General features: G+C 69.1%; 102 protein-coding genes and 7 pseudogenes (2 of these 109 cut by a window edge). 51 read left to right on the forward strand and 58 right to left on the reverse strand.

Going from position 1 to position 113,513, the window contains the following annotated elements; translation table 11 throughout:
* From fmdA to OG407_RS47910, 4 genes are all read left to right on the forward strand, one after another.
* Positions 1 to 1,167: the 3' portion of a formamidase gene (gene fmdA, locus OG407_RS47895; protein ID WP_403601084.1), read on the forward strand. Its footprint begins 81 nt before the window's first position; 1,167 of the gene's 1,248 nt are visible here — the last part of the coding sequence; its start codon lies off the left edge, out of view; its stop codon occupies positions 1,165 to 1,167.
* Between the two features lie 29 nt (positions 1,168 to 1,196).
* Positions 1,197 to 2,228, forward strand: a complete 1,032-nt coding sequence (locus OG407_RS47900; protein ID WP_405867562.1) for an alpha/beta fold hydrolase — start codon at positions 1,197 to 1,199, stop codon at positions 2,226 to 2,228.
* Positions 2,229 to 2,230: 2 nt separating this feature from the next.
* Entirely contained in the window at positions 2,231 to 2,815 is a 585-nt protein-coding gene (locus OG407_RS47905; RefSeq protein WP_405867564.1) for a DUF1097 domain-containing protein, read from the forward strand.
* Positions 2,816 to 3,471: 656 nt separating this feature from the next.
* The gene (locus OG407_RS47910) at positions 3,472 to 8,694 is read left to right on the forward strand and encodes a family 43 glycosylhydrolase (protein WP_405867566.1); all 5,223 of its coding nucleotides are present in this window, start codon (positions 3,472 to 3,474) and stop codon (positions 8,692 to 8,694) included.
* A gap of 76 nt (positions 8,695 to 8,770) precedes the next feature.
* On the opposite strand, the gene OG407_RS47915 is transcribed toward OG407_RS47910, so the two are convergent.
* Positions 8,771 to 9,499, reverse strand: coding sequence for a spermidine synthase (locus tag OG407_RS47915; RefSeq protein WP_405867568.1), 729 nt, complete (start codon positions 9,497 to 9,499; stop codon positions 8,771 to 8,773).
* A gap of 437 nt (positions 9,500 to 9,936) precedes the next feature.
* Here OG407_RS47915 and OG407_RS47920 point away from each other — a divergent pair, with 437 nt between their 5' ends.
* From OG407_RS47920 to OG407_RS47930, 3 genes are all read left to right on the forward strand, one after another.
* Complete coding sequence (locus OG407_RS47920) at positions 9,937 to 10,773, forward strand: alpha/beta fold hydrolase (protein ID WP_405867570.1); 837 nt, start codon at positions 9,937 to 9,939, stop codon at positions 10,771 to 10,773.
* 16 nt (positions 10,774 to 10,789) lie between these two features.
* Entirely contained in the window at positions 10,790 to 11,386 is a 597-nt protein-coding gene (locus OG407_RS47925; protein WP_405867572.1) for a WHG domain-containing protein, read from the forward strand.
* A gap of 112 nt (positions 11,387 to 11,498) precedes the next feature.
* A complete protein-coding gene (locus tag OG407_RS47930) occupies positions 11,499 to 11,921 on the forward strand; it encodes an SRPBCC family protein (RefSeq protein ID WP_405867574.1) in 423 nt (140 codons plus the stop codon).
* Between the two features lie 775 nt (positions 11,922 to 12,696).
* Here OG407_RS47930 and OG407_RS47935 read toward each other — a convergent pair.
* The 3 genes from OG407_RS47935 to OG407_RS47945 form a co-directional block, all read right to left on the reverse strand.
* Positions 12,697 to 13,236 (reverse strand): NAD(P)H-dependent oxidoreductase, encoded by a 540-nt coding sequence (locus OG407_RS47935; protein ID WP_405867576.1) that lies wholly within the window; start codon positions 13,234 to 13,236, stop codon positions 12,697 to 12,699.
* A gap of 90 nt (positions 13,237 to 13,326) precedes the next feature.
* Positions 13,327 to 14,307 (reverse strand): aldo/keto reductase, encoded by a 981-nt coding sequence (locus tag OG407_RS47940; RefSeq protein WP_405867578.1) that lies wholly within the window; start codon positions 14,305 to 14,307, stop codon positions 13,327 to 13,329.
* A gap of 278 nt (positions 14,308 to 14,585) precedes the next feature.
* Positions 14,586 to 15,431 (reverse strand): SDR family oxidoreductase, encoded by an 846-nt coding sequence (locus tag OG407_RS47945; protein ID WP_405867580.1) that lies wholly within the window; start codon positions 15,429 to 15,431, stop codon positions 14,586 to 14,588.
* Positions 15,432 to 15,667: 236 nt separating this feature from the next.
* On the opposite strand from OG407_RS47945, the gene OG407_RS47950 reads away from it, so the two are divergent.
* Positions 15,668 to 16,627 carry a helix-turn-helix domain-containing protein gene (locus OG407_RS47950; protein ID WP_405867582.1) on the forward strand — a complete coding sequence of 320 codons (960 nt, stop codon included), beginning with the start codon at positions 15,668 to 15,670 and terminating at the stop codon, positions 16,625 to 16,627.
* Positions 16,628 to 17,181: 554 nt separating this feature from the next.
* Here OG407_RS47950 and OG407_RS47955 read toward each other — a convergent pair.
* On the reverse strand, positions 17,182 to 17,667 hold the full coding sequence (locus tag OG407_RS47955) for a DUF805 domain-containing protein (protein ID WP_405867584.1): 486 nt from the start codon (positions 17,665 to 17,667) through the stop codon (positions 17,182 to 17,184).
* Between the two features lie 411 nt (positions 17,668 to 18,078).
* Here OG407_RS47955 and OG407_RS47960 point away from each other — a divergent pair, with 411 nt between their 5' ends.
* The 6 genes from OG407_RS47960 to OG407_RS47985 all read left to right on the forward strand — a co-directional run bounded on the left by OG407_RS47960 (position 18,079) and on the right by OG407_RS47985 (position 22,939).
* Positions 18,079 to 18,681: a YhgE/Pip domain-containing protein gene (locus OG407_RS47960; RefSeq protein ID WP_405867586.1), complete on the forward strand. Its 603-nt coding sequence runs from the start codon at positions 18,079 to 18,081 to the stop codon at positions 18,679 to 18,681.
* A gap of 17 nt (positions 18,682 to 18,698) precedes the next feature.
* Positions 18,699 to 18,989 (forward strand): transposase, encoded by a 291-nt coding sequence (locus OG407_RS47965; RefSeq protein ID WP_405867588.1) that lies wholly within the window; start codon positions 18,699 to 18,701, stop codon positions 18,987 to 18,989.
* A gap of 571 nt (positions 18,990 to 19,560) precedes the next feature.
* The gene (ltrA, locus tag OG407_RS47970) at positions 19,561 to 20,814 is read left to right on the forward strand and encodes a group II intron reverse transcriptase/maturase (RefSeq protein WP_405853811.1); all 1,254 of its coding nucleotides are present in this window, start codon (positions 19,561 to 19,563) and stop codon (positions 20,812 to 20,814) included.
* A gap of 66 nt (positions 20,815 to 20,880) precedes the next feature.
* Complete coding sequence (locus OG407_RS47975; RefSeq protein ID WP_405868960.1) at positions 20,881 to 21,849, forward strand: IS3 family transposase; 969 nt, start codon at positions 20,881 to 20,883, stop codon at positions 21,847 to 21,849.
* Positions 21,850 to 21,929: 80 nt separating this feature from the next.
* The gene (locus OG407_RS47980; RefSeq protein WP_405868962.1) at positions 21,930 to 22,145 is read left to right on the forward strand and encodes a helix-turn-helix domain-containing protein; all 216 of its coding nucleotides are present in this window, start codon (positions 21,930 to 21,932) and stop codon (positions 22,143 to 22,145) included.
* A gap of 53 nt (positions 22,146 to 22,198) precedes the next feature.
* Entirely contained in the window at positions 22,199 to 22,939 is a 741-nt protein-coding gene (locus OG407_RS47985; protein ID WP_405868964.1) for a class I SAM-dependent DNA methyltransferase, read from the forward strand.
* Positions 22,940 to 23,313: 374 nt separating this feature from the next.
* Here OG407_RS47985 and OG407_RS47990 read toward each other — a convergent pair whose 3' ends face one another.
* On the reverse strand, positions 23,314 to 23,970 hold the full coding sequence (locus OG407_RS47990) for a response regulator (RefSeq protein ID WP_405867590.1): 657 nt from the start codon (positions 23,968 to 23,970) through the stop codon (positions 23,314 to 23,316).
* Positions 23,967 to 25,124, reverse strand: coding sequence for a sensor histidine kinase (locus OG407_RS47995; protein WP_405867592.1), 1,158 nt, complete (start codon positions 25,122 to 25,124; stop codon positions 23,967 to 23,969). The genes OG407_RS47990 and OG407_RS47995 overlap by 4 nt, the downstream gene beginning before the upstream one ends.
* A gap of 174 nt (positions 25,125 to 25,298) precedes the next feature.
* On the opposite strand from OG407_RS47995, the gene OG407_RS48000 reads away from it, so the two are divergent.
* Both OG407_RS48000 and OG407_RS48005 read left to right on the forward strand, forming a co-directional pair.
* Positions 25,299 to 26,045, forward strand: a complete 747-nt coding sequence (locus tag OG407_RS48000) for an ABC transporter ATP-binding protein (protein ID WP_405867594.1) — start codon at positions 25,299 to 25,301, stop codon at positions 26,043 to 26,045.
* A 15-nt stretch (positions 26,046 to 26,060) separates the two neighbouring features.
* Positions 26,061 to 28,619: an ABC transporter permease gene (locus tag OG407_RS48005; protein ID WP_405867596.1), complete on the forward strand. Its 2,559-nt coding sequence runs from the start codon at positions 26,061 to 26,063 to the stop codon at positions 28,617 to 28,619.
* A gap of 182 nt (positions 28,620 to 28,801) precedes the next feature.
* Here the strand turns inward: OG407_RS48005 and OG407_RS48010 are convergent, their stop codons facing one another.
* The gene (locus OG407_RS48010; protein ID WP_405867598.1) at positions 28,802 to 29,038 is read right to left on the reverse strand and encodes a Tn3 family transposase; all 237 of its coding nucleotides are present in this window, start codon (positions 29,036 to 29,038) and stop codon (positions 28,802 to 28,804) included.
* 84 nt (positions 29,039 to 29,122) lie between these two features.
* Here OG407_RS48010 and OG407_RS48015 point away from each other — a divergent pair, with 84 nt between their 5' ends.
* The 4 genes from OG407_RS48015 to OG407_RS48030 all read left to right on the forward strand — a co-directional run bounded on the left by OG407_RS48015 (position 29,123) and on the right by OG407_RS48030 (position 31,061).
* Positions 29,123 to 29,506, forward strand: coding sequence for a hypothetical protein (locus OG407_RS48015; protein WP_405867600.1), 384 nt, complete (start codon positions 29,123 to 29,125; stop codon positions 29,504 to 29,506).
* Between the two features lie 144 nt (positions 29,507 to 29,650).
* Positions 29,651 to 30,040 carry a transposase gene (locus OG407_RS48020; protein ID WP_405867602.1) on the forward strand — a complete coding sequence of 130 codons (390 nt, stop codon included), beginning with the start codon at positions 29,651 to 29,653 and terminating at the stop codon, positions 30,038 to 30,040.
* A 17-nt stretch (positions 30,041 to 30,057) separates the two neighbouring features.
* On the forward strand, positions 30,058 to 30,648 hold the full coding sequence (locus tag OG407_RS48025; protein WP_405867604.1) for a DDE-type integrase/transposase/recombinase: 591 nt from the start codon (positions 30,058 to 30,060) through the stop codon (positions 30,646 to 30,648).
* Positions 30,609 to 31,061, forward strand: a complete 453-nt coding sequence (locus tag OG407_RS48030; RefSeq protein ID WP_405867606.1) for a transposase — start codon at positions 30,609 to 30,611, stop codon at positions 31,059 to 31,061. Before OG407_RS48025 ends, OG407_RS48030 begins: the two co-directional genes overlap by 40 nt.
* 44 nt (positions 31,062 to 31,105) lie before the next feature.
* Here the strand turns inward: OG407_RS48030 and OG407_RS48035 are convergent.
* Positions 31,106 to 31,369: pseudogene (locus OG407_RS48035) on the reverse strand (transposase); the annotation flags it as partial.
* 163 nt (positions 31,370 to 31,532) lie between these two features.
* Here OG407_RS48035 and OG407_RS48040 point away from each other — a divergent pair.
* Both OG407_RS48040 and OG407_RS48045 read left to right on the forward strand, forming a co-directional pair.
* Positions 31,533 to 32,336, forward strand: coding sequence for a transposase (locus tag OG407_RS48040; RefSeq protein WP_405867608.1), 804 nt, complete (start codon positions 31,533 to 31,535; stop codon positions 32,334 to 32,336).
* A gap of 78 nt (positions 32,337 to 32,414) precedes the next feature.
* Positions 32,415 to 32,768: a transposase gene (locus tag OG407_RS48045; protein ID WP_405868966.1), complete on the forward strand. Its 354-nt coding sequence runs from the start codon at positions 32,415 to 32,417 to the stop codon at positions 32,766 to 32,768.
* A 200-nt stretch (positions 32,769 to 32,968) separates the two neighbouring features.
* On the opposite strand, the gene OG407_RS48050 is transcribed toward OG407_RS48045, so the two are convergent.
* The 4 genes from OG407_RS48050 to OG407_RS48065 form a co-directional block, all read right to left on the reverse strand.
* Positions 32,969 to 34,138 carry a phospholipase D-like domain-containing protein gene (locus OG407_RS48050; protein WP_405867610.1) on the reverse strand — a complete coding sequence of 390 codons (1,170 nt, stop codon included), beginning with the start codon at positions 34,136 to 34,138 and terminating at the stop codon, positions 32,969 to 32,971.
* 385 nt (positions 34,139 to 34,523) lie between these two features.
* On the reverse strand, positions 34,524 to 35,339 hold the full coding sequence (locus OG407_RS48055; protein ID WP_405867612.1) for a S1 family peptidase: 816 nt from the start codon (positions 35,337 to 35,339) through the stop codon (positions 34,524 to 34,526).
* A 59-nt stretch (positions 35,340 to 35,398) separates the two neighbouring features.
* Positions 35,399 to 36,214: a S1 family peptidase gene (locus tag OG407_RS48060; protein ID WP_405867614.1), complete on the reverse strand. Its 816-nt coding sequence runs from the start codon at positions 36,212 to 36,214 to the stop codon at positions 35,399 to 35,401.
* A gap of 324 nt (positions 36,215 to 36,538) precedes the next feature.
* On the reverse strand, positions 36,539 to 37,552 hold the full coding sequence (locus OG407_RS48065; RefSeq protein ID WP_405867616.1) for a helix-turn-helix domain-containing protein: 1,014 nt from the start codon (positions 37,550 to 37,552) through the stop codon (positions 36,539 to 36,541).
* A 488-nt stretch (positions 37,553 to 38,040) separates the two neighbouring features.
* Here OG407_RS48065 and OG407_RS48070 point away from each other — a divergent pair, with 488 nt between their 5' ends.
* On the forward strand, positions 38,041 to 39,009 hold the full coding sequence (locus tag OG407_RS48070; RefSeq protein WP_405867618.1) for an aldehyde dehydrogenase family protein: 969 nt from the start codon (positions 38,041 to 38,043) through the stop codon (positions 39,007 to 39,009).
* A gap of 207 nt (positions 39,010 to 39,216) precedes the next feature.
* Here OG407_RS48070 and OG407_RS48075 read toward each other — a convergent pair whose 3' ends face one another.
* The 3 genes from OG407_RS48075 to OG407_RS48085 form a co-directional block, all read right to left on the reverse strand.
* A complete protein-coding gene (locus OG407_RS48075; RefSeq protein WP_405867620.1) occupies positions 39,217 to 39,390 on the reverse strand; it encodes a CsbD family protein in 174 nt (57 codons plus the stop codon).
* 92 nt (positions 39,391 to 39,482) lie between these two features.
* Complete coding sequence (locus OG407_RS48080) at positions 39,483 to 39,665, reverse strand: hydrophobic protein (RefSeq protein WP_405867622.1); 183 nt, start codon at positions 39,663 to 39,665, stop codon at positions 39,483 to 39,485.
* 116 nt (positions 39,666 to 39,781) lie between these two features.
* A complete protein-coding gene (locus tag OG407_RS48085) occupies positions 39,782 to 39,988 on the reverse strand; it encodes a hypothetical protein (RefSeq protein ID WP_400974923.1) in 207 nt (68 codons plus the stop codon).
* 380 nt (positions 39,989 to 40,368) lie between these two features.
* Between OG407_RS48085 and OG407_RS48090 the strand changes: the two genes are divergently transcribed.
* From OG407_RS48090 to OG407_RS48105, 4 genes and pseudogenes are all read left to right on the forward strand, one after another.
* On the forward strand, positions 40,369 to 40,644 hold the full coding sequence (locus tag OG407_RS48090) for a hypothetical protein (protein ID WP_405867624.1): 276 nt from the start codon (positions 40,369 to 40,371) through the stop codon (positions 40,642 to 40,644).
* A gap of 82 nt (positions 40,645 to 40,726) precedes the next feature.
* Complete coding sequence (locus OG407_RS48095; protein ID WP_405867626.1) at positions 40,727 to 41,107, forward strand: ANTAR domain-containing protein; 381 nt, start codon at positions 40,727 to 40,729, stop codon at positions 41,105 to 41,107.
* A 21-nt stretch (positions 41,108 to 41,128) separates the two neighbouring features.
* Positions 41,129 to 41,381: pseudogene (locus tag OG407_RS48100) on the forward strand (PRC-barrel domain containing protein).
* A 54-nt stretch (positions 41,382 to 41,435) separates the two neighbouring features.
* A complete protein-coding gene (locus tag OG407_RS48105; protein WP_405867628.1) occupies positions 41,436 to 41,795 on the forward strand; it encodes an ANTAR domain-containing protein in 360 nt (119 codons plus the stop codon).
* 141 nt (positions 41,796 to 41,936) lie between these two features.
* On the opposite strand, the gene OG407_RS48110 is transcribed toward OG407_RS48105, so the two are convergent.
* Positions 41,937 to 43,316, reverse strand: coding sequence for a diacylglycerol/lipid kinase family protein (locus OG407_RS48110; protein WP_405867630.1), 1,380 nt, complete (start codon positions 43,314 to 43,316; stop codon positions 41,937 to 41,939).
* A gap of 312 nt (positions 43,317 to 43,628) precedes the next feature.
* On the opposite strand from OG407_RS48110, the gene OG407_RS48115 reads away from it, so the two are divergent.
* The 3 genes from OG407_RS48115 to OG407_RS48125 all read left to right on the forward strand — a co-directional run bounded on the left by OG407_RS48115 (position 43,629) and on the right by OG407_RS48125 (position 45,276).
* A complete protein-coding gene (locus OG407_RS48115; RefSeq protein WP_405867632.1) occupies positions 43,629 to 44,447 on the forward strand; it encodes a SigB/SigF/SigG family RNA polymerase sigma factor in 819 nt (272 codons plus the stop codon).
* A 106-nt stretch (positions 44,448 to 44,553) separates the two neighbouring features.
* Positions 44,554 to 44,814: a DUF1206 domain-containing protein gene (locus tag OG407_RS48120; RefSeq protein WP_405867634.1), complete on the forward strand. Its 261-nt coding sequence runs from the start codon at positions 44,554 to 44,556 to the stop codon at positions 44,812 to 44,814.
* A gap of 9 nt (positions 44,815 to 44,823) precedes the next feature.
* Positions 44,824 to 45,276, forward strand: a complete 453-nt coding sequence (locus OG407_RS48125) for a DUF1206 domain-containing protein (protein WP_405867636.1) — start codon at positions 44,824 to 44,826, stop codon at positions 45,274 to 45,276.
* Between the two features lie 67 nt (positions 45,277 to 45,343).
* On the opposite strand, the gene OG407_RS48130 is transcribed toward OG407_RS48125, so the two are convergent.
* The 3 genes from OG407_RS48130 to OG407_RS48140 form a co-directional block, all read right to left on the reverse strand.
* Positions 45,344 to 46,060, reverse strand: coding sequence for an ANTAR domain-containing protein (locus OG407_RS48130; RefSeq protein ID WP_405867638.1), 717 nt, complete (start codon positions 46,058 to 46,060; stop codon positions 45,344 to 45,346).
* Positions 46,061 to 46,139: 79 nt separating this feature from the next.
* Positions 46,140 to 46,898, reverse strand: coding sequence for an ANTAR domain-containing protein (locus OG407_RS48135; protein WP_405867640.1), 759 nt, complete (start codon positions 46,896 to 46,898; stop codon positions 46,140 to 46,142).
* A complete protein-coding gene (locus OG407_RS48140) occupies positions 46,895 to 47,983 on the reverse strand; it encodes an STAS domain-containing protein (RefSeq protein ID WP_405867642.1) in 1,089 nt (362 codons plus the stop codon). The genes OG407_RS48135 and OG407_RS48140 overlap by 4 nt, the downstream gene beginning before the upstream one ends.
* A 446-nt stretch (positions 47,984 to 48,429) precedes the next feature.
* Here OG407_RS48140 and OG407_RS48145 point away from each other — a divergent pair.
* Positions 48,430 to 48,774: pseudogene (locus OG407_RS48145) on the forward strand (Asp23/Gls24 family envelope stress response protein); the annotation flags it as partial.
* Positions 48,775 to 48,788: 14 nt separating this feature from the next.
* Here OG407_RS48145 and OG407_RS48150 read toward each other — a convergent pair.
* From OG407_RS48150 to OG407_RS48170, 5 genes and pseudogenes are all read right to left on the reverse strand, one after another.
* Positions 48,789 to 49,232: pseudogene (locus OG407_RS48150) on the reverse strand (hypothetical protein); the annotation flags it as partial.
* A 48-nt stretch (positions 49,233 to 49,280) separates the two neighbouring features.
* Positions 49,281 to 49,748, reverse strand: a complete 468-nt coding sequence (locus OG407_RS48155; protein ID WP_405867644.1) for an SRPBCC family protein — start codon at positions 49,746 to 49,748, stop codon at positions 49,281 to 49,283.
* A 1,306-nt stretch (positions 49,749 to 51,054) separates the two neighbouring features.
* The gene (locus tag OG407_RS48160; RefSeq protein ID WP_405867646.1) at positions 51,055 to 52,068 is read right to left on the reverse strand and encodes an NAD(P)/FAD-dependent oxidoreductase; all 1,014 of its coding nucleotides are present in this window, start codon (positions 52,066 to 52,068) and stop codon (positions 51,055 to 51,057) included.
* The gene (locus OG407_RS48165; RefSeq protein ID WP_405867648.1) at positions 52,065 to 52,604 is read right to left on the reverse strand and encodes an isoprenylcysteine carboxyl methyltransferase family protein; all 540 of its coding nucleotides are present in this window, start codon (positions 52,602 to 52,604) and stop codon (positions 52,065 to 52,067) included. The genes OG407_RS48160 and OG407_RS48165 overlap by 4 nt, the downstream gene beginning before the upstream one ends.
* 46 nt (positions 52,605 to 52,650) lie before the next feature.
* Positions 52,651 to 53,718: a type III polyketide synthase gene (locus OG407_RS48170; protein WP_405867650.1), complete on the reverse strand. Its 1,068-nt coding sequence runs from the start codon at positions 53,716 to 53,718 to the stop codon at positions 52,651 to 52,653.
* Positions 53,719 to 53,868: 150 nt separating this feature from the next.
* Here OG407_RS48170 and OG407_RS48175 point away from each other — a divergent pair, with 150 nt between their 5' ends.
* Positions 53,869 to 54,738 carry a UbiA family prenyltransferase gene (locus OG407_RS48175; RefSeq protein WP_405867652.1) on the forward strand — a complete coding sequence of 290 codons (870 nt, stop codon included), beginning with the start codon at positions 53,869 to 53,871 and terminating at the stop codon, positions 54,736 to 54,738.
* 168 nt (positions 54,739 to 54,906) lie between these two features.
* On the opposite strand, the gene OG407_RS48180 is transcribed toward OG407_RS48175, so the two are convergent.
* The 3 genes from OG407_RS48180 to OG407_RS48190 form a co-directional block, all read right to left on the reverse strand.
* Positions 54,907 to 55,623 (reverse strand): ANTAR domain-containing protein, encoded by a 717-nt coding sequence (locus OG407_RS48180; protein ID WP_405867654.1) that lies wholly within the window; start codon positions 55,621 to 55,623, stop codon positions 54,907 to 54,909.
* Positions 55,624 to 55,957: 334 nt separating this feature from the next.
* Complete coding sequence (locus OG407_RS48185) at positions 55,958 to 56,377, reverse strand: hypothetical protein (protein ID WP_405867656.1); 420 nt, start codon at positions 56,375 to 56,377, stop codon at positions 55,958 to 55,960.
* A 233-nt stretch (positions 56,378 to 56,610) separates the two neighbouring features.
* Positions 56,611 to 56,826, reverse strand: a complete 216-nt coding sequence (locus OG407_RS48190; protein WP_405867658.1) for a hypothetical protein — start codon at positions 56,824 to 56,826, stop codon at positions 56,611 to 56,613.
* Between the two features lie 521 nt (positions 56,827 to 57,347).
* Between OG407_RS48190 and OG407_RS48195 the strand changes: the two genes are divergently transcribed.
* Positions 57,348 to 57,581: a hypothetical protein gene (locus tag OG407_RS48195; protein ID WP_405867660.1), complete on the forward strand. Its 234-nt coding sequence runs from the start codon at positions 57,348 to 57,350 to the stop codon at positions 57,579 to 57,581.
* 61 nt (positions 57,582 to 57,642) lie between these two features.
* Here the strand turns inward: OG407_RS48195 and OG407_RS48200 are convergent, their stop codons facing one another.
* Positions 57,643 to 60,186: a beta-glucosidase H gene (locus tag OG407_RS48200; RefSeq protein ID WP_405867662.1), complete on the reverse strand. Its 2,544-nt coding sequence runs from the start codon at positions 60,184 to 60,186 to the stop codon at positions 57,643 to 57,645.
* A 99-nt stretch (positions 60,187 to 60,285) separates the two neighbouring features.
* The gene (locus OG407_RS48205; RefSeq protein WP_405867664.1) at positions 60,286 to 61,479 is read right to left on the reverse strand and encodes an MFS transporter; all 1,194 of its coding nucleotides are present in this window, start codon (positions 61,477 to 61,479) and stop codon (positions 60,286 to 60,288) included.
* A gap of 247 nt (positions 61,480 to 61,726) precedes the next feature.
* Between OG407_RS48205 and OG407_RS48210 the strand changes: the two genes are divergently transcribed.
* Positions 61,727 to 62,410, forward strand: coding sequence for a TetR family transcriptional regulator (locus OG407_RS48210; RefSeq protein WP_405867666.1), 684 nt, complete (start codon positions 61,727 to 61,729; stop codon positions 62,408 to 62,410).
* Positions 62,411 to 62,453: 43 nt separating this feature from the next.
* On the opposite strand, the gene OG407_RS48215 is transcribed toward OG407_RS48210, so the two are convergent.
* The 6 genes from OG407_RS48215 to OG407_RS48240 form a co-directional block, all read right to left on the reverse strand.
* Positions 62,454 to 63,929, reverse strand: a complete 1,476-nt coding sequence (locus OG407_RS48215; protein WP_405867668.1) for a benzaldehyde dehydrogenase — start codon at positions 63,927 to 63,929, stop codon at positions 62,454 to 62,456.
* 42 nt (positions 63,930 to 63,971) lie between these two features.
* Positions 63,972 to 64,901 (reverse strand): malate dehydrogenase, encoded by a 930-nt coding sequence (locus tag OG407_RS48220; RefSeq protein WP_405867670.1) that lies wholly within the window; start codon positions 64,899 to 64,901, stop codon positions 63,972 to 63,974.
* 112 nt (positions 64,902 to 65,013) lie between these two features.
* Positions 65,014 to 66,639, reverse strand: coding sequence for a thiamine pyrophosphate-binding protein (locus OG407_RS48225; protein ID WP_405867672.1), 1,626 nt, complete (start codon positions 66,637 to 66,639; stop codon positions 65,014 to 65,016).
* A 99-nt stretch (positions 66,640 to 66,738) separates the two neighbouring features.
* A complete protein-coding gene (locus OG407_RS48230; RefSeq protein WP_405867674.1) occupies positions 66,739 to 67,491 on the reverse strand; it encodes an IclR family transcriptional regulator in 753 nt (250 codons plus the stop codon).
* A gap of 9 nt (positions 67,492 to 67,500) precedes the next feature.
* Complete coding sequence (locus tag OG407_RS48235; protein ID WP_405867676.1) at positions 67,501 to 68,502, reverse strand: carbon-nitrogen hydrolase family protein; 1,002 nt, start codon at positions 68,500 to 68,502, stop codon at positions 67,501 to 67,503.
* Entirely contained in the window at positions 68,499 to 69,851 is a 1,353-nt protein-coding gene (locus OG407_RS48240) for an amidase family protein (RefSeq protein ID WP_405867678.1), read from the reverse strand. Before OG407_RS48240 ends, OG407_RS48235 begins: the two co-directional genes overlap by 4 nt.
* A gap of 211 nt (positions 69,852 to 70,062) precedes the next feature.
* On the opposite strand from OG407_RS48240, the gene OG407_RS48245 reads away from it, so the two are divergent.
* The 6 genes from OG407_RS48245 to OG407_RS48270 all read left to right on the forward strand — a co-directional run bounded on the left by OG407_RS48245 (position 70,063) and on the right by OG407_RS48270 (position 77,725).
* Positions 70,063 to 71,403, forward strand: a complete 1,341-nt coding sequence (locus tag OG407_RS48245; protein ID WP_405867680.1) for an ABC transporter substrate-binding protein — start codon at positions 70,063 to 70,065, stop codon at positions 71,401 to 71,403.
* On the forward strand, positions 71,400 to 72,140 hold the full coding sequence (locus tag OG407_RS48250) for an ABC transporter ATP-binding protein (protein ID WP_405867682.1): 741 nt from the start codon (positions 71,400 to 71,402) through the stop codon (positions 72,138 to 72,140). The genes OG407_RS48245 and OG407_RS48250 overlap by 4 nt, the downstream gene beginning before the upstream one ends.
* Positions 72,137 to 72,865: an ABC transporter ATP-binding protein gene (locus OG407_RS48255; protein ID WP_405867684.1), complete on the forward strand. Its 729-nt coding sequence runs from the start codon at positions 72,137 to 72,139 to the stop codon at positions 72,863 to 72,865. The genes OG407_RS48250 and OG407_RS48255 overlap by 4 nt, the downstream gene beginning before the upstream one ends.
* The gene (locus OG407_RS48260; protein ID WP_405867686.1) at positions 72,862 to 73,734 is read left to right on the forward strand and encodes a branched-chain amino acid ABC transporter permease; all 873 of its coding nucleotides are present in this window, start codon (positions 72,862 to 72,864) and stop codon (positions 73,732 to 73,734) included. Before OG407_RS48255 ends, OG407_RS48260 begins: the two co-directional genes overlap by 4 nt.
* Positions 73,731 to 74,786, forward strand: a complete 1,056-nt coding sequence (locus OG407_RS48265) for a branched-chain amino acid ABC transporter permease (RefSeq protein WP_405867688.1) — start codon at positions 73,731 to 73,733, stop codon at positions 74,784 to 74,786. The genes OG407_RS48260 and OG407_RS48265 overlap by 4 nt, the downstream gene beginning before the upstream one ends.
* Before the next feature lie 680 nt (positions 74,787 to 75,466).
* Positions 75,467 to 77,725: an RNA polymerase sigma factor gene (locus OG407_RS48270; protein ID WP_405867690.1), complete on the forward strand. Its 2,259-nt coding sequence runs from the start codon at positions 75,467 to 75,469 to the stop codon at positions 77,723 to 77,725.
* A gap of 551 nt (positions 77,726 to 78,276) precedes the next feature.
* Here OG407_RS48270 and OG407_RS48275 read toward each other — a convergent pair.
* The 9 genes from OG407_RS48275 to OG407_RS48315 all read right to left on the reverse strand — a co-directional run bounded on the left by OG407_RS48275 (position 78,277) and on the right by OG407_RS48315 (position 86,747).
* Complete coding sequence (locus tag OG407_RS48275) at positions 78,277 to 78,924, reverse strand: CoA transferase subunit B (RefSeq protein ID WP_405867692.1); 648 nt, start codon at positions 78,922 to 78,924, stop codon at positions 78,277 to 78,279.
* A complete protein-coding gene (locus OG407_RS48280) occupies positions 78,921 to 79,676 on the reverse strand; it encodes a CoA transferase subunit A (RefSeq protein ID WP_405867694.1) in 756 nt (251 codons plus the stop codon). Before OG407_RS48280 ends, OG407_RS48275 begins: the two co-directional genes overlap by 4 nt.
* Positions 79,677 to 79,712: 36 nt before the next feature.
* Positions 79,713 to 80,450 (reverse strand): SDR family oxidoreductase, encoded by a 738-nt coding sequence (locus tag OG407_RS48285; protein WP_405867696.1) that lies wholly within the window; start codon positions 80,448 to 80,450, stop codon positions 79,713 to 79,715.
* Complete coding sequence (locus tag OG407_RS48290) at positions 80,447 to 81,424, reverse strand: fumarylacetoacetate hydrolase family protein (protein ID WP_405867698.1); 978 nt, start codon at positions 81,422 to 81,424, stop codon at positions 80,447 to 80,449. The genes OG407_RS48285 and OG407_RS48290 overlap by 4 nt, the downstream gene beginning before the upstream one ends.
* A gap of 106 nt (positions 81,425 to 81,530) precedes the next feature.
* On the reverse strand, positions 81,531 to 82,469 hold the full coding sequence (locus tag OG407_RS48295) for a VOC family protein (RefSeq protein WP_405867700.1): 939 nt from the start codon (positions 82,467 to 82,469) through the stop codon (positions 81,531 to 81,533).
* An 11-nt stretch (positions 82,470 to 82,480) separates the two neighbouring features.
* On the reverse strand, positions 82,481 to 83,491 hold the full coding sequence (locus OG407_RS48300; protein ID WP_405867702.1) for an amidohydrolase family protein: 1,011 nt from the start codon (positions 83,489 to 83,491) through the stop codon (positions 82,481 to 82,483).
* A complete protein-coding gene (locus OG407_RS48305; RefSeq protein WP_405867704.1) occupies positions 83,488 to 84,651 on the reverse strand; it encodes an FAD-dependent oxidoreductase in 1,164 nt (387 codons plus the stop codon). Before OG407_RS48305 ends, OG407_RS48300 begins: the two co-directional genes overlap by 4 nt.
* Positions 84,652 to 84,804: 153 nt before the next feature.
* On the reverse strand, positions 84,805 to 85,767 hold the full coding sequence (locus OG407_RS48310; RefSeq protein ID WP_405867706.1) for a cyclase family protein: 963 nt from the start codon (positions 85,765 to 85,767) through the stop codon (positions 84,805 to 84,807).
* A complete protein-coding gene (locus OG407_RS48315; protein ID WP_405867708.1) occupies positions 85,764 to 86,747 on the reverse strand; it encodes a fumarylacetoacetate hydrolase family protein in 984 nt (327 codons plus the stop codon). The genes OG407_RS48310 and OG407_RS48315 overlap by 4 nt, the downstream gene beginning before the upstream one ends.
* 132 nt (positions 86,748 to 86,879) lie before the next feature.
* Between OG407_RS48315 and OG407_RS48320 the strand changes: the two genes are divergently transcribed.
* On the forward strand, positions 86,880 to 87,794 hold the full coding sequence (locus OG407_RS48320) for a LysR family transcriptional regulator (RefSeq protein ID WP_405867710.1): 915 nt from the start codon (positions 86,880 to 86,882) through the stop codon (positions 87,792 to 87,794).
* A 505-nt stretch (positions 87,795 to 88,299) separates the two neighbouring features.
* Here OG407_RS48320 and OG407_RS48325 read toward each other — a convergent pair.
* On the reverse strand, positions 88,300 to 89,502 hold the full coding sequence (locus OG407_RS48325; protein ID WP_405867712.1) for an FAD-dependent oxidoreductase: 1,203 nt from the start codon (positions 89,500 to 89,502) through the stop codon (positions 88,300 to 88,302).
* Between the two features lie 123 nt (positions 89,503 to 89,625).
* Here OG407_RS48325 and OG407_RS48330 point away from each other — a divergent pair, with 123 nt between their 5' ends.
* Complete coding sequence (locus OG407_RS48330) at positions 89,626 to 90,282, forward strand: TetR/AcrR family transcriptional regulator (RefSeq protein WP_405867714.1); 657 nt, start codon at positions 89,626 to 89,628, stop codon at positions 90,280 to 90,282.
* A gap of 120 nt (positions 90,283 to 90,402) precedes the next feature.
* Here OG407_RS48330 and OG407_RS48335 read toward each other — a convergent pair whose 3' ends face one another.
* The 3 genes from OG407_RS48335 to OG407_RS48345 form a co-directional block, all read right to left on the reverse strand.
* Positions 90,403 to 91,671, reverse strand: coding sequence for an MFS transporter (locus OG407_RS48335; protein WP_405867716.1), 1,269 nt, complete (start codon positions 91,669 to 91,671; stop codon positions 90,403 to 90,405).
* A 297-nt stretch (positions 91,672 to 91,968) separates the two neighbouring features.
* A complete protein-coding gene (locus OG407_RS48340) occupies positions 91,969 to 92,316 on the reverse strand; it encodes a hypothetical protein (protein ID WP_405867718.1) in 348 nt (115 codons plus the stop codon).
* A 133-nt stretch (positions 92,317 to 92,449) separates the two neighbouring features.
* The gene (locus OG407_RS48345) at positions 92,450 to 92,737 is read right to left on the reverse strand and encodes a hypothetical protein (RefSeq protein WP_405867720.1); all 288 of its coding nucleotides are present in this window, start codon (positions 92,735 to 92,737) and stop codon (positions 92,450 to 92,452) included.
* A 54-nt stretch (positions 92,738 to 92,791) separates the two neighbouring features.
* On the opposite strand from OG407_RS48345, the gene OG407_RS48350 reads away from it, so the two are divergent.
* From OG407_RS48350 to OG407_RS48360, 3 genes are all read left to right on the forward strand, one after another.
* Entirely contained in the window at positions 92,792 to 93,529 is a 738-nt protein-coding gene (locus OG407_RS48350) for a MerR family transcriptional regulator (protein WP_405867722.1), read from the forward strand.
* A 518-nt stretch (positions 93,530 to 94,047) separates the two neighbouring features.
* On the forward strand, positions 94,048 to 95,418 hold the full coding sequence (locus OG407_RS48355) for a hypothetical protein (protein ID WP_405867724.1): 1,371 nt from the start codon (positions 94,048 to 94,050) through the stop codon (positions 95,416 to 95,418).
* An 80-nt stretch (positions 95,419 to 95,498) separates the two neighbouring features.
* Positions 95,499 to 96,056, forward strand: coding sequence for a DUF6236 family protein (locus tag OG407_RS48360; protein ID WP_405867726.1), 558 nt, complete (start codon positions 95,499 to 95,501; stop codon positions 96,054 to 96,056).
* Between the two features lie 56 nt (positions 96,057 to 96,112).
* Here OG407_RS48360 and OG407_RS48365 read toward each other — a convergent pair.
* The 7 genes and pseudogenes from OG407_RS48365 to OG407_RS48395 all read right to left on the reverse strand — a co-directional run.
* Positions 96,113 to 96,762: pseudogene (locus OG407_RS48365) on the reverse strand (IS5 family transposase); the annotation flags it as partial.
* A 769-nt stretch (positions 96,763 to 97,531) separates the two neighbouring features.
* A complete protein-coding gene (locus OG407_RS48370; RefSeq protein ID WP_405867728.1) occupies positions 97,532 to 98,338 on the reverse strand; it encodes a GH12 family glycosyl hydrolase domain-containing protein in 807 nt (268 codons plus the stop codon).
* 11 nt (positions 98,339 to 98,349) lie between these two features.
* Positions 98,350 to 99,162 (reverse strand): pectate lyase, encoded by an 813-nt coding sequence (locus OG407_RS48375; RefSeq protein ID WP_405867730.1) that lies wholly within the window; start codon positions 99,160 to 99,162, stop codon positions 98,350 to 98,352.
* A 392-nt stretch (positions 99,163 to 99,554) separates the two neighbouring features.
* On the reverse strand, positions 99,555 to 99,965 hold the full coding sequence (locus tag OG407_RS48380) for a cellulase-like family protein (RefSeq protein ID WP_405867732.1): 411 nt from the start codon (positions 99,963 to 99,965) through the stop codon (positions 99,555 to 99,557).
* 744 nt (positions 99,966 to 100,709) lie between these two features.
* Positions 100,710 to 101,276: pseudogene (locus tag OG407_RS48385) on the reverse strand (transposase family protein); the annotation flags it as partial.
* A gap of 21 nt (positions 101,277 to 101,297) precedes the next feature.
* The gene (locus OG407_RS48390; protein WP_405867734.1) at positions 101,298 to 101,885 is read right to left on the reverse strand and encodes an SUKH-3 domain-containing protein; all 588 of its coding nucleotides are present in this window, start codon (positions 101,883 to 101,885) and stop codon (positions 101,298 to 101,300) included.
* 173 nt (positions 101,886 to 102,058) lie between these two features.
* Positions 102,059 to 102,447, reverse strand: a pseudogene (locus tag OG407_RS48395) (signal peptidase I).
* Between the two features lie 375 nt (positions 102,448 to 102,822).
* Between OG407_RS48395 and OG407_RS48400 the strand changes: the two are divergent.
* The 6 genes from OG407_RS48400 (at position 102,823) to OG407_RS48425 (ending at position 111,552) form a co-directional block, all read left to right on the forward strand.
* On the forward strand, positions 102,823 to 103,896 hold the full coding sequence (locus OG407_RS48400) for a LacI family DNA-binding transcriptional regulator (protein ID WP_405867736.1): 1,074 nt from the start codon (positions 102,823 to 102,825) through the stop codon (positions 103,894 to 103,896).
* Between the two features lie 389 nt (positions 103,897 to 104,285).
* Positions 104,286 to 105,680 (forward strand): ABC transporter substrate-binding protein, encoded by a 1,395-nt coding sequence (locus tag OG407_RS48405; protein ID WP_405867738.1) that lies wholly within the window; start codon positions 104,286 to 104,288, stop codon positions 105,678 to 105,680.
* A gap of 2 nt (positions 105,681 to 105,682) precedes the next feature.
* The gene (locus OG407_RS48410) at positions 105,683 to 106,594 is read left to right on the forward strand and encodes a carbohydrate ABC transporter permease (protein WP_405867740.1); all 912 of its coding nucleotides are present in this window, start codon (positions 105,683 to 105,685) and stop codon (positions 106,592 to 106,594) included.
* Entirely contained in the window at positions 106,591 to 107,526 is a 936-nt protein-coding gene (locus OG407_RS48415) for a carbohydrate ABC transporter permease (RefSeq protein WP_405867742.1), read from the forward strand. Before OG407_RS48410 ends, OG407_RS48415 begins: the two co-directional genes overlap by 4 nt.
* 47 nt (positions 107,527 to 107,573) lie before the next feature.
* Positions 107,574 to 109,727 carry a beta-galactosidase gene (locus tag OG407_RS48420; protein WP_405867744.1) on the forward strand — a complete coding sequence of 718 codons (2,154 nt, stop codon included), beginning with the start codon at positions 107,574 to 107,576 and terminating at the stop codon, positions 109,725 to 109,727.
* A 19-nt stretch (positions 109,728 to 109,746) separates the two neighbouring features.
* Complete coding sequence (locus OG407_RS48425) at positions 109,747 to 111,552, forward strand: RICIN domain-containing protein (RefSeq protein WP_405867746.1); 1,806 nt, start codon at positions 109,747 to 109,749, stop codon at positions 111,550 to 111,552.
* A gap of 368 nt (positions 111,553 to 111,920) precedes the next feature.
* On the opposite strand, the gene OG407_RS48430 is transcribed toward OG407_RS48425, so the two are convergent.
* The gene (locus OG407_RS48430; protein ID WP_405868968.1) at positions 111,921 to 112,946 is read right to left on the reverse strand and encodes a LacI family DNA-binding transcriptional regulator; all 1,026 of its coding nucleotides are present in this window, start codon (positions 112,944 to 112,946) and stop codon (positions 111,921 to 111,923) included.
* Positions 112,947 to 113,307: 361 nt separating this feature from the next.
* Positions 113,308 to 113,513, reverse strand: partial view of a LamG-like jellyroll fold domain-containing protein gene (locus tag OG407_RS48435; RefSeq protein WP_405867748.1) — the final stretch only. The gene runs 3,454 nt beyond the window's last position; 206 of the gene's 3,660 nt are visible here — the last part of the coding sequence; its start codon lies off the right edge, out of view; its stop codon occupies positions 113,308 to 113,310.

A 113,513-nucleotide genomic window follows, 5' to 3' on the forward strand; every position in this document is an offset into this window, starting at 1 on the left:
GACATCCCGCCCGCCGTCACCGTGAAGCCGGGTTCGGACTTCCGCATCGAGTGCCGGGACTGGACCGACAACCAGATCGGCAACAACGACTCGGCCAACGACGTACGCGACGTCGACCTCAGCCACGCCCACATGCTCAGCGGGCCCATCGCGGTGGAGGGCGCCGAGCCCGGTGACCTGCTCGTCGTCGACATCCTCGACCTGGGCCCCGTACCGCAGACACAGGGCGAGGGCTCCGGGCAGGGCTGGGGCTACACCGGTGTCTTCGCCAAGGACAACGGCGGCGGCTTCCTCACCGACCGTTTCCCCGACTCGTACAAGGCGGTCTGGGACTTCCACGGCCAACAGGCCACCTCACGCCACATCCCTGGCGTCCGCTACACCGGAATCACCCACCCCGGGCTCTTCGGCACCGCGCCCTCCGCCGAACTGCTGGCCCGCTGGAACGCCCGCGAGCAGGCCCTCATCGACACCGACCCGCACCGGGTGCCGGCACTCGCCCTGCCGCCGCTGGCCGAGAACGCGCTGGCCGGGACGGCGAGCGGCGAGGCCGCCTCCCGTATCGCCGCCGAAGGCGCCCGCACGGTCCCGGCTCGCGAGAACGGCGGCAACCACGACATCAAGAACTTCACCCGTGGCTCCCGGGTCTTCTACCCCGTCCTCGTCCCCGGCGCCCTGCTCTCCGGCGGCGACCTGCACTTCAGCCAGGGCGACGGCGAGATCACCTTCTGCGGCGCCATCGAGATGGGCGGCTACATCGACCTGCACGTCGACCTGATCAAGGGCGGCATGGAGAAGTACGGGGTCACCACCAACCCGATCTTCATGCCCGGCAACGTCGCGCCGCAGTACACGGAGTTCATCTCGTTCGTCGGCATCTCCGTCGACCACGACACGGACACCAACCACTACCTCGACGCGACGATGGCGTACCGCAACGCCTGCCTCAACGCCGTCGACTACCTCACCACCTTCGGCTACAGCGGCGAGCAGGCCTACCTCCTGCTCGGCTCGGCCCCGATCGAGGGCCGGATCAGCGGAGTCGTGGACATCCCGAACGCGTGCAGCACCCTCTACCTGCCCACCGCGATCTTCGACTTCGACATCCGGCCGACGGCCGAGGGACCGAGGAAGGCCGACCGCGGCCAGTGCGCCGTCACGTCGTAACTCCCGTTCAAAGAAAGAGAGTTCCACTCATGCGCGACCATCTCACCTTCCAGCTGGGCGACTTCACCACCCAGCACGGCGCCACCCTGCGCGGTGCCACCCTCGCCTACACCACGTACGGCGAGCTGAACGCCGACAAGTCCAACGTGATCGTCTACCCCACCTGGTACTCCGGCCGCCACTGGGACAACGAGTGGCTCATCGGCTCCGGCATGGCCCTCGACCCCGAGCAGTACTTCATCATCGTCCCGAACATGCTCGGCAACGGCCTGTCCACCTCACCGAGCAACACCCCGCCACCGTACGACCGCGCCCGCTTCCCGCACATCACGGTGTACGACCAGATCGAGGCCCAACACAAGCTGGTCACCGAGGAGTTCGGCATCGAGCGGATCGCGCTCGTGACCGGCTGGTCGATGGGCGCCGGGCAGACCTACCAGTGGGCCGTCAGCCACCCGGAGATGGTCGAGCGGATCGCCCCCTTCTGCGGCTCCCCGCGCACCAGCCTCCACAACAAGGTCTTCCTGGAGGGCGTCAAGGCCGCACTGACCGCCGACGCGGTCTACAACGGCGGCTGGTACGAGGGGAAGTGGCCGACCACCGGACTGCGGGCGCTCGCCCGGGTGTACGCGGGATGGGGCTTCTCGCAGGCGTTCTACTGGGAGAAGGAGTACGAGAAACTCGGCTACACCTCCCTGGAGGACTTCCTCGTCGGCTTCTGGGAGGGCTTCTTCCTCGACGGCCGCGACCCGAACAACCTCCTCACCATGCTCTGGACCTGGCAGAACGGCGATGTCGGGCTCACCCCGGGATTCGACGGGGACACCGAGGCGGCGCTCGGCTCGATCCGGGCGACCACGCTCGACATGCCCGCCGAGAAGGACCTCTACTTCCCGCCGGAGGACGAGGCCTGGGCCGTCAGCCACATACCCGGCGCCGAACTCCGCGTGATCCCCGGCATCTGGGGCCACTTCGCCGGCCACGGCAGCAACCCCAAGGACACCGAGTTCATCGACACAGGTCTGAAGGAACTGCTGGCCAAGCCCGGTGGATTGGCATAGTCATGCACATCGGACGCATCAGACTCCCGCACGAGGTCAGCGCCTCGATCGTCGCCTTCGCCACCGTCTTCCTGCTGATGAGCCCGCTCAAGATGCCGACCTGGGCCATCTTCATCACCTGGGCCGGAACCTTCCTCCAGGGCGGTCCGAGCCGCTCCAACGCGATCGCCATGGTCACCGCCACCACCACCGGGGCGGGATTCGGAGTGGTGGCCGTGCTCCTCAATCGCGAGACGGGCACCATGTTCGGCACCGGCGCGTTCGCCCAGACCCTCGCCCTGGCCGTGGTGATCTTCGTCGTCAACGGCACCCTGCTGGCCACCGGCCGGCTCAAGCCCTTCGCCCTCATCCCGGGCATGTTCTTCGGCTTCGCCTCCCTCTTCGCGACGTACTTCGGCGGCTTCGGCTACGACGCCGGCCACCTGGACGCCGCCTTCGTCAGCGCCGCCGCGATGTGCGCCCTGGGCCCCCTCTGCGCCACCCTGGGGCTACGGCTGATGCTCGTACCCCCACCCGCCGCGTCCGAGCCCGAGGCGCAGTTCGGGGCGGAGGAGGTGACAGCCTCGGTCAACGAGGCGCCCGCCTGACACAACTGCTCGCGCATACCGCCTCGCAGGGCGGGCCGGCCACCGGCCCGCCCTGCGACGGCTTCGGCCGAGTTCGACGCCGTCGCGGCCCAAGCCCTGCGGAAGAGGGGCGGAGGAGAGCCGACAACTGTCTGACCGGGCGCTGGTGCGGGGCGTTTCCCGGCGGCGTCGTAGCTGCTCGTCCGGCCTGTGCCCGCCTCGCGCACCGGGTGAGCTGATATCGCTTCACCTCACTCAGGACCAGGTCGGTCTTCGGCCCACCGATGTGGCCGGTGCCCCAAGGACGCCCGCCCGTCCCGTAGCGAGGAGTCCCCGCGCCACTTCCTCGCCGTCTTCACCACCACGGCAACGGCCCGCACGACGCCCCCGTTCGACCCGCCGTCGGCGGACGCCAGGCTGATCCGGGCCCGTTCGACCGGCCGCCGATCCGGTCATCCCGCCCGCCGAATCGGCTCCACACGCTCACTCAAATCCCTTCCGCGTCACGTCGGATCGTCCGACCGGCCGCACATCCGCTCTCGCCTCTTGACGCTGTACGACACACCGTTTGACACTCTCGAAACACAACATCACTTCGTCGAAATGCCGCACCGGCGGCTTGTCTCTGCCCCCGATCAACCGTGGAGGAAAACCCGCCGATGTCGCATCGATTTGTCATGTCTAGAGCAGGTTGGAGCGCGCCCCGAAGCCGGTCCCGCCGCCGCAGGCTCGCAGCGGTCGCCCTCGCCGCGATGTGGGTGACGCTGCTGCCGACCACCGCACACGCCACGACCCCGGCAGCCGCCGCGGACTCCTCGGAGATCACCGACGGCCTCGCCCTCTGGTACAAACTCGACGCGGCCTCCGGCCAACTGGCCGCCGACTCCTCGGGCCACGGCCGCGACGGCACCGTGAACGGCACCGCGGGCTGGAACGCCGGCGACGGCCTCACCCTCAACGGGTCCGACACCTACGTCAAGGTGCCGGACAACATCTTGAGCGGCATGAGCGCGATCACCGTGTCGCTGGACGTGCAGATCGACTCCGCGCAGGCCAGCCCGTACTTCATCTACGGATTCGGCAACTCCAGCGGCTCCAACGGCAACGGCTATCTCTTCACCACCGGCAACACCTTCCGCACCTCCATCGCCTCCGGCAACTGGTCGACCGAGCAGACCACCACGCCCGCCGCCTCGTACAACCTGCCGCGCACCGTGTGGAAGCACCTCTCCTACACACAGACGGCAAGCGGCACCGGCGTGCTCTACGACGATGGTGTGGAGGTCGCCCGCAACACCGCCGTCAGCATCACGCCGGGCTCGATCGGCGGCGGCACCACCACCGCCAACTACATCGGCCGCTCGCTCTACTCCGGCGACAAGTACTTCAAGGGGAAGATCAAGGACTTCCGGGTCTACGACCGGGCGCTGGACGCCTCCGAGGTCGAGCAGCTGGCGCTGCCGATCGCCACTGACGGGGTCGCGCGGGACAAGGCCGCGCTGAGCCTCGGCGACGGCACCGACGCCGTCGTGTCGGACCTGACGCTGCCCACCGCCGGTACGGCGGGCGGCAGTTCGATCAGCTGGTCCAGCGACGCACCGTCCGTGGTGTCGGCGACCGGCACCGTCACCCGCCCCGCGAGCGGTGAGCCCGACGGTCACGCGACGCTCACCGCGACGCTGAAGAAGGGCGCGGTGACCGACACCAAGTCCTTCCACATCACCGTGCTGGCGGACTTCGACGACCAGCACGCCGTGGACCAGGCGGCCGCCTCGCTGACCGTCCCGAACATCGACGACGTACGCGGCAACCTGACGCTGCCCGCCACCGGCGACTACTCCACCACGGTCGACTGGTCGTCCGCCGACCCGTCCGTGGTCTCCGCCGACGGGGTGGTCAACCGCCCGGCCGCGGGGGAGGGTTCGACCACCGTCGAGCTGACCGCGACCGTCACCCGCGACGACGCGTCCGCGACCCGCACGTTCACCGCCAAGGTGCCCGAACTCCCGGTGCCGGAAGCCAAGTCCGGCTACCTCTTCAGCTATTTCACCGGCGAGGGCACCGCCGACGGAGAGCAGGTCCGCTTCGGCCTGAGCAAGGGCAACGACCCGCTGAACTGGCGGGAGATCAACAACGGCAACCCGGTGCTGACCTCGACGCTGGGCGAGAAGGGGCTGCGCGACCCGTTCATCATCCGCTCTCCCGAAGGTGACAAGTTCTACCAGATCGCCACCGACCTGCGGATCTACGGCAACGGCGACTGGGACGCCGCGCAGCGCACCGGCAGCCGGGCGATCATGGTGTGGGAGTCGACCGACCTGGTGCACTGGACCGACCAGCGGCTGGTGACGGTCTCGCCGAAGGAGGCCGGCAACACCTGGGCGCCGGAAGCGTATTACGACAAGTCCCTCGGCTCGTACGTCGTCTTCTGGGCGTCGAAGATCTACGACAACGACGCGCACACCGGCGACACCTACAACCGCATGATGTACGCCACCACCCGTGACTTCCGCACCTTCAGCAAGCCCAAGGTGTGGATCGACCGCGGCTACTCGGTGATCGACTCCACGATGATCGAGCACGACGGCCAGTACTACCGCTTCTCCAAGGACGAGCGGAACAACAGCTCCTCCTCCCCGAACAGCAAGTTCATCTTCGAGGAGAAGGCCGGCTCGATCCTCGACGCCGACTACGACCCCGTCGCCGAGGGCATCGGCAAGGGCGCGATGAGCGCCGCCGAGGGACCGCTGGTCTTCAAGTCCAACACCGAGGAGAAGTGGTACCTCTTCCTCGACGAGTTCGGGGGCCGCGGCTACCTACCGTTCGAGACGACCGACCTCGACTCAGGCGTCTGGACCCCGTCCACCGACTACTCGCTGCCATCCACGCCACGCCACGGCACCGTACTTCCGGTCACCCAGGCCGAGTACAACCGGCTGCTGCGCGCCTACCAGCCCGACCAGTTGGTGGAGAGCGCCGAGGACGTCACCGTCTCCACCGCCGTCGGCAGCGCGCCGGTGCTGCCCGCGACCGTTGTCGCCCAGTACGCCGACGGCATCACCCGCCCGGTCCCGGTGGTCTGGGACGACGTCCCGGCATCGGCGTACGCCTCGGCCGGGACGTTCACCGTGAACGGCACCCTGCCGGACGGCGCCACGCTCCGCGTCCAGGCCCATGTCACGGTGTCCAAGGACGGCGGCACCGACATCCCGCCAGGACTGGTCCTGCGCTACGACTTCGACGAGACGTCCGGCAATGTCGTCCGGGACTCCAGCGGCCACGGCAACCACGGCACCTATGTCAACACCCCGGCCTTCGGGACGGGTGTCCACGGCGGTTCGTTCGTGATGAGCGGCGGATCCAGCTCCTCCACCACCTCGCCGTACGTCAAGATCCCGAACGGCGTGCTGAAGGACACCGACAGCGTCACCGTCTCCACCTACGCCAAGTGGGACCCGACGTCTACGGCGGTCAACCAGTGGCTCTTCGGCCTCGGCCCGAACAGCGACAAGTACCTCTTCGCGACACCGTCGAACGGCGGCGGGAGCCTCTACTCGGCTGTCACCACCGGGAGTTGGGGCGCCGAGTCGAAGCTGTCCGCGGGCTCGAAGCTCACCGCCGGCCAGTGGAAGCACATCACCGTCACCCTCAACGGCGCCACCGGGACCGCGGTCCTCTACCTCAATGGGGTGCAGGTGGCCCGGACCACCGGGGTGACGATCAAGCCGTCGGATCTCTACGACCCCTCGAAGGGCTACAGCGGCTACATCGGCAAGTCCCTGTACGCCGCCGACCCCTACTTCGCCGGCCAGGTGGACGACTTCCGGATCTACAACCGCGCGCTGTCCGCGGCCGAGGTGCTGGAGCTGAGCGGTAACACCACCGGTATCGCCAGTGCCACGCTGCCCGAGCTGAAGACCGACGCGATCGTCACCGACACCCAGAGCCGGATCGTGCTGCCGGTCAAGGAAGGCACCGAACTCACCGCTCTGGCACCGCAGTTCACCCTGGCCAACGGCGCGACCATCAGCCCCGCCTCCGGCACGGTCCGGAACTTCACCAAGCCGGTCAAGTACACCGTCACCGGCTCGGACGGCGCGACCCGCGTCTGGACCGTACAGGCGATGCAGATGAGAAGTCCCGTACTGCCCGGCCTGAACGCCGACCCGAACATCGTGGTCTTCGGCGACACCTTCTACATCTATCCGACCACCGACGGCTTCCCCGGGTGGAGCGGCACCCAGTTCAAGGCCTACTCCTCCACCGACCTGGTGCACTGGACGGACCACGGCGTCATCCTCGACCTGGGCCCGGACGTCTCCTGGGCCGACAGCCGGGCCTGGGCGCCGACGATCACCGAGAAGAACGGCACGTACTACTTCTACTTCTGCGCGGACGCCAACATCGGCGTCGCCGTCTCGGACTCCCCGACCGGCCCCTTCAAGGACGCGCTCGGAAAACCCCTCCTCGCGGCAGGCAAGTTCAGCGGCCAGATGATCGACCCGGCGGTCTTCACCGACGACGACGGGACGTCGTACCTCTACTTCGGCAACGGCGGCGCGTACGTCGTCCCGCTGAACGACGACATGATCTCCCTGGACACCTCCAAGGTCACCACGATCACTCCCGACGGATTCCGGGAGGGCGCGTTCACGATCAAGCGGCACGGCGTCTACTACTTCATGTGGTCGGAGAACGACACCGGCGACGAGAACTACCAGGTCGCGTACGCCACCGGCAGCTCACCGCTGGGCCCCTGGACCAAGCGCGGCGTGATCCTGTCGAAAGACGTGGCACTCGGCATCAAGGGCACCGGCCACCACTCGGTGGTCCGGGTCCCCGGCACCGACGACTGGTACATCGCCTACCACCGGTTCGCCATCCCGGGCGGTGACGGCACCCACCGCGAAACCACCATCGACAAGCTGGAGTTCGACGCCGACGGCCTGATCAAGCCGGTGGTCCCCACCCTCACCGGCGTCGCCCCGGTGACCGTCGCGCACGCCGGTCCCGACACCTCCGGGCCGGAGGGCAGCGCCATCGCCCTCACCGGCACACTCTCCGGCGCGGACGTCACCCCGAAGTGGCGTGCCGAATCCGGCGCCCCGTGCGCCATCGCCCACGCCAAGACCCTCACCCCTGCCATCACCTGCACCGACAACGGCACCTACGAGGTCACCCTCACCGGAGGCCGCAGCAGCGACACCCTCTCCGTCACCGTCACCAACGCGCCCCCGGTGATCCGCGACGCCACCGGGCCCGCCAAGCCGGTGTCGGTGGGCGCGAAGACCACCCTCACCGTCCACTACACCGACCCGGGCCGCAGTGACACCCTCAGCTGCTCCGCCGACTGGGCCGACGGCACAGCCCCCACCTCATGCCGCGCGGGCCACACCTACCGCAAGGCCGGCATCTACCACCCGACCGTCACCGTCACCGACGACGACGGCGCCGCCACCTCCAGGACCCTCACCGACCTGGTCGTCTACGACCGCGCGGCCGGCCCGGCAGCGGGTACCGGCACCTTCGTCTCACCGGCCGGCGCCTACCCCGCCTCCCCCCGGCTGACCGGAAAGGCAGCTTTCTCCTTCGACCTCTCCTACGGCAGGAACGCCACCACCCCCACCGGCAGGATCGCCTTCGACTTCAAGGCAGCGGGCCTCAAGTTCCGCTCCACGGCGTCCGACTGGCTGGTGGTCACCGGCTCCCGCGCCCGCTACCAGGGCTCAGGCACCCTCAACGGCGTCAAGGGCTACGGCGTCAGCATCACCGCCACCGACTCCCCGGACACCTTCCTCATCAACGTGTGGAAGAAGTCCACCGGCACCACCGTCTACGCCGGCCCCACCGCCGCACTCGCCTGCGGTATCACCATCGGCCACCACCCGGCGGAGCACTGACCGCACCGGCCCCAGCCGCCGGACGGCCCTGCAGCCCAGGTCCGTCCGGCGCGCGTGCGCTGTCGACAGCCGTTCTTCAGGGCCTGTCCGGTGCTTTGCCGGCCAGGTAGACGGTGTTGGTCGAGGTGCCGCCCTGCAGCGGGTTGTCGAAGGCGACGACATGGGCCGCCGTTTGTGCGAAGACCTCGGAGAGCGCGGAGGCGAACTGCGCGTCCGGCGGGTCGTTCGACCACAAGGCGAACACCCCGCCGGGGTGGAGGTGACCGGCGAGCGCGCGGAGTCCGGCGGGCTGGTAGAGCGCCGCGTGGCGTGGATGGAGCACATGGCGCGGCGAGTGGTCGACGTCCAGCAGGATGGCGTGGAAGCGGCGGCCCGGCTCCTTGGGGTCGAGACCGCACGGATCGGCGGCCAGCGCGAAGAAGTCTCCGTGCAGCAGGCGGCAGCGGGCGTCAGAGGACAGCCGGGCACCGAGGGGCACCAAGCCCCGCTGATGCCAGTCGATGACTTCGGCGAGCGCATCGATCACCGTCAGTGTCCGCACCCGTGGATCGTCCAGTACGGCCTGGGCGGTGTAGCCGAGTCCGAGTCCGCCGACGGCTACGTCCAGTTCGGTGTCCGGCAGTTCGGCCAGGGCGAGTTCCGTGAGCGCGATCTCGCCGGTGGTGAAGAGGCTGGACATCAGGAACTCGTCGCCGAGCTTCACCTCGTACACGTCTTCCCCCGAGACCGGGTGGCGGCGCCGACGCAGACTGATCTCGCCGATGGGCGTCGGTTGCCAGTCGATCTCTTCGAAGCGCAGGCCCATCCGTTCACCTTTCCGACGTGCGTGGACGCACGGTGCTGTTGCGGATCGAAACATACTCCGTCCCGGCGTGGGAGCCGGACGCCGCTGAGGTGACGGCCCGGGCAGGCGTCGATGATGACGGGGATGATGAGGGGCCAGCGTCGGTGGGCGCGGAAGGCTCAGTTGGCGACGACTGTGATGACGCTCTCTGACAAAACCTCCGGTGATCACCAGGTGGATGATTCGCCGACCTGGGGGTCTAGCGGTCGTTTCAGCGGGATCTAGCGAGGAACCCGGGGTGTTCAAGCTCGAGAGGAATCCCTTCTCTGGATTGTTCTGAAGTGCAGATCACGACGGGCCCGGCCCCCGATCGAGCGCGGCTGGGTGTGGCGTTGACCCTCACGGCTAATGTCACTAGTCTATAGCTAACAGCATTAGCCACTTTGATGGAGGACGGTATGACCGAGCACCTGAGAATCGGCAAGAACACCATCGCCTTCGACGTGGCCGGGGAAGGTCCCCTGGTCGTGCTGGCGCACGGTATCGGCGACAGTCGGCACTCCTACCGCTTCCTCGTTCCCGGCCTGGTGGCCGCCGGTTACCGGGTCGCGAACGTCGACATCCGCGGGTGCGGTGAGTCCAGCCTCGGCTGGGACGGTTACAGCCGCACCGACATCGCCGGAGATCTGGTCGCCGTCGTACGTCACCTCGGCGGCCCGGCCGTGATCATCGGGCAGTCGATCAGCGGGGGCGCCGCGACCATCGCGGCCGCCACCGCGCCCGACGTGATCAGCGGAGTGATCGAGCTGGCTCCGTTCACCCGTGCGCAGCCGGTCGACCTGGGCGGGCTGATCCGGGTCAAGCGCTTCCGGACCGGGTACACGCGGATGGCGCAGGTCATCGTCCGGGGACGCCTGGCGGACTGGAAGAAGTACCTCGACGTGGCCTACCCGACCAAGCCCACCGACTGGAACAGCGAACTGGCCCGCATAGAGGCCACGCTGAGTGAGCCCGGCCGGATGAAGGCCCTGCAGGACATGTGCAAGTCCAAGCCCACCGACGCCGGCACCCAGCTCGCCCACGTCACCTGCCCGGTCCTGATCGTCGAAGGCAGCCTGGACCCCGACTGGGCCGACCCCCGCGCCGAAGGGGCGAAGATCATCGCCGACCTGCCCGCCGGCCTCGGCGAGCTGGCCGTGATCGACGGCGCCGGCCACTACCCGCACGCCCAGACCCCCGACCAGGTCCTCGCGCTGGCCCTGCCGTTCCTGGCCAAGGCGACTGCCGGTGCCTAGGGCCGGACTCACCGCCATGACGGTCACCGAAGCCGCCGCCGCCCTGGTCGACGAGGTCGGGTTCGACCAGCTCGGCATGGGCCTGGTCGCCGAACGGCTCGGGGTCAGGACCCCCTCGCTGTACAAACACGTCACCGGCCAGACCGACCTCGCCCACCGGATCGCCATCCTGGCCATGAACCAGTGCGCCGACGCCATCCGCGACGCCATCCAGGGCCGGTCCGGCACCGAGGCCCTGGCCCGCGGCGCACAGGCGATGCGGACGTTCGTCAAGGACCACCACGGCCGATACGCCGCAGCCAACGCCGCCCGCCCGACCGGACCCGACGACCCCCTCATCGACGCCCTCAACCGGGTGGTCGACTCCTGGGCCGCCATGCTCCACGGCTACCACATCGACCCCGACCAGCAGATCCACGCACTGCGGATGCTCCGCACCGTCCTGCACGGATACGCATCCCTGGAAGCAGCCGGCGGGTTCCAGTTCGCCACCGACATCGACGACAGCTTCACCTGGATGATCGACTTCATCGACCACGGCCTGCAGGAGACCACGGCCACCAGCACCCACAGCGCCCCCTCCCGCACGGCCGCGCCGGGCGTGACGCTCTGACCGCCGTGCACTGCGCTCCACGTCAGTCCCCGGCCCCACCGAGCACCGGTGGACCACCCGCTCGCCGAACCCCCGCCCCTCCCTTCCGCACCAGCCAGAAGTGGAAACCACCATGAAGCCGGTCCTCACCGCCGTTATTGACATCGACGCCACCCCGCAAGCGGTGTGGGACGTCCTCACCGACTTTGCCGCCTACGGCGAGTGGAGCACCTTCTCCGCAGCCGAGGGAACCGCTCAAGTGGGAAGCCGGCTCACGATGCGCATGCCGGGCATGACCTTCAGGCCCACGGTCACCGTCGCGACACCCGGCCAGGAACTGCGGTGGGTCGGCACGCTCGGCATCAAGCAGCTGTTCCACGGCCGGCACTCCTTCGTCCTTTCCCCCAACCACGACGGCACCATCCGCCTGACCAACCACGAGGAATTCTCCGGCGCCCTGGTCACCCTGATCCGGCCCTTCCTCAGAACACCCAAAAAAGACGGGTACGCCGCGTTCAACACCGGCCTCAAGAAGCGGGTGGAAGACCGCACCTAGCTCGGGCCGGGTGCGTGAGGTGCCGGTGGCGGGAGTGGTAGCGGGGATCGGGAAGGCCGCCGCGATTCCCTGCCCCAGCGCTCATCCCGCTGATCTCTGCGGTGAGACCGGCCCGCCACGCCGCCCGGGCGGGTGACTCGCTCAAGGGCTCAACATGAACGTGGTCCCGGATTCGGTGACCGTGCTGGGTCGCAGCGGTCGCCAGCCCTCGATGAGCTTGGCGAGCTCGGCTTCGACGTCGACGCTGACGATGGAGCTCGTCTTTCGCCTGGGCGATGGCCTCGGCCGCCGTCGGTGCTTTGCGGACCAGCTGGCAGAACTCCGCCAGGCGCGGCTGCCACTGCTCGGGGGTGAACAGGTAGGTGTCCGGGTCGGCGTAGCGGCACGCCCTCGGCACGCACACATCCCCTGAGCGCAGCCCGTCCCGCAACGCCAGGACGACGCACATCTCCCAGTAGTGCCGTAACCAGTACGAACCGTAGCGATAAAGATCGTCGCCCGTCCCAGAAACCGGCATAGCCCCAGTTCAGCGGTAGCTTCGTTGGATTTTCCGCGATTGGTACTGGGACCCCAAACAGTCACGTCCGGTGCTTCAGCCGGATCCACCGAGCCGACGGCGCTTGGCGACGAGCGGTCGCTGTTCCACGACACGGTCGCCGCCGATACTGATCTCCGGTCGCTTGGCGCCGATCCGGCGAAGAGCGACCGGAGACCGGTGGGGCACAGCACCGCTGCGTCGCGATCGGCGAGTGCGGCTGTCGTCGTGAGAGTGCGGTCAGGCGGCGAAGGAGGCGAGCAGCTCGTTGTACTGCTTGGCGGCGGTGGCCAGGTCCTCGTCGGAGAGGCCGAATGCCGTGCCGTAGAGCTTGACCATCGGCTGGATGTCGAACTGGCAGAGCCGCAGGGTCGTGTGCCAGTTGCTGAGGAGGGTCTCGATGGTGGCCTGGTTGGCGCCTTCGGGGGTGTAGTGGTCGGCGGGGACGCCGGTGGTGACGGCGACGACGGCCTTCTTGCCGGCCAGCTGCGAGGCGGAGCCGTCCATGGTGAAGGCCCAGCCGAGGGTGAAGACCTTGTCCTGCCACTGCTTGAAGAGAGGGGTGGTGTTGTACCAGAACACCGGGTGCTGGAAGACGATCACGTCGTGTTCGGCGAGCAGTGCCTGCTCGGCGGCGGCGTCGATCCGGAAGTCGGGGTAGGTGGCGTAGAGGTCGTGCACGGTGACATGTGCCAGGTCACGGACGGCGTCCACCAGGGCCTTGTTGGCCTTCGACTGGGACAGGTCGGGGTGACCTACGACAAGGAGAACCTTGGACATGAGGAGGAACCTCTTCAGTGATCAGCGAAATGAGTGAACGGATACGGGTCGGTCGGGTGCGGCGGGTCAGCAAGTCGCCAGGGCGTCAGATCACCGGTCGATGCTGGCCATGTTCGTCTCGTCGTGGCGTTCGCCCGCGGCCGGTGTGAGGTTGTTGAGGCGGTCGAGCTGTACGGCACTGAGTTCGACGGCGTCGGCGGCGGTGTTCTCTTCCACGCGCGTAACCCGCCGGGTGCCGGGGATGGGGGCGATGTCGTCGCCGCGGGTCAGCAGCCATGCCAGCGCGGTCTGGGCCGGGGTGGCACCGATCTCGGCGCCGATGGCCTGCACTTCGTCGACGATGCGCAGGTTGCGCTGGAAGTTCTCGCCGGTGAAGCGCGGGTTGGTCTTGCGCCAGTCGTCGTCGGTGAAGTCGTCGACGGTGCGGATCTGCCCGGTGAGCAGGCCGTGGCCGAGCGGGGAGTAGGGCACGAATCCGATGCCCAACTCGCGTAGCAGCGGGAGGATTTCGGCCTCGACGTCGCGGGTCCAGAGCGAGTATTCGGTCTGCAGCGCGGCCACCGGATGCACGGCGTGGGCCCGGCGGATCGTCTCGGGTCCGGCTTCCGAAAGGCCGATGTGGCGCACCTTGCCCTCGGCGACCAGGTCGGCCAGCGCGCCGACGGTCTCCTCGATGGGCGTATTCGGGTCGACGCGGTGCTGGTAGTAGAGGTCGATGTGGTCGGTGCCGAGGCGCAGGAGCGAGCCTTCGACCGCGGTCTTCACGTTGCCGGGGCTGCTGTCGATGACGCCGGGGCCGTTGCCGGCGTGGGAGACGAGGCCGAACTTCGTCGCCACGACGACGTCGTCGCGGCGGCCCTTGATGGCCTTGCCGACGATCTCCTCGCTGTGGAAGGGGCCGTAGATCTCGGCGGTGTCGATGTGGGTGACCCCGAGGTCCAGGGCCCGGTGGATGGTGCGGATCGACTCGGCGTCGTCGAGCCCCCCGCCCGTGGTGTAGGTGCCGGCCATGGTCATGGCTCCCAGGCCGATGCGGGAGACATCGAGGCCGCCCAGTGATAGGTGCTTCATCAGGTACTCCTTGTTGTGACGGCCGTCAGGCCGGTCGGTGGTCATGGTCAGGGGGGTGTGCCACCAGTTGGTGGGCCGTGCTGGGGAGGTCCGCGCGGCGCCGGCGCGGCGCCGTTGCTCGGGGAGCGGCTCAGCGCCGCAGGTGCACCGGGCGGCTGCCGGCCTCGGCCGGTGCATGGTGTTCCAGCGTGGGTGTCGTCGTAGGCCGGGCCGAGGACATCGATGCCGCGGTCGTTCCGTGATGTCCTCCGCCCCAGCCGGGCCGCGGGGCGTGGTGGTCAGACGTGGGCGTCGTCGTAGGCCAGGCTGTCGCCCAGTTCGCGGGATGCCTCGGCTTGGGCGAGGAGCTCCTTCGCCTTGGCCTCGGCGGCCTCGATGGCGTCCGCGCCGGCGACGAAGCGCGGCAGCGGCGTGTCCTGTTCGGCGATGGTGAGCAGGGCGCGGGCGAGCTTGGCGGGGTCGCCGGGCTGCCGGCCGTTCATGCTCTTCATGCCCTCGATCCTCGGGGCGGTGCGCGGGGTGTAGTCGTCGATGGACAGCTCGGGCCAGTTGGTGGAGCCGTCCACGAGGAGCTCGGTGCGGAAGTAGCCGGGCTCCACGATCGTGGTGTGGATGTTGTACGGCTCGACGTCGTGCCGCAGGGACTCCATCCAGCCCTCTTCCGCGAACTTGGAGGCGGCGTAGGCGGAGGTGAACTCCATGCCGACCAGGCCGGCGGTCGAGGTGATGGTGATGACGTGGCCGGCACGCTGCTTGCGCAGGATCGGCAGGACCGCGCGGGTGACGTTCATCGGGCCGAAGAGGTTGGTCTCGAACTGCCGGCGCATCTGCGCGGGCGAGATCTCCTCGAAGTAGCCGGTGAAGAGGTTCCCGGCGTTGTTGATCAGGACGTCGATGCGACCGAAGCGGTCGACGGCGGCCTGCGCGGCGGCCTCGGCATCCTCCAGGCTGGTGACGTCGAGCCTGGTGACCAGCAGATCGTCCTGCGGTCCGCCGAGGGTCTTCTCGACCTCGTCGGGGCGACGGCCGGTCGCGACGACCTGGTGGCCTGCCGCGAGGGCCTCGCGGGCGATGTCCGTGCCCAGACCGCGTCCGGCACCGGTGACGAGAATGACCTTGCTCATGGGGGTTTCCTTTCAGGCGCCGTGATCCGGCACCCGCTGTGTGCGGGGGTGATGCATGCAGTGCCGCGGAGGGGGCTGGGACCGGCGGCACAAGCGCCGTCCGTCCGGACGGTTCACACCGCTGGGGGTGGTGCACCACCAACAAAACCGCCTGTCACGCGCGTGTGGGAGTCCCTCTTGAGGGGGTCACTGACAGGGACCCCCAACCCGGCGGAAGCACTCGTAGAGTGAAACGCATGGCAGGCAGAAACGACCCACACGGCGCCAACCGCGACATCCGGGATGATTTCCGCGCGGAGATCCGGGAATTCCTCGGCACGCGACGGGCCAGGGTCACCCCCGAACAGGCCGGACTGCCCCTCTACGGCGGAGAGCGCCGACGGGTCACCGGGCTGCGCCGCGAGGAGGTCGCCCTCCTCGCGGGCATCTCCAGCGAGTACTACACCCGGCTGGAGCGCGGCAACGCCACCGGCGTCTCCGAGAGCGTCATCGACGGCATCGCGCAAGCACTCCAGCTCGACGAGGCCGAACGCATCCACCTGCTCGACCTCCTGCGCGGCGCCGGCACGACCCGTCCGCCGCGCCGCCGCCCGGCCCAGCAGCGGGTGCGGCCCGCGGTGCAGCGCGTCCTCGACTCGATGGCCGGCACACCCGCGTTCATCCTCAGCGGACGCGGGGACATCCTGACCGCCAACCACCTCGGGCGTGCCCTGTTCTCGCCCGTCTACGCCGACCCGGCACGGCCGCCGAACAACGCCCGGTTCGTCTTCCTCAGCCCGCACGCGACCGAGTTCTTCCGCCACTGGGATGAAGTCGCCAACGACACGGTCGCCATGCTGCGCGCCGAGGCCGGCCGCGATCTCTACGACCGGCGGCTGACGGACCTGATCGGGGAACTGTCCACCCGCAGCGAGGAATTCCGCCGCCGCTGGGCGGCCCACAACGTCCGGATGCACACCACCGGCGTGAAACTCCTCCACCACCCGGTCGTCGGCGACCTCGACCTGCCCTTCGAGACCTTCCCGCTCCCCGACGGCCCCAGCCAGTTCCTCCTCACCTACACCCCCCAGCCCGCGTCACCCTCGCAGGACGCCCTGAACCTGCTGGCCAGCTGGGCCGCGACCAACCACGACATCGAGCGGTCCGCGCCGGCCACCGACTCACAGCCCGCCGACTCGGCCGAGACACCCGACTGACCGACGAGCCATGCGCGTCGATCTGCCCGCCCGCGAACACCAGAGGTGACGACCCGGGCAGCCCCAGCCGAATCGCGTCGGGGTGGGCGAGGGGACGATCTGCTCACATGGACGCGGCTGAGATCCCTCGGGCTCCGGCCAGGCCGGGGTCCGGGATGTCAGCAGGGCCGCGGCTGTCTCTCCCCGCGGGGTGCGCGGGCCTGGCACCGTCGCCTGGAGTGCCAGGCCCAGATCGAGACGGCTGTTCATGTCCGGCTCGAACCGGTCGTAGGGATTCCCGTGGGTCCAGAACAGTGGCAAAAGCGCCCTGCGGTCCGCGTCGGTGAGCTTGTCCGACCATTTCGCAGGTGCAGTGCGAGCATGCCGACCTCCTGGGACTCCCTGTCCGCAGCGGCCAGACCACCTCTTGCCGTAGCAGAGGTCCTTATCGGCGGAGTCCCAGTTCTCCACCACGTGCGGCCCCTCGTTCATCTCCCGGCGCAACTCGACGTCGGCCAGGTAGTCGCAGACGAAGCGCCTGGGCACCGTCGAGGCGGAGCAGGTCCTGCGCCGGTTCACCCGCGGTGCCCCGTACATCCGACGTGTCGATCGTCTTGGTGGAGAGCACCGTACCCGGGTTCGGCCAGTCGTTGTTCTCCCCGGCCGCCGGACGGTACAGCCTCGCCGAGCCGATGTGCTGATCCGAGGGGACGGCCGCTCTGCCGTCGCACCACGTGACCCGCTGAACCGGCGGGCTGGTCGGCGGCCTTGGGGGAGGGGCCGTACTGGTGGGTGCCCGGGGCGCTGTCCACAGTCATGCCCAGCCGGTAGAGGGTGGGGCCGACAGTCGGGGTCAGCGCGGTGAGCATTCTCCCTCCGGATTCACCGGCGTCGTGCAGCCGGCGAGCGGAGACGCTGAGCATCGGCACGATGAAGGGTACGAGCAAGACGTTGAGCAACGGGACCGCGATCGCGAAGCTGATCCCGACGATCAGGGCGGCGGCGCCCGTGTACAGCACCGAGAACCACTGGTTCCTGGCGAAGGCGGTGGTGTGCGGCATCGTTGCTGCTCCCGTCGGTGGGTGATGGCGACATCGTCCGGAAGGGCGTCACGGGAGCGCAATACCTCTTCCGCCTCTCGGAAGGAGATGGGGAAACTGCCAGCTCAGGGCAGGTGCTCGTCTGTGGGAGTGAAACCAGGAGTGCGCTGGGCCGGCGACTTCGCTGAGCGTTTCCGTCGGTGGGTTGCGTCAACCTCGGCGCTTCCGCTTTGCGTTATGTGGCAGCTTTGGGCATTTTCTATCGACTGTTGTGCCGCGAACTGGTGGTACACCGGCAGAAGTTGTATCGCCGCAGATCAATCTTGATCATTTCCGCGTTGGCAGGCTGTGGGGTCGAATCCGGGTCGAATGTGCCGTTCTTTCGCCTCTCCAGCGCGTAGTTGCAGGTCAGGGGCGGGGTGAGAGGGCGTGATGGCAGGCAGTGCAAGACCGATTGCTGAGGCTGTGGCCTTGAAGGGTGCAGCCGAGCAGATTCTTGGTCTGCTGGTGGTACAGCCGTTGCATGCGTCTGACTTGTATAAATGCGCCGTCGGTAGGGGAGTTGGCAGGCTCCGGTCCGCGTATGGTGCGGATCTTGGTGGGCGACGCGGCGGTAGTTGGGGCGGCGTCAACGCCGACAAGGGGGCCGGTGTCGGCGGCAAGCAGGTCAACCTCGGGGCTGGGATCACCGAGTCGATCAAGAAGTCCACCGGGGGCGGGGACAAGATCGACTGGAAGGTGATGGACGAGAAGGAGATGAACGAGGAACTCGGCAAGGGCAAGCTGTACGGCGCGCTCGTCGTCCCCGCCGACTTCACCTCCGCCACCACCGCATTCACCAGCGCCGCGACCACCGGGGCCCCGACCCGTCCGACACTGACGGTGCTGACCAACCAGTCCGCCGGCAGTGCGGGCTCCAGTCTGGCCCGGACTGCGACGACGCATGCGGCCGAAAGCGCCTCGCTGAGGCTCCCCCTGCCGGCCGGACGGCTTGATACTGGGACGGATGGTCCCGGAGGAAGCAGTTACAGGTAGTAAGTAGCGAGAGCAACATGAGTAAGCGGTACACGGCCGAGTTCAAGCGGGATGCGGTCGCTTTGGCGTTGTCCTCGGAGAAGACGGTCACCGAGGTAGCGCGGGATCTGGGCGTGAGTCCGGAAGGGCTGCGCGGGTGGGTGAAGCAGGCGAAGGTCGACCGCGGTGAGGGACCCGCCGGGGCTTTGACCACTGCGGAGCGTGAGGAGTTGGTCCGGCTGCGGCGGAAGGTCCGCGAGCAGGAGGCCACGATCGAGGTTCTGGGAAAAGGTGTGCCACGAACGCGGGAGGCTGCTTGCGGTAGTTGAGTAGCTGAACGCGGTGCTGCACGAGAGATGAAGGACTTTCGGCCCTTCGGAGTCGCCCTGCGGGGGGAGGCTTCAAACCGCCACATGCTGCGGAAGCGGTGACGCGACCGTGGTGAGCGACTGTGGAAAAGGCGTCCGTGAGGCGTCAGGTGGGGATCAGAGAGACGGAGCGCAGTCCCCTTACAGGGGATCGCTGTTGACGCGTCGTTATTGATGAAATGGCATCAGAACCGGGTGTTACTTTTTGGCCCGGGATGAGTCTGGCGGAAACCCGTTTACTGGCCAGGTGGTGCTCGGCGTGGAGGCGACGTGAATCTGGTCTGCTGCTTTCGTGCGGAACGTGGGAAGACACACTTCGATGCCTCAACTCTGCGTTTTCCCGCAGTGTTGTGAAAGGGAGCCTTCCAAGCGGACAACCCGCGAGGAACTGAGTACCGATGCGAGGTGTGTTGGCGGACCGGTTCGTAGTAGCGGTGAACCTCCTGCTGGGCGCGGTGGGAGCGGAGCGAAGGGGCCGGATTGTCCGTGGTTCGTTTGTTCGGTCAACCAGGAGTTCCCTGGGAGGAGCTGCGTGGGCGAGCTGAAGTCACAGATCAAGTCGTTCGAGATATCCAAGACGGAGGTCTGGGAGGCATACCTGAAGGTCAAGGCCAATCAGGGTGCTCCGGGGGTGGACGGCTGCACGATCGAGGAGTTCGAGAAGGATCTGAAGGGGAATCTCTACAAGATCTGGAATCGGATGTCCTCGGGAAGCTACTTTCCTCCTCCGGTGAAAGGTGTGGAAATCCCGAAGTCGCATGGCGACGGGGTTCGTTTGCTCGGTGTGCCCACGGTCGCTGACAGAATCGCCCAGACGGTGGTGGCCGCTCATCTGGAGAAGCAGGTGGAACCGGTGTTCCACCCGGACTCCTACGGCTACCGGCCGGGCAGGTCGGCTCTGAACGCGATTGAGGCATGCCGGCGGCGGTGCTGGAAGAAGAAGTGGGCCGTCGATCTCGATGTCTCCAAATTCTTCGACAGCGTCCGTTGGGACCTCGTCATCAAGGCAGTGGAAACCCATACCGATGCCGCGTGGGTCGTGTTGTATGTGAAGCGGTGGCTTGCCGCTCCACTGCAACTTCCCGACGGCACCTTGCGGCAGAGGGATCGCGGAACCCCACAAGGTTCAGCGGTTTCTCCCGTGCTGGCGAACCTGTTTCTGCACTATGCGTTCGACCTGTGGCTCTCCCGGAACTTTCCGGACGTTCAGTTCGAACGCTATGCGGATGACGCAGTCGTGCACTGCGATTCCGTGCGCCGGGCCCGTGCGGTCCTGAAGGCGATCGGGGACAGGATGGAAGAGGTTGGCCTGCAACTGCACCCGGCCAAGACCCGGATCGTGTACTGCGGAAGAGACGGGCGCCACGACGGAGTCGCGGCAACGTCGTTTACCTTCCTCGGTTTCACGTTCCAGCGTCGTCCAGCACGAGGCCGGAACGGAAAGATCTTCACTTCGTTCCTTCCGGCGCCCAGCAAGGATGCCCTCAAGAAGATGAGCATGGAAGTCCGCTCCTGGCGGCTCCACATGCACATCGGCTATACCCTCGGCGAGTTCGCGCGATGGCTCAACCCCATCATCCGCGGCTGGATGCAGTACTACGGTGCGTTCTATCGCACCGAGTTGTATCCCCTCCTCAAGCGCATCAACTACTACCTGATGCGCTGGGTCCGCAAGAAATATCGGCGGCTGAAGACCTTCAAGAATTTCCACCGGCGATGGAAGCAGGTCACCAGCGCGTACCCGCTTTTCTTCGCCCACTGGAAATGGGTCCACTCGATCTGGTGATCAGGGCAATAGGAGCCCGGTGACGGGAGACTGTCACGCCGGGATCTGTGGGAGCCCGGGGGTGAAATTCCCCCGGGCCACCCGACCGACCGCCTTCTTCGCTCAGGACAAGATGAGGTAGACACCGTGGCACGGTGTCGTTTCATCGATGCGGAGAAGGCGTCGGAGGGTAATCCTGCAGGTCACAGCGTTGCGTTTCTGTGTCGTGTGCTGGGAGTGCCCCGTTCCACCTACTACGCGCACAGGACGTCACGGCCGGCCCGGACGGTGCGGGAGCGGGCCGAGGAGGTGCTGGTGGGTGAGATCCGGGTGCTTCACGCCGGATCTCGCGGTGCCTATGGGGCCCCGCGGATCCACGCCGCCCTGCGGCGGGCCGGGCGGGTGGTGAACTCCAAGAAGATCGAGCGGCTGATGCGCAAGCACCGGATCGTCGGGATCACCCGCCGCCGGCGGCGGGGCCTGACCCGGCAGGCGAAGCGGGCGGTGTTCGCGCTCGACCTGATCGGCCGGGACTTCACCGCGCCCCGGCCCGGGATGCGGCTCGTCGGCGACATGACTGAACTCAGCACGCTGGAAGGGGAGTTGTATCTGGCGACCTGTATCGATCTCGCGACGCGGGAGGTGGTCGGCTGGGCGATGGCCGACCACCACCGCGCCGAGCTGCCGGTCGCCGCCCTGCGGATGGCGGCCGGGCGTGGCGGCCTGGAGCAGGGTTGTGTCATGCATACGGATCGCGGGAGCGAGTACACGAGTGACGAATTCCGCAGTGAAATACGCAAGTTGCGCATGAGGCAGTTGATGGGGCGTGTCGGCTCTTATTACGATAATGCCGCCGCGGAAAGCTGGTTCGCCATCCTGAAAGCGGAGATCGGGACGACCGTGTGGGAGACCCGCGAGGCCGCCCGGGCCGACGTTTTCCGCTACGTCGAGGTCGAGTACAACCGCAGCCGGCTCCGTCGGCACCCCGACTACGGGTACGTCACCCCGCTCGAAACGAGATCCTTGCTCAGGCAGAGCCTCGTCCCGGCAGCGTAAACACCCGCTGTCCAGTTCGCGGGGGGAACTTCATCGCCACCCTGCACCGCGAGTTCGTACTCGCCGCCACCAACGACGGCCTGGCCGCCGCTCGCGCCCGAGGCAACGTCGGCGGACGCAAGCCCAAACTCACACAAGACCAGGTCGACGAACTCCTTCAGCTCCACAGCACAGGCTCATCCGTCCAGCAGCTCGCCCGGACCTTTGAAGTCTCACGCGGCACGGTCAATCGCCACATCAGCCTCGCCAGCGAAGAAGCGAGCCCGCCACGACGAAATGAGACGGGACAGCTGTGATGGCTGGCGAAATTCACGCGCGCCGCGACGAACTGCCCCAGTACGGTCTGGCGATGGACGATCAAGACGGTTACTTCGGAGAGCGTGTTGCGGCGGCCTACGACGAGTCGTCAGGGGACATGTTCGAGCTCGGCGTCATCGACGAGACGGTCGGCTTTCTGGCGGGCCTGGCCGATGGTGGCCGTGCCCTCGAACTGGGCATCGGGACAGGGCGCATCGCGTTGCCGCTGGCACGACGCGGAGTCCAGGTCCACGGCATCGACTTGTCGCAAGCGATGGTTGCCCGACTGCGCGCCAAGCCAGGCGGTGACGCTATCGGCGTCACGATCGGCGACTTCGCGACGACGAGAGTGGACGGGACGTTCTCCGTCGCATATCTGCTCTACAACACGATCATGAATCTGACGACACAGGCGGAGCAGGTGGCCTGTTTCCGCAACGCTGCCGCTCACCTGGAACCCGGAGGCTGTTTCGTCATCGAGGTCCTGATCCCCGAACTGCGAAGGCTCCCCGCCGGGCAGAACGTCGTGCCTTACCACGTGAGCCCGACGCGATGGGCCTTCGACATCTACGACGTCGCTACCCAGGCGACGAGTTCGAACTACATCGAGGTCGTCGACGGCCGGGGCGAGTACAGGTCTATTCCCTTCCGGTATGTGTGGCCGGCGGAACTCGACCTGATGGCCCAGCTCGCCGGGCTGCGACTGCGCGAGCGGTGGGACGGATGGACACAGGAAGCCTTCACAAGCGAGAGCCGTCAACATGTCTCGGTCTGGGAGAAACTCGCCGACTGACCGCCAATCGGGCGCGTTCTTGTGGGCTGAGAAGAACAGGGGGAGCCGTCGGCGCCGACGGCTCCCCCTCCGCCAGCCAGTGATGGGGACGCAGACTCACGGACACGATGAACTGAGGCGCCGCCCTCTATTTGCGCCCGGCAGACACGACAATCCGAGACACCGACCTCGGCACGTCTCGCCACACAACGCATCATGACTGGTCAGCGCGATGTCTCAGAGCTAGATCCAATGAGACGGGACAGTCATCAGTGCGTCGGCTGAGGTCCCCGGTGGCCGGGGCGATCGAGAACAGCCAGGCCCGCAGGCGTCCTCGTTGTCGTAAGCGGCGGTGGGCCAGATCGCAGACCTAGGGTGACCTGCTTGCTGCCGGGTCATGGTGAGGACGACACCAGGCCCGCTCTGTAAGCGATGATCACGAGCTGGACACGGTCGCGGGCGTCGAGTTTGGTCAGCAGCCGCGCCACATGGGTCTTGGCGGTGGCGTGACCGATGAACAGCTCGGCCGCGACCTCGCTGTTGGACAGGCCGCGCCCGACGAGTGTCAGCACCTCGCGTTCCCGCTCGGTGATGGCATCGAGTCGCTGCGGAGGGGCAGCGGCCGCGGGACGGTTCGCGAACTCCTCGATCAGGCGGCGGGTGACGCTCGGCGCGATGAGGGCGTCGCCGGCGGCCACGACGCGGGTCGCGGCGAGGATGTCGTCCAGCGCCATGTCCTTGACCAGGAATCCGCTGGCCCCCGCCCGGAGCGCGGCGTAGACGTTGTTGTCGTCGTCGAAGGTGGTGAGTATGAGCACGCGCGGCGCTGAGGCGTTGGAGGTGATCATCCGGGTGGCCTCGATGCCGTCCATGCCGGGCATCCGGATGTCCATCACGACGACGTCGGGCCGGAGTTCCCTGACTATCCGGACTGCCTCCGTGCCGGTTCCGGCCTCGCCCACGATCTCCAGATCGGGGGTGGCGGCGATGACCATGCGAAGGCCGGCTCGTATGAGGGGCTGGTCGTCGGCGAGGACGATGCGTACGGTCATCCCGGCAGCCTGGCTGTCACCCGGAAGCCGCCCTCGGGGCGCGGCCCGGCGCTGAACTCGCCGCCCAGCAGGTCTGCTCGGTCGCGCATTCCAGTGATTCCGTAGCCGGTGCCGTCGGTCGCGGCATCGGGAGGCGCGCCGGTGCCGTCGTCGACGACCTCGATGGCCAGCTCAGCGGTGCGGTAGTCGACGTTCACCTGGCAGTGGCGGGCGTTCGCGTGGCGGACCACGTTGGTCAATGACTCCTGGATGATGCGGAATGCCGATTGGTCCGTGTCGGGTGGCAGCGGACGTCTCGTGCCCTGCCAGCGCACCTTTACGTGGAGTCCGGCCGTGGTGGTGCCCTGCGTCAGCCGGTCCACGCCTGCCATGCCCGTCACCGGTTCGGGTTCGGTCCGGTGCAGCGTGCCGAGCATTTGGCGGAGCCCCACGAGGGTCTCCCGGCTGGTCAGCTCGATCGCGTCGAGAGCTCTGCGGGCTCCCTCGGGCTGGGTCTCGATGACCCGCTTGGCCGCGCCGGCCTGGATCGCGACCACTCCGACGCTGTGGGCGACCGTGTCGTGCAGCTCCCGGGCGATCCGCAGGCGCTCCGCCTGCACCGCCTGGGCGGCGGCCTGTTCACGCAGCCGCTCGGCGTACTCGCGCCGCTGGCGGATCGAGCTGCCCAGCGTCCAGGAGACCAGGGCGACCGAGGCGATCGGCACCGCAGCCTCGGTCGCACCGTGCGCCCAGCCTCCGTTCGTGATCCCCCAGCCGCTGATCTGCGCCGTGAGGACCGCGACGCCCGCCATGGCAGTGGTGCGACGGCTGCGGTCGGCGGTGGCGGCGATGTAGAGCAGCAGCACGTCAGCCGTCGGGAGCAGCAGGGCCCACGCCCAGGGAGCGAGCGCCGCAGCCGCCAGGGATTCGGTGAGGACCAGGCTCAGGACCGGCAGTGGTCGGCCCCTGGCCAACACGAGCGGCAGAGCCAGGCCGACGGCCAGCGCCAGGCCGGCCCAGGGGCCCCGCAGGAAGGGGGCGGCCTCGGGCCCGCCGTGTTGCGCGAGCAGCCACAGCGCCAGTGCGAACAGCAGGGCCGCGCACCAGGTGAGGACCGGCCAGGCGCCTGGCGGGATGCGGCCGAGCAGGGGCGGCCGGGGCTTGATCTCTTCCACAGGCCGAGCGTAGGCGGACACCCGGCTCTCTGCGTCGCCCTACGGGCGTACGCCTGCGGCATTACGGACCACCCAACGGGTCCGCTGAGGGCCAGACGCCCCCAGGACCCGGCTTGGGCGAGCGTGGACGGCGTTCCGAGCTCCACCGAGAGGACTCCCATGGTGATGGACACGATGACGACGACCACGTACGCGGCGGCTGCCCGAGCCCGTGGGCTGCACAAGGTCTACGGGGAGGGGGACACCCGGGTCCTGGCGCTGGACGACGTCAGCGTGGAGTTTCCGCGTGGCGAGTTCGCCGCGATCATGGGTCCCTCGGGATCCGGCAAGTCCACGCTGATGCACTGCATGGCCGGGCTCGACAGCGTGACCTCCGGCTCCGCGACGATCGGCGATGTGGAGCTGGTCGGCCTGAAGGACAAACAGCTGACCCGGCTGCGCCGGGACAGGATCGGGTTCATCTTCCAGGCCTTCAATCTGATGCCCACGCTCACCGTCATGGAGAACATCACGCTGCCCGGGGACATCGCCGGGCGCAGGCCCGACAGGGACTGGCTGGCACGGGTCGTCGACGCGGTGGGCCTGGCCGACCGGCTGAAGCACTGCCCCGGCCAACTGTCCGGCGGACAGCAGCAACGCGTGGCCTGCGCCCGCGCCCTGGCAGGAAAGCCCGAGATCATCTTCGCCGACGAGCCCACCGGGAACCTCGACTCGCACGCCGGCGCGGAGGTCCTGGCGCTCCTCGGATCCTGCGTGCGCGACTTCGGCCGGAGCGTCGTCATGGTCACCCACGACCCGGTGGCCGCCGCCCACGCGGACCGGGTGGTCTTCCTCGCCGACGGCCGCATCGTCGGCGAACTGCGGGCGCCCACCGCCGACAGTGTGCTGGACCGCATGCGCCGGCTCGACCGCGTCGGCTGACGGGGGCTGTCACCCATGTTTCGTACCGCACTGCGCAATGTCCTGGCCCACCGCGGCCGGCTCCTGATGACCACCCTGGCCGTGCTGCTCGGCACCGGCTTCATGACCGGCACCATGATCTTCTCCGACAGTATCCACCAAGCCGCGAACAACAGCCGGAGCAAGGACTTCACCGGCATCTCGGTCCAGGTTGCCGACGACACCGCCGGAATCCCCTCCAGCGCCAGGCAGAACAGCACCAAGAGCTCCGCCCGGCTCACAGAGGCGGCCGTCCGTCGGATTGCCGCGCTGCCTGGAGTCGCCGGGACCCGCGCGGTGGCGAGCGGCACCGCTGCCATCGCGGACAAGAACGGCAACACGATCGGCGACATCATGAGAAGCACGGGCGCCAACTTCGTGCCGGATGCCGCCGGGAACGATGCGCGCTACCCGATGGTCCAGGGCCGAGGACCGCACACCGAGACCGAGGTCGCCTTGGACCGGGGCACCGTCGAGAAGGCGGGCTACCGGCTCGGTGACACCGTCCGCATCGCCGCCAACGGCCCTGCCATCAGCGTCACCCTGACCGGCGTCTTCTCCTCCGACGCGCCTGTGGTCCGGTCCGGCAACCCGCTGGCCCTGCTGGACACCCGGGGCGCCCGGCGGGTGCTGTCGCTGGCGCCGGACCAGTACAGCAGCATCGACGTCACCGCCGCCCCCGGCACCTCCGAGACCGCACTGCTGCACGCCGTCACCCCGCTGGTCCCGGGCGGCAACCAATTCCGAGCCGAGACCGGGGCGCAGCTGGCCGCGCAGCAGGCCGAGAGGCTGGCCCAGAGCGGCAGGAGCCTGGCCGCCATGCTGACCACCGCTGCCGGGATCTCGCTGTTCATCGGCATCTTCCTCATCGCCAATACCTTCACCATGCTGGTGGCCCAGCGCACCCGGCAGCTGGCGCTGCTTCGCGCCATCGGCGCCGGGCGCAGCCAGGTCACCCGCTCCGTGCTGATCGAGGCGCTCCTTGTCGGTCTCACCGGCTCCGCCGCTGGACTGCTCCTCGGCATCGGCATCGGCGCCGGTCTCGCAGCGGGGGTGAAGTCCCTGGACGCGGACCTCCCCAGAGCCGCCGTGGTCATCACCCCGACAACCGTGCTGATCACCCTGCTCGTCGGCACCCTGGTCACCGTCCTGTCCGCCGTCCTGCCGGCCCTGCGCGCCTGCCGGATCCCCCCGGTCGCCGCGCTGAGCAGCGGCGAGCAACCCGCCACCCAGCGAAGCCTGCTTCTGCGCAACCTCCTCGGCTCCCTGGCCGGCGCCGGCGGCCTCGGCCTGGTCCTGCTGGGCAGCACCGAGAGGGGCGCCGCGGCGCGCTTGCCGCTCATGGCGGGGGCGCTCCTCGCGGTCCTCGGCATCGTGCAACTGCTGCCGCTGCTGTCCCGCCCGGTGATCGCTCTGGCCCGCCCGCCGCTCGCCCGCCTTTTCGGTACTCCCGGCTCACTCGCCGCGCTCAACGCGATCCGCAACCCGCGCCGCACCGCGAGTACGGCCGCCGCGGTGACCATCGGACTCACCCTGGTCACCGCAATGACCGTGATCGGCGCCTCGGTCTCGGATGCGATCGACCGTGCCGTGACCCATGAGATGGCGGCGGACTACGCCGTCACCCCGCTCACCGGCACTCTGGACCCGAGCATCGTGACGTCGGTCTCCAAGGCCCCGGGGGTGGTCGCCTCCAGCCCGGTCACCGATGTGGAGTGGCGGATAGGCGGCGTGCGGACCGAGGCGAAGGGCCTGGACGCCGACAGCGCCGATCAGCTGATCCGGCCGAGCATGAGTCAAGGGGCGGCCACGGCACTGAAACGGGGGCAGATCCTGGTGGACTCCGACTTCGCGGTCCGGCACGGACTGGCCGTCGGCTCCACCGTGGCCGTGGCCGCCCCGCACGGGACCGGCGCCCGACTCACCGTCGGCGGGGTGTTCGCGCCCAGCCGGATGCTCGCCCCCGTGCTCCTGCCGGGTGGCGTGGTCACCGCCCACCAGCCGCACGCTCCGGCCCAGCAGATCCTGGTCAAGGGCGCGAACGGGGCAACCCCCGCGTTCAAACAGGCCCTCAAGGACGCCACCGGCAAAAGCCCGGTGATCGAGGTCGAGAACAAGCAGGATCTGAGGGACGGGTTCGACCGCACCATCACCTTCGCCCTCAACCTGCTCTACGCGCTGCTCGGGATCTCGCTGCTGGTCGCGGCCCTGGGAGTGGTCAACACACTGGCAATGGCCGTGTTCGAGCGCAGGCGCGAGCTCGGACTGCTCCGGGCGATCGGTCTGGACCGCGGCGGCGTCGAGCGGATGGTACGGCTGGAATCGGTGCTGATCTCCGTCTTCGGCGCGGCGATCGGCATGGCCTTCGGCGTCTTCCTGGCCTGGGCGGCCGGCACCACCATGACCGTGACCCTGCCAGAGCTCCGCACTGTCCTGCCCTACCCCAAGCTGTTGCTGATGCTGCTGGCCGCCGTTCTGGTCGGCCTGGCCGCCGCCCAATGGCCGGCTCGCCGGGCCGCCCGTCTTGACGTGCTGGACAGCATCACCGCGGACTGACGGCCCGGCCTGCTCCGCAGGTCACACCGGATCGCCCGGCGCCCGCCGCGTGCCGCCATAAGCAGCGGAGCGCCCTCGTACTGGATGTACTTGACGTTTCGCCAATGCAGCGAGCGCGCAGGCGTCGCGGGCCCGGGACGATCTGCTGGCCCGGCCGCAGCAGTGGCCTCTGTGCTGCTGCGTCAAGCCCCGGCCATGCCGTCTGGTGGGTAGCCCGCGGGCCGGCGCCTTCCGCAATACGGGGGCCCGGCACGGAGGCCGAGGCGGGCGGCCATGTTCAGGTTGACCTCGCCGTACGGGCGCACATGGGACCAGAACAGCGGGGTCAGTCCACGCCGGTCGGCGGGGGTGAGCAGGTCGGCCCACTCCGGCTCGTCCATGACGTCCTGGAGCATGAGGGTGTTCACGTAGACCAACACGGATTGGAGGATCCGCAGGCACAGGACGAACATCTCCTGTCCGTCGCGTCGGTTTCACGCAACCTAAAGGGAGTGACCCGCAGAATGAGCTATGCCCTTCGCAGGGGCGGGGAATGGCACAAGCCTCTCCCGTGGCTACTGCTGTCGCTAGTACCGTGCTGCGGGCTCCAGGCCACCTGGTTCCTGGGAGCCTTCTCCGGTGGCATGGATGTGAAAGAAACCTGTGAGCTAATGGAAGGGCAGACCTACGATCCTGCTTACAGGGACGAGAACCGCCAGGAGTCATCCCAACTGTTCCCGCTGCACGACAAGTGCAACGCCTCATACGACCTCGTTCCCGCGTGGATCAATCCCACAATCGTCTTCCTTGCTGTCGCCATGGCGGGCTGCCTGATCACGGCCGTGGTGATGACCGCGACGTACTCCAAAATGACGCAGCGTCTGCAACATTTGCCCGAACACCTCTGAGGCGGCTCACGGCACGAGCATTGCTTCGCGCGTACGGAACGGAGCCGACCAGCCCGGCAGACGTCAGCCCTCTCTGACAGCCTCGGCTGAGGCGCCCGTTTTGTCGGGTTAGCCTGGATGGGCGAGACAGGAGTACACCCCGGCATGGCCAGCACCACCCCTACCAGCTCCGGATCGGATCCGGCGCCGCGTCCGAAGCGACGCACGTTCACCGCCGAGTACAAGCTGCGCATGGTCGCCGAGTACGACGCCGCCCCGCCCGGCGAGAAGGGCGCGGTCCTGCGCCGTGAGCGGCTGTATCACTCGCACATCATCAAGTGGCGTCAGGCCCGCGAGGCCGGTGCGCTTGGTGCGCTGGCCGACCGGCGGACCTCGGCGGAGCGGCCGAAGAAGGCGGCCGAACAGGCCGAGCTGGAGCGGCTGCGCGCGAAGGTGGCACGGCTGGAGAGGGACCTGGCCCGCCGCGATGCCGCGCTGGAGGTCACGGGAAAAGCCAACGCGCTCTTGGAACTGCTCTCCGAGAGCGCGGACTGAAGCACGCCGCCGACCCGGTGGTCGACGACGCGTTCACCGGCGTGCAGGGGCAGTTGGGCATCGCCGCGGCCTGCCGGCTGACGGGACGCTCGCGCGCCACCCACTACCGTCATCGCCATCCGGTGCCGCGGGTACGCAAGCCCAGACCGTCGCCGCCCTCGGCCCTGTCCGGCGTCGAGCGGGCGGAGATTCTGGCGGTGCTGAACAAGGCGGAGTACGCGGACCTGCCGCCGGCCCAGGTCTGGGCGCGCGAGCTGGACGCGGGGCGTTACTGGTGCTCGGAGCGGACGATGTACCGCATCCTTGCAGCGTCCGGGCAGAACGGCGAGCGCCGACGCCAGGCCACTCACCCGGCCAAGACCGTTCCGCAGCTGCAGGCTGATGCCCCCTGCCAGGTCCTGACCTGGGACATCACCAAACTCCGCGGGCCGGACAAAGGTGAGTGGTACCACCTCTACGTGATCATCGACATCTTCAGCCGCTACATCTGCGGCTTCACCGTCGAGCGGGCCGAATCGGCCGAGCGCGCCGAGGAGTTGATCCGCGAGACCATCGAACGCAACGGATCGTGCCCGAGACGGTGCACGCCGACCGGGGCACCGCGATGACCTCCAAGAAGGTTTCCCAGTTGCTGATCGACCTCGGCGTGACCCGCTCCCACTCACGTCCGAAGGTCAGCAACGACAACCCCTTCAGCGAGGCGAATTTCAAAACGATCAAGTATTGCGGCGAGTACCCGGATTCCTTCAACTCCCTTGCCCACGCACGGGACTGGTGCGAAAGCTTCGTCGCGTACTGCAATCACGAGCACCGGCATTCCGGCATCGGACTGCACACTCCGGCTTCCGTCCATTTCGCCACCGCCGACATGGTCCGCGAACAACGAGCCGTGACACTCGCCGAGGCATACGCCCGCCATCCCGAACGCTTCGCGCGCAGACCCGAACCGCCCTTGATACCCAAGCAGGTCTGGATCAACGAACGGAAGCAGGAGACAGAACCCGCACAACAGAATGCATGACCGCAAACCGTCTCATTTGACTTGACAGCTTCCGCCAGCCGCTTCAGCATCACCCGCAACAGCCGGTCGGCGGCATCTCCTTCAGCCAGCCGGGCCCGGAACTCGCTGAGCACCGAATAGTCGAATCCCGGATCCTCCAGCTCCAGGCCCAGCGCGTACTTGAAGTCGATCCTCGTACGCGCCGCGTCCGCCGCGGCGCGATCCGACAGCTTCTCCGCGAACTGCAGCACCGACACCAGCGCCAACTGCCCCGGCGAGAACCCGGGACGGCCGTCGGACGGATACAAGCCTGCGAACTCCTCCTTCCGGCGTCGAAGCGTACAGAGTGGGCCGATGATCTGTCGCTGTCCGCGAGTGGGAAGAAGCTGGTGGGCAAGGCGGGCATCGTGCCGGTGCGGCGTCTGGCGGACAAGGTCGGGTTGACCGACGCGCTCGGGGCTGCCCTGGTGCGGCGGGGCTTCCGTCCCGTCCATGACCGGGGAACGGTCCTGGTCTCGGCGGCCTGCCCGGTCCTTGCTGGGCGCGCGGTCGATGGCCGGGATCGATGTGATGCGCCAGACCTCGCTGGTCCTGGGCCGCCCGGCCTCGGCGTCCACGCTGTGGCGGACCCTGGAGGCGATCGGACCGGTCCAGCTGACGAAGATCGCCTCCGCGCGGGCCCGGACCCGTATCCACGTCCACCAGCAGCTCGACCTGCGCCCGGGCGGCTTTCCCTGGATCAAGGTCAACGGGCGGGAGGTGACCCGTGTCACGGTGCTGGACCTGGACGCCCCGGTCATCCCGGCGCACTCCGACAAGGAGGGCGCCGAGCCCAACTTCAAGGGCTACGGCCACCACCCACTGTTGATGTTCTGCGACAACACCGAAGAACTCCTGGTCAACCGGCTGCGGCCGGGTTCGGCGGGATCCAACACCGCCGATGACCACATCTCGGTGAGTATCGAGGGCCTGCGTCAGCTGCCCACCCGCCGACGGCACCGGGTCCTGTTCCGCACCGACGGCGCCGGGGCGACACGAGAGTTCCTCGCCTGGATCACCTCCGGCGGCGACAACGCGGCCAACCGTTGGGAGTACTCCGCCGGGCACACCCGCGACGACGACTTCTGGAAGGCCCTGGCCAAGGTCCCGGCCACCGCGTGGACCCCGGCCCTGGACCACAAGGGCAAGCCGCGCAAGGACGCCGACCTCGTCGAGATCACAGACATGCTCGACCTGACCGGCCGGCCGGCCGGGATGCGTGCCATCGTGCGCCGCGAACCCATCCACCCCAAGTAGGAGCGCGAGCTCAAGCCGTACGAGAAGAAGACCGACTACCGCTACCAGGCCATCGCCACCAACACCACCGGCGGGCAACTGCAGTTCCTCGACGCCCGAGCCCGCTCCCACACTCACGTCGAGGCCGGCATCCGACGCGGCAAGCCTCTCTCCCTCAACCTGATGCCCTCCCGATACTTCAAGGTCAACCAAGCCTGGTGCACCCTCCTCGCCCTGGCCACCGAGCTCGCCCGCTGGTTCCAACTCCTGGCCACCGAAGGCAAACTCGCCCGGGCCGAGCCTGCCGCCCTGCGCACCCGACTCCTGGACGTCCCCGCGAAACTCGCCGGCCACGCCCGAAGACGCGAGCTGAAACACGACCCCGCCTGGCCGGCATCCACTGACATCGTCGACACCAGGGACGCCGTCCAGGCCCTGCGTGGCCCCGGCTGACCGCCACCCCACCGACCCCGATTCCCGGAAGGAGGAGACCCGCCCCATCCTCGGCCCGTGGAAACACGACACACAGGCCGGAACATCACCACCATCCGAAGGGCGAACCAGGACGAACCATCAACCTCGACCGATCACCTCAGGCCGGCACGCGTACGTGAATGATCGAGGCAGGGGGACTCCGCCGCTCCCGGCGTTTCTCAGGTGCCCTGGTCGCAAGCGTGCGGGTTCGTCCACAGCGTCTGGAACTGATCGATATAGCGGTTGGTGACCCATCCGTCGATGACACGCAGCATCACGTCGTTGGCCCGATGCGACGAGTTCTCGGTGAGGTTGTAGGAGCCGGTGAACACGGCCTTGCGCCACTCGCCGGCGTATTTCGCGTCGATCAGGAGCAGCTTGTTGTGGCTCCAGCCGTCGCAGCTGATCTGGATGTCGTCGACACCGTATTTCTGGATGATGTCCTTGCCGGACTGTTCCTGGACGATGATCTTGACATCACAGCCGAGGTTCTGGAGTCGATTCAGCTGGGTGATGATGTCCTGCGCGTAAGTCTCGTCCTCGACCAGGCTCGCCTCCATCCAGATCCGGTCATTGCCGTCCACGCACTCGCTGACGTTGCCCAGAACATCGGCTACCCGGTTGCTGTTGGGCTGTGGGAAGAAGTAGGCCTTCGACAGGTCGTTACTGCCGTCGACAGTCCTGTCGGCGTCGGTGCTCCAGGTGACACTGTCGTACGTCCAGTTTTTCGCGTACAGACGGCGCCAGTAGTTCACATAGGCGGAGAACAGCAGGGCATCGTCGCGGCTTATCAGCAGGTTCTGCGCGTGCTGGGCCTGCCACGCGCCCAGGTTGCTGGAACTCTGAAGCACCAGCTTTGTGTCACCCTTTTTGATCACGAAGAACTTGTTGTGCATGGCGCCGCTATCGGTTTCCACGCAGGATTTGTCGCAGAGCTTCCAGTCGATACCGGCAGCAGTGAAGATGTCCTTGATGTCCTGACTCGACGGACCGATCACGACACGCACACTCACGCCGGCCCCGGCAGCCGCCGCCAGCGAGTTCGCTATTGCGGTGCCACCGCCGTCGACATCCCAGTTGTAGAGCGCGACGCGAATATAGTCACCGGTCTCACCAGCGGCCGCGGCAGCCGTCGTCGCGTCGATCTTGGACTTTATCTTGGCCGCGATCAGACGGTCCTCGACACCGGCCCCATAGGTGAAACAGGCCTCATAGTTCCCGGATTCCGAGCAGGTCCCGTCCAGGGCCGAAGCGGGAGGCGCCGAAATCACCGCCGCCATCAACGACATGATGAGCAGCAAAGCCAATCGGAAGGAACGCCCCAGAGGGGCGATTTTCTTTTTTATCACTGACCCATAATATGACACGCAAAGGCAACGTCAAGCCGTCAAGCCACTTCCCGCAACATCCAACGCACGATAAAACGGGAATCCAGGGTCACCGGCGCGCAAACCATACGCAAATCGCAGGTCAAGAACTTCTGCCCGCCAGGTCTATAACAATCCATCCCCGAGTCGGGTCGAAATCGCGAACAGTGGAGGTACGGTGCCGAATTCGACATCACCGGAGCGAAGCGGACCCAGAAGAGGATCAGCCCCCTGACTGTCGCGGGTGGGTCCAGTAAGCAGACGCCTCAGTAGCCCCGGACAACCGTTCGCCGGGAGGGCGATATGCCGCGGTGCGGCGCCCGGGGCCAGGAACACCTCGGGCGCCGCATCGGCTCAGTCGGACGTACTAGAGACCCGCGACGCTGTTGATCCAGTCGAGGCTGGTGGGAACGGTCGCGGCCGTCATGGGGCCGACGCAGATGTTGTTCACGACCCCGGTCTGAGAGGTCACACCGACCTGGTAGCGCAGGCCGTCGACGAGCTTGAACTGCGGACCGCCCGAGTCGCCGGAACAGACTATGCCGTTGCCTTTCGAGCTCAAGATGGCCCGGCCGCCGACCGAGTCCACGTAGTCGATGTCGGTGACCTTGATCGTCGCCCGCTTGAGGTTCACGGACGGAGCACCATAGCGATTGCTCTGCGAACCCCAGCCGAAGACGTAGTTGGTGGAACCCACCACCGGGCTGGCACTCGCCAGTCGGACGTGCTCGGAGTTCGCGTCACGTGTGAGGTGGAGCAGGGCGATGTCGTGACTGGCGCGCAACTTGATGTCGTCCACCTCGATCACACCCCCGCCGTCGTTGTACTTCGTGCTCTTGACCCGAACCTGGATCTTCGAGGCGTCCTGGCCGATCCCCGTCGTCGAGAAGCAGTGCTTCGCGGTGAGAATCCACCGTTCGGCGATGATGGAGCCGCTGCAGAGCAGATTGCCGCGCCCCGTGCCCGCATCGGAGTTGTCCCACAGGATCGCGGCGATGCCGTCGGCCGAGTCCGCTGCTTCGCCGTTCACGATCGCGGGGTCCTCGGTCACCCCGTCGCCACTCGCGCCGATCGGCAGAATCGTGGTGAGGTCGGTGTCGGCCGCCGTCGCGGAGGGCGCACCCGCTCCGAAAAGGCTCGCCCCGATGATCGCGGCCGCGGTGAGGAAAGTACGAATTCTCAAAGCTCATCCTTCTGTTGGTGAAGAAAGGGGAAGACCACGAGAGGCTGTGAGCGCGCCTCTCAGAGACCGGCCACCTCGTTGATCCAGTCGAGGCTGGCCGGCACACTCGCGTAGGTCTGGTAGCCCTGGCAGACCCCGCCACTGCTGGTGACCGTGGACAGCACGCCGACCTGGTAGCGCAGGCCGTCGACGAGCTTGAACTGCGGACCGCCCGAGTCGCCGTAGCAGGCGTAGCCGTTGATCTTGTAGCTGCGGATGGCCGGACCGCCGTAGTTGTCCGCGGCGTTGACATCGGTGACCTCGACCGTCGCGCGCTTGAGGTACGTGGACGCACCGCTGTAGCCGTTGGTCGAGCCCCAGCCGAAGATGTAGTTGGTGGTGCCCACGGCCGGGTTCACCGTCGGCAGACGCACGTACTCGGCGTTGGCCGAGCGGGTGAGATGCAGGAGCGCGATGTCATGGCTGGTGCGCACCTTGGTGTATTCGACGTTCACCACACCGCCGCCGCTCGTGCGGTCGAGGCTCTTGACCCGGACCGACAGCCGGTCCGCCGCCAGTTTCGCTCCGTCGCCCGTGCTGTCGACGACGCAGTGCTTCGCGGTCAGCACCCACTCGGCGGCGACGATGGAGGCGGAGCAGCGGAAGTCGCCGTCGAGGAGCAGCGCGCCCATGCCGTCGGCTGACGCGGCGGCTTCACCGTTGACGACGGCGGGCGACTCGACGGTATCGTCGTCCGCGAGGGTCCGGGGGAGCGCGAGGACCTCTCCGTCGTCCGCCAGGACAGCAGCAACAGCCGTTGATACGGAAGCTGTTGAGGACGTGGCTACCAGGGACGCGGCCACCCCCACAGCCGTCAGAAAGACGCGGAATCTCATAGTGGTTGCGCTCCGTTCGTCCAGTCGAGCCACCGGGCTGCGGCTGTTCCCGTGGTCCCACTCACCGGGTCCCGCAGCGTCTGCTGAGGTTGAACCCGTAGGGGTGGGTGCTGACGTTCCGTGATCCCTGCGGTATGCCGGGGTCATGAGGTATGCGCGGGGAGGCGGGCTGACGCCGAAGCAGCAGGCGGCCAGTGAACGGGTGAGGCTGGGTAGTGGAGCGAAGTATTGGTTGGATCACGATGCACCGCCGCCTCGCCCGCGACTGTGTGCTGATCGAGGTCCTTGCACTACTGAGTGCATCACCGTTGGATCGGAGAATCGTTAACGGTCAGCGCACGGCTCTTGACGGTCGGCGCACTGACGTGACCTGCTGGCTCGTTTCCGGTAGTCGCCGGGCGGGATGCCGTAGGCGGCCCGGAAGGCCCGGCTGAAGTCGGCGGCGTGTGAGAAGCCCCATCGGGTGCCTATGGCGTGGACGGGCCGCGTCGACAACTGGGGCTCGGCCAGGTCCCGGCGGCATCGTTCCAGCCTGCGCCGGCGGATCCAGGAGGAGACGGATGTGTCCTGCTGCTGGAACAGCCGGTGCAGGTAGCGCACCGAGATGTGGTGAGCGGCGGCGACCGTGGCGGGCGAGAGGTGCGGGTCGGCCAGGTTGGTCTCTATGAAGGAGTGGATGCCGGTCATCAGCGCCTGCTGGCGGCTCTCGGGGGGAACGGCGCCGTCGATGTCCGCGTGGTGGGCGAGGAATGCGGTGATCAGTTCCAGGGTGATCGAGCCCAGGCGTACGGCGTCCTGTGGTCGGCAGGAGGCGGACTCGGCGGCCATGCGGGTCACGAAGTGCGACAGGAGTGCTCCCATGCCGGTGGTTCCCGGCAGCGGGACCGCGAGGAGGCGGTCGACCTTCGCCGCCGGGAGGGGAATCTCCTCGCGGGGGACGCTCAGCAGGATGATTCCTACCCCATGCTCCTCGGGGAGGACCCAGGCGTCGAAGGGGTGGGAGGTGTCGGACAGCACCACGTCACCGACCTGCATCAACACGTCGCGTCTGCAGTGGGAGAAGCCCTGGCTGCCGCCCCGCAGCATCAGCGTCATCTGGTAGTGGTCCGGATCCGAGCGGCGTATCAGCGCCGGTGTCCGACGGCAGTGAAGCGTTGGCTGGGACAGCACCGACACTCCCAGTGTCCCGAATTCCAGCAGCCTGGCGGTGGCCCGGAAATCATCGGCCTGATCGCTGGTGAACGTCGTCGGCATGAGGGTGCGCGAGATGAGGTCGCACCACCAGCCGAACCGGTCGGCGACCGGTAACTCATCACTCCGCAACACGGTTTCGAGCACCGCACACCCCGTTTCGTCGGGTCATGACCTCGTCGACCGCTCACGGGGGTGCGTTCGACGGACCTGATGTGCCCCTGCATCCCCGTGCATTGGCCCTGGTGGGTCGCAATGGCTGACAAACCGAGCCGCGAACTCACCGGGGAACCAACACCAACCTGGTGATCGGAAGCAGACGGTACACCCACGGAATCCCGAACACTGATCAAATGCCCTCTGAGAACGCCGAACACATTGCTGTGAGACGTCGCACAGACATGGGCTCCTTGACGAGCTAGTTGCAATGCCGGGACTCTGTTGGTGATCTTCCCCGGGTGCTGACGGCGGGTCTGGTTGGAGCTTGGGGCCTCACGCTTTCAACTCCTCGATGGCCCCGATGAAGTGCTCGTTCATCCAGAGGTACAGCCTGACGTCGACCAGTCATCCCGACGTGTCGAGGAGCTGAACCGCCTCCTCGGGCCGGACGGCTGGACCTTCCGCGCTTCGAGTTCGTGTCGAGTCGGCCGATTTACAAGGCGGTTCCCACGCAGGCCACTGGCCCCATGGTCTCGCTCCCCCTTGCCGACGACGACACCGGCAAACTCGACCTCGTTCTCGGACAGCCCGACAGCTTCCTCGACCGCGACGGCGAGGAAGTGCCTCGCGACCTCCTCCGGGCGACAGTCCTGACGCAGCGCCGTGACGGTGGCCTCTACCAGCCCATGCCCGGAGACGGTTGGACGGACGACACGTACGAGGCTGTCCTCACCGCGGATCGCGTATTGCTGCCCGCGTGCACGAAAGCGGTCACCGACGCGATCTGGCAGCGGCTGGAACCCGTGCTCACCAGGCTCCAGCGCCAAGACGTTCAGTCCCTCGTGGTCGAAGGCGACATAGGGCACCTGCCGGCCGTCCCATCGGACTGGAGGAACCAGACGGCCGAGGCCGATCCGCCTATCGTGCGGCGTCTCCGCATCGGTCCGCCGACCACGGAGTTCGACGTCACGCGGCAGGACTTCTCGGACCTTGAGATCCGCGGCACCGGACTTCGCTACTTCTACGACACCCGCGGAGGTCGCCTGATCACCGAGTTCCTCCTCGACGATCGGCCGCAGGTGGCCACGCTGTGCCACGTCACCCTCATCAACAAGGACGGCGTCCTTTCGCCCAGGATCAAACTGTGGAAGAGGGATGTCGACCTGGAGGTTTTCCGCTATCCGGGTGTCAGCCGCTTCTGCATCGACCGTGGCCCTCCCCGGATCCACGCCGGCATGGTGAACCTGAACAACGGCATCACCGTAGACATCAGCGTGCCGTTCGGCGGCGTCAAGCAGTCCGGCTACGGCCGCGAACCCGGCCCCGAGGGCCTGGACGCCTTCTTCCACACACGTCATCTTCGTCGACGGCGAACCCCTGCGCGTGATCAACGGCAAGCAGGCGGGCTTCGAGGCGCGTCGAGAGTGTCGCGCCGGTGTCGGTGACGGCCTGTGGGCAGAACAGGCGGGCGGGGAGTTGCGTGCGCGGTGAGGCCGACGGTCTGGAGGGCTTCGTCGACGAGGAGGGAGCCAAAGACCCAGTCGCCTCACAACGGGGCAAACCTCGCAGTGCTGGATCAAGCGGCCATCGATTCCGTGTTGGCCTGCCGGGTGGCGTCCACGCGATCCGGCTGCCACCCGGGGCGGTGCTGGTCAGCGCTTGAAGGCGTCTTTGGCCTTGTCGCCGAACTGCTTCAGGTTTCCGGAGATCTGGTCGGTCCTGCCGTGCCGCTGCAGTCGCCTGTTGCGGGTGGTGCGGCCGATGCGTTCGGTGATCCTTCCCTTGAACGCCTGGGTCTTGTGCTTGATCGTCTGTTTGACGCTCATGGCTGTCCTCTGCCTATTTGCTTGATGGGCTCCCGCGCGTGATCGCCATAGGGGCCGCTCGTCCGGCGGGCGGGGGAACGACCCGGTGTGGACTACCCGCGGCTGCGGCCGTACCGGCGGCCCCGGCTTCGTCTGCCACCGCCGCGCCCGCGCCTCGCGAAGCCGAAGATCCAGACGACCAGGAGTACGGCGGCGGCCCACCAGAGGGCCTGCATGGTGAAGCCGAACCCGAACACCACCAGGATCAGCAGAAAGAGAAGGATCCACAGGATCATTGCCGGGCCTCCGGATCGCGGGAAGTGCCTGAGTTCCGCGGGGGCCGGGCGAAGCGGGGGAGCGGGAATGCCGCCCGAACGATCCGGAGAGGCACAGCCCTACACCGTGCTGTCAGTCAACGCCCGGCGACTTCCCGTGTCAACGCGGTGTCGATACGGGGGAGTTCAGAGAGCTGGGCAGGGGCCGCTGGGGCCAACAGATCCTCGATGAGGGCTTCGACCGGCTCTGGTGTCGGCAGGATGCGGTCCTCCCACCAGGACAGGCCCAGCACAGTGGCGAGGAGGACGAAGGGGGTCGAGGCCGGAAGGATGAGGGCGTACATGTGTGCCGCCTGCGGTGGTATGCGTGCGAGGCGGCGGACAGTAGAAGGGTGCCCGCCCCGGGGCGCATCGACGCCGCGCCGGATCTGGTGGCGACGGCGGGTGCGGGACCGGCCCGTGGGGGCGGGACGGGTTCCGGCACTGATGCGCGAGATGCGCCCCCGAAGGGGCGCGAGAGGTGATCGACGCTGCCGGGGGCTCGGGCCGTACCACGCACGTTGGCCCCTCGCCGCACTCCCGCGACAGGCGTCAAGTGGCCATTCGTGCCAGGTGGCAGACCGTTACATGGGTCGCTGTCCGCAACCTCTGGGCAGAGCTACGCTGTTGGAACAGGCCCCGGCCCCCGGCAGTGACGCATTGTTCCGCCCCGGGGAGGCCCGCCGTGTTCGTTCTGCTTCTCATCCTCATCGTGGTCCTGTTCGGCCTCGGCTTCCTCAATCCCCTTTGGTGGGTCGCCGCGGCCGTGCTGGTCTTTGCCGCCACCCGGCACGGCCGCGGTGGTGGCGGCTGGATCCGTCGTGACGGTTCCGATCTCGGGGAGTACCGGGACTACGAGAACCGCCGGGATCGGCAGGACCGCTGGGACCGCCGCTACAGCCGTCGGCACCGGGCGCGCTGGAGGCGCGAGGACCGCAGGGACCGTGAACGCCGTGGGTGAGCGATGAACGGCCCGACATCCAGAGGTTCCGGGACGGCTTTCGCCACACCGGACGCGCGGAAACCGTGGAGAGGCAGATGCCATGCGCCGCACAGCCTTCCTTCCGAAGGACTGGTGGAATCCGGGGGCCGAAGCCTCAGCGGAGGAGGGCCCGGCGGGCCAGGATGTCGTGGCGCTGCGCGCCGAGAACGATCAGCTCCGTCGCGTGCTGGCCGGTCGGACGATCGTCGACCAGGCGTGCGGCATGGTGATGGTCCTGGCCCCCTGTCGCCGCGGGCCGGCCAGGAGCCTGCTGGTGGACGTCGCGCGGCAGTGCAACGTCCAACTTCCGGACGTGGCAGCCGCCGTGGTCGCTGCCTGGGAGGGTGAGCCGCTCTCGCGGCTGATGCGGCGCGCGCTGCGGCATGCGCTGCGGCGGCTCTACGCGGAAGACCGAGGGTGCGACGCACCAACCGTCGGCTGAGCCGTCCGGAAGGGGAAGGCCATGATTCACACAGCGGATGTGCGCGAGTGGCGCGACCGCGATGTCGTCGATACCGAGGCCACACGATCGGCGTGCTCGAAGCGGTCTACTTGGACACCGCCACCACCGACGAGCTGGCCGTGGCGGCGGTACGGACCGGGCTGCCCACGCGGTACCGCCTGTTCTTCGCCCCATCCAGGACGCGATCTTCAAGCACTACGGCCTGCTCTGCCAGCCCGGTGGGGCCGGTGAACGGCAACTGGCCCGCCGCTGACGGCTCATGGGCACGACGACTGCGTTGTGAGGACTGGGCTGTGAGGTACGCACCATGCACCAACTGACCACGTCCCGCGAAGAACAGCCTCTGCCGACGGCTGTGACGTCGACGGAGGACACGGCGTTGGCCATCGAGATCCTCGAACTGCGAGCCAGGAATGAGCAGTTGGAGCGGGCGCTGGTAAGTCGTGCGGTGATCGACCAGGCGCGCGGCATGGTGATGGCCCTGGCGCCGTGCTCCAGTCACAGGGCCTGGGGCCTGCTGGTGGACGTGTCGCAGCACTGCAACGTCAAACTCCGGGACGTGGCCGCGGCGCTGGTCGCCACGACGAACGACGTGACGCTCCCTGCGCCCATACAACAGGAACTTCGCCGGGCGCTGCGGCGCCTTCATACGGAAGACCGGCAGTGAAGGGTCTGTATCCCCGCAGGCGGGCGGCACCGGGAGCTGTGAGCTCAACTCTCCGGTGCCTTCGTCCGGCACGGCCGTTGGACGCTTCTGTTGGGTAGCCCGCCTCGTGGACCTCAAACACCGACCTGGTCCCTTCCCGAATCACCGCGGTGGTGGCAGGTAGACCGTGAGTGCGTGGGTCGCTTTGGAGAGGTGGAGTGTGTCGGAGGCCGGGCTCACCTCGCCGTCACGGGTGTAGTCCTCCTCCTCGCCCATTCCGTCGATCCGCAGCCGGGTGACCATGGTCGCCTGGTAGACGCGGGAGCGGGCGAGGGTGCCGGTGAGGAAGGCGGCGACGAGACGGGTGCGGGCGAAGGGGTGGCTGCCGTCCACGGTGCGGATGTCGAGGAGGCCGTCGTTGAGACTGCGGCGGTAGGAGGGTGCGAAGCCGGGCGGGTCGTAACGGCTGTTGCCGGCGAAGAGCAGCCAGAGCTGCCGTCGCCGCCCGTCGATGACGACCTTGCGGGGCGTGCCGTCCGCCAGAACCCGGAGCAGGCCGACGCACAGGGCGGGCCACTTGCCCAGGCGCCTCTCGCGGGTTTCCCGGGCCCGGACGAGTTCGGGGTAGACGCCGATGCTGAAGGTGTTGAGGAAGTACGTGCCGGTCCCGTCCGAGGAGGTGACCCGGCCGAGGTCGACGGCTCCGCCGCGACCCGCCTCCACGGCGTCGGCGGTGGACTGCAGGGTCGTCAGCCCGAGGTCGGCGGCGAAGTGGTTGAGGGTGCCGGCGGGGAACACGGCCAGGGGCAGTCCGCTCTCGGTGGCCCGGACGGCTGCCGCGTTGACCGTCCCGTCGCCGCCGGCGACGCCGAGTGCGCCACCGTGGGCGAGCACGTCCTTGGCGGCCTGGTCGAGCACCAGGTGCAGGTCGACGCCACTGCCACAGAGCCGTAGGTCCGCCATCGGCAGGAGAATCCGTAGCTCGGCCTCGGCCGGGGTGTCACCACCGGCATCGCCGTTGACGACAGCGATCAGCCCCAGTCCCGCGGGAAGCGCGGGGACGGAGACGTTCGGTCGGGCGGCGTCCGCGGGCTCGTCCACATGCACCGGCCACCAACGGCAGGTCGCCGCCGCGACACCGACCCCGAGCGCGGCACCGGCGAGCACGTCACCGGGCGCGCGTGTGCCGTGCCGGGCGCGAAGGACGGCGGCCGTTGTGGCGAGGGGGATGAGAGACATCCCCAGCCAGGGTGATTCCAGTGTGACGGCAGCTGCGAACGCGGCGACGGCTGCTGTATGCCCGGACGCCGACGTCGGAGTGGCGGGCCGAGGGAGAAACCGGTGACTGGAGGCCGACTTGGTGGCGATGCCGACGGCGGCGGAGGCCAGGGCCAGGGAGCCGGTGCCGCGCAGGGCGGCACGGCGCGCGCCACGGTTGCCGGACAGGCCCATGACGGCCGCGCCGGCCAGCCAGGGCAGCAGGGGGTGGGCCGAGGCGACGCGCGCGAAGAGCCGTGCGTCGATACCGCGGAGGTGTCTCATGCCGACTGCGTACCCGTAGAGGTACCGACCACGCGACTGCCCGCCCGCAGGAATCGCCCAACGCCCCATTCCGCATTGCCCGTTGACGATCGGGATCCCTGCAGTACCGACAGAGCGGGGCTTTCAGCAGAAGCCACGCGGGCTCCCCCGGGAGTCCGCTGCCCTCTGTTTGAGAGCGGGCTGCACGGGAAGCCGTCCGGTGTGCTTCGGACCGGAGGCACGCCCGTGGGAGCGGTGTTCGCTGCTCCCCGTGTGCTGAGGTCTGCCGGCTCCCACGGTGAGCGACTCCACCGATCAGGGAGACACGCGCCCATGCCGTACCCCCGCACGCAGAGCCGCCGCCGCACTCGCACCTACGACGATGCCCCGGACACCGACGCCGCGTTCCGCCGTATCGCCGCCCTCCCGGACGGTCCGGAGAGGTCCGCGCTGCGCCAGGAGGTGGTGTGCGCCTGGATGCCGATGGCCGTGCGGCTGGCCCGGCGCTTCCGTCATCGTGGCGAGACTTTCGACGACCTCAAACAGGTCGCCCAACTCGGCCTGGTCAAAGCCGTGTTCCGGTTCGACCCGACTCTTGGCACCGCCTTCCCGAGCTATGCCATACCGACGATCCTCGGCGAAGTGAAACGGCATTTCCGAGACAGCCTCTGGATCGTGCACGTGCCGCGACACGTACAGGACTTACGCATCCAGGTCCGCTTCGCCGCCCAGGAGTGCGGTGCGCCGGGCGGCCGCGAACCCTCCGTCCCGGAGATCGCCGCGCACACCGGTCTGACCGAGGCGGAGGTACGGCTGGGCCAGGGTGCGCTGGAGAGCTTCGCCGCCCTGTCCCTGGACGCCGTGCCCGGCCGCACCGAGCACGGCAACCCGCTGACCGAGATCCTCGGCGACACGGAGCCCGGCTTCGACCGGGTCGTCAACCGCGAGGCACTCCGCCCCCTGCTACGGGCCCTGCCCGAACGCGAACGGCACATCCTCTACATGAGGTTCTTCTGCGAGATGACACAGAGCCGCATCGCCCTGCAACTCGGCATCTCCCAGATGTACGTCTCCCGACTGATCATCCGCACCTGCGTACGTCTGCGCCACCAGGTGATGGCCGACACCTACGATCAGAGGACGGCATTGTGACAACGTCCAGAGTCCACGGGCGGCGCCGGACCGCCAGGCGCAGGACCCGGCGCTCGACGGAGCAACAGACGCTGACCGGCGCCGGGCGGGCTTTGCCGCACGAGGCGTGGTGTATGTGCTCATCGGCGTACTGGCCGTCCGGATCGCCCTCGGCAGCGGCGGTGGGACGGCGGACCGCCAGGGTGCGCTGGCCCAGGTCGCGGCGCAGCCTTTGGGGAAAACGATGCTGTGGGCGCTGGTCGTCGGCTTCGGCTGTATGGCGCTGTGGCGGGGCTCCCGAGCGATCCTGGCCAGGGGGCCTCGACGTAAGGCGGCCTCGCGCGTCCTTGACGGCGGGCGGGCTCTCTTCTACGCCTTCGTCTGCTGAGGTACGGCTGTGTATGCCGCAGGGGGCGGGCAGGGTTCCAGTGGTAACGCGAAGTCGCAGGACTGGACGGCATCGGTGCTCCAACTGCCCTACGGCCAGGTGCTGGTGGGCGCCGCGGGCTGCCTGCTGATCGGCATCGGCGTGGTACTCGCCGTGCGGGCCGCCATGCGGCGCTTCCTGAAACAGCTGGACACCGCCGCCATGAGCCACCGCATGCGGCAGATCGTCACCGCTCTGGGCGTGGGCGGAGGCGTGGCACGTGGCCTGGTGTTCGCCGCGGCCGGAATTTTCATCTTGGTGGCAGCCGTTCGTTTCAATCCGGACGAGGCCAAAGGAGTGGACGCGACGCTCCGCAGCTTCACGCAGACACCGGTGGGACCAGGGCTCCTGGTCGCCGTCGCGATCGGACTGATCCTCTTCGGCATCCTCTCCTTCGCCTCGGCCCGCTGGCGCCACCTGTAACACGGTGACCCGAGCCGCTTCGGCAGCGTCTGGAGGTGCGACAGCCGGCGCCAGGGTGGGCAGACGGTTAGGCCGCCAGTCCGGAGAGGGGTTCGGACTCGTCGATGAAGGCGCGGGCCACATCTGACAGGCGCCGGTTGTGGGAACGGGCGTAGCCGCGCAGGGTGGTGAACGCCTGCTCCATGTCGATGTTCTGGCGTTCGGCGAGTTTGCCCTTGGCCTGCTCGATCAGGATGCGGCTGTTCAGCGCCGTCTGCAGTTGCTCGTTGAGGATTGTGCTGCGCACGCTGGAGCGCTGCTGCAGCAGGCTGATGGTGGCCACGTCGGCGAGCGCCTGGGCGATGAGTGTGGCGGCCGGGTCGAAGGGGCCGGGTTCGGCGCGGAACAGGTTCAGGGCGCCGACGACCTCGTCCCGCAGTCGCATAGGCAGCGCTTGGACCGCCCCGAAACCGCTGCGGTGGGCGGCCGTGGCGAACCGCGGCCAGCGCTCGACCTCCCGGGTCAGGTCAGTGACGAGCACGGGGGTGCCGGTCTGATAGCACTCCAGGCAAGGGCCTTCGTCGTTCTGGAGCTGGAAGAGTTCGAGCAGGCGTACTTGTTCGTCGGAGGCGGCCATCACGCGTAGTTCGCCGTCGCGGTCGGCGAGCAGTACCCCGGCGGCGCTCGCGCCGAGCAGGCCGACGCACCGGTCGGTGAGCAGGCGCAGAAAATCAATGAGGTCGAAGTCGGCGACCAGGTTGTCGGCCAGCTCGACGAAGGTCTTGGCCAGGAGCTGCTGATTCATCGTGGGCACCCTCGATTGAGACTAGTCCCGCCGGGAGGGGGCGGGAAGGACAGCACGTTCATCGGATGGCACCGGTGCATCAGGTGTCCTCGTCGGTTCGGGTGGGTTCAGCGTCCGGGGAGAAGCGGAGCCGGTGGGCCACCACGTCGGCTGCCACGTCGGCGAGCCGGCGTCCCTGCGTATAGGAGTAGGCACGGAGCCGTACGAAGGCTTCGTCGATGCCGACTCCGAGCTGGACGGTGAGGATGCCGGTGGCCTGGTCGATCTCCGCCCGGTAGCCGCCCAGGTCCTCGAAGCCCCGGTCCAGCAGTACTCCGTCGGGCGCGCCTGTCTCCTCGATCCGTGCGTCGAGCAGGAGCAGCGTCGCGAGATCGGCGAACGCCATCGCATCGGCCAACTCCTCCGTGCCCAGCACGGTGGGTACATCGGCGTACAGGTCGAGGACTCCCGGGCTGATCGCCCCCATCTGCAGGGGGAGCGCGAAGACCGCGCGTGCCCCGGCCTCCAGGGCTGCATCCGCGAACACGGACCAGCGGTCCTGCAGTTGGCCGGTCAGCAGGTCGGGTGTGAGGACGGCGGAGCCGTGGGTGAAGGCGTCCACGCAGGGCCCCTCGCCCAGGGTGAGCTGGAGTTCTTCCAGTTGTTCGCTGATGGTGTCGGTGCTGCACAGCGGATGGCTCGCCGCGGTCCGGGACATCGCTGATACGCCGGCACCGCCGACCGGGAGTGCGGCCACGGCCGCGGTGCACACGTCCAGCACGCCGACCCGGGCACCACGTCGGGCCGCCTGCTCGGCGACCAGTACCTGGATACGGGCCGAGCGGCTGTCGGACCTCACTCAGGCCACCGGGTTTGGGCATCGTGCGCGAGACCCTCCAGTCTCGCTACGGTTCCTTCCCCGAGGGGAAGGACCAGCACCCGCAGCAGCGCTGCGCTCATGGGCCCCCAGATCTCTCCTACGTCCAGCCATCCCCAGGAGCGGAGCGAGACGAGCGTCGGGTGATCGTCGGGATCCGCCAGAGTGGCGCCGAGGGATACCTGGTGGTCGCTCAGCAGCCGCTCCTGCAACCGGCGACCCACGACCTGGTCCTGCGGGTGTGGCTGCACCAGGATGCTGGTGATGGCGAAGACGCCCCCGGACGCGGTGAGTTGCTCGATGCTGTGCGGCAGTGCTCCGTCGAACCCGAGCCACCAGAAGCCGTCACTGCGTACCGGGAACCCGAAGGCGCATCCGACCACGTGGTCCGTCTCCGCGATCACCATGGCGAACCCCGGCCGCCGGATGTCACCGGTGAGACGGTTCAGGAAGTCGTGGCGGCTGCGGCTGCGATGCGCCTCGGCGGCGGACATCTCGCGGGAGTCGACGTACAACTCCGCCAGCTCCCCGCCCAGGCCCTGCGCCAGCCAGTGGTTCACGCGGCGCAACCGCACCGCCTCCATGGTGGACAACTCGCCTTCACGGGGCCCGTGTTGCTGCTTTCTGCTCCGGCTAGGCCGCCATCGCGCATCGCCCGAGCCGGCAGCCACCAGCGGAGCACTCCGGCGCGGCGGAGGTTGGACGGCCGGGGCCGGGACATCCCCGGGAGGAGATGACAGCTGCCCGACCGGAGCGCCGAGGAGCAGGAGCCCGCATCCGGTGAGGTCGAGGATCCGCTCCAGTGTCGGTGGCGGGTGGTGCAGTTGCAGGATGCCGCCGGCCTCGGTGGTCTTCTGCGTGGCGTAGAGGAAGGAGTTGAGGCCGCTGCAGTCGCAGAAGGTCACAGGGGTGAGGTCGACATCGACGATACGGATGCCGTCGCTCAAGCACCGCGCCAGTGCTGCGCGAACCAGCGGCGCCGATTCCAGGTCGATCTCACCGGACAGGGTGATCAGTGCCCGGTTGTGTCGGTCATGACGGTGGATGGTGAGCTGGGGGACGGGCATGACGCCTCGGTTCAGAAGACCATCCGGCAGCGAGGTGGGGATGCCGGGTTTCCCGGCCCCTCTTGGCGCGCTGTCGGCAGGGGCGTACGTTCGGCGGAGGCGGAGCGAGGGCCGGTCCCAGGGACTGTGCGACAGGACAGCGAACCCACCCGGTTCCCTCCAGGGATGCGCCGGGTGACGAACGAAGAATCCGCTCCCCGCAGCCATCTGTGTCGAGCAACGACAAGCCGCCGGGGTCTGGGACGCCTGGACAACAGCATAGTCCTCGACCCCGCGCGGCAGACGGCCCGAAGCCACCCTCATCTCAGGATGTGGAAGGCGTCAAAAGACCGGTGGCGCGCGCATGTCCGGTGCCCTGCGCGGTACTTGGGAGAACGGCACCAAGGTGGCGGCCGACGTCCGCTCAGGTATGGCAGTTGGTCTACTGCCCGAGGAGGTGGCTTCGCATGACGGAGCCGAACGGTTCAGCCCTGTACAAGTCCGATCCCGATGAGCCGGGTATAGGTGCGGGTACGACGCTTCAGACCGCACAGCCCGGGCCTCAGGAACCGCCGGCGAGCCGCGGCCGGACGACCATCGCGGACGGGGTGGTGGAGAAGATCGCCGGGATCGCCGCACGGGAGGTCCCTGGAATCAACGCGTTGGGCGGCGGATTCACTCGCAGCATGGGCGCCGTACGCGACCGGGTCCCCGGCGGGCACGCGAGCGCGGGGCGCGGCGTCAAGGTCGAGGTCGGCGAGAAGCAGACCGCCATCGACCTCCAGGTCGTCGTCGCATACGGGGTGAGTATCCGAGCTGCGATGATTGCAACGACGACGGGTGCCGTCTCACCGAAGATCACCGCAAGGGCGGCAGCGCCGGTGGCGCACGCGAGGGCGAACTCGGCGAGACTCGAACTGCGCTCGGTGGCTGCGGCCGCGAGCCCAGACCGAACCTGGCCCTCATCGAGAGGCCCGTCCTCGGCGCGATCGATGACGCGCATGGCTGCGGACACGCGGCGCATGTTGATCGACGAGGGTGTTGCCGGCGCACACGAGATGCCCGCCTGTGGACCCTGGTCGACGAGCATGACGGTTACCCAGGACGGCACGAGGGTGCTGCTGGCACCGAGACCGTCGTTGAGGCGCCCCACTGCGGTCACGGTCATGTCGGTCGACTGACCATTCGCGTGCAGCAGGGCGGCGCAATCTAGGACAAGGTCCAAGGCTCCGTCGCCAGAGCACACAGAGTTTCGGTGCTCGGCAGTCATGCGCTGGCTTCCCAGCCGAGCGGGAGCGACGTCGGGCTGTTCCCGATTTCAGTGATGTGAGCGCTGCGCAGCCTCATCGCGAAGATCGCGCAACCATGCACGCAGGGACTCGTCGAGGGCTGATTGCAGAGCGTCGACGTTCGCACGCACCGGCTCGCCGCTCCACGACTCCGTCGTGCGCACGAGAACTCCCCGGCCGGTCTCGGAGAATTCCCAGACGTGCACGCCGTCGATGCCGTTCGCGGGTCCGCCCCAGGTCGTCCTCGACCCGGTGTCGATCTGACTGATCACCGATGTGATGTCAAGACCTGCGGTTTGCCACTGGAAGGATGAACCGATGGCGAACGGTACGTCGAGCGCTGCCCCGGTCACGTCCGGCCGCCAACTGGGCCAAGAGTTGACGTCGGTGTGCAAGTCCCAGAGGACATCCAACGGTGCCTCGATGAGCATCTCCGCGTGCGAGATGACCGGCGCATTGCGATCGATATCGACTGCAGCGTTCGGCGCAACGTTCATGGTGACTCCTTCATCGAGTGTGGGGGATGGGTCTTCGGCTGATGCGGATCACTGCAGGAACCGGGGGAAGAATGGTGGCGGGTGAGGACGAACCCCACGCGCGGTTCGTTTCCTACACCTCAAGTCTCTTCTCCTACACCTCAAGTCTCTTCGCCGCCGACGAGGCGAACAATGTTTCGAAGCACGCGAAAGTGTCCGTCTTGCAGGGCGAGCAAACATTGAGACCACCCTGACCGGGGCCGACCTGAATCTGCTCCGCCCAGCCCGCAAAGGCGAGAACCCGCGGCCCGGGACCCAGTTCTTCAAGCCACTACGACAAGTCATCGAGTCCATCAACGACACCTTCAAAGGCCAACCTCACCTCGAACACCACGGCGGCCACACCCCCGCCGGAGCCTGGGTCCACGTCGTCCGGCGCGTCCTGGCCCTGGCCGCCGCGATCTGGCACAACGACCGCACCGGCCAACCAGTTGAGCAATCACTCCTGGCGTACGACCACGGCCCCCTTGGAATCGATCATCTAGTCGCGAGGCGGGCAGGGACAAGGACTCCGCCCCATGGCTCCTCCACAGCATGGGGACAGTCGCCGACTGCAGGCAGTGATCGCCTGATCTGGGCTCAACTCGCCCTGGGTGGAAGGCAATTCGCAGCGGCTCCGCGTTCGGATCTGTCAACGAGAAGGTGGAACACATCGCTTGCTCAGCGTCGACTTCCGCTTCTCCGGGTGGAGTTGCCTCGGGTGGAACTTCCCCGGCTGGAGCTTCGCCGGGTGGACCAGCCTGACCCCACTCCGGCCGAGTGCGCGGCGAGGAAGGCAAGCCCGACGAGCATGAGGCTTGTCGGGCTGAAGATCACGTCGGTCGACGTTTCGGTGACGCGGATGATGAAGGCGATGGCGAAGAGTGCGGCGGCCACGAATGCGAGCATCTGTTTACCCCTACCGGTGGACGACGAGCCACACGTGATCCCGGTGGCTGCGCCGCTGCCTGCTGGGTTCCCCGGACGGCGCCGATCAGTCGCGTACATCCCGCGCCGGAGTCGGCAGCGACCCCCGCCGCCAGACCTGCTGACGGTGTGAACGAGGCAACCGTCTCGAATCAGTCGACCTGCGGACCGGGCGGCCGAAGACCCGTGGTATCAGCAGTGCCGTTCGCAGACGGTCGACCGCGGCAGCCGATCAGTGTCCAGGGGGAAACGGCCTTGGGGAGCTACTCGATCCTCTGGTGAATTGACCCACCTCTGCCGACGCGGAGAGCGCGCGCACGGTTGGTTTTATTCGCTTTCGGCAGGGAGAGGGAGCGGGCCACTACTGCAGTGCGTGGACCGCGGCTGAGAACAGCGGGGGCATCCGGGACGCAGCGGGGACGATGAGGCGGGCGGTGCCGGGGCGGCGGCTCGCGGCCAGCAGGGCTCCGGTCAGTAGTCGGTGGCGTCGGGTCAGCCGGGACCAGGTGCGCTCGTATGCGTCCGGACGGTCTGCGGCCAGGCATCGGATGGCTGCCCCGGCCGTTGCCATCGCGAGGGCGATGCCCTCGCCGGTGAGGGCATCCAGGTAGCCCGCGGCGTCGCCGACGAGAAGGACACGGCCGGCGACTCTGCGCCGCGCGCGCTGTCGCAGAGGTCCGGCGCCGCGCACCTCTGTGGCGGCCGGGCCGCGCAGTGACGTGGTGAGGGTCGGGAAGCCGGCCAGGTGTTCGTCGTAGCCGCGACGGCTGCGGCTGAGGACCGCGACGCCGACCAGGTCGTCGTCGACCGGTGTCACATATGCCTCGCCGTGCCGGGACCAGTGGACCTCGACGAAGTCTGTCCACGGTTCGACGCGGTAGTGGCGGCGCAGTCCGTAGCGGCCGTGGGGGCGGCCGGGCAGTTCCAGGCCCAGGCTGCGGCGCAGGGGGGAGTGCAGGCCGTCGGCGGCGATCAGCCAACGGGCCGTGGTTCCGGCGGCGGTGACCGTGTCCGCGCTCTGGCGGACCTCGCCGACTTTCCCCGGCAGCATGCGCACGCCGAGGCCGAGGGCGCGCTGGTGCAGTGCGGAGTGCAGCGCCGTACGGCGGATTCCCAGCCCGTTACCGCCGCGGAAGGACGCTTCGGTGTGGGTGGTGCCGTCCAGGTAGCGGATGCCGCGCAGTTCGCGGCCGGTGACCTCGATGCCCAGTGCTCGCAGCGCGCTGACGCCGCCGGGCATGACTCCTTCTCCGCAGGCTTTGTCCACGGGCGTGGTCCGGGGTTCGACGACGACGGCCTCCAGGCCGGCGAGCGCGGCGTGGATGGCGGCTGCCAGTCCGGCGGGTCCGCCGCCGGCCACCAGGACGTCGATCACGCCCGAGCGGGCGTGGTTGGTGTGGTCGCGGTGGCGAGTGCCTGGTTCTCGCAGCGGATGCGCACGGTGAGCAGGGCGGCATTGAGGATCGTGAACACGGCCGCGGTGGCCCAGGCGGTGTGGACGAGTGGCAGGGCCACGCCCTCGGCGACGACGGCCACGTAGTTCGGGTGCCGCAGCCACCGCCACCGGTAGGGGCCGTTCGTCACCAGCGGCAGGCCGGGGACGACGATCACCCGGGTGTTCCAGCGGGGGCCAAGGGTGCGGATGCACCACCACCGCAGTGCCTGCGCGCCTGCCAGTACGGCCAGCATCGGCCAGGCCAGGGTGGGTACGAAGGGCCGGTCGGCCAGCCAGACCTCGGCCGGGCAGGCGACCAGCAGGCCGGTGTGGAGGGCGACCATCGCCGGGTAGTGGCCCTGCCCGGTCACAGTCGCGCCGCGGGCGGTGCTCCAGCGTTCGTTGTGGCGGGCGACGACGAGTTCGGCGACACGCTCGGCGGCGACGGCGGCCACCAGCAGTCCGTACCAGATCATGTGTCCTTCGTGTCCTTCGTGTCCTTCGTGCCTTCGAGCGTCTGAACTACCAGCGCAGCAGGACGAGTTCGCAGGCGAAGCCGGGCCCCATGGCCAGCAGCACGCCCGGGGTGCCCGGTGGCGGGCGGCGTTCGGTCAGGGTGTCGCGCAGTACGTGGAGCACCGACGACGAGGACAGGTTGCCGACGTCGGCCAGGTGACGCCAGGTCACATCGAGTGCGTCGTCGGGCAGGTCGAGGGCTTCGGTGACGGCCTCGAGGACCTTGGGGCCGCCGGGGTGGCACACCCAGGCGGTCACGTCCTTCGGCTTGATCCCGTGGTCGCCGAGGAAGCCCTCGACGTCGTCGGCGAGGTAGCGGCGTACGACCTCGGGGACCTGCGGGTCGAGGACGATCTGGAAGCCGGTGTCCTTGATGTCCCAGCCCATGACGCGCCCGGTGTCCGGATACAGGTGGCTGCGGGTGTCCACGATCGTCGGGCCGGCGGTCTCGTCCGGGCGGCGCGGACGGTTCGTGCCGCAGGCGACGACAGTGGCGGCGCCGTCGCCGAAGAGTCCGGTGGCGACCAGGTTGGCCATGGAGGCGTCGTTGCGCTGGAAGGTGAGCGAGCACAGTTCGACGGACAGCAGCACCGCCACGTCGTCGGGCCGGCCCAGCAGGTAGTCGTGCACACGGGCCAGACCGGCGGCGCCGCCGGCACAGCCCAGGCCGAAGAGGGGGAGCCGTGTGACGTCCGGCCGCAGCCCGAGGCGGCCGACCAGGCGGGCGTCGATGGAGGGGATGGCGATACCGGTGACGGAGGTGAAGACCAGCAGGTCCACGTCGGCTGGGGCCAGACCGGCCAGGTGCAGTGCGTCTCGGACGGCCTTGGCGCCCAGGTCGGTGGCGGCGGCGATGTAGACGTCGTTGGCGGCGCCGAATCCGTCGAGTTCCCCGTACCGTTCGAGTGGCAGCGTCATGTGACGGGAGCCGACCTTCGCGCTGCGGTGCAGCCGGTCCAGGACCCGGCGGTCGGTGCGCTCCGGCAGGCAGGTGCGGGCCACCATGTCGGTGATCTCGGACTGGGTGCGACGGTGCGGTGCGAGGGCGCCGTGAACGGCGGCGATCCGCGTCATGTGGTTCCCGTCCGGTTACCGACTTGGGTGGGTTGCTCACTACGTGTTCCCCGGACCGGGACTTCGACACCATGAATCGCCTGTACGGCCGTTCGCCCCGGAGAGCGCGTGCTTCAGCCGGGTGGTGCCCGGGCGCCTACGATCGGCCGGGTGGGCACTCCCGAGCACTCGACGACCGGCGGCCCCGAGGCGAGTTGGGCCGGTCGGGTGGTCGGCCTGGCCGGGTCGTGCCACCCCGGGCCTGTCGTGGCGGTCACCGCCCTGATGGCCGCGCTCGCCGTCACCGCGGGCCAGGGCGCCGCGCGTTGTACCCTGACCGCCGCAGCCGTGCTGACCGGGCAGCTGTCCGTCGGCTGGTGCAACGACGCGTTCGACGCGCGCCGGGACATCGCCGCCGGCCGCCGTGGCAAACCCGTCGTCGACGGCACGGTCGGTGTGACGGAGGTGTGGGTGGCCGCGTACGTCGCGCTGGCGCTGTGCGTGCCGCTCTCGCTCGCCTGCGGACTGTGGGCGGGCGCCGTCCACCTGGCCGGGGTGGCGGCGGCGTGGGCGTACGACCTGCGGCTCAAGGCGACGGCATGGTCCTGGGCGCCGTACGCGGTGGGTTTCGCCGCACTCCCGGCGTTCGTGGCGCTGGGGCTGCCCGGGCATCCGTGGCCGGCCTGGTGGGTCGTCACCGCCGGGGCGTTGCTGGGGGTCGGCGCCCATCTGGGCGATGTGCTGCCGGACATTCGCGGGGATCTGGCGACGGGCGTACGGGGATGGCCGCACCGGCTGGGTCCGGACGGCGCGCGGCTGCTGCTGCCGGTGCCGCTGGTGGCCGCGTCCGCTGTGCTGGCGCTGGGGCCCGCCGGGCCACCCGGCAGGTGGGGAGTGGCGGCGCTGGCGGTGGCCGGCCTGGTCGCGGTGGCGGGCACGGTGCTGGGACGTCACCGCGAACGGGCGGCGTTCGCGGCAGCGGTCGCCGTGGCGGTGGTGGACGTGGCGTTGCTGCTGGTGCGCGGCACCGGGATTGCCTGACCGCGTCGTCGCGCACCGTACGGAACCCGCAGGTGGCAGCGGGAGTTCCCGAACTTCCCTGTGGATGCCGTCAGTTCGCGAGTCAGTGATGACCGAGCGAGGATGCCACCGGCCGCCCGCCTGCTGGTGACGGCGGGCTGCGGTGCGTCGGAGTTCGGTCACGGATGGTCAGACGACCAGGCCGTTGAGGGGTTCGGTGCCGTCGATGAAGGTGCGGGCCAGGTCGGACAGGCGGCGGTTATGGGCGCGGGCGTAGGCGCGCAGCGCGGAGAAAGCCTGTTCCATGTCGATGTCGAGGCGTTCGGCGAGCTTGCCCTTGGCCTGTTCGATCAGGATCCGGCTGCTCAGCGCGGTCTGGAGCTGTTCGTTGAGGATCGTGCTGCGATGGGTGGTGCGTTGCTGCAGCAGGCTGATGGTGGCGACGTCGGCGAGGGCCTGGGCGATGAGCGTGCCGACCGGATCGAAGGGACCGGCGTCGGAGCGGAAGAGGTTCAGGGCGCCGACGACCTCGTCCCGCAGACGCATCGGCAGGGCCTGGACCGCCGCGAACCCACTGCGGTGAGCCTGCGCGGCGAAGCGCGGCCAGCGGTGGATCTCTGTGGTCACGTCGGGGACGGAGACCGGTGCGCCGGTGCGGAAGCTCTCCAGGCAGGGGCCTTCGTCATTCTGGAGCTGGAAGAGTTCGAGCAGGCGTACCTGTTCGCTGGAGGCGGCCATGACCCGGAGTTCGCCGTTGCGGTCGGCGAGCAGTACCCCGGCCGCATTCACCCCGAGCATGCCGACACAGCGGTCGGCCAGCAGGCACAGGAAGTCCATCAGGTCGAAGTCGGCGACCAGGTTGTCGGCCAGCTCGACGAACGTCCTGGACAGGAGCTGCTGATCCATCGCATGCACCCTTGTCTTGGGAGTGGTTTCCGCCGGGGAACGGTGTGACCTGCTGTCAGGCGTCATCGTCGCGCCGACCGAGGTTCGTGACCGCAGGCAACCGGAGGTGGCGGGCGATCACGTCGCCGATGACCAAGCCTCCGTCGTGCGGCTCGTCGGCCTTCATACCGAGCAGGACCAAGATGGCGAGGCCGACATGGGTCCGCCGCCTGCCCGGCCGCCGGCCCCTGGACCCGGGGCGACCGGCCGTCAGTCGTCACAAGTCCCGCTTGCCGTAACGCCGTTCATCCGGTGATCCCCTCGCACGCGAGCCTGACTGCTGATCCTCCTGCGGCTACTGGATTCGTGCCGGGTGCGCGAGGTCACCCGGCTCCGCGGCTGTCCGCTCTGCGAGGGGAAGGACAAGGGCCCGCAGTACGGTGGGGCCCGGTGGCCTGTAGAGCAGGCCGATGTCGTGCCATCCCCGGGACCGGAATCCGGCACAGGCCGCACGATGGGTCCGGTCCACCAGGGTTGCGCCGAGTAGAGCCCGGTGGTCGGCGAGCAGGCGCTCCTGGAGACGGTCGGCCAGGCCGTGGTAGCGCTCGGAGGGACGGACCACCGTCCCGCTGATGGCGAAGACCTGTCCGGACGTGGTGAGTTGAGCGATGTCCTGCGGGAGAGTTCCACGGAACCCGCTCCACCAGGAGCCGTCGTGCGCTACGGGGAATCCGAACGTGTATCCCACCAGGCAGGGTGCCTGGGCGGTCAGCATGGTGAACCCCGGTCGCCAGGTGTCGTGAGTGAGATGCCGCAGGAAGTCCTTCCGGCCGCGGTGCTCCCAACCAGGCGTTGTAGCGCAGGACTCCGCATACAGGTCTGCCAGGTCCTCGCGCAGTCCCTCGGCCTGCCAGCGGTTGAGCCGACGCAGACTCAGGGGCGTCGCGCGCGTGGCGAGGGGCAGGTGACCTGCGCCCGTCCGCGGTCGGCCCGGCCCGGGTAAGGCTGTCAGAGCACACCGCCCGGGAGAGCGGGCATGGCCGGAGCGAGCCAGTATGCGGCCTGGGGCAGGAGGAAGGGCTGCGGGTGCGTTGGGTTCCCGGCGTGGGCATCCGGGAGGGTGAGGAAGAGGGAACCGGAGCCGGTGAGTGCGACGAGGCGTTCCAGCGCCGGGCTGGGCTGGCGCAGTTGCAGGGATCCTCCGGCCGCGGCGGTGTGCAGCAAGGTCGTGCAGCGTGTGCGGGGACGGCTCGCGGGAGACCAGAGACCGATCCTGCAGCGCGCGGATGGTGGTGATGGTGATCCGGGTGTGGCCGCGCCGGATGTTGGCGACTGGGGTGTCGAAGGAGCGAATCTCGCTGTGGAGCAGAGCAGCGGACTCATAATCCGTCGGCCGTGGGTTCGAGTCCCACCCGCCCCACTGTGCACGCCTGTGACCTGCGGAAACGTCTCATCTGGGGGGCGGATTCAGGGCGTTGGTCCACGGGGCTGAATCCGCTGCTCGTGAGTTCGACTCCGCTGCCGTCAGCGTTAGTTGAGGTCGCTCTGACCTGCGTAGACGTATCGGCCCACGGCTGGAGGATGGGGTCGTGGGTGGGATGTGTCAGCGTCCGGACGTCGAATTCTGGACGCTGGCTGGACACGAGGACTCGGAAGTGGTGTCGCCCGGTGACCTCCGGGTGTCGGGAGCCGGTGGCGGACGATGATCAGGGTGTTGGGCGCCCCATAGATGACGGTGGAGGTCGTTGCCTCATGCGGCTTTCGGGTGGCAGGGCACTTCCGCCACCGAAAAGGGGGCCGTCGTCTGCTCGATCCTGGTGTCCGTCTGGCACCTCATGAACGCCCTGACCGGCCGCTACCGGGATCTCGGCGCCGACTTCCACACCCGCAACCTCGCCCCCCACCGCAGGAGCCGGGACCTCGTCCGCCAACTCAAGGCCCTCGGCCACAACGGCGCCCTCACCCCGGCCGCCGCCTGACCGAATCCGCCGAAGCCCCCGCGAGCAGCCGCCCCCCCCCCCGACCGGCACAGCCAAGGGGCTAATTCGCCATATCCACCTGACCGTCGGGTTTTCCGGTCAGGTCGACTTCCGTTTCCACCCGCAGATCCGGGAACGAGCGTCCGGCGCGCAGCCGGTGACGGCCCGCGAGGGCGGACCAGTCTCCGAGGTCGGTGTCCCAGATCCGCGTGGCCCTCCGGGGCACGCGGATCTCGGCCGTCACCGCCCGGCCGGGGCCGGCCTCGACGGTGGCAAGGCCGACGAGGCGGCGGGCCGGGCCCTGCTGCTCGGCTACCGCGACCGTTTCCTCTCCTTCGGGGCAGGCCCCCGCTTCGAGGTACACCTGGACCACCTCACGGCCCGCCCGCTCCCCTGTGTTCCGCACATGGACGCGGAGGGTGCCCAGGGTGTCGCCGTCGCCGCCGGGGGTGAACTTGGCTTGCTCGTACGACCACGACGTGTAGCCGAGGCCGTGTCCGAACCAGTACGCGGGCGGGGTCTCCTGGCGGGCCCAGGCCCGGTAGCCGATGAAGGCACCCTCGTCGTAGGAGAGCACTCCGTCGACCGGCGTGGTGTCCAGGACCGGGCAGTCCGCGGTGGCTGCGGGCCAGGTGGTGGGCAACCGCCCGCCGGGCTCCTCCGCGCCGAGCAGCACGTCGGCGAGGGCGTGCCCGGCCTCCTGGCCCGGGAACCAGCAGAGCATGACGGCGGCGACCTCGTCGCGCCACGGCATCTCGACAGGGGATCCGGCGTTGACGATCACGACGGTACGCGGATTGGCCGCGGCCACGCGGGAGACCAGTTCGTCCTGGTGGCCCGGCAGTTTCAGGTCAGCACGGTCGAAACCTTCGCTCTCGACCTCCTCGGTGGTGGCCACCACGACGATCGCGACATCGGCCGCAGCGGCGAGGGCGGCGGCCTCCTCGATGAGTTCGGCACCGCTCGCGGTCGGCGGGCGGTGGCTCAGTCCGAAGGAGAGAGCGGCGATGTTGTCGTCGAAGCCCTTGGCGAAGGGCACGTACAGCAGGCTGACGGTCACCGTCACGCCTGCGGTCAGATCGAGGGTGTGGCGCTGTTCCGCCGGGTCGGTGAAGGCGAGGAACGGGTCCTCGGAGTCGGGAATCCTGGTCGCGGAACAGATGGTGCGGCCCGCGACGAGCAGCGTGACTTCCCCGTATCCGGTGACACCGAAGGTGTGGGCACCGGTGCGGTCGGGGGTGAGGGTTCCGGTGATCTCCACCGAGTGGAGCCGCGCGGCGTCCACTCCCGCCGGCAGGCTGCCGACGGTCATCACCCGGCCGTCAGGCTGCGGCAGGTCGGCCAGCACGATGCCGTCCGCGTCCCGGTAGACCGAGCGCAGAGTGAAGCCCTCGGCCGCTGGAGCGAGCCGGGTGCGCGGGTCGGCGCCCTGGGCGTGCAGCAGTTCGACGGCGGGCGGCAGCGCGTGGCGCAGTCCGGCCAGCGGGGTGACCACCCGCTCGGGGAAGACGGTGGCACTGCCGCCGCCCATGACCCGGGCATGCCGGGCGGTGTCGCCGATGAGGGCGACCCTGCGCAGCTCCCGCGGCCGCAGCGGAAGCACCGCGCCCTCGTTTTTGAGCAGGACGAAGGAACGGCGGGCGATCTCGCGGGCCAGGGCCCTGCCGTCGGCCTCGACGGGCGGTTCGCAGACGGCCGGCGGAGCACTGTCCAGCGCACCCACGCGAGCGGCGAGCCGCAGCACGCGCCGCACGGCCTCGTCGACGGTCCCTTCCGCGACCCGGCCCTCGCGTACGGCGGTGGCGAGCGCCTCGCCGTAGACCGTTCTCGGTCCCGGCATCGCGATATCGAGACCGCCCTCAACGGCCCTGACGGTGTCGCGGGCGGCCATCCAGTCCGAGACGACGACGCCGTCGAAGCCCCACTCGCCGCGCAGGATCTCATTCTGCAGGTACCGGTGCTCGGTCATGGTGGAGCCGTTGACGCCGTTGTACGCCGACATGACGCCCCAGGGGCGGGCGTCCGCGACGATCGTCTCGAACGGGCTGAGATACAGCTCGCGCAGCGCCCGCTCGCCGACCTTCGCGTCGAGGGTGAGCCGTTCGGTCTCGCTGTCGTTGGCGACGAAGTGCTTGACCGTGGTGCCGACCCCGCCGTCCTGCACGCCCCGCACATAGCCGGTACCGATGACACCGGTGAGCAGCGGGTCCTCCGAGAAGCACTCGAAGTGCCGCCCGCCCAGCGGGGTGCGGTGCAGGTTCACGGTGGGAGCCAGCAGTACGTCGACGCCCTTGCGGCGGGCCTCCTGGGCGAGCAGTCGCCCGGCGCGGCGGGCCAGTTCCGGATCCCAGGAGGCGGCGAGGGCGGTGGGGCTGGGAAGCGCGACGGACGGGTCGTCGGGGGACCAGTTCGTGCCGCGCACGCCGATGGGTCCGTCCGACATCACCACTGCTCGAAGACCGATCGCAGGCACGCTGGGGAGCGACCACATGTCGTGACCCGCCAGGAGCTGTGCCTTGGTGTCGAGGTCGAGCCGGGCGAGGGCCGCCCCGACCGCTGCCTCCCGGAGGCTGTCGGTGTCCGTGTCGGCGTCCGTGGCAGTCATCGGCGTCGTTCCTTCGTGTAGTAGGGGTACGCGTGGTGCGCCAAGATGACGGCCCAGCACAGCGCGCCGCGCCGGGCCGTCGATGGGAGGGGCGCGGCGTCAGCGGGCCGAGCGCACCGGCTTGACCGCCAGCGCGCCGAGCACCGCGAAACCCGCGGCGGCCAGATACAGCGCGGTGTAGTTGTCGCTTCCGCCTCCGATGGCCAGGAAGAGCGGCGCGATGGCCGGGGCGACGGACTGCGGGAGGGCGTTGGCGATGTTGAAGACGCCGAGGTCCTTGGCCGCGTCGTTTTTGTCCGGCAGGATGTCGACCACGAGCGCCAGGTCGACCGACATGTGCACGCCGATGCCGAGACCGACCACCGCGACACCGGTGAGGAACAGGCCCATCGAGTGAGCGAAGGCGACGGTCGGCAGGCCGACCGCGGCGATGAGCCCGGCGAGCCCGACGAACACCTTGCGTCGGTTCAGGCGGTCCGACAGCCAGCCGCCGCCGAACGAACCGAGGAGGATTCCGCCAACCATGACCGACAGAACCACGCCGACCTGGGCGCCGACGGTGTCGGGCGTGTAGCCGAACCGGTCGATGAGCAGGAAGGCCTGATACGTCATGAGAGTGGACCAGGCCAGCACGAGCAGGAAGCGGCTCACCCAGGCCCAGGTGAAGCTCGGGTTGGCCACCGGATTGACCCAGAAACTGGAGAGGAACTCCTTGACGCCGTAGCGGGTGGCGGGCCGCTCGGCGCGCACCCGGTCACGAAGCACAACCGCCAGCAGCAGCGTCGTGGCCAGGCCGAAGACCGCTGGGACGCCGAACATCAGCAGTATGTTCCCGGCGAAGAAGTTCACCACGTACGCCGCGACGCCCATGCTCAGGAACTGACACAGACCCAGCAGGCCGGACACCCGGCCACGCTGCTCGTCGGGCACCTGGTCGGACAGGACGGCGACCATGGTCGCCGCCGCGGCGTTGTACGCCAGCTGGGCCACGGACCAGCAGACGATCAGCGTCGCCAGGTTCGTGGCGTAGGCGAGCAGCAGCGAGGCGAACGTGCCGACGAGCATGCCGCCCACGATGAACGGTCTGCGCATGCCGAACCGCGAGGTGCAGCGGTCGGAGAGCTTTCCGGCCCAGGGATTGCCGAACAGCGCGAACAGCGCGCCGACCGCCGAGACGGTACCGACCACCGAGGTGGCGTTGTCGGGGAACAGCCCCAGCACCCTGACCTGAAGAGTCACCACGGCGGGGGCGAGGACCGCCAGCCACATGCCGAAGTAGGCCAAGGCGTACACCGCGATGAATCCGGCGCCGGCCCGCGGGGGGCCGGCCGCCGTCGATGAGGCGGGAACGGACGCGGTACCAGTGGTACTACGGGACATAGAGACCATCCAGGGAGAGGCGGGGACGGGGACGGGTTCCCACGGAGTCCGGCTCGGTCTGCACAGCTGCGCCGGTGATCCGGCAGGTTAGAGTTCCTACCGACCAATCGGTAAGTTTTCGTCTCGATAATCGAACGACCCCTACGGCGAGGCGGCCTTGATGAGTAGCGGGGAAGAGGCGGCAGGCGGGTCCGGGCCGCGCGGCGGCAACCGGCCGAGCAGCTACGTGCGGGGCGACACGGCGAAGCGGCGCATCCTCGACGTGGCGATGGAGGAGTTCGCCGAGCGCGGCTACTGGGGCGCGTCCCTGATGGAGATCGCCCGCAGGTCACAGCTGTCCAAACCGGGACTGCTCCACCACTTCCCGAGCAAGCAGGCCCTGCTCGTCGCCGTGACGGTGGAACGCGACCTGCGGGACCGGCACGGCATGGGCGTGGCGGACATTTTCGCGCTGCGCGGCCTGCGGATTCTCGACATGCTCGACCGGCTCGTGGAGCGAAACGCCGAGCGCCCCGGGCTCGTCCAGCTCTCCCACGTCCTGGCCGCCGAGTCCGTCGGAGGAGATCACCCCGCCGCCGAGCACTCCCGCCGGCACTTCACCGACGCCCGCCGACTGGTGCGGACCGCGCTGGAGGCCGGAGCCGAAGACGGCGAACTGCGTCCCGGCATCGACTGCGCACAGCTCGCCACCCAGATCGTCGCGGCGATGGAGGGGCTGGAGAACCAGTGGCTGGCCGAACCCGAGGCCGTGGACATGGTGGCCGTCTTCCATGCCTACACCCGGGACCTGCGCGAGCGCGTCCGCGCCGTCCCTGGATCGGCCGACCCCGGGGCTCAGGACTGAGCCTGGTCGCGGAGCAGGGGACCCGCGACCACCGGGAGCTCTGTCAGAAGGGGTACGGGGCGATGTCGGCGCGGACCGTGAGCCACTGGCTTTCGGTGAACGCCTCGATGTTGGCCTCGGGTCCGCCGAAGCGGGAGCCTGTGCCGGAGGCCCGGACGCCGCCGAAGGGGGCGTTGGCCTCGTCGGAGACGGTCTGCCCGTTGATGTGGATGATGCCGCTGGGCACGGCGTCGGCGATGCGCATGGCGATGCCGACCTCGCCGAGGATGCCGAGCGACAACCCGTACTCGCTGTCCGAGGCGAGCGCGATCGCCTCCTCGACGGTGCCGAAAGGCACGACGGGCGCGACCGGCCCGAAGACCTCCTCCGCGTACGCGGGCATGCCGGGCGTCACCCCGGCGAGCACGGTCGGCCGGTAGAACAGCCCCTCGTAGGTGCCGCCCGCCGCCAGCCGGGCCCCGGCCTCGACGGTGCGGCGGACCAGGCCGTCGATCCGGCTGACCTGACCGGCGTCGATGATCGGGCCGAGGGCGACCTGCCCGGTCGCCGGGTCGCCGACGGGCAGGTGGTCGGCCTTGGCGGCCAGGGCTTCCACGTAGGCGTCGTGCAGGCTCTCGTGCACCAGGTGGCGGCCGGTGGTCATGCAGATCTGGCCCTGGTGGAGGAAGGAGCCGAAGGCCCCGGCGGAGGCGGCCTTCGCCAGGTCGGCGCCGGGCAGCACGACCAGGGCGTTGTTGCCGCCGAGTTCCAGGTGGGCGCGCTTGAGGTGCTGTCCGGCCAGAGCGCCGACCGCCCGGCCCGCCGCCGTGGACCCGGTGAAGGACACCACCCGCACCTCGGGCGCGGTGACCAGCGCCGCGCCGATGTCCGCGCCGCCGGGGAGCAGTTGGAGCAGCCCGGCCGGCAGCCCGGCCTCCTCGAAGATCCGTACGAGGGCGACGCCGCCGCAGACCGCCGTACGCGGATCGGGCTTCAGCAGCACCGCGTTGCCGAGCGCGAGGGCGGGGGCGACCGAGCGGATCGACAGGATGAGCGGGAAGTTGAAGGGCGCGATGACGGAGACGACCCCCGCCGGAGCGCGGCGGCTGATGCTCCACCGCGGCTCGGCGCTGGGCAGTACCGCACCTGAGGGGAGGGATGGCAGAGCGGCGGCCTCGTAGCACTCCTGGGCGGCGATGTGGGTCTCCAGCGCGGCCTTGGCGGGCACGGACCCGGCCTCGCGGACGATCCAGTCGCCGACCTCGGCGGCGTGCGCCTCCCACAGCCGGCCGGCCTCACGCAGGACGGCGGCCCGCCGCTCGTACGGCAGGGCGGCCCACTCCCGCTGGGCCTGACGGGCGCGGCTCGCCGCCAGGCGTACGTCCTCCACCGACGCCCGCCCCACGGTGGCGAGTTCCTTGCCCGTGGCCTTCTCGACGGCGGGGAATTCGCCGTCGCCGCCGGGCGTCCAGCCGTCGGCGGTGTGGATGCGGCCGGGCCAGCCGGCCGTCGGGGCGAGCAGGCTTGTCTGATGCGTCATTTCGGCTCCTCGTTGAGTCGGTTGCGTCTCGGTCGGTCGTGGTCAGCGCGCGGCGGCCACGCCGTCCAGGTCGGCCACGGCGGCCTCCACACTCACCGCCGCCCGCTGCATGCCGCGCCGTTCACCGGGCGCGAGGTCCCACTCGACGACCCGGCGCACCCCGTCGCGGCCCAGCTCCACCGGCACCCCGAGGCTCACTCCGTGCACCCCGTACTCGCCGTCCAGGACGACCGACGCGGGGACCACGGTCCCGGAACCGGTCGCCATGGCCTCGATCAGCCGCGCGGTGCCCAGGCCGGTGGTCCAGGTGGAGGTGCGGCCCGAGTCCAGCGCGACGTGCCGCGAGTACCAGCTGTCGGCGTACTCCTCGGCCACCGCCCGCTGCTCATCGGTGAGGACGACGGACTCGCCGCCGACCGTGATCCGGCTGTAGAGCGGGACCTGACCCTCGCCGTGCTCGCCGAGCATCCAGGCGTCGACGTCCTTGGGGTGCACGCCGAGTGCGTGCGCGATCCCGGTGCGCAGGCGCAGGCTGTCGTTGAGCGTGTAGCCGACCAGCCTGTGCGGGGGCAGCCAGCCCTGCCGGTGCGCCCAGGTCAGCAGCGGGTCCACGGGATTGGTCAGCATCAGTACGACGCCGCCGAAGTCCGAGTCCCGCAGAGGCCTCAGGCACTGGTCGACGATCGCCGCGTTGTCGGCGAGGAAGACCGACCGCGAGGAGTTCAGCCGCAGCGGCACGGCGGCGCTGAGCACGACGACGTCCGCGTCGAGCGTGTCCTCGGGTGTCCCGCCGCGGACGGTGTCGGGGGTCGCGCCGAGCGCGAGCGCGTTCTCCTGGTCCATCACATGGCTGGTGATCATGTTGGGCCTGGTGTCGACCAGAACGATCTCGTACGTGCCCTGCGCGGACAGCAGGTTGAACGCGGCGGACGAGCCGATGCCGCCCGCGCCCCCGATGATGACGACCTTCATCTGTATCTGTCTCCTACGAACGGCCTACGAACGGCCTACGAACGGCCTACGAACGGCCTACGAACGGCCTACGAACGGCCTACGAACGGCCTACGAACGGCCTACGAACGGCCTACGAACGGAATTCGGGATCGGCCTCGACGGCCACTTCGAGCACCAGCGGCGCCTGGCGTCCGGCGAGATCCGGAAGCACCTTGTCGAGCACGGACAGCAGTCCCGCATGGCTGTCGACCCGCTCGGCCGGGCAGCCCAGGCCGCGCGCGAGCCCCGACACACTCAGCTCGCCGAATGCCGGCCAGGCGGGGGCCGCCGAGCCCTCGCGCTCGGACAGGCGGTCCATGATCGCGTAGCGGCCGTTGGCCAGGACGACGAACAGCACGCCGGTGCGGTAGTACGCGGCGCTCCACAGCGCCTGGACGGAATAGAGGGACGACCCGTCGCCGAGCACGGCCACCACCGGCCGTCCCGGGTCCGCCATCCGTACGCCGATCGCGGCCGGCATGGCGAAGCCGAGGCCGCCCATGGCGGCGCTGAGGAAGCCGAACGGGGCGCGGGCGGGCAGCAGCGCGTGCAGGTCCGGCCGACTGGACGGCGTCTCCTCGACGATCACCGCGTCCGGGCCGAGCCGCTCCGCCAACGCGGCCAGCACGTGCGCCGCGCGCAGCGGCTCGCCGTCGCCGGGCGGGGCCGGCGGGGCCACGTTCCGCATGGGCGGCCGGGGCGTTCCCGTGGCGGTGGGAAGCACGGACGCCAGACGCCGTACGGTGTCCGCCGGGTCGGCCAGCACCGCCAGTTCGACCGGGCTGCGGTGCGCCTCCTCCGGGTCGTCGGTGATCACCGCGAGCCGGGTGCCGGGCTCCACGAACGTGCCGTGCTCGTACGGGTACTGCCGGAACACCGGTGCCCCGACGGCCAGTACGGCGTCGTGCCCCGCCAGCGCCGCCCGCAGTCCCGACCTTGCCGAGGGCAGATGTCCCGCGAACAGCCGGTGCCCCTGTGGGAAGCCCGCCCGGGCCCCGAACGACTCCTGCCACACCGGGCAGTCCAGCCGCTCCGCCAGCGCCGTCAGGCTCTCCCATCCCTCCGGCGAGTCGTTCCCGGCGCCCGCGACCAGACAGGGTGTGGCGGCCGTGCGCAGCAGCTCCGCGAGCGCGTCGACCGCCGCGCCGTCGGCTGTACGGCTGCCGTGCAGCGCCACCGGTGCGGCCTGTTCGGCGTCCGGGTCCGCCCGCGCGTGCCAGTCGTCCATCGGCACGACCACCACCGCCGGGCCCCGCCCGTCCCGCGCCTCATGCCACGCCCGCGCGATCGCCCCCGGCACGTCCTCCGCCCGCGCCGGGGTGTGCTGCCACACCGGGTACTCCCCGGCCAGCCCGTCCAACCGCCCGGCCAGGAACGGCTCGTGGGCGAGGTGCCGCCGGTCCTGCTGGCCGACGATCACCACCAGCGGCGCCCGGTTCGCCCGCGCGGTGGCCAGCGCGCTCACGGCGTTGCCGTACCCGGCGGCGGTGTGCAGCAGCACCAGCGCCGGCCGGCCGCTCTTCAGTGCGTACCCCGTGGCCATCCCGACCACCGAGCCCTCGTGCAGGCCGAGTACGAACTCGATGTCGGTCGGCAGGTCGGCGAGGAAGCCGACTTCTGTCGAGCCCGGATTACTGAAAAGAGTCGTGAGTCCGTACTGACGCAGGACCTCGAAGGTTGCTTCCTTGATCGTCTGGGCCGTCCCGGCTGTTGCCATGTGGTCCCCCTTTCTCGCGGAACCGTGACGCTAGGTCCCGCCCTCCGGGCCGGACCACAACCGAGTTCGCTATGCGAGATCCCCGCGAACGCGTTGCCTTCAGCCGATGCCTGGCAGGACCGCGCCCGTGGACAGAGCCGTGCGCAGCCGACCGGTGATCACCCGGGCGGTGTCGAGGACGGCCTCGATCTCGGCGGGGCCGGGGCGTTCGACAGTGAAGACGATGGAGACGGCGGCGACGGCGTTGCCGGGGGCGGAGACGACGGGGGCGGAAAGGGTGGCGAGGCCGGGGACGACCTCGCTGCGGGTGGTTGCGTAGCCGGCGGCACGGGCCAGGGTGATCTCGGGGCGTTCGTCGTCACGCTGGGGCTCGGCGGCGAGCATGGCGATGCCGGGGGAGCCGAGGGTGAGGGGGTGCCGGTCGCCGGGGGTGTAGACGGTGCGGGAGCGGGAGCTCTCGACCTCGACGGAGACGAGGGTGACCGCCTCCTCGCCGTCGCGGACGACGAAGAAGGCGGTCAGCCCGACGCGGGCGGCGAGTTTGGCGATCTCGGGCTTGGCGATCCGCTGGAGTACGGGGAGCGTGCGGCGGCCCAGCGACTGGGCGCGGGTGCCGAGCATGTACCCCTGCGGGGTGTGCGCGATCAGGCGGTGGTCCTGGAGGGTGCGCAGCAGGCGGTAGACGATTGAGCGGTGCAGCCGCATCTGCTGGCTCAGCTCGGCCAGCGACAGCGGCACGTGCGACAGCGCGATCAGTTCAAGCAGCCGCAGCCCTCGGTCCAGGGTCTGCACGGAGGGCTTGGACGCCTCCGGCCCACCCGGCTCGCTCCCGCTCGCACGCGCCTCGCTCATTCCGCGATATTACGCGCCTTCTGTTTCCTCCAGCTCTGGGAAGGTCGCCTCGTCCACCCCCGGGACGACCGGTCGGCGTGGCTCGCGGTGATGGACCAGGTAGGTCGCGTCGGGACGCGCGTAGTGACCGGCCGGGTCGTACGCGTTCTTCGCGATGCTGATCTCGTCGAGGTCGATCTCGGCGTAGACGAGTGCTTCCTCCCCCTCGTCGAGCGCCTTGGTGATCATGCGGCCGTCCGGTCCGTAGATCCGGGAGCAGCCGCCGCCGGCGGACAGCAGGCGGCGCTGTTCGTCCGTGGTGGCGAACAGGTCGATGCCGGCCGGGCTGATGACCTGGGTCGCCATGAGGACGAAGGAGCCGCCTTCGATGGCGTAGACCTGGGTGGCGGCGATGTTGGCCTCGGCGCTGAGCTGGTGGGCGACGTCGCGGTAGAGGCCGAAGCAGGGCCAGGACGCGATGTGGAGTTCCTCGCCCTGGGCGTACATGGCGTACTTGCTGAGCGGCTGGACGTGCTCGGCGCAGTTGAGGGCGCCGAGCCGGCCGAGGGGGGAGTCGACGACCTTGAGGTCGCTGCCGTCGCCCTCGCCGAAGAGGCTGCGCTCGACGTGCGTGGGCCTGAGCTTGCGGCGGTGCAGCAGCACAGTACCGTCGGCGGCGATCACGGTCTGGCTGATGTGGAGGCTGCCGTACACCTTCTCGCTGTAGCCGAGGGCGACGGTGATGCCGTGCTGCCGGGCGGCCCGGCGGATGGCCGTCAGTTCGGGGCCGTCCACCGTCAGGGAGTTGGCGTGGTAGCGGCCGACGAAGGGGACCTGGGCGGCCACCGACCCCAGCCACAGGAAGTGCGGGTAGCCCGGGATCCACACCTCGGGGAAGGCGATGATCGCGGCGCCGCCCCGGGCGGCCTCGGCGATGAGGTCGACGGTCTTCGCCACACCCGCGGCGGCGTCCAGCCATACGGGCTCCGCCTGGACGGCGGCGGCCCTGAACTTCCTGAGGGTGTCAGTCATGTCCGGTCTCCTTCTGCTCCTGCGTGGAGGAGTCGTTCCAGCAGCATGCCGAGGCCCAGCAGCTTCCGGTCGGCACCCCAGGCCCCGTCGAGGGCCAGGCCGACCGGCAGTGCCGGTTCCGGTGTGCGGGTCGGCACCGTGATCCCGGGCAGACCGGCGACGCTGCCGGGTCCCGTGTTGCGAATGTACGTCCGGAATGTCGGTCTCAGGACGCCGTCGTGCCGGACCTGCTCGGTCTCTCCGCCCAGCAGCCCGGCGGGCAGCGGCGTGGTGGGGAACAGCAGCGCGTCGGCCCCCGTCGTCCAAAAGACGCGCCGGTAGCCGGCGACCAGCACCCGTTCGCGGACCCGCAGCGCGGCCTCGTACTCCACCCCCGTCACCGCCATGGGGGCCCCGTCGAGGACGACCTCGGCCAGGACGGTGCGGACGTCCGGGTCGGTGATCAGCGGCAGGCAGTCGGCGGGGTCGTGTCCGGTGGCCTTCCGTAGGTAGCGCGGCAGATGGCGGGCGGCCTCGTACAGGGTGATGGGGAATCCGGCCAGCTCCTCGGCGGTCTCGACGTCCGCGAGTCGCACGGGGACCAGCCGGACCCCGGCGCGGCGCAGTACGTCCAGACTGTGCTCCCAGACGGCACCGGTGTGCGGGTGCAGCGGCTCCGTGAAGTGGTGCTCGGGCACGGCGAGCGTGACGTCACGGGCGGGCGGCGGCTCGGCCGGGGCCGGATCTGCGGCCAGCACCGCGTCGAGGAGGGCCAGTGCGGCGACGGTCGGCGCCATGGGGCCGACGGTGTCGCGGGTGCGGGACAGCGGGGTGACCCCGGTGCCCGGGTAGCGGCCGGCGGTCGGCCGCAGGGCGGCGATGCCGGTCAGCGCGGCGGGGATGCGCACCGAGCCGCCGGTGTCGGTGCCCAGGCCCGCGGGCGCGGCACCGCAGGCGATCGCCGCCGCCGTGCCGCCGCTGCTCCCGCCGGCGAAACGGTCCGGGTCGGCCGGGTTGCGTACGGAGCCGAACGGGCCGTTCGCGCTGGTCGCCCCGAAGGCCAGCTCGTGCATGTTGGTCTTGCCCAGAACGATCGCCCCGGCTTCACGCAGCCGGGCGACCACGGCCGCGTCCTGAGTGGGCACGAAATCCGCGAGCGCCTTGGAGCCCGCCGTGTTCGGCAGCCCGGCGACGTGGATGTTGTCCTTGACGACGAGCGGAATGCCGTGCAGCGGACCGCGCGGCGAGCTGCGGTCCGCCTCCCTGGCCTCGGAGAGCGCCCGGTCGGCGGCCAGGGTGATGAAGGCGCGCAGCTCAGCAGTCCGCTCGGCGCGGGCGAGCAGTTCCTCGACGTGCCGGACGCTGTTCATGCCGGGACCGTAGACGCGGCGGTACGGCCGGTGAACGAGCCGTTTCGCAATGAGAGACGGAGCGGCGGCAGAACCTGGGAACAGGCCCTGTTCATCACCATTTCACAACGGCGCCGTCGCTGTTTCTCATATCGAATCCATGCGCTGTGCATCGCCTCCGCGCGGGCCTACGTTCGCCGCTCCGTCACTCCAGGGAGCCAGGAGCCAACACATGGACCACGCCGCTCACCAGCAGACGAACCCGCCCACCAGACGAACCGTGCTCCGCGCCCTCGGACTCGGCGCCGCAGCCGCCGGGGCCGCGCCCCTGCTCTCTGCCTGCGGCGGGGGCCTGAAGGGCTCCGGATCCACCTCCGGCGACACCATCAGGATCGGCTACGTGAGCCCGCGCACCGGCGCGTACGCGGCCTTCGCGGAATCCGACTTGTACATCCTCGGGCAGGCCAGGGCCGCCTTCGCCAAGGGCATCACCTACGGCGGCACGACGTACAAGGTGCAGATCCTCGACCGCGACACCGGCTCCGACCCGCAGCAGGCGGCGACCATCGCGGACGAGCTGATCTCGCAGCAGGGCGTCGATCTGATGCTGGTCACCTCGACACCGGAGACCGTGCACCCGGTCGCCAACAAGTGCGAGAGCGAGGGCGTGCCCTGCATCTCGACGATCGAGCCATGGCAGGCCTACTTCTACGGACGTGGCGGCACCCCGGAGAAGACCTTCACCTACACGTACCACTTCTTCGACGGCATCGAGCACATCAGCACCGCCGAGAGCGACATGTGGCGGCTGTTCGACACCAACAAGAAGGTCGGCGTGCTCTGGCCCAACGACTCCGACGGCGGCGCCTTCCGCGACCGGAAGACCGGCTACCGCGCGCAGGCCGCGACCAAGGGGTTCACCTTCGTCGACCCGGGCGCCTACGAGAACGGAACGAAGGACTTCTCGTCGATCATCGCCACGTTCAAGAAGGAAGGCGTGCAGATCCTGGCGGGCGTACCGACGCCGCCGGACTTCGCGACCTTCTGGACGCAGGCCGCGCAGCAGGGCTTCAAGCCGGAGGTGGCCACCATCTCCAAGGCCATCCTCTTCGAGTCGTCGGTCGCCTCGCTGCCGGACGGCCTGGGCGACGGGCTGTGTACGGCGAGCTGGTGGGTGCCGCAGTACCCCTTCACCTCCAGCCTGACCGGGCAGACCGCGCAGCAGCTCGCCGACGACTACGAGAAGTCCGCGCAGGCCAAGGGCCGTAAGTGGAACCAGGGGCTCGGCCCCAACCACGCCCTGTTCGAGGTCGCGCGCGACGTCCTGCGGCACGCGGACCCCAAGGACAGGAAGGCTGTCGCCGCCCGGATCGGGAAGACCGGCCTGGACACCGTCCTCGGCCGCATCGACTGGACCGGGGGCGGCGCGGCCAACCCGGTCAAGAACGTCGCCGCCATCCCCATGGTCGGCACCCAGTGGGTCAAGGGCAGCGGCGGCGCGTACGACCTGAACGTGGTCAGCAACACGCTGGTGCCGTCGGTGAAGCTCGACGGCAAGGCGCGGAAGCTGTGACGGCGACGGCGGCCCAGCCGTTGCTGGAGGTCGAGCACCTGGCCGTCAGCTTCGGGGCTCTCCACGTCCTGGAAGATGTGGACCTGACGGTCCCGCGCGGCCAGGCCGTGGGCATCGTCGGTCCGAACGGCGCCGGCAAGTCGACACTGCTGAGCGCCATCTCGGGGGTCGAGCGCGCCACCCGGGGCACGGTCCGCATCGCGGGCCGCGATGTCACCCGCACCTCCGCCGCCCAGCGGTGCCGGCTCGGCGTCGGCCGGTCCTTCCAGATCCCGCGTCCCTTCGGGGATCTGACGGTCTTCGAGAACGCCCTGGTCGGCGCGCAGCGCGGCGGCCGACTGCGCGGAGCCCAGGCCCACGAACAGGCACTCCAGGCCCTGGAGACCACCGGCATGCTCGCCCTCGCCGACAAACCGGCCGGCGCTCTGCCGCTGCTCGGCCGCAAGCGACTGGAACTGGCCCGCGCGCTGGCCACCGGCCCCGAACTGCTCCTGCTCGACGAGATCGCGGGCGGCCTCACCGAGAGCGAGGCCGACGAACTGGTCGCCACCGTCCTGTGGTTGAAGGAGTCCGGCGTGACCATCCTGTGGATCGAGCACGTCGTCAAGGCCCTCGTCCAGGTGGTCGACCGGCTGGTCTGCCTCGCCTACGGCCGCATCCGCGTCGACGGCGATCCGCACGAAGTCCTCGCCAGCCCCGAGGTCGCCGAGGTCTATCTGGGAGGTGCGGCGGCATGAGCAGCAGCCCCGGCCCCCTGCTCCACCTCGACGCGGTCGACGCCGGATACGGAGACTTCCAGGCCCTGTTCGGCATTTCCCTGGCGGTCGCGGAAGGCGAACTCCTCGCCCTCGTCGGCGCCAACGGCGCCGGCAAGTCCACCTTCCTGCGTACCGTCGCCGGGGCCCTCAAACCGTTCAGCGGCGCCGTCCGCTTCGACGGGGAGGACGTCACCGGCCTCCCCGACATCCACCGCTCCCGCAAGGGCATCGGCCTGGTCCCCGAGGGCCGGCGGCTCTTCCCCTCCCTCACCGTCGAGGAGAACCTCCGGGTCGGCGCGGCCACCGGCCGCAAAGGCCCGTGGGACCTGAAGAAGGTGTACGAGATGATGCCGCTCGTCGCCGACCGCCGCACCCGTAAGGCCGCCCGGCTCTCGGGCGGCGAGCAGCAGGCCGTCGCCATCGGCCGCGCGCTGATGGGCAACCCGCGTCTGCTGCTCCTCGACGAGGTCTCCCTCGGCCTGGCCCCCCTGGTCGTCGACCAGCTCTACACGGCCCTGCCCGGCATCCGCGCCGAGGGCACCACCGTCGTCCTCGTCGAACAGGACCTCACCCGCACCTTCGCGGTCGCCGACCGTATCGCCTGCCTCCTGGAGGGCCGCATCATCCTGACCGCCCCGGCCGCCGAGCTGACCCGCGAGCAGGTCACCGCCGCCTACTTCGGCACAACGGAGGCGCTGTCATGACCTGGGTCAACGCGATCGCACAGGGCATGCTGCTCGGCGGCATCTTCGCCATGGCCGCCGCCGGACTGTCCCTGGTCTTCGGGGTGATGCGGATCGCCAACCTCGCCCACGGAGACCTGATGATCCTGGGCGGCTACGTGGCCTCGGTCGCCGCCGTCCACCTCGGTATCCCCGTCCCCCTTACGGTGCTGGTGTCCATGGCGGCGGTCGGCGGCCTCGGCTACCTCATCCAGCGCACCCTGCTCGACCGGGCCATGGGGCTCGGCGAGTTCGCGCCCCTGATGGTCACCTTCGGTATCTCCGTGATCATCCCCAACGTCCTTGTCCAGTTCTTCAGCAACGACTCCCAGCCGCTGTCCATCGGCGCGCTCAGCACCGCGAGCATCCGCGTCAGCGGCGATCTGGCCCTCGGCTGGTTCCCGCTGATCACCGTCGCGGCGGCGGTCGCGGTCCTGGCCGCGCTGCATGTCTTCCTCTACCGGACACAGCCCGGCCGCATCGTCCGCGCCACCTCCGACGACCGCGCCGTCGTCCGGCTGATGGGCGTCGACAACCGCAAGGTGTACGCCCTCACCACGGTCATCGCCTTCGCCACCGTCGCCCTGGCCGGCACCCTCTACACCATGCGGCAGGGCGGGGTGACCCCGTACGAGGGCCAGCTCACCGTCCTGTTCGCCTTCGAGACCGTCATCATCGGCGGCCTCGGCTCGCTCTGGGGCACCCTCGCGGGCGGCATGGTGCTCGGCGTCGCGCAGTCCGTCGGCGCCCAGATATCCCCCGACCTGCCGCTGCTCGCCGGGCACGTGGTCTTCCTCGTGATTCTGGTGTTCCGGCCGCAGGGCCTGTTCGGCAGGAGTGTGCTCGCATGACCACCCGGACAACCACCCCCGCTGCCGAGTCCCCGTCGGCCCCGTCCGTACGCCCCGTCATCAGACGCGGCGGCCGTGCCGCCGCTTTCGGCCTGGCCGGGACGGCCCTCGTCCTGCTGGTCATGGCGAGCCTGCCGTACGTCGTCGACACCGGCGTCACCGCACAGTTGGTGAAGCTCTGCTACCTCGTCGCCCTGGCCTCGATGTGGAACCTGCTCGCCGGATACGCCGGCATGGTCTCCATGGGCCAGCAGGCGTTCATCGGCCTCGGCGCGTACACGCTGTTCGTCGTCAACGACCACGGGATCAACATCTACGCGGGCACGCTCGTCGTCTCGGCAGTCGTCGCGCTGATCGCCTGGCCGGTCTCCTACGTCGCCTTCCGGCTGCGGGGCGGCTACTTCGCCGTCGGCACCTGGGTCATCGCAGAAGTCGTACGCCTGATCGTGGTCCGCTTCGACTCCCTCGGCGCCGCGAGCGGACGCAACCTGACCACCATCACCGCCGACCCGATCCTGCGACGGGCCTACACCTACTGGCTGGCCCTCGCCGTCATGGCAGCCGCGGTCCTCGGCACGTACCTGGTACTGCGCAGCCGCCTCGGCCTGGACCTCCAGGCCATCCGCGACGACGAGACGGCGGCCGGGGCACTGGGGGTGAACGTCACGCGCGGCAAGCGGCTCATCTACATCGCGGCGGCGGCCGGATGCGCGGCCGCCGGAGCCGTGATCTGCGTCAGCAGCCTGGGGGTGGCCTCCCCTTCGCAGATCTTCGGCGTGCAGTACACAGCTCTGATGATCTTCATGGTCGTCATCGGCGGCATCGGCACGGTCGAAGGCCCCGTCATCGGCGCCCTCATCTACTTCCTGCTCGACAAGTACTTCGCCCAGAGCGGCGTCTGGTACCTCGTCGTCATCGGAGCCGCCGCCATCGCCGTCTCCCTCTACCTACCGCGCGGCCTGTGGGGAACCCTGGCCCACCGCACCGGCTTCGCACTCTTCCCGGTGTCCCACAAGGCCCTGCAGACGTCGCGGCGCGGCCAGGCACGATAACCCCCCGAAAGGAACGCACCTCTCCGCGCAAGCGAAGGTGAACCGTTGTACATGGTGGTCAGCTTGTGGGTGCCCGACTGTGCACGCGAGCGGAGGTGAATTGCACGGCGGCAACTGTTCCGCGAGCCGGCAGGAGAGCTCACTGTCGAGAGCGACCTCCCAGCAGCACGGTGTACCCCTGAAGAACGGTCAGCTCGAAGGCTGGCTGTGCTCAGTTCAGACGCCTTGGCCAACGACACCGGTCATAGCGGCTCTGCTCCGACTGCCGGGGTGGAGCCTTCGCGCGTTGGAAGGAGAATCCGCTGCGGGCGAGTTCGAGGCGCACTCCTGAGCTGGGGCGATCGTCTCGGAATCCGGTTGGGCTTGTCCGCCAGGACGCGTTCTGGACGCAGGTTGGACACAAGGATCGGAAAGACTGAGAGCGTTGTGGTGAACCGCGCTGCTGATCGATGAGCTGTGCGTTTCTCCATTCGGTGGTTCTGCCGGGCAGCCAGCTGACGCATGGTGTTTCGTCTACTGGTTGGTTTGCTTGGTGTTGGGTCGCCGCCGCCCGCGGGTAGTGCACGGTCCGGCGAAACAATGCGGCCGGAAGTGTTACCCGGCCGCCGCGCAGCCGTCACCTATACATCGAGGCGGACCGGGCGCGCGTGGGCGCTCGGCCGGTGAGCGAAGGAGTGCGGATGCGGGTTGCAGAGCGGGACGGGCGTGCAGATCAGGACTTGGTGGTGGCGGCGCAGGGCGGGGACCGCCAAGCCCTGGACGAGTTGATGGCCGCGTATCTGCCGCTGGTCTACAACATCGTCGGGCGGGCGCTGGACGGACACGTCGATGTGGACGACGTGGTCCAGGAGACGCTGATGCGTGCGGTGGACCGGATCGGGGATTTGCGCGACCCTACGGCGTTCCGAGCCTGGGTGGTGGCGATCGCGGTGCGCCAGGTGCGCGACCGGTGGCGGCGCCACCAGGTGCAGCCCTCGGCGGCGCACGGCTGGGGCTTCGAGCTCGCGCCGGACGCGGTCGATCCCGGCGCAGACTTCGTGGACCTGACGATCCTTCAACTGGAGCTGTCGGGCCAGAGGCGCGAGACGGCTCTGGCGACGCGCTGGCTGGAGGAGGGTGACCGCGAACTGCTGGCGCTGTGGTGGCTGGAGGCGGCGGGCGAGCTGGACCGGGCGGAGCTGGCCGGGGCGCTGGGCATCGAGCCGGGACACGCGGCGGTGCGGGTGCAGCGGCTCAAGGCCCGGCTGGACGCCGCCCGCACGGTGGTGCGGGCGCTGGACGCCGCGCCCCGGTGCGCTGAGCTCTCCCAGATAGCGGCCCGGTGGGACGGGTGGGCGGCCCCGTCGTGGCGCAAGCAGTTCGCGCGGCACGTACGCGAATGCGTAGCCTGCGTCGCGTCCTGGCAGGACCTGGTGCCCGCCGAGCGGCTGCTGGCGGGCTCGGCCCTGGTACCGGTACCCGCACTGCTCGCGGCCACATGGCTGCGGCACGCCCTGCCCCCGTCCGCGCCGAGCGCGCAGGCCGCCGCGGCGAAAGGGGTCGCGGGGAAAGGCAAGGCCGCGAAGCGGTTGCGCCACGGCGGCCACGGCGGCAGATCGGGCGGGCTGGCCGCGCACGTGTCCGGGAAGCTCGTCGCGGCCGCGGTGGCTGCCGCCGTCGCCGTCGGCGCGGGCGTCGTCTACGCGGCCACCAGCCACCAGCCACAGGGTTCCCCTTCCGCCACGGCGGGGGCGCGGGGCGCTGCGGGTGTCGCGGCGGCCGTGGCGAGCGGTTCGGCCTCAGCCTCGGCGAGCGCCTCAGCCTCGGTGAGCGCGTCGGCGTCGGCGAGCGCCAAGGCAGCAGCGTCGTCGGCGTCGTCTCCTGCGGCCGGTGGCGCCAGCTCGACGATACGTTTCATGGGCAAGAACACGGTGATGATCGGAAGAATATCGAACGATAAACCTTCGGTTGCCGCACCATTCGACGCTCAGTACCAATACGTCGTCAGTCCGCCTGCACCGTCGAGCAGCGTGTACACGGCGAAGTCCTGCCCGAATGGTACGAACTGGTGGGGATGCGTGTGGGGCGGGCGCGGGGGGCTCGTCCCCCATATGGAAGCCCGCGCTGCGCAGGCCACCTATAAGGGTCAACCGCATCCGCAGACGATGATGTGGTCGTGGTTTGAACTCCCCCACCTCACCCCCAATGCGACGTGGCAGGACGAGGTGAAGGCGGTCAACCGGGTCGACCTCCTCACCAGGTACCTGAACGACTACCGTTTCTTCGTCCAGAAGATCGGCACCTCGCACGACATGATCGATCTCGAAGCCGACTTTTGGGGATTCGCCCGAGGGACGGGCGATGTGAACAAGGTCCCGGCGCAGGTGACTGCGGCGGCTCCGAACGACTGCGGAAATCAGGCGAACACTGTGGCGGGTCTGGCCCGCTGCCTGATCTCAATGACCCGCAAGTACGCTCCTCACGCGACCGTCGGCCTGCACCTCACCTGCTGGGACTGGCCGGGCAACGAGAAGAAATGCGCCAGGGATTACGTGGCCCTCGGGGCAAAAAATGCGGACTTCCTGGTCGGGGAGGTTGAAGCCGCGGACGCCGGTCTCAATGCGCTGCCGGAGAATGGCGGACACAACTCATTCTGGAGCGAAAAGAAGTGGACCGCGCAGCTCGCGTATTGGAAGACGATGGCGGACGCGTCCGGCAAACCGATCGTGGTCTGGCAGATCCCGGTCGGCAACATGCGACAGAACAACACCCCGTACCACTATAAGGACGACAAGGTGGACTGGCTGTTCTCGCACATGGACCAGGTCGCGAGCGCCCATGTCGCGGCTCTGATGTTCGGCCAAGGATCGGACAAGTCGACCACGATTGAAACCGACGGCGGCAACCTGTTCCGGAAGACGATCGCCTACCGAAACTCGGGTGGCACGCCGCTCAAATAGCGTGAGAAGGCTGCTGCCTTCGCGGTCGGCACGTCGTTCAGCACGATCGGCCCGGTCCTGCGCGGCGTGATCCTGGCCGCCCGCGGGCCGTCGGTGACGTCCGCGAGCTGCTGCCGTCGATGATGTCGGGTAGCCGGAGCACATTGCTGTGCCCCGGCTACTCGACCGTGGGCAATGTGAACAAGGTCCCGGCGCAGGTGACTGCTGCGGCCCCGAACGACTGCGCAAATCAGGCGAACAGTGTGGCGGGGCCGGTGTTTGCAGGGCTCCGGGGCGGTGTCTCTCCCCCGGCGGATCTCCTGCTATCTCGCTGTTACGGTGCGTGACGCGGTCCTGTTCGCTGTGGTTGCCGTCTGGGGGGCCTGCGCTGTCCTGGCCCGAGCCGAGGATCTGTACGTATCCGTCGGCCCTGTGGAGGGCGAGGGGCTGGGGGAGCGGGAGGTGAGCCGGGGCCGGTTCACCTCCGCTCACGCGGAGAGCACCGATCAGGTAGCCGCGTTCCGCGACCGGCCCCGGGGCCAAGGTCCGTGCCCGCCCGACGTGTTCATTGCTCATGCTCTCCGGATCAGGGGCGCGTCCGTGCGGTCGGCGATGTCCTCCGCGGTCACGCCCGGCGCGCATTCGACGAGCGCGAGGCCTTCCGGTGTGACGTCGAGGACGCCCAGGTCCGTGATGATCCGGTGGACGCATCGCTCGCCGGTGAGCGGAAGGGCGCACTCCTTGACGATCTTCGGGGTGCCGTCCTTTGCGGTGTGCTCCATCAGGACGATGACCCGGCGGGCGCCGTGGACCAGATCCATCGCGCCGCCCATGCCCTTGACCATCTTGCCGGGGATCATCCAGTTGGCCAGGTCGCCGGCAGCGGACACCTGCATGGCGCCGAGCACGGCGGTGTCGATGTGGCCCCCGCGGATCATGCCGAAGGAGAGGGCCGAGTCGAAGAAGGCGGCGCCGGGCAGGACGGTGACCGTCTCCTTGCCCGCGTTGATGAGATCCGGGTCGACTTCGCTCTCGTGCGGGTACGGGCCGGTGCCCAGGATGCCGTTCTCCGAGTGCAGGAGCACCTGGACACCCGGCGGGAGGTGACCGGGGATGAGTGTGGGCAGGCCGATGCCTAGATTGACGTAGGAACCGTCGGTGAGTTCGGCTGCGGCGCGAGCTGCCATCTGGTCGCGGGTCCAGCCCGTGGGCGTGCTCATGCGCGAACCGTCCTCTTCTCTACGTGCTTGTCGGCGGCCTGAGCTGTGGTGAGGGCCACGATCCGCTGGACGAAGACGCCCGGCAGATGCACCTGGTCGGGGTTCAACTCGCCTAGTTCCACGAGCTGTTCGACCTCGGCCACTGTCACGCGTCCGGCCATGGCGGCGAGTGGGTTGAAGTTGGCGGCCGATTTGCGGAAGACGAGGTTGCCGTGGCGGTCGCCGCGCCAGGCCCGTACGAGGGCGAAGTCGGTGGTGATCCCGTGCTCCAGCACGTACGCACGGCCGGCGAAGTCGCGGGTCTCCTTGGGAGGGGAGGCCAGGGCGACCGTGCCGTCGGCGGCGTAACGCCAGGGCAGTCCGCCGCGGGCGACCTGCGTGCCCACGCCTGCCGGGGTGTAGAAGGCGGGGATGCCCGATCCGCCTGCGCGCAGTCGTTCGGCCAGGGTGCCCTGGGGCACCAGTTCCACCTCCAGTTCGCCGGACAGGTACTGGCGGGCGAACTCCTTGTTCTCGCCCACGTAGCTGCCCGTCACGCGGGCGATCCGGGTTGCTGACAGCAGGACTCCCAGTCCGCGCCCGTCGACTCCGCAGTTGTTCGACACCACCCGCAGGCCGGTCGCTCCCTGCGCGTGCAGGGCCTGGACGAGTACGTCGGGGATGCCGCTGAGGCCGAAGCCGCCGACGGCCAGTGACGCGCCGTCGGGGATGTCGGCGACCGCCTCCGCGGCGCTCGCGCGGACCTTGTCCATGACGGAAGAGCCTTTCTGCCGTACGTTGTTGCTGGTTCAGGCGTCCGCGCGCAGGGCGTCCGAGATCGACTTGGTGCCGCCGTGCGAGGTGAGGCCGCCGTCGACCGGGATGTCCGCTCCGGTGATGAAGGACGCGTCGTCGGACAGCAGGAAGACCACGAGCGGGGTGATGTCGTCGACGGTTCCGGTGCGGCCGAGAGGTGTTTCGCGGAGGTTCCCCTCGCGGAATGCGGGGGCCGCCGAGGCGGTCATCGTGGTCTCGATGAATCCGGGGTGGATGGTGTTGACGCGGATGCCGCGTGGTCCCAGTTCCATGGCGGCCGTCTTCGACAGGCCGCGCAGCGCCCACTTGCTGGTCGTGTACGCGACGGGGTAGTGGGCGGTCAGCGCCGCCGACGAACCGACGTTCACGATCGACGCCCCAGCCCGCATCAGCGGGGTCAGGTGCTGGATGCCCAGGAGGGGACCGGTGACGTTGACCGCGTGGACTCGGGCCATGTCCTCGGGACGTACGTCGTCGATCCGCGCCCGCCAGGTGACGCCCGCGTTGTTGACCAGACCGTGCACCTGGCCGTACGACTCCCTCAGTTCGGCGGCGAGTTCGGCCCACTCCTTGTCGCTGCTGACGTCGAGGCGGCGGCAGCCGGGTGCTTCGTTCACGTCGGTGGCGATCACTCGTGCGCCCTCGCGGGCGAGCGCCTCGGCCTCCGCGGCCCCCTGGCCGCCGGCCGCGCCCGTCACCACGACGACTTTGCCCAGCAGCCGCTCGGTCACGGCCGCTCCCGGGATCGACGCCGGCCGGCTGGAACCGGCACGGGATCGACGCCGCTCACGACCGTGTTGGAGACGGACCCGATGCCTTCCACGGTGAGTGTCACCGTGTCGCCGGGCTTCAGCGGGCCCGGGTCCTGCTCGCCTCGTACGCCCCAGAGCTCGGCGAGGCAGCCGCCGTTGCCGCAGGTCCCGGAACCGAGGACGTCACCCGGGCGGACGACGGTACCCCGGGAGGCGTAGGCCACCATCTCCTCGAACGTCCAACTCATGTTGGAGAGAAGGTCCTTGCCGACCACCTGGCCGTTCACCTCGGCGGTCAGTGCCAGCCGGAGGAAGCCGTCCGCGTCGCGGTACCTCTCCAACTCGTCGGCGGTCACCAGGTACGGCCCGAGGGTGGTGGCGGTGTCCTTGCCCTTGCACGGGCCGAGACCGACCTTCATCTCGGCGGACTGCAGGTCGCGAGCGGACCAGTCGTTGAAGACCGTGTAGCCGACGATGTGGTCGCGGGCGTGCTCGGGGGTGAGGTCGCGGCCCTCCTCGCCGATGACGGCGGCGACTTCGAGTTCGAAGTCGAGCACGCTCGAACCCGGAGGCACGGGGATGTCGTCGTGCGGGCCGTACACCGCGTAGGGGTTGGCGAAGTAGAACGTCGGGGCCGCGTACCACTGTTCGGGCACCCCGGCGGCTCCGTCCACCGACTTCCGTACGCCTTCGACATGCTCCTCGAAGGTGACGAAGTCCCGCACGGTGGGCGGCTGGAGCGGCGGCAGCAGTCGCACCTCGGAGACGTGGGGGCCGGCCGCGACGTCGAGCGTCGCGGAGCCCGCGTCGAGCAGTTCGGGCAGACCGCCTCCCCTTCCCTCGGCGAGCAGGCCGGTCAGTGAGCTGACACCAGGCAGGGGGTAGAGCGTGCCGTCCTCTTCGACGACGGCCACCTGGCGTCGGTTGCGGTACTCGTACGTGGCGAAACGCATGGGCGGGTCCTGTCGGCGCGAGGACGAGTGAACGAGACCGGGTGCGCGGCGGGGAGCCAGGGCATGGCATGACCGCCGCGTTCCCGGCGGCAGGGGGCCTGACCGGTCAGACCGGCGGGGCGACGAACACGCCGCGATCGGGGTCGTTGAAGGACTCCTTGGCGATCAGCTCGTTCATCGGGTTGGCGGTGCCCCACTGGTCGGTGACCTCGGGCTGGGAGAAGTCGTAGACGTGGGGGTGCCAGGTGTCCTCGTCCAGCTCCTCCAACTCCGTCGTGTATTCAACGGTGTTGCCGTGCGGGTCGAGGAAGTAGGTGAAGGTGTTGTCGCCCGCCATGTGCCGGCCCGGACCCCAGACCTTCTGGAAACCGGCCCGCATCACCCGGCCGGAGCCGCGCATGTACTCGTCGATGCCGCGCATCTCGAAGGAGACGTGGTGCAGCGAGGTGTGCGGGCCCTTGGCGATGGCCATGGAGTGGTGTTGGTTGCTGATCCGCATGAAGTGCATGACGTCACCGACGTACGGCGAGCTGAGCGTGTCGGAGTGCCGGAAGCCGAGGTGCTGCTCGTACCAGGCGCGGGTCCTGTCGAGGTCCGGCGAGTTGAGGACGACGTGCGACAGCTTGACCGGGATCGACTCCTTCTCCTCGATCCTGCGGTGCTGCCGGACCTCCACGTCGGCCGAGACCTCGACGGTGCGGCCGTCGACGTCGAAGAAGCGGAAGCCGTACCCGCCGCCCGGGGTGTCCACCTTGCCCGGCCGGCAGATCAACTCGACCCCACCGGAGAGGAGTTGCTCGGCGAGTGTGTCCACGTCGGCGGCTGAGGCGGCGCCGTAGGAGACCAGGTCGAGGCGCTTCTCGTCGGCCTTGCGCAGCCGTACGACGTACTGCTCGGGGCTGCCCTCGGCGGCGAGGAAGGAGATGCCGGAGTCCTCGGCGACCTTGGTCAGGCCCCAGACGCCGGAGTAGAAGTCGAGTTGCTTGTCGTAGTCGGGCACGGCGAGGTCGACGTGCCGGAGGTGGGTGAGCAGGCGGTTGCTCATGGGGGTCCTCCTCAGACGAGGTTGAGCAGGGCGGCGGCGTTCGCGCCGCGGAGGGAGTGGAAGTCGTGGTTGGTCAGATCCGCCGCGCGCAGTGCGGCCAGCGGGTCGTCCGTGCCCATGTCGAAGGGGAAGTCGGAGCCGAGCAGGACACGGTCGGCGCCCGCGGTTCGGACCAACTCCCGTAGCACGTACGGGTCGTGGACGAGCGAGTCGTAGTAGAGCTGCCGCAGATAGCTGCTCGGCTCCCGTGCGCAGCCGTGTGTGTCGGGGCGGGCTCGCCAGGCGTGGTCGGAGCGGCCGATGTGGGTGGGGAGGTAGCCGCCGCCGTGCGCCGCGATCACCTTCAGGCCCGGGTGGTGGTCCAGGACACCGGAGAAGATCAGGTGGGAGAGGGCGACGGCGTTCTCGGTGGGCTGGCCGACGGTGTTGGACAGGTACCACTGGTCCAGGCGCTCGTCGAGCGTGCAGCCGAAGGGGTGCAGGAACAGGAGGGCTCCCGTCTCCTCGGCCCGCGACCAGAGGGGTTCGTAGGCCGGGTCCGACAGTTCGCGGCCGGGCGCGTGTGAGGAGATCTCCACACCCCTGAGTCCCTGCTCCAGTGCGTGGTCGAGCAACTCGACCGCGAGGTCCGGGTGTTGGAGCGGGATCAGGCCCAGGCCGTGCAGCCGGTCGGGTGCCTTCGCGCAGTGCGCCGCGGTGCCCTCGTTTGCCAACCGGCAGACCGTTGCGGCCAGTTGGGGCTCGGCCCAGTAGTGGTAGTGCGACGGGGACGGGCTGACCAGCTGGATGTCCACGCCCTGCGCGTCCATGGCGGCGAGGCGTACGGCGGCGTCCGTCAGCTTCGGCACGCGTGCGCCGACCATCGGGCCGTTCACGGTGAGGGCGGCCGGGCCGCTGCGGCGGGCGTCGAGGGCGCGGGCCTCGGCGAGGCCGGGACGACCGGCGACGGTCTCCTCGACCTCGGGAAGAAGGAGGTGCGCGTGGACGTCGATCGTCGGAGCGGAGGATGCGGTGGCGGTCACGGGCGCTCCTTGAGCATCGTCATGGTGCGGCCGATCAGCCCGGGCATGTCGGCATCGCGCACGCCGTCCAGCTGCCACTGGCCGATCTGCACGGATGCCTCGACGACGGTGCGCACCCGGCGAATGCGGCGGTCGTAGTACGCCTGGAGCAGTTCGTCGCCCCAGTCCTGTCCACTGCTCAGCAACTCGGCGAGGACGACGGCGTCCTCCAGGGACATGGCCGCGCCCTGGGCCAGGGTGGGCGGGCAGCAGTGGGCGGCGTCGCCGATCAGCACGACACGGCCCCGGTGCCAGGCGCCCTCGACCAGCAGGCGGTCGAACCAGGTGTAGTTGACCTTCGTCGGGTCGGTGATGTGGGCGGTGATCTCGGGCCAGGCACCGCCGTAGCCCTGTGCCAGGCGGCGCATCTCGTCGGCGTGGGCGGCCGGATCGATGGCGGCGCGGTCGCGGCACGCCTCGACGAGGTAGGCGTAGATGGTGTTCTCGCTGGTGGGGCAGTAGCCGGCGATGTAGGCGGGGCCGCCGTAGGCGAGGTCGGTGCGTGTCACGCTCTCGGGCCGCGGGGCGGCGATGCGCCAGATGGCCATGCCGGTCGGTTCGGGTTTGTCGGTGATACCGATCGCGGCGCGGGTGGTCGAGCTGACGCCGTCGGCGGCGATCACCAGGTCGTAGCGGCCGGTCGTGCCGTCGCTGAGGCGTACGGAGACGCCGTCGGCGTCCTGGTCCAGGATCTCGGCGGTGGTGCCCAGGCGAACGCCGGCGCCGGAGGCGCGGACCGCGTCCATGAGGATCTGCTGGAGCTGGGGGCGCTGCATGCCGAGGGTGGCGGGCAGGTTCTCCCCACCGGTCCGGATATCCTCGGCGACGAACAGGACGGTGCCGTCGGGGGCGGTCACGCCCAGCGAGCCGAAGGCGTACCCGGACGCTTCCACCCGTTCCCAAACGCCCAGTTCGCGCAGGACACGCAGGGCGTTGCCCTGGAGGGTGATGCCCGAGCCGGTGGTGGCGTTCCAGTCCGGCCTGGCCTCGATCAGGTCCACATTCATGCCGGCGCGGCGCAGCAGGATGGTGATGGCGTTTCCTGAAGCGCCCCCGCCGATGACCAGGACGGTGGGTGCCTCCCCATCCGGAGGCCGGGGGAAGGTGGGGCTGTCAGCCATGTCGGGGGATACCTCCGGGGTTGGGCCGCGCGGCTTTGGGCGGCGGGGGGTGCGGCTCGCCCGCCGGGGAGCAGCGGGCCGTGGTGCGGGCGGGGTGCGGGGCGGATACGCCGTTCGCTGTCCGGGGAAGGGCGCGGCCTGCGGCTGAAGGGGCTACTTGACGGCGATGGGGTTCACGGGGGAGCCGACGGCGCCGGTGATGGGAAGGGGCGCGGCGGTGAGCCAGAAGTCGTGGACGCCGTCGGCCGCGCAGTCGGCGGCGAGGGCGTCGAGATCCCACATCTCGCCGATGAGCAGGCCGATGTTGGGGATGGCGACCTGGTGCAGCGGCTGGAAGGCGTGGTCGAACTCGTTGGGCCGCACCTCGAAGCCCCAGGTGTCGGTGGCGATGGCGGCGATCTCGGTGGAGTGCAGCCAGCCGGCGGTGGTGAACGACAGCCCGGGCGCGGGTCCGCCCGCGTACTCGCCCCAGCCCTCCCGGCGGGCGCGGGCGAGCCGCCCGGTGCGGACGAGCACGATGTCACCGCGGCCGATACGCACACCGTGGGCTTCGGCGGTCGCGGTCAGGTGTTCCTCGGTGATCACGAACCCATCGGGCAACTCGCCCTCGGCACCGATGACTTGCCCCACGTCCAGGAGCACCCCGCGCCCGGCGACATAGGGCGCCATGTGCTCGATGCCGGTGACGAGGTCGCCGTCGGAGGTGACGACCTTCTCGGCCGCGCGGCCGTTCCACGCCTTGCCGTGGTCGAAGATGTGCCCGAGCCCGTCCCACTGTGTGGAGCACTGCAAGGGCATCGCGATCACGTCGTCGGCGCCGCCGATGCCGTGCGGGAAGCCCTGGTTGCCGAGGGCGGCGTCGGTGCCGGTGTCGAGCATGGTGTGCACCGGGTTGGTGCGACGGCGCCAGCCCTTCTGCGGGCCGTCCATGTCGAAGGACTGCGAGAGTGAGAAACTGACCCCCCGGCGGACCAGTGCGGCCCCCTCGCGGCGCTTGGCCTCGTCGAGGAAGTTGAGCGTGCCCAGCACGTCGTCCTCGCCCCAACGCCCCCAGTTCGAGTACGACTTGGCGGCCTCGGCGATCGCGCCCTCCGGATCGTGGCGGTCCAGGGTCATGCCGACCCCTCCGCCACACAGCGGGTGCGCTGCACGCCCAGGCCGGTGATGGACCCCTCCATGACGTCGCCGTCGCGCAGCAGGCGTCCCCAGTGGATGCCGTTGCCGGCCGGGCTGCCGGTCAACACCAGGTCGCCCGGGAGGAGTTGGGCGCTCTGGGAGGCGTACGACACCAGTCGCGCCACGCCGAAGAGCATGTCCTTGGTGGACTCGTCCTGCATGGTCTCGCCGTTCAGCCTGAGGGTCACGCGCAGGTCACCGGGGTCCGCGACCGACCCGGCCGGGACGAGCCACGGGCCGAGCGGGGTGAAACCGGGGGCGTTCTTGCTGCGCAGCCAGTCGGTGCCGATGGCCTTCATGTCCCGGCGGAAGACGGTCGCGCGGTCGGTGAGGTCGTTGGCGATCGTGTAACCGGCGACGTAGCCGAGGGCATCCTCGACAGACACCCGGTAGGCCGGCTTGGCGATCACGGCCGCCAACTCCAGCTCCCAGTCCGGCTTTTGGGCCCAGGAGGGCAGTACGACATCGTCGTACGGGCCCGTGATCGCGCTCGGCAGCCCGATGAACACGTACGGGAGGTCCTCGGCGGCCCGGCGGTCCATGACCGCGGCGATCTCCGCGCGCGCCTCCTCGACCGTGCGCGGGTCGTCGGGGGAGCGGTGGGCGACCTCCAGGTCGATCACGTGCTGGCGGTAGTTGGCACCGGACTGGAAGATCTGGCGGGGCGCGATCGGGGCGTGCACATGCAGGCCCTCCAGGGGCCGCCAGTCGAGGGTGTCGTCGTCCACGAGGGAGCGCAGGACGGGGAGGGTCTCCTCCCACCGCTCCACCACGGCGCGCAGGCCGGACGGTGCCCAGTCCAGGGTGCTGCTCAGGTCGAGTACACGCTCCTTCGCCAAGAGGCCGGGAAACGGGACACCGTCCTGAGCGGAGAACGTGCCGAGCGCGAACGGGCCGGCAGGTTGCGCGATCGTTGCCATCAGATTTCCTCCTGCTGGGTTGCGGTCTACTGTGGCCTCGATCGACCGATCACGGAAATAGATCCTGTGGATGTGCCGAATCCATGGCGTGGATGGCTCCTCCTCGTATAGGTCTCGCATTGGTGGTGCCTGATGAACCTGTCCCGACTCGATCTCAACCTGGTCCTCGCGCTGCGTGCGCTGCTGGAGGAGCGCAACGTCACCCGGGCCGGCGAGCGCGTCGGGCTCAGCCAGCCCGCGATGAGCGCCGCGCTGTCCCGGCTGCGCCGCCACTTCGACGACGAACTGCTCGCCCGCACCGGCAACAGCTATGAGCTGACACCGCTCGGTGTGGCCCTGCGGGATCGCAGCGCCACCGCCTGCGACCTGCTGGAGCGGGTCTTCGCCAGCCAGGCCGACTTCGATCCGGCCGCCGAGAGCCGTGAGTTCACCCTGCTCGCCTCCGACTACGGCGCCGCCGTCTTCGGCTCCGCGCTTGCCCGCGCCCTGCATCAGGAGGCGCCCGGCATCCGGCTCGCGTTCCAGCACTCGACGCCCGCGGCGGTGGAGAACACCGCCGCGATGCTGAGCACCGTCGACGGTCTGCTGCTGCCGCACGGCATCATCGACGGCTTCCCCGCCGTCGAACTCCACCAGGACCGCTGGCTGTGCATGGTCGCCGACGACCACCCCGATGTCGGCGACGAACTCACCCTCGACCAGCTGGCCCGCCTGCCCTGGGCCGTCTACCAGCGCCCCTACGACGCCCCGGCCGCCCGCCAGCTCAGCATGATCGGCATCAGTCCCCGGGTGGAGGTCTCGGTGCAGACCTTCCAGCTGCTGCCCCACATGGTCGAGGGCACCCGCAGGGTCGCGATGATCCAGGAGCGCCTGGCACGCCGGGCGGTCCGCTCGGCCGCGGTGCGCGTCCTGCCCTGCCCGTTCGAGGCGGTGCCCGTGCAGGAAGCTCTGTGGTGGCACCCGGTGCACACCCAGGACGCCGCCCACATCTGGCTCCGCCGGAAGGCCGAGGAGGTGGGAGCGACGCTCATGGAGAGCGGTGACTGAGCGGAGCCACAACGGGTGTGGAGACGTATTGATGTGCGGCTCCGCCGCGTGGGCGCGCAGTTCTCCGCGCCTCTGGGGTGGTTGCCCTGCTGTATGCGTATGAGAAGCCGTAGGTCAACCGGACGTGATCGCTTGATTCCAGCCGGTCAGGCATGGTCTGGCTTGGACTGCGGGAGGCATGCGGCGTCTTGCGGCCAGGTAGCGGATCGCGTTCAGCAGTTGGCGGTGGGTGCATGCGGCGCAGCCGGATGCGCGAGGCAATCACACGATGGAGCAGCCGAGTTGAACTGAACGGGCTCGAACGCGTACAACAACGACACCAGGGCCTCCCGGCACTGCTCGGTCGGATTCGCATCCCCGAGCGACCGAGAGGCCCTGTCTTCATGCGCGCACCGCCGGAAGATCACCCCGGCGGGAACCCTGTTCGAGCTGCACGTCCGTGATCTGTTGAGCGGCTTCTCAGTGAAGGCGACGCAGGATCGACCAGATCCCCTCCAGCGGTACGTCAGTCCTGGATGAGGGCAAGTTGCTTCTCGATTTCGCGGGGGTTGGTGTCGCCTGCAACCTTCTGCAGAAGCGGGGTGTGGTCGAGGATGAAGTCGCGGACCGGTCGCAGTGGTGCCGGCGCGTGGTGGAAGACCTTGCCGAGAAGCCATGCCTGCTGGACCTGCCGGGCGGTGTGGGGCTTGCGCGGGTCCTCATACCTGTGCAGCGCACGCTGTACGGCGCTGAGGTCGGTGAGGTCGATGCCGCGCAGGGCCCGGCCGAGGAAGTAGCCGTCCTCGATGGACATACCCGCGCCGTAGGCGGCGTAGGGGGAGGTCGGGTGTGCCGCGTCGCCCACCAGGGTGGACCGTCCCTTGGACCACTGCTGCAGACGGGGCCGGTCGCGCAGCACCCAGCGCTGGACGTTGTCCGGCTCTGTCCGGGCGATCAGCCCGGGCAGGGGCGCGGGGAACTCCGCGGCCAACGCGGTGGCCGCGGCCTTGAGATCGGACGGTGCCGGGGCGTCGGGGTCGGTGGCGGTGAGCACCCACCACTGGAAGCCGTCGCGGCCCTTGTGCCGGATCGATGTCCAGCTTCCCTGCACGGTCCTGCTGTGCGTCAGGACGGACTTGTTCGGTTCGGTGCCGTCGACGTCGGTGAAGGTGAATCCGCCGAAGATGTGCAGTCGGTGCTCGCGCTTGGGTGTATCCTCCCACAGCGTGCGCCGTACCAGCGAGTCGATGCCGTCTGCGCCGACCAGTACGTCGTGCTCGGCTGTGGTGCCGTCGGCGAAGTGCAGAGTGACCGCGTGGTCGTTCTGCTCGATCCGGGTCACCTGCTGGTTGAACCGGAGGGTGTCCGGCGGGATGGCGGCGAGCATCCGCTCGTACAGTTCGGGCCGTAGCAGTCCGATGAACCCGCCGCCGTATGCGCGCTTGGTCTCCGGGTCTTGCCTGACGTGCGCGCGCACGTGGCCCCGGAGGTTGCGGAACTCGGAATCCGTGGGGCAACCGAGGTCTTCGGTATCCACTCCGAGTATGCGGAGCGCCTTCAGGGGCGGCGGCCACAGGTTGAGGATGTTGCCGGCCGGCCGCGCCTCGCGGTAGCGCTCGTAGACGGCGACCTCATGACCGGCCTGGGCAATGGACAGGGCCGCGGCCATACCGGCCGGACCGGCGCCGAGGACGGCGACTCGGCCACCGGGGTTGTTCTGCATGAGCATGGGGACACCTCGCGTCATCGAGAGGAAACAGTAGCGAGCGCTACTGTTGGTCGCAGACTGTAGTGTGGACTACGGTTCAGTCAAGACCTGTGCACGCACCCCGGGGAACGAGAGGCTGAGGCCATGGGCGAGGCCCAAGCAGCGCAAGCGGCCGACCTGGAGATCCGGCCGCCCAGGCAGCGGCGCAGCCGCGAGGCGTGGAACCGGGTGCTCGATGCCGGAGTGTCGATCCTGGAGGACGGCGGGTACGAGGCGTTCACCATCGCCGCCGTATGCGAGCGGGCCGAGGTCGCGCCGCCGGCCATCTATGCCCGCACCACCAGCAAGGACGCTCTCTTCCTTGCCGTCTACGAACACGGCATCCAGCACCTGCGCGCGGAGCAGCAGGTCTTCTCCGACAACAGCCGATGGGCAGACCTGTCCGCGGCCGAACTCGTCCGCGCAGCAGTGGCCGAAACGGTCGGCATGTTCCTGCGCCACGAACGGTTCCTACGGGCCGTCGTCCTGACCTCCGCGTCACATCCTGAGATCCGGCGCCGAGGTTCCCGCTACAGCCAGGAGCTCGGGAACGGATTCGCCAGGGTGGTCCTTCGGGTGGCGGACGCCATCACGCTCCCCGATGTCGAGACTGCGGTGCACTCCTGCTTCAGCACCGTCTTCGCCGCGTCGGTCATCCGTGTCGCCTACGGCCCGGGATTCGCCCGGCCGATGCCTGTCGAGGACGACGCGTTCATCGCCGATCTGGCAGAGACGGCGGTGCGCTACCTGCTGTCTGCCTGACAGCTTTTGGCCCGAACCTCTGTCATCTACGGCACCGCTGTCCCCCGGCATGACCACACAGTGACGGGATCGAGCGCTGACACGCACGACCGAAGCGCCCGGTTCAGAGTCAAGCTGAGGTCAGGCCAGTTGCTCCGGCAGAGGTCGGGGATCGACCGTGCCTGCCCGGCGCCGGGATGCCCACAATCCGGCCGCGACGAGGGCGGCGACCAGCCCCAGCACGCCGACCGCGCCGGCGAGGCTGCCCACCGCCGACTTCCCGGCGAGCAGCACGAGTGGGCAGATGAACTCGCCGCCGAAGAAGGCCGCCATCCACAGTCCCGTGCCGCGTCCGCGGTCCTCGAACGCCAGCCGGGACATGGCGCTGGTGAGGAGGGCGGGCAGCAGCAGGCCGGTGCCCACGCAGTTGACGACGGCCCCGACGACCAGCAGCGGGGCGTTCCCCGCCAGGAACATCACCCCGAAGCCGACCGCGCAGAGTGCGAGAACGGCGGGCAGCATCGGGTCGGGAGAGCGCTTGAGCCGGGCGAAGGTGACCGCACCACCCACAGTGGCGGCACTCGCGATCGCGGTGGCCAGGCCGATCACGCCGGAGTTCTCCACCCCCAGGTCGTCGAGCAGGTACGACATCTCGACCGGGACGGTGTAGAAGACCATCGCCCCGAAGAAGGTGAGGGCACAGATGCCCGCCAACTGCCGCCAGGGGAAGGTGCGTTGTAGCCTGACTGCGGTGGAGGTGTCCTCGGTGGCCGTGCGGGGTGCCGGGTTGGTCAGGACGGTGGCCAACAGTGGGGCGAGCACCAGGCTCACGGCGTAGACCCAGAAGGGCACGCGCCAGCCCGCCGATCCGGCGGCGCCGCCGAGCACGAAGAACACGGTGGCCGACGCGGAGGCGCACATGGTCTGCAGGGCGAGGTACTTCACCCGCCGGTGGCCCGAGTAGTAGTCGCCGATCAGTGTCGTGCAGCACGTCATGATCGCGGCCTCGGTGACACCGACGAGGGCGCGGCTGGCGATGATCGCCCCCAGCGAGTCCAGCCAGAGCGGCGCGGTGCCGAACACGGCGTACAGCAGGGTCGCCACGATCAGCAGCCGCTTGCGGCCGAGCTGGTCCACGATCACCCCGGCGAACGGGGCCAACAGGGCCAGTGCCAGCGCCGGAACGGTCAGTGCGAGCGGCACCAACGCCTTGGCTCCCGGCACGGACGCGAAGTGGTCCTGCATCTTCGGAAGCACCGGGGCGATGAGCACCGCTCCCAGGATCGGCAGACAACTGCCCGCCATCAGCAGGCTCACGCGCAGCAGATGAGCCGGGCCCGAGACGGGGACAGAGGACGGAGTGGCATCGTCGACCGCGGTGGGAGACGGCGACGGAACGGAACCGGGCATGGTGACTCCAGGGACGGTGTACGGGAGCGGGCATGCCTGACACGGGCGCCGAGGACGCACGGCATGCCGGGGACGGCCGCACACCGGCGGTTGGCCGGACAGCGGCGTGCGGGTAGGGACGACTATCGGTCGTCAGGAGCCCGGTCGCCATCCTCCGCGTGATCCGAATCCTCTATCCCGCCTATCCACACCATGGATGAGCTGCCCGTACACCCTGGACGTCACGGGGGCATGCCGCAGGGCGGTTCCACCGTCGTTGCCGTGGTGGAACCGCTCCGGGTTTGGCACGAGCAGGGGTCAGAACGCTCCGGGCGTACGGCCGAGAGTTCCGTCGGGGTCGCCGGGGTCGGCGCCCTTGACCTGGCCGAAACAGAGCTCGACCTGGGAGCGGAAGCGCTCGACGGCGGCGCGGTTGCTCATGAGCTTCGCGAAGGCGTCGGGGTCGGTGTTCTTGTACGAGGCCAGGGGCTTGAGGCCGGTCGGCGGGGCGACGTCCTTGCGGACGGACCAGGTCCAGGTGGCGATGGCGTTCTTCTGCACGGCCTGGGAGTCGAGCCAGCTGAGGAAGAGCTTGGCGCCGGCCTTGTGGGGTGCGTTCTTGAAGATGCGAAGTCCCAGTCTCTGACACGCCCCTGACGTGTGCATACGCGTGCCTGACGGTCGGGCCGCAGCAGTGGGAGCTGTCTCGCGCACACGCACGGGTTCGCCCATGCCACACACTCCGGCCGCGGGGTGAACCCGATGGCCGCCGCCGCATGCGGGAGCCGGTCCGGATCGCTCAGTCCTGATGCCCGTCGTCCGGTGCCTGCAACAGCCGTTCCAACTCGTTCCCGGCCTCTTCGTACCCGGCGTCGGAGATCCGTTGCAGTTCGCGCAGATCCCCGGACGGCACCGCGCGTCGAGTGAGCAGGAACCCGGCACGCATGGACCCCTCGTCCAACAGGCCGCTCAGGTCCCCGAGGTCTCCGGCTGCGTCGGCGAGGTCGGCCAGCCGGTCAAGGGCGGTCTCGTTGCCCTCGTCGGCCAGCTCGCGCAGGGTCTCCCGATCGATGTTCGTGTTCGCCATGCCGCCATCCTGCGACCCTGCCCCAGGGGCAGGGTCAAGTGGGACGATGACCGGGTGATCACCATCGGGCAGCTGGCCGGGTATGTCGGGGTGTCGGTCAAGACCGTCCGCGTCTACCACGACAAGGGGCTGCTCCCCGAGCCCGACCGCGACGCGTCCGGCTACCGCCGCTACGGCGCGCACGACGCCATCGAACTGATCAAGATCCGCACGCTCGCCGAAGCCGGGGTCCCCCTGGCCCGTATCCGGGACCTGAGATCGGCGACCGACGAGGAGTCCCAGCAGGCGCTGCGCGAGATCGACGACGAACTCACCGCCCGCATCCACGGCCTCCAGGCAACGCAGGGCCGCTTGCGCCGGCTCGCCACCGGACATCTGACACAGCTGCCGGCCGAGGTAGGCGCCCACCTGGCGGACCTGGCGAGTTGGGGGTTCACGCCGCGCTGGGTGGACCTGCAACGCGACCTGTGGATCCTCGTGTTCGCCACGCACCCGGATCGCGCGATCACCCTGTTCCACGACCAGGCCGAGAGCCTGGCCGCCCCGGCGCTACGGCAGCTCTTCCTCGGCTACGACCACGCGCACGACCTCGACGCCGACGATCCCGCCATCGACGACCTGGCCCGCCGGATCACCGAGGCGACCCGGGAACGCTACGGACCCGACGCACCGCCGGAACTGGACACGGACTCCGAGATCCCCGCCCTCATCCAGGGCACGGTCAACGCCTCGTCCCCGGCGTGGCGGCGACTCGACACACTCATCCGCGCACGTCTCGCGGGTGGCGAGTAGCCAGGCCGAGTGCGACAGGACGTGCGGTGGCCGGGGGCCGCTCCGGCGGGGGATTCCCGCAGCCGTGAGGCTGCCGACACCCGCGGGCCTCCTCGGGGGCCGTCACGGAATCCAGTACCGGTCGAGCCCGGAACACCCCTGCTCAGCAGGGAAATTGCGGATTTTGTGCGAGGCGGTCGGTGACGGCGTCAAGGTCCCGTCAAGCCCGCCTGAGAACGCGTCAGGAGCGTGTCAACGCGCGTCACTCCCGGGCGGATCCGGTCCCAGACTGATCGGCACGGGGGACGGGTGAGTGTCCGTGGCGTGACAGGGGAGGGACCGTGACCATCACGGCCGGAACATCGCGGAGACCTCAGCCTCAGGTCGCCGCGCCGCCACAAGGGGAAGCAGTCGTCCCGCCAGGAGGCGGTCCCGGTCCGCGACCGGGAGGGGGGCCGCGGCCGGGCGGTACGGGGCACCGTCTCCCGGAGCGGGCCGAGGCCGCGCGGGCCGCTCTGCGCCGCCGTTTCTGGGCCACCGTGCCCGCGCGGCTGCGCCTTCTGCGCGCGGCCACGGTCCTGCTCGCCACCGCCCTGGCCGTCCTCCTCACCCTGGCCGGCCTCGCCGCCTCCAGCACCTGGAACACCGTGGCCGGCCGCGACGCACCCCGCACCACCAGCGCCGCCGACCTCGAACTCTCCCTCAACGACATGGACGCCCAGGCCGCCAACCTCCTGCTGTCCAACGGTGACGCGGGCAAGGGGCGCCTTCAGACGCCGTACCAGAAGGCCGTCGGGTTCTACGGCGACGCACGGAACGAGATCGCGCACGACCTGCGCACGCTGGCCGTCGCCGCCCAGGGCGACCAAGCCGACGAGCGGACCGAGGAGTCCCTCACCGACTCCTTCGCCGAGTACCAGGAGCTCATCGGCCGTGCCCTGGAGAACGACGACCACGCCGGTGGCAGGACGGCCGCGCTGGGCGACTACCGCCGGGCGACGGATCTCCTCCAGCGGCAACTCCTGCCCGAGGCGCGGGACTTGGTGTCCTCCAACAACACTGTGTTCAACTCCGGGTACACGGCGGCCAGTTCCACCCTCTCCGCCCAACTCGTCGCGGTCGTCGTACTCGGTGGGTTGGTGCTGGCGGTGCTCGGCCTCCTGCAGTGGTACCTGTCCCGCCGGTTCCAGCGCACCCTGACCCCGCCCGTCCTGGCCGCCACGGTCTGCACCCTCCTCGCCGTCCTCCTCGGCACCCAACTCCTCTCCGCCACCGGCGAGAACCTGCGGGGTGCCCGCCGCGACGCCTTCGACTCCGTCGTCGCGCTCTCCCGCGCCCGCGCGATCGCCTACGACGCCAACGCCGACGAGAGCCGCTATCTCCTGGACCCGCAGCGCCGCGACCAGTACGCGCGGTCCTTCCTCGCCAAGTCCCAGGAGCTGTACGGCATCCAGGGCGCGACCCTCGCGACGTACGACTCCCAACTCGCCACCACCTGGCGGGAGTACCGCACCGACCACCACGACCTGCGCTTCACCGGCGAGTTCCGGCGCGAGCTGGACAACATAACCTTCGCCGGTGAACGGGCCGCCGCCGAGAAGACGGTGAACACCTACGCCGTCTACCAGCGCGACGACCGGAAGATCCGGGCGCTGCTGGCCGCCGGAAAGGAGAGCGAGGCCGAGGAGTTCGGCATGGGCTGGGAACCTGGCACGTCGAACGCGCACTTCGAAGCCTGGATGGACGCGCTGGACAAGGTGACCGCCATCAACGAGCGGCACTTCGACGGGTACGTCGACGCCGGACGCTCGGACGTCATCGAGTTGCTGCCCTGGGTGCTGGGAGCCCTCCTCGCGGCAGCCGTGCTCACCGCCCTCGGGCTACGTCCGCGGCTCGCCGAGTTCCGCTGAGCCGCGCGAGGGCGAGGGGTCAGACCCGGGTACCCGACCAGGTCAGCGCCGACCGCACCGGCCACACGCTCCAGGTCGCTGTGTCTTCTGAGGCGTGCCGGGGCTGGACCGGGTTGCACGGGCCGACGGCCCGTCCTATCGCCGTACCCGACAACCTCGCGGACGTACCGGTCCGTAAGATCATCGAGCTGCGTCGCTCGCACCACGCCGAGTTTGAGGCCTTCAGTTCGGCAGTCAACGAAGCCGTGGCGAGCCTCCAGACCGAGCTGGCAGACGTGACCGTGCCCGAGGCCCTCGACCGCTACACCCAGCTTGAGGTGGAGCGGCGTTTCGCCCTTCCGCTGCGAGACCTTCGCCGTGCAATGAAAGGACTGGGTATCGAGACGGCCCTCAGCGCGATGAACCTCAAGTTCGAACTCCCTGCCGTCGCCACTTCTGTCGCGGGAGGCGTTCTTGCTGATGCGCCCGTGGTGGGCGCTGCTCTTGGTGCCGCCTTCGGAATCGCAGGCTTCGCCCGCACCGCAGCCCAGCAACGCAAGGCGCTTCTCGCCGCGTCACCGGTTGCCTACCTGCTGTCCATCGAACGAGGCCTTGAGCCCCCATCTCTCCTACAACGGCTTGGTCTTCGGCGCGAATGACGGCCCCGGCCCGGGTCGGCGAAGGCCCACAGGGCGGGCCGCCTTCGCCGGCATCGTTTTGCCCCGGCTGTGCGTTGGTCGATTTGAAGGTCGATGCCGAGGGTGGCGGCGTGCTCGACGAAGTGCTTGCGGTAGCCGCCGTCGACCCAGACCTTGCGCAGGCCGGATGGTCGGCGGCGGCCTGTTCCAGGAGGGTGCGGCCGGCCGTGGAGTCCTGGACGCCGGCCGCGGTGACCAGGACTGCCAGCAGGAGGCCGAGGGTGTCGGTGATGATGCTGCGCTTGCGGCCTACGATCTTCTTGCCCGCGTCGATGCCCTGACTTCTCGCGGGGACACTGGTGGAGGTCTTGACGCTCTGTGCGTCGATCACGCCGGCGGACGGGGCGGCGCTGCGGCCTTCCTGCTGTCGCACCAACTCCCGCAGCAGGCCGTTGAGCTGGGCGAAGACACCGTCCTTCTGCCACCTGGCGAAGTAGCCGTAGACACTCTGGTGCGGCGGGAAGTCGTGCGGGAGGTAGGCCCATTGGCAGCCGGTGCGGTCCACGTACAGGATCGCGTTCATGATCTCGCGCAGGTCGTGCCGCGGCGGCCGGCCGAAGTCCAGGGCCCGGCCGCGGCGCTCGCGGCGTCAGGCGGACAGCACCGGCTCGATCAACTCCCAGCGGGCGTCGGACAGGTCACTCGGATACGCACGGCGGTCCGTCATGACCTGGGCATACCGCCGCCCGGGGGCGTGCGCCCAGGCGTGCATCCTGCCGTATCGAAGCACGGGACAGACCCGGGCGTCCTGGAACGAGACAGGCGTAAACAGACCTCCACCCCATCCGCCACACCACCAGTCTCACCAGGAAGAACCGCCTCCATGGACTCGCCAGCACCACACCGAGAGGCAGAACAAACCAACGCCAGAGCATCGCACTCAGGATGAAAACGACCTCTAAAGACGGTTCCTACGGTGAGGCCCGGGCTTGCTCGACTACTGGGTGGCAGGCGCTCGTTGTGACCGATGGTTACCGAGTCGTGCCTCGGGAGCGCATGCCGCACGCGGTACGGCCTCCTCTGATGCTGGTCAGGGTGAGCGTGATGTCCGTGTTGCATCCGCAGCGGCAGCGCCACCGGTCGGTGGTTTTCCCGGGACAGGGCTCCAACGGCTCGAACCCGGCGGAGCGCGCCTCCGCGGCGGCTGTCGCGGGATCGGTTCGGCCGCCGGATCGGGGGCAGTTCTTACAGCCGGTGGTTCCCGGCCGGATGGAGGACAGGCGCGTCGCGACTTCGTTTCCGCAGGAACGCCGGCATCGCCAACGGTCCGTGGTGCGACCGGGGTACGGCTCGAGAGGCTCGAACCCGGCCGCGCGCACTTCGGTGGACGCACGCTCGTGGGTTGCCGAGTTGAGGGCACAGAACCGGCAGGGGATGCCGTGCGCATTGCCTGCGGGTTCGAGGCGGTCCGCACGACACCCCTGGGTGCAGGCGGCTCAGCCGACGTTGACCGAGTACGAACTGCTACTCAGCTTGCCCCGCCCGCGGAAGACCTCAGTCCCGGCCTCGACGCTGGTCAGATACGCGTTGTTGGCCAGCAGCCTGCGCTGGACCAGGGCGTCGGCCATGGCGGTGATGTCGGTCGTCGCGGAGTTGGTGTTGGCGACGCGGACGTAGGAGTAGACGTTCCAGCTGCTGACCACCTTGCCCGCCTGGTCCTTGTTGACGATCTTCCCGACGTACAGGTCCCAGGCCGTGCCGCCGACGGTGACACGCTCCCGCTTGGTGCCCAACGGGCCTGCTCCGCCTTGGCGGTTGAGCCAGATCATCATCTCGTCGTGCGGCTGGTCCTGCCAGGTGGGGTTGGACTTCTGGTGGAACCAGACGTCGTAGGAGACGTTCATGACGGACGGGGTGTTCTGGGTGATGTTGAAGGCCCAGTTCGAGGTGATCTTGCGGCGGCTGTTGAGCTGGACGGGCAGCTTGGTGGTCGTGTCCTTCCAGCCCCAGTGCCAGCCGAGTACGACGCTGCCGTACGCCTTGACGCCGTTCGGGTTTCCGCCGGACCAGTCGAAGGACGTCTCCCAGTTGACCTTGCCGCCCCGGTAGGAGTTGAGCCAGGTGCACTCCTTGCCGGTGGCGCCGCTGGCGCCCCAGACGTTGTTGTTCAGGTAGTACGGGGACGCCTTGACAGTGTTGAAGGCGGTGCAGTTGTCGGCGGCCTGCGCGGCGGACGGGGCGAGCAGGAGCGGGGCGGCGACGGCGGCCGCGACCGACGCGGTGAGGGCTTTGAGCGTGAACATCGTCGGTGCTCCTACTTGTAGGTGATGTCGGAGGATTTGTAGATGCAGTTGCGGCCGTCGGGACCGGATCCGACCTTCGCGGGTTCGCCCGAGGTGACCCCGCGGAACTTCTGGCAGACGACGATCTTGCGCGCCGGATCGCCCTGGATCGTGACTCGGCTCAGGCGCGCGGTGTCGCCGTACGGCACGGAGTTGATGCCGACGATGTCGAGGCCGGGGGACTTCACGGTGACGTTGTCGAGCACCACGTGCCGCTGGTACTGGGTCTTGCAGTTGCCGCAGGAGCGGTAGAGCTTGCCGAAGTTCTCGACCTTGAAGTTCCTGATGACGAACGTGCCGGGGCCGTTCTGCTGGAACACCTTGTCGGCGGCCTTGCGGGCGCCGCCGCCGTCGATCGTCATGGTCTGGTTCGCGGCGGTGCCCTTGAAGGTGGCCGCGTCCTCGCCGACGTCCTCCCACCACACGTTCTTCAGCGTGCAAGTGCCCCGGCAGTGGATGCCGTCGGCGGCCGGGGAGCCGATGATCACGTTCGAGACGGTGGCCTTGTCGGCCAGTTCCAGGATCGGCGGCTGGTTCTCGGCCTGGTCCCCGCCGGCGAGCGCGCCGGCGCCGACGAAGCGGGTGAAGTCGAAGTCCCGGTTGCCGGTGACCTTGATGGTGGCGCGTACTTGCTGGACGCGCTTGGCGGCCGGCCAGTCGGCGGCGGGCCGCGCGGAGTCAGGGGCCGGGTGGTCGGCTGCCACGACGGTGCTGGGGAGCGAGGGGACGAGGGCCACGGCCGCGAGAACGGCGAGCGGCAGCATGGTGCGTTTTCGGCTGTGCATAGTCGGATCGTTGGCAGAGATCGCGCCCCGGCGCGCGCGGTGTCGGCCGAACGTACGACGCTAACCCTCGAACGGGCGTCCCGTTCCTGCTCTGAGACGGATACCGAGACTTGGCCGGACACTTGGAACCCCACGGCCCTGGCGTCCCATGGTCGCCCTCCGGTCGCGTGGTCCGAGGGCGCGGCCCACCTTGGCCGTTCTTGGCCGACGGCTCGGTCCTACGGAAACCTCCTGGGCCGACAGCCCTGGAACTCGCCGTGTGTCTCCGTCACCATGAGGGCCGTGCCCGAGCCTGTTTCTGCGAGGTCCGGTGGCCGTCGGCTCGTGTGCTGACCTGGTCATCGCGTCGGTATGGCATGCCGCCCGCGCTTCAGGCCGCTGCTGGGTCGTGTTCAGCCCGCGGTGACACGGGCGTTGACCCGCCGCATCCAGGCCCGGTCGGTGTGCCACATGGGATGGTGCGGGGCCGCGTTGGAGGTCAGGACGACGCCCTGGAAGCCTGCCGCGAGACAGCGCTCGACGACGAACTCCGCGATGTCCTTGCCGACGGCGTCCTCCTCGAAACGGGTCAGGAGCGGGGTGTATCCGACGACGCCCTCACCGAGGACGGCGGGGATGCCGCGGCGACGGGCGAACTCGGCGACGGAGTCGACCCATTGGGCCAGCGTCTCCCGCATGGCCTGCCGGTGCGCCGGATAGTTCTCGTAGAGCCACAGGTCCCAGTGGTCGGGGTCGACCCAGTCGTGCGCGTAGAACAGTTCGCGGGGGATCCCGGTGGCGGCCAGGCGGCCTCCCGTACTCATCCGCCGTCGTTTCCTGCCTGCAGGGATTCCCGTTTCAGGGCCGCGTTGGGGCTCTCCGCGGCAGATGGCGTTCTCGCCGCTGAGCGCCGCGCAGTACTGGACCAGGGTGCTGTGGACGACCTTGACACGGATAACTCTCGTAGCAGCAGAGGAGGTTGTCACAGTCGAGGTGCCCAGACTGCTCTCGATGCGGAGTTCTTGCCGTCGTAGCCCTGATGCGCGATGCCATTGTGGACGCAAGGGGTTGACGACCGGGGTCGGCGGGTGCGTCACCCTCCTGCGACTGCTACTCGCACGACCAGCAGCTTCAGATGCAGTCGCGGAGTCCTGCGCCCTCTCCGGGGAAATCTTGTGCCTTCTCTTGCCGGGGAGCGGACTCCTTCAGGGGACTGCGGATGCCCATGATGGCTCGCGAATTTCGTGTGTCCTGCATCTTTCTCGACTGCTGACCGCCGTCGAATCCGGGCATGTGTGCATTCGGCCGATCGTCTCGGTCTGGAACACAGCAGATTTCCCCTTGCAAGACGAATATCCAGGGAGGAAATTTTCCCTCCCGCAGGTGATGTCAACGATGCAACACTGGCCCCACTCGATTAACCGCGGGCCTCGCAGCACGTGCGAATTTTTCAGTCTTTGGTGATGGCCATGTCACGGGATTTCCTCCCTTCCGGTCGACAGGCAGGTGCCCCATCCGCCGAGTCCGAAAGTGCGTGCATGTCCTTCACGCGGCTCCCCGATCCAGACGTCGCGGCGGTGCGGGATGACCATGCCGGTTCCTTCGTAGCCGCCGTCCGCGATCACTGTGGTCCTGCCGACGGCTGCCTTGGCGCCGGATAGTTGCCACGCCTTGCAGTCGTTGCGGTTGCCGGGCGGCGGCCGGCCGACTGAGACGACGAGCCGGGTGTCGGCGTCGATGACGACCTGGTGGTTGGTTGAGTGCCGGTAGTTTTTCGACTGCTCGGCGGCCTGGTGGTCGCGGGTGGGGATCAGGGTTCCGTCGACGATCAGCACGGTGTCTTGACGGAACCGTCTGCGTTGCTGGAAGGCAAGCGCCGGCCCGAGGTGGCCGATGATGCGGTCGGCCGAGGACTTGGACACTCCGAACAGCGGGGCCAGTTGGCGCAGGGTCAGGTTCGTCCGCCAGTAGACGGCGACCAGCAGCACTCGGTCCTCCAGCGGCAGGCTCCACGGCCGGCCCTTGCGCACCGGATCCGCACCCTCACGGCGCAGCGCGGTGACCAGCTTGCTCAACTGGCGTGGGCTCAGCCCGGTGAACGGGGTTGTCCAGGACGGCTCCGACGCCGTGATCACACCAGCCGCCGCAAGATCGTCTCACTTGCCGGGGAGGCAGTTGGCGAGCCAGTCCGCTCGTTCCGCACGATGGACGCCGCCATCGCCATCCACCACGTAGGCCAACGCCTCCACGAAGGTTGAGCCCAGGGGCCACAGCCAGTTCGGCCCCACAGCGACGACGCGCCCGCTTGCCGCGATATACGACCTGAACTGGACCGACCACATACCCAGAGGGCTGTAGTTCTCTGCGTATCGACGCCTCAGCGTGGATGCTTCCTCGGCGCTGTCGATGCAGGCGTCAGCAGGGTCAATGTGCAGTGACGAGCCGGGGACGCGTACCGAGGAGCTCCTGATCGTCAGCTCACCGAACTCAACCCAGGCCCTGAGCGCCACGTCGTTGAGCTCGAACCCCGGGTCTGTCAGCTGCTGTCTCCAGCTGGCAGTGGCGATTTTGCGACCTGCTGTCCACCCGGCAAGCCCAAGCGCCTGCAGTACCGACGGACCGCAACCCGTGACCGACTCACTGCTGCGTTCTATGCGCCCTCCCCTTTCCCTCGACCACGCATGCTGCCCTGAGTCTGCCGCACATCCCCGCCAGCAGACAGGGCTACTGGTCTGGGGAGACACGCAGATCGTTTACGGGGCAACGCTTAGTTGCCACAAAAGAGGGATAGGCGGCATTAAGATCGCCGTCACTTCTCAGAGGTGACGGCGCATCACTTCAATGCATGCCGCGCGGGCGGCTGTTGATCGGTCACGGGGGTGGGCGGCGCCGAGATTCATCCGCTCCGGGGGTCACCTCAGCTCTCCAGGCGCGCCCGGTCCGTCTCCGTCACCGCATAGCCGGGCACGGACGGCCACCGAACGGTCAGTACCACCGACTCCTCCTCCGCGAACCACGAGTGGTCGACACCGTGCCCCACACGACATAGTCGCCCTGCTCTCGCAGAACGACGCTGCGGCCCGGCAGTTCGACGCGGAAGCGGCCGCTGACAAGAACCAGGAGTGCTGTGCGTTCCTCGCCCCTCACCCACTGCGGTCGCTCGTCACCGCGAGGGTGGACACCCCATTTGATCTCCACGGCCTCGCTGTGACGTGGATCGCCGACCTCCTTGAAGTGGCCGAGGAGCCATCCCCGGTCCAGTGGCGCGTCCTTGCCCGCGTTGCCCACGCACACGCTGTCGTTCACGTTGCGGGATGCTGGCAACCGCTCTCGCGGGCGGCATCAGACGCAAGGGGAGCGCCCCAGCCGGTCCTTGTCCCAACTCCCCACCGTCCGGGCGTTGTTGCTGGTGATGTCCGAGCCCGGCGCGAGTCCGTGGAGGCGCCCGGCGCCCGTGTGGCCGTGCGTCGCTGACGCCGCGGTTGAAGCGGTCGCCGTCGCGCCGCACCGGCTGCCTCGCACCCTGACCGTCCCCATCCGGCAGCGCGCTTCGATTACAGAGATGTTGCGCGGCCCCTTGACGCGTCTCGTTCCGTTGCGTAGATATGTCTGCGCAGTCATGGCAGCGCAGTCAGAGGAAATCTGGCCACGCTGTCACCTGTCGGAGATCAGGAGACACGCATGGCACGACTGGCAGCCCGCAGCACCGGCACCGCGCCGCGCAGCATCGATGTGGCGCGGCTGGCGGGCGTCTCGCAGAAGACGGTGTCCCGGGTCATGAACGGTGAGCAGTACGTCTCCGACGACGTACGCCGACGTGTCCTGGAAGCCGCCGACGCGCTCGGTTACCGGCTGAACCACGCCGCCCGGGCGCTGGCCTCCGGACGGACCCAGACCATCGGTGTGGTGACGCTCGGAACGGCCCTGTACGGCCCCGCCTCACTGCTGATGGGCGTCGAGCGAGCCGTACGGGACACCGGTTACGCGCTCCGCGTGGTCAACACGATGGAGGGCGACGCCGCGGGTATCGCCGGTGCCGTCGACTCGCTCCTGGACCAGGGCGTGGACGGCATCGTCATCTCCGAGCCGATCGACGAGGAGGGCGGCGTGAACCTCTCCCTCCGCGTCGACATGCCGGTCCTGATCCTCGGCGCGCCGCCGCCGTTCACGGCTTCCCGGGTGGTCACCGCCGGGCTCGTCTCCCACCAGCTGGCACAGGCCGTCACCGAGCACCTGCTCGAACTGGGGCACACGACCGTCCATCACCTCGCCGGTCCCCAACGCTGGTACGCCGCCAGGGACCGCCTCGACGGATGGCGGGCGACGCTGACCACGCACGGCCGACGGGAACCGCCTGTCATCGAGGGTGACTGGTCGGCCGCCTCCGGCTACGCGGCCGGTGGCCGGCTGGCCGCCGACGACACCGTGACGGCCGTCTTCGCCGCCAACGACGACATGGCCATCGGGCTGATCCGCGCGCTGCTGGAAGCCGGGCGACGTGTACCGGAGGACGTCAGTGTGGTCGGTCTCGATGACATTCCGGTCGCCGCCTATGTGACACCGCCCCTGACGACGGTCCGACAGCCGTTCGACGCGACGGCGCAGGACGGCCTCAAACTACTCGTGCACGCCATCGAGAACCCGGACGCGGATCCGATACCGGTGGACAACCCGCCGGTCAACCTCGTCGTCCGCGCGTCGACCGCACCCCCGCCGAACCGGACGACCCCAGGCCGCCGGCGGGCCACGGACTGACTCCGCGAGATCTCCGTTCCCCGACCACGACGGGAGTTTCGCTCACCCACAACTCGTCCACCCCTCCCACCTGCTACGACACCCGTACTCGGGCGCGCGGACCGACCCACCTGCACCGGGTCGCCGCACCGCCCACCCACCAGCGCAGCGGCCTGGGCGCCTCCCTTTGAGCCGATCACCGCCCAGGCCTCCGCCCCGTCTCACGCCCTCACCGGCGCGAGCCCCCTTTCGGTCAACGAGCGTGCCGTGCTCGGCCCCGGGATCCGCGTGGAACGCGCTCGCCCCGCCGAGCCTGCCCCGCTCCTCACGCCTGAACGCATCCTCCGGCATCCCTTCGGCACGCCGTCGCCCGGTGTGCGGATCCCCTACGCCTCTCTGCGGAGTTCACCATGTCCAGATTTTCCACAGCCGCCTCCTCGGCCTCCCCGAGCCGCCGTGGCTTCCTCGCCGCGACCGGCGCCCTGACGCTTGCGAGCACGCTGTCCGCCTGCGGTGGCGGCGGCTCGGGCGGCTCGTCCGCCACCTCCGCCGAGCCGGCCAGCCAGGCCGACATCGACAAGGCCATGAAGACCCCGACCGAGCTGACGTTCTGGACGTGGGTCCCGAACATCGCCCAGGAGGTCGCGCTCTTCGAGAAGAAGTACCCGGCGATCAAGATCAAGATCGTCAACGCGGGCCAGGGCACCCCGCAGTACACGAAGCTGCGCACCGCCCTGAAGGCCGGCAGCGGCGCACCGGACATGGTGCAGATCGAGTACCAGGCCATCCCGACCTTCACGATCACCAACAGCCTGCTGGACCTGCGACCGTACGGCGCCTCCGCGCTGAAGAGCCGGTTCGTCGACTGGACCTGGGGCCAGGTCAGCGGCACCAAGGGCGAGGTCTGGGCGATCCCGCAGGACACCGGTCCGATGGGCATGCTGTACCGCAAGGACATCTTCGACCAGCACGGCATCCAAGTGCCCACCACCTGGGACGAGTTCGCCGCCGCGGCCCGCAAGCTGCACAAGGCCGACCCGAATGTGTACCTCACCAACCTCGCGGCCAACCAGGCCGCCGCCTGGCACGGCCTGCTCTGGCAGGTGGGCGCCAAGCCGTACGTGACCTCCGGCAAGAGCGACATCGCCATCAGCGTCGACGACGCCGTCTCCCGGAAGCTCGGCGCGTACTGGGGCGGACTCGCGAAGGAGGGCGTGATCGGCGTGGAGCCGGACTTCACCGACTCCTGGTACGCCGGGCTCAACAGGGGCAAGTACGCCACCTGGCTTACCGCCGCCTGGGGCCCCGCCTTCCTCTCCGGCTCCGCCAAGGCCACCGCCGGCAAGTGGCGGGCGGCCCCGCTCCCGCAGTGGGACGCAGCCAAGCCCAGCTCGGGCAACTGGGGCGGCTCGACCACCGCGGTGATCCGCTCCACCAAGAACCCGATCGCGGCCGCCCAGTTCGCCCAGTTCCTCAACAGCGACCCCGCCAGCGCCAAGATGTTCGCCACCGAGCAGTTCTTCTTCCCGGCGACGAAGGCCGTGCTCGCGGACGCCGAGTTCGTCGGGGACGCGCCGTCCTTCTACGGCGGCCAGAAGGTCAACCAGGTCTTCGCCGATGTCAGCAGCACGGTCAATCCCTCGTTCCAGTGGCCGCCGTTCCTCGACCAGGTGGCCACGGACTGGACCGAGACCGTCGGCAAATCCCTCGCCGACAAGTCCGACACGGTCCGTGCGCTCGGCTCATGGCAGACGCGGCTCACCACCTACGCCAAGAGCCAGGGCTTCACCGTCAAGGGAGGCTGACGATGGCCACCACAGCCCCCTCGCGTACGGGCTCTCCACCCCGCCGACGCCAACTCGGCACAACGGGCGCCCTGTTCATCGCCCCGTTCATGCTGCTCTTCCTGCTGCTCTTCCTCGCCCCGCTCGGCTACGCCGCCTACCTGAGCCTCTTCCAGGAGAAGCTCATCGGCGGCTCGACCTTCGTCGGCCTGGACAACTACGTGACCGCCCTCAAAGACCCCCAACTCCTCAGGGGCATAGGCCGCGTGGCCCTGTTCTTCGTCATCCAGGTCCCCGTGATGCTGCTGCTGGCCCTGTTCTTCGCCCTCGCGCTGGACAGCGGCCTGCTGCGGCTGGCCCGGGTGATCCGGCTCGGCATCTTCGTCCCGTACGCCGTCCCGAGCGTGATCGCGACCCTGATGTGGGGCTACCTCTACGGCCCCGACTTCGGCCCCTTCGCCCAGATCGCCCACGACCTCCACCTGCCGGCCCCGCACTTCCTCTCCGACGGCTGGATGCTCGGCAGCCTCGCGAACATCGTGACCTGGGAGTTCGTCGGCTACAACATGATCATCCTGTATGCCGCCCTGCGCACCATCCCCGCCGAGCTCTACGAGGCCGCCGCCATGGACGGCGCCGGCGCCTGGCGCATCGCCCGGTCCATCAAACTCCCCGCGCTGCGCCCGGCGTTGACCCTCACCCTGCTGTTCTCGGTGATCGGCAGCTTTCAGCTGTTCAACGAGCCGAAGCTGCTGATGAGTGTCGCCCCGGCCGTGATCAGCAGTTCCTACACCGCCAACCTCTACGCCTACTCCGTCGCCTTCATCAGCCAGCAGACCAACTACGCGGCCACGGTGTCCTTCATCCTCGGGCTGGTCATCGTGATCGTGTCGTACGCCTTCCTGCTCACCGCGAACCGCAGGAGGACCGCATGACCACGGTGACGCCCACCACCTCAACCCCCGTGCCGGCCAAGCGACTTCCCGCCGACGGGCGCCCGTCGCGGCATTCGCCCGCGCACCGCCGCAGTACCCCGCTCACGATCGCGATGCTGGCCGTCCTGGCGTACTTCCTGCTGCCGTTGTTCTGGCTGCTGGTCGCCTCGACCAAGAGCACCCAGGACCTGTTCAACAGCTTCGGCCTGTGGTTCTCGCACGCCCCGCAACTGCTCTCCAACATCCATGCCACCTTCACCCAGGACGACGGCGTGTTCGGGCGCTGGCTGCTCAACACGGTCATGTACGCCGGGGTGAGCGCACTCGGCGCCGCGCTGCTCGCGGCCGCCGCCGGGTACGGGTTCGCGAAGTACCGGTTCCGCGGCCACGGCGCCGCCTTCAACCTCGTACTGGGCGCCGTCATGATCCCGACCACCGCGCTGGCGATCCCCACCTATCTGCTGTTCGCCAAGGCGGGTCTGGTGAACACCCCCTGGGCCGTCATCCTGCCCTCCCTGATCAGCCCCTTCGGGCTCTATCTCATGCGGATCTACGCCGAGGACGCCGTCCCCGACAGCCTGGTCGAGGCTGCCCGCATGGACGGTGCCGGAGAGTTCCGGATCTTCGTCACGATCGCGCTGCGGCTGCTGGCTCCCGGTCTGGTGACCGTCATCCTCTTCACCCTCGTCGCCACCTGGAACAACTACTTCCTGCCGCTGATCATGCTCAACGACCCGAACCTGTACCCCATCACGGTCGGGCTCTCCTCCTGGGCCGCCCAGGCGCAGAACGGCGGCGCCGGAGCCAGCAGCGACATGCTCGCCCTGGTCGTGACCGGCTCCCTGATCTCGATCATCCCGCTCGTCCTGGCCTTCCTGCTGCTCCAGCGGTACTGGCAGAGCGGCCTGGCCACCGGCGGCGTCAAGCAATAGCCCGCGCATGCCCCCACCACTCCCCGTTTCCCCGGAGGTTTCCCTTCATGGCGGCTCTGCCTGCCCGTGTCCTCTTCGGCGCCGCGTACTACCACGAGTACACGCCCGCCTACGGCTCCCAACTGCCGCCCGACGAACGCCTCAAGACCGACCTGGACCTGATGGCCGAGGCGAACTTCAACGTCATCCGGGTCGGCGAGTCGGTCTGGTCCACCTGGGAGCCGGAGAACGGCCGTTTCGATCTCGACTGGCTCCAGCCAGTGCTCGACGGCGCCCATGAGCGGGGTATCTCCGTCATCATCGGCACGCCGACGTACGCCGCGCCGCAGTGGCTGGCCCGCCAGTACCCGGAGATCACCGGTGAGCGGCGCACCGGCGAGCGCATCGGCTGGGGCGCACGCCAGGAGATCGACTTCACCCACCCCGCCTTCCGGTTCCACGCCGAGCGGATCATCCGCAAGACGGTCGCCCGCTACGCCGACCACCCGGCGGTCATCGGTTGGCAGGTGGACAACGAGCCGGGCCTGCACCTCCTCCACAACCACGGTGTCTTCCAGCGCTTCGTGGACCACCTGCGGGAGAAGTACGGGGACGTCGAGACCCTCAACCGCGAGTGGGGCCTGGTCTATTGGTCCCACTGCCTGTCCAGCTGGGCCGACCTGTGGACCCCGGACGGCAACGAACAGCCCCAGTACGACGTCGCCTGGCGGGAGTTCCAGGCCCGCCAGGTCACCGAGTTCATCGGCTGGCAGGCCGACATCGTCCGCGAATACGCCCACCCCGAACACTTCGTCACCACATGCATCTCCTACACCCGCCCGGGAGTGGAGGACGACGAACTGACGGACCGACTCGACATCGCGGCGGGCAACCCGTACTACGACATGCAGGACGGCCTGCTGCTGCCCGACCCGACCCCCGACACCCACGAGCAGCAGTGGAAGACCACCGGCGTCTGGTCGATGTACCAGACCGCCGACCGGATCTACTCCTCCCGCCAGGAACCCTTCCTGGTCACCGAGACCAACGCGAACTCCATCGGCTTTCCCTGGGACAACCGCCCCGGGTACGACGGCCAGTGGCGGCAGACGGCCTGGGCGCACGTCGCGCGCGGCGCCCGCATGATCGAGTACTGGCAGTGGCAGACCCTCCGCTTCGGCGCGGAGACCTACTGGGGCGGCGTCCTCCCGCACAGCGGCCTGCCGGGCCGTACCTATGCCGAACTCGCCCGTCTGGGAGCCGAGTTCGGCAAGGCGGGCCCACTCGTCGCGGGCATCGAACCGGACGCCGACATCACGATGATCTACTCGATGCCGAGCAAGTGGCTGATGCAGAAGTACCCGCCGCTGTCCAAGCCGGACGGCGAACCGGACCCGGCCGCCTACCACCGCATCTTCGACCCCTTCTACCGCGGCGCCTTCGACGCCGGTCGACAGGTGCGGATCGTGCACGCCCGGCAGCTGCACGACCCGAGCGGGCAGCAGGCGGGGATGACACCCGAGGAGGCCGTGCGACGCCACCCGGTCCTCGTCGCCCCGGCCCTGTACGTCGGCGACGACGCCACGGTCGACTGGCTCGCCGCCTACGCCCACGCGGGCGGCCACCTGGTCCTCGGACCGCGCACGGCGTACGCCGACCACGAGGCCCGCGCCCGGCACGAACCGGCCCCCGGGCGGCTTGCCGAGGCCGCGGGAGTCGCCTACGACGAGTTCAGCAACCTGGCGGGGACGGTTCCGGTCCGCGCCGTACCCGGCGGCCCGCTCGAAGTGCCCGCGGACGCGACGGCGACGCACTGGGCCGAGGGTCTCACCGTCGTCGACGCCGACGTGCTGGCCACTTACGAGCACCCGCACTTCGGGCGCTGGCCGGCCGTCACCACCCGCCGCCACGGTGCAGGCCGCGTCACCTGCGTGGGCACCGTGCCCGGCCGCGACCTTGCCCGGACGCTGGCCGCCTGGCTGGCGCCGGCCGCGCGCAGCGGGTGGCAGGGGCTCCCCGCGTCCGTGAGCGTGACGACCGGGACCTCCCCCGACGGACGCCGCGTGCACGTCGTGCACAACTGGAGCTGGGAGCCCGCGCGCGCCCAGGCCCCGGCGGACCTGTCCGACGTCCTGAACGACGCCCCCGTACCGGCCGGCGCCGCCGTGGATCTGGGCCCGTGGGACGTGCGTGTGCTCGTCTCCGCCGACACCGGCAGCTGAACCCCCTCAAGGAGGAAACATGCAGAGAAAGACTGTGGGCAAGGCGCTGGGTACCTTCGCCGCGACGACCGCGCTGCTGGCCGTACCCGCGTCCGGCGCGCTGGCGTACAACCCGACCGGAGGGACCCTGTACCAGCTCGGGAGCGAGCCGTGCCTCAAGGGCCGGGGCAACTGCGCGGTCTACCCGAAGTCGGCGCAGCTGCCGAGCGGACGCCTGGTGGCGTCGTTCGAGAAGTCCACCGTCGTGTCGGCGACGGGCAGCGCCGACGGGCAGACCCTGCCGGTCTACAAGAGCGACGACGACGGAACGTCGTGGCAGCCGCTGTCGGAGGTCAGGGCTCCGGCGTACCTCTCCAAGAACCCCCGCTACGCGAAGTACACGAGCAACTGGACCAACCCGTACCTCTACGTCCTTCCGGAGACGGTCGGCAACCTCAAGAAGGGCACGCTGCTCCTGGCCGGCGTGGTGTCGGGGGACGACTACTACTACAAGCAGCACAAGGCGGCCGACCCCAACTGGACGCCGAGCAACGACGGGGACCGCAAGGACCTGGCGATCGCCCTGTACTCCAGCTCCGACGACGGCAGGACCTGGGGGGTCGTCAACGTCATCGCCACCGGTGGCTGGCAGGGCGGCAGCGCGGGCGCGATCGGCCAGAACATCGCGGACGCCAACACGGACAAGCAGGTGGATCCCCTCTGGGAGCCGTACCTGATGGTCTACAAGGGCAAGCTCGTCTGCTACTACTCCGACGAGAACGACTACACGGGTTTCAACCCGGTCACCGGCGTCCCGACCCTCGCGCCGGCCAACGACACCGGCGCCGACTCGCACGGCCAGATCCTCGTCCACAAGACCTGGAACGGGAACGAAGGGAGCTGGAGCGCTCCCGTCGTCGACATTGCCGGCTCGGACCAGGACATGGGCGGAGGGAAGAAGGAGATCGGCGGCGGCAGGCCGGGCATGACGAACGTCGTCCGGACGACGGACGGGAGGTGGCTGCTCACCTTCGAGTACTGGGCCGGGGGCGCCAACATCCGGTACGTGCTCGCGGACGACCCGCTGAAGTTCTTCAAGGGCTCTTCCACTGGCATGGCTGTCACCTCGCTGCCGGTCGTCGCCGGATCCCGGCCGCTCGCGACCGGCGGCAGTCCGGTGGTCGTCCGGCTTCCCGACGGACGCCTGGTCTACAACGCGGCCGGTAGCGGCGACGTCTGGGTCAACGACAGCGGACGCAGCGACGGCGTGTGGAAGGAGTACCAGACCACCTCGCCCGCCGGCTACAGCCGCGACCTGCAGTACGTCGACGGGACCGGACGCGTCGCGATCCTCAACAACCAGGGCACGTCCACGATCGCCCACGCCGAGGTCGACCTCGGCCACTCGGCGGGCGCCTACTACCGGCTGGTGAACCGCAAGACCGGCCAGGTGATCGGCACCGGCAACAACACCAACGACGCGAACCTCGGCAACGCGGACGTGCCCGACGTGGTCCTGGAGGACTCCGGCGCGGCGGCGACCACGGACACCCAGTACTGGCACGTGACGACCGAGCCGAACGGTGGCGTGAGCCTGCTGAACAAGTCGGGCGGTCGCGCGGCGGCCATCTGGACCGGCAACGCCACGGCCGGACAGAAGATCGGCCAGTGGGTCGACAACAGCAACACCGGCAGCTGGAACCTGGTCAGGACCGGCGGCGGGTTCTACAAGCTGCAGTCCGTCAAGGCCACGAGCCTGTACCTGACCGGCGCGTCGGCCGGAGCGCAACTGACCTTGCAGACCGCCCTCACGGACGGTTCCCAGGACTGGAAGCTGGTCAAGTAGGCCCCCTGCACCCGCAGTCGGGGCCCGGCGATCAGGCCAGGCCCCGACGAGCCCCTGACAGTGCAGAGAGACGGCTCGATGGTGGACGCCGAGCACCCGTACACCCACGCCGTACCCGAGGCACCGGCCCGCTCCGGCGTCCGAGGTCGCCAAGGCCCTGCGACTCCTCGAAGAGGACCCGGAACTCTACGAGTTGACCGCTGTCTTCGGCTGGTTCGGAGGTAGCGGACCCCCGCCGAGTACGTGGAACAGCCCGCGAGCCCGGAGCGGAGCGCGCACGAACACCTGACGGCCCGGCACTGCACCCGCGAACACGGCCCCGACGCCTACTGCGGCACCCCGGGGACGGCTGCCTCCGGTTGAGCTGATCAGCGCTGTGCGGAGGTACGTCCGTTCGACGATGGGGGAGGTGCCGTCGAGGCGCGGACGATGAGGTCGACCGGTGGGTCACTCGCCGCCAAGGGGGCGGCCTGCGGGTTCTCGATGGCGTGCACGAGATGTTTGAGTCCTTCCTGGGCCACGGCGTCGAAGGGCTGACGCACCGTGGTCAGGGGAGGGGTCACAAAGGCGGCGACCGGGATGTCGTCGAAGCCGACGACGCTCACGTCCTGAGGCACCCGACGGCCGGCCTCCGTCAGCGCGCGGATCAGCCCGATGGCCATGTCGTCGTTGGCTGCGAACACCGCCGTCACGTCGGGGTCGGCGGCCAGTTCACGGCCCGCCGCGTAGCCGGAGGCGGCCGACCAGTCACCCTCGACGACCGGCGGCTCGTCCCGGCCGCGGGCCGCGAGTGCCGCCCGCCATCCGTCGAGACGGTCCCGGGCGGCATACCACCGTTGTGGACCGGCGAGGTGATGGACCGTGAGATGCCCCAGGCCGAGCAGATGCTCGGTGACCGTCCGCGCCATCAGCTCGGCGCCGACCCCCGCGGCCAGCACCCTGGGCGCGACGAACGGTGGCGGCGCGCCGCAGACGAGGACCGGCACGTCGACGCGGAAGGAGCCCTCCGCTCCGTCCCCGCCCTCGTCGATCGGCTCGGAGATGACGATGCCGTCCACACCCTGGTCCAGCAACGAGTCCACGGCGCCGGCGATACCCGTCGGGTCGCCTTCCACGGTGTTGACCACACGAAGCGCGTATCCCGCGTCCCGGACCGCCCGCTCGACGCCCATGAGCAGCGACGCGGGCCCGTACAAGGCGGTACCGAGCGTCACCACACCGATGGAACGTGTCCGGCCCGAGGCGAGCGCGCGAGCCGCGTTGTTGCGCCGGTAGCCGAGTTCCCCGGCGGCTTCGAGCACGCGTCGGCGTACGTCCGCGGAGACGTACGCCTCGTTGTTGAAGACCCTCGACACCGTCTTCTGGGAGACCCCCGCCAACTGGGCCACGTCCACGCTGCGTGGCGGGGTGGAACTCCCGCCCCGCCCTGTCTCCCGCGTCACGGTGCCTCCCGATGGTCGTACGCCCGAGCCCAATGGTCTCAGACGTCCCTGGCTGACTGCGCTGTCGTGCCTACGCAGTCAGCCGGGGCAAGGATCCCTTGCGTGTCACACGTTCTTGGTTTCCTGGATCTCGGCTTCCTCCGTGAGCCTGGTGTGGGGTCCGGGCACGAGGCAGTGCATCCTGCGACCTCGTCGCCGAGGTCGACCATTATGCGCTCGGCTGTGCGGGAGGCCGAGGACGTCCTCAGGTTGGTGTGCGCGCTGTACGCCCACCGGCACCCCGCCCGCAGGACCCGCGGCGGTGGTGTTTACCTCATCGCGCCTCCCGTGCGTAGGGCGCGATGGTGATCCGGTCGATCAGCGGTGCGTAGCGGGAGCGCAGTGGTACGTCGGGGAAGGTGTCCGAGGCGTAGGTGGTGCCGTCGAAGTTCGGCAGTTCCTCGGAGCGGAAAGTGATCGTGTTCCGTCCCTTCTTCAGGTGGACGGGGACGGTCAGCTCCCAGAAGTTGTTCTGGTGGA

It is taken from the genome of Streptomyces sp. NBC_01515 (assembly GCF_045040345.1).
Taxonomy (GTDB): domain Bacteria; phylum Actinomycetota; class Actinomycetes; order Streptomycetales; family Streptomycetaceae; genus Streptomyces.

What these genes read in the sequence shown, in the direction of transcription:
- OG407_RS48095 (WP_405867626.1), top strand. Translation starts at nt 40,727, where the DNA reads ATGCGCCGCACAGCCTTCCTTCCGAAGGACTGGTGGAATCCGGGGGCC.
- OG407_RS48295 (WP_405867700.1), bottom strand. Translation starts at nt 82,469, where the DNA reads ATGAGCAACCGCCTGCTCACCCACCTCCGGCACGTCGACCTCGCCGTG.
- OG407_RS47965 (WP_405867588.1), top strand. Translation starts at nt 18,699, where the DNA reads ATGAGTAAGCGGTACACGGCCGAGTTCAAGCGGGATGCGGTCGCTTTG.
- OG407_RS48235 (WP_405867676.1), bottom strand. Translation starts at nt 68,502, where the DNA reads ATGACTGACACCCTCAGGAAGTTCAGGGCCGCCGCCGTCCAGGCGGAG.
- OG407_RS48380 (WP_405867732.1), bottom strand. Translation starts at nt 99,965, where the DNA reads ATGAGTACGGGAGGCCGCCTGGCCGCCACCGGGATCCCCCGCGAACTG.
- OG407_RS48335 (WP_405867716.1), bottom strand. Translation starts at nt 91,671, where the DNA reads ATGCCCGGTTCCGTTCCGTCGCCGTCTCCCACCGCGGTCGACGATGCC.
- OG407_RS48115 (WP_405867632.1), top strand. Translation starts at nt 43,629, where the DNA reads ATGCCGTACCCCCGCACGCAGAGCCGCCGCCGCACTCGCACCTACGAC.
- OG407_RS48170 (WP_405867650.1), bottom strand. Translation starts at nt 53,718, where the DNA reads ATGACGCGGATCGCCGCCGTTCACGGCGCCCTCGCACCGCACCGTCGC.
- OG407_RS48180 (WP_405867654.1), bottom strand. Translation starts at nt 55,623, where the DNA reads ATGGATCAGCAGCTCCTGTCCAGGACGTTCGTCGAGCTGGCCGACAAC.
- OG407_RS48200 (WP_405867662.1), bottom strand. Translation starts at nt 60,186, where the DNA reads ATGACTGCCACGGACGCCGACACGGACACCGACAGCCTCCGGGAGGCA.
- OG407_RS48330 (WP_405867714.1), top strand. Translation starts at nt 89,626, where the DNA reads ATGGGCGAGGCCCAAGCAGCGCAAGCGGCCGACCTGGAGATCCGGCCG.
- OG407_RS48255 (WP_405867684.1), top strand. Translation starts at nt 72,137, where the DNA reads ATGAGCAGCAGCCCCGGCCCCCTGCTCCACCTCGACGCGGTCGACGCC.
- OG407_RS47960 (WP_405867586.1), top strand. Translation starts at nt 18,079, where the DNA reads ATGGCAGGCAGTGCAAGACCGATTGCTGAGGCTGTGGCCTTGAAGGGT.
- OG407_RS48240 (WP_405867678.1), bottom strand. Translation starts at nt 69,851, where the DNA reads ATGAACAGCGTCCGGCACGTCGAGGAACTGCTCGCCCGCGCCGAGCGG.
- OG407_RS48220 (WP_405867670.1), bottom strand. Translation starts at nt 64,901, where the DNA reads ATGAAGGTCGTCATCATCGGGGGCGCGGGCGGCATCGGCTCGTCCGCC.
- OG407_RS48020 (WP_405867602.1), top strand. Translation starts at nt 29,651, where the DNA reads ATGGCCAGCACCACCCCTACCAGCTCCGGATCGGATCCGGCGCCGCGT.
- OG407_RS48340 (WP_405867718.1), bottom strand. Translation starts at nt 92,316, where the DNA reads ATGCACACGTCAGGGGCGTGTCAGAGACTGGGACTTCGCATCTTCAAG.
- OG407_RS48345 (WP_405867720.1), bottom strand. Translation starts at nt 92,737, where the DNA reads ATGGCGAACACGAACATCGATCGGGAGACCCTGCGCGAGCTGGCCGAC.
- OG407_RS48410 (WP_405867740.1), top strand. Translation starts at nt 105,683, where the DNA reads ATGGCCACCACAGCCCCCTCGCGTACGGGCTCTCCACCCCGCCGACGC.
- OG407_RS48230 (WP_405867674.1), bottom strand. Translation starts at nt 67,491, where the DNA reads ATGAGCGAGGCGCGTGCGAGCGGGAGCGAGCCGGGTGGGCCGGAGGCG.
- OG407_RS48005 (WP_405867596.1), top strand. Translation starts at nt 26,061, where the DNA reads ATGTTTCGTACCGCACTGCGCAATGTCCTGGCCCACCGCGGCCGGCTC.
- OG407_RS48315 (WP_405867708.1), bottom strand. Translation starts at nt 86,747, where the DNA reads ATGGCAACGATCGCGCAACCTGCCGGCCCGTTCGCGCTCGGCACGTTC.
- OG407_RS48305 (WP_405867704.1), bottom strand. Translation starts at nt 84,651, where the DNA reads ATGGCTGACAGCCCCACCTTCCCCCGGCCTCCGGATGGGGAGGCACCC.
- OG407_RS48420 (WP_405867744.1), top strand. Translation starts at nt 107,574, where the DNA reads ATGGCGGCTCTGCCTGCCCGTGTCCTCTTCGGCGCCGCGTACTACCAC.
- OG407_RS48280 (WP_405867694.1), bottom strand. Translation starts at nt 79,676, where the DNA reads ATGGACAAGGTCCGCGCGAGCGCCGCGGAGGCGGTCGCCGACATCCCC.
- OG407_RS48185 (WP_405867656.1), bottom strand. Translation starts at nt 56,377, where the DNA reads ATGCTGACCGCCCAGGCACCCTGCCTGGTGGGATACACGTTCGGATTC.
- OG407_RS48000 (WP_405867594.1), top strand. Translation starts at nt 25,299, where the DNA reads ATGACGACGACCACGTACGCGGCGGCTGCCCGAGCCCGTGGGCTGCAC.
- OG407_RS48060 (WP_405867614.1), bottom strand. Translation starts at nt 36,214, where the DNA reads ATGAGATTCCGCGTCTTTCTGACGGCTGTGGGGGTGGCCGCGTCCCTG.
- OG407_RS48215 (WP_405867668.1), bottom strand. Translation starts at nt 63,929, where the DNA reads ATGACGCATCAGACAAGCCTGCTCGCCCCGACGGCCGGCTGGCCCGGC.
- OG407_RS48085 (WP_400974923.1), bottom strand. Translation starts at nt 39,988, where the DNA reads ATGTACGCCCTCATCCTTCCGGCCTCGACCCCCTTCGTCCTCCTCGCC.
- OG407_RS47915 (WP_405867568.1), bottom strand. Translation starts at nt 9,499, where the DNA reads ATGGGCCTGCGCTTCGAAGAGATCGACTGGCAACCGACGCCCATCGGC.
- OG407_RS47920 (WP_405867570.1), top strand. Translation starts at nt 9,937, where the DNA reads ATGACCGAGCACCTGAGAATCGGCAAGAACACCATCGCCTTCGACGTG.
- OG407_RS48370 (WP_405867728.1), bottom strand. Translation starts at nt 98,338, where the DNA reads ATGTTCACGCTCAAAGCCCTCACCGCGTCGGTCGCGGCCGCCGTCGCC.
- OG407_RS48415 (WP_405867742.1), top strand. Translation starts at nt 106,591, where the DNA reads ATGACCACGGTGACGCCCACCACCTCAACCCCCGTGCCGGCCAAGCGA.
- OG407_RS48155 (WP_405867644.1), bottom strand. Translation starts at nt 49,748, where the DNA reads ATGAACGTTGCGCCGAACGCTGCAGTCGATATCGATCGCAATGCGCCG.
- OG407_RS48310 (WP_405867706.1), bottom strand. Translation starts at nt 85,767, where the DNA reads ATGACCCTGGACCGCCACGATCCGGAGGGCGCGATCGCCGAGGCCGCC.
- OG407_RS48325 (WP_405867712.1), bottom strand. Translation starts at nt 89,502, where the DNA reads ATGCTCATGCAGAACAACCCCGGTGGCCGAGTCGCCGTCCTCGGCGCC.
- OG407_RS48080 (WP_405867622.1), bottom strand. Translation starts at nt 39,665, where the DNA reads ATGATCCTGTGGATCCTTCTCTTTCTGCTGATCCTGGTGGTGTTCGGG.
- OG407_RS48425 (WP_405867746.1), top strand. Translation starts at nt 109,747, where the DNA reads ATGCAGAGAAAGACTGTGGGCAAGGCGCTGGGTACCTTCGCCGCGACG.
- OG407_RS48265 (WP_405867688.1), top strand. Translation starts at nt 73,731, where the DNA reads ATGACCACCCGGACAACCACCCCCGCTGCCGAGTCCCCGTCGGCCCCG.
- OG407_RS47910 (WP_405867566.1), top strand. Translation starts at nt 3,472, where the DNA reads ATGTCTAGAGCAGGTTGGAGCGCGCCCCGAAGCCGGTCCCGCCGCCGC.
- OG407_RS47935 (WP_405867576.1), bottom strand. Translation starts at nt 13,236, where the DNA reads ATGTCCAAGGTTCTCCTTGTCGTAGGTCACCCCGACCTGTCCCAGTCG.
- OG407_RS48290 (WP_405867698.1), bottom strand. Translation starts at nt 81,424, where the DNA reads ATGCGTTTCGCCACGTACGAGTACCGCAACCGACGCCAGGTGGCCGTC.
- OG407_RS48140 (WP_405867642.1), bottom strand. Translation starts at nt 47,983, where the DNA reads ATGCCCGTCCCCCAGCTCACCATCCACCGTCATGACCGACACAACCGG.
- OG407_RS48075 (WP_405867620.1), bottom strand. Translation starts at nt 39,390, where the DNA reads ATGAGCGTCAAACAGACGATCAAGCACAAGACCCAGGCGTTCAAGGGA.
- OG407_RS47940 (WP_405867578.1), bottom strand. Translation starts at nt 14,307, where the DNA reads ATGAAGCACCTATCACTGGGCGGCCTCGATGTCTCCCGCATCGGCCTG.
- OG407_RS48040 (WP_405867608.1), top strand. Translation starts at nt 31,533, where the DNA reads ATGACCGGGGAACGGTCCTGGTCTCGGCGGCCTGCCCGGTCCTTGCTG.
- OG407_RS48105 (WP_405867628.1), top strand. Translation starts at nt 41,436, where the DNA reads ATGCACCAACTGACCACGTCCCGCGAAGAACAGCCTCTGCCGACGGCT.
- OG407_RS48015 (WP_405867600.1), top strand. Translation starts at nt 29,123, where the DNA reads ATGAGCTATGCCCTTCGCAGGGGCGGGGAATGGCACAAGCCTCTCCCG.
- OG407_RS48260 (WP_405867686.1), top strand. Translation starts at nt 72,862, where the DNA reads ATGACCTGGGTCAACGCGATCGCACAGGGCATGCTGCTCGGCGGCATC.
- OG407_RS47925 (WP_405867572.1), top strand. Translation starts at nt 10,790, where the DNA reads ATGACGGTCACCGAAGCCGCCGCCGCCCTGGTCGACGAGGTCGGGTTC.
- OG407_RS48405 (WP_405867738.1), top strand. Translation starts at nt 104,286, where the DNA reads ATGTCCAGATTTTCCACAGCCGCCTCCTCGGCCTCCCCGAGCCGCCGT.
- OG407_RS48320 (WP_405867710.1), top strand. Translation starts at nt 86,880, where the DNA reads ATGAACCTGTCCCGACTCGATCTCAACCTGGTCCTCGCGCTGCGTGCG.
- OG407_RS48275 (WP_405867692.1), bottom strand. Translation starts at nt 78,924, where the DNA reads ATGAGCACGCCCACGGGCTGGACCCGCGACCAGATGGCAGCTCGCGCC.
- OG407_RS48110 (WP_405867630.1), bottom strand. Translation starts at nt 43,316, where the DNA reads ATGAGACACCTCCGCGGTATCGACGCACGGCTCTTCGCGCGCGTCGCC.
- OG407_RS47930 (WP_405867574.1), top strand. Translation starts at nt 11,499, where the DNA reads ATGAAGCCGGTCCTCACCGCCGTTATTGACATCGACGCCACCCCGCAA.
- OG407_RS48270 (WP_405867690.1), top strand. Translation starts at nt 75,467, where the DNA reads ATGCGGGTTGCAGAGCGGGACGGGCGTGCAGATCAGGACTTGGTGGTG.
- OG407_RS48375 (WP_405867730.1), bottom strand. Translation starts at nt 99,162, where the DNA reads ATGCACAGCCGAAAACGCACCATGCTGCCGCTCGCCGTTCTCGCGGCC.
- OG407_RS47955 (WP_405867584.1), bottom strand. Translation starts at nt 17,667, where the DNA reads ATGCCGCACACCACCGCCTTCGCCAGGAACCAGTGGTTCTCGGTGCTG.
- OG407_RS48225 (WP_405867672.1), bottom strand. Translation starts at nt 66,639, where the DNA reads ATGGCAACAGCCGGGACGGCCCAGACGATCAAGGAAGCAACCTTCGAG.
- OG407_RS48245 (WP_405867680.1), top strand. Translation starts at nt 70,063, where the DNA reads ATGGACCACGCCGCTCACCAGCAGACGAACCCGCCCACCAGACGAACC.
- OG407_RS48400 (WP_405867736.1), top strand. Translation starts at nt 102,823, where the DNA reads ATGGCACGACTGGCAGCCCGCAGCACCGGCACCGCGCCGCGCAGCATC.
- OG407_RS47905 (WP_405867564.1), top strand. Translation starts at nt 2,231, where the DNA reads ATGCACATCGGACGCATCAGACTCCCGCACGAGGTCAGCGCCTCGATC.
- OG407_RS47900 (WP_405867562.1), top strand. Translation starts at nt 1,197, where the DNA reads ATGCGCGACCATCTCACCTTCCAGCTGGGCGACTTCACCACCCAGCAC.
- OG407_RS48130 (WP_405867638.1), bottom strand. Translation starts at nt 46,060, where the DNA reads ATGAATCAGCAGCTCCTGGCCAAGACCTTCGTCGAGCTGGCCGACAAC.
- OG407_RS47990 (WP_405867590.1), bottom strand. Translation starts at nt 23,970, where the DNA reads ATGACCGTACGCATCGTCCTCGCCGACGACCAGCCCCTCATACGAGCC.
- OG407_RS47985 (WP_405868964.1), top strand. Translation starts at nt 22,199, where the DNA reads ATGGACGATCAAGACGGTTACTTCGGAGAGCGTGTTGCGGCGGCCTAC.
- OG407_RS47945 (WP_405867580.1), bottom strand. Translation starts at nt 15,431, where the DNA reads ATGAGCAAGGTCATTCTCGTCACCGGTGCCGGACGCGGTCTGGGCACG.
- OG407_RS47950 (WP_405867582.1), top strand. Translation starts at nt 15,668, where the DNA reads ATGGCAGGCAGAAACGACCCACACGGCGCCAACCGCGACATCCGGGAT.
- OG407_RS48210 (WP_405867666.1), top strand. Translation starts at nt 61,727, where the DNA reads ATGAGTAGCGGGGAAGAGGCGGCAGGCGGGTCCGGGCCGCGCGGCGGC.
- OG407_RS48165 (WP_405867648.1), bottom strand. Translation starts at nt 52,604, where the DNA reads ATGATCTGGTACGGACTGCTGGTGGCCGCCGTCGCCGCCGAGCGTGTC.